Consider the following 113,647-nt stretch of genomic DNA (forward strand, 5'->3'; position numbering starts at 1 on the left):
ATATCACTCCTGAATTAATTGCAGTCAATAGAGTATGGCACTGGCTACTTCAGGGAGGGGCGTCCATAACATCACTACAGTTGTTATAACTGCCACATTGCGCATATCCTAGTTTATATAAAAATTGCAGTTGAGTACCGGAAAGCGTGCAGTTCTCGACAGATCGGTAATCCCCCCGAAAAACCGGAGTACTCATGAGTAGAATTTTCTCGTAACATGAATCGAGGAGATTCGGATGAAAAAATCCCGTCTGATCTCAGCACAAATCTGGCTCAGAGATATTGATCGCGACTTCCATGGTAGAATCTGGCATGGGAAAATAGGTTGAAAAAAGTGCGGTGCCCCATTAATTTGTATTGGTACTGTTGCTCTTAGTGGTTGTAATTATCCCAAAAAGGCTTCAGCGAGCAATTTCAAAGCAGCTGCTCAACAATATCTGGATACTGTATATCCGTCATGTTATTTCAAGGCTAACTTTCCCTTAAAATCGGACGGGTATTCATTCAATAACTTGCCTGACATATTGCATGTTTTGGCAGGAAAGGGACTTCTTACAGAAAAAGAGCTTTCACGCAAGCACGTTGAAGCTTCATGCGGGAGTAAAGCACATGATGTGGTAGTTAACAGCCATGAACTGACTGATGAAGGTAAGAAATTCTACATGGTCGATGCATCGAAAAATATGCGCGGAGAAAACTTAGGGGGCTGCTTTGGTAAAGCTACCGTTTCGGCGGTCAGTAATTTCACGGAACCTTCAGATGCTATGGGTCAGAAAATTTCCAGAGTTTCTTTCTCCTACAAAGTAACTGATATACCTGACTGGGATAAGTCACCTGAAGTTGCCGAACTGAACAGACAGCTTAAAAAAGACGTTGATTCAGAACTGGAACCGCTTAAAGTAACAAATGTATTCCTGCTTACCAATAACGGTTGGCTCCATGAGAGGTTATTCGGGAAATAAATAAAATATCTCGCGCTGTTTTTTAATAAATCTGACAGCGTCAGATAAGCGCCGTGATAAAATTGTCATTGGTTTTGATGTTATATAAAGGAAAAGAAAATGCAAGAATGGTATCATGGCACGAATGTCTATTTTGATAACTGGGCTCTGGAAGAAACAACGTCAGTATTTAAGAGGGAACTTATTCCACACAGTTTTATTTCTTTCAGCGTTGACAATGAACTCCTTAAAGGTGCAGGGCACGGTCGCTGTAAAATTAAAATAAATGAGAGCGCCAGGATTGTAAATTTATTAGAAGACTCTATTTTTTCTGAAGAACTGTGGAGGAAAATAAGGGCTCACTCGTTTGGTGCCATGCATATTGCATCGGGCAGTCTCTCTGAATGGGAAAGATTTTGTTCCACAGGACAAATCTTGCGACCTTACATTACTATTAATGAGACGTATGCTAAGTGGGAAAAAAAGTTGAATGCTCTCCCGGATAACCCCCCCATAGACAGAATTTTTAAAAACATGGTGCAGCAAAATTTTGTTCGGCACTGGATAGAATTTTTCATGAGAACTGTTCATAGTATGAACGTCGATGGCGTTATCTGTAATGAACACACAAATTACAGTACCAATGGCCCACGCACCTCATTGAATTTATATGTTTTCGATGTGGCGAAGATTTCCCCGCCAATATGGGTGTGTATCCCTGATAACAGGAAGAGCATTGATGAAAGAAGTATTTATGAACGCGATGATGTAAAAAACATTATTAAAAAAGTGCATGAATACCCGTATCCTTTTGATTATTAGAAACAGCATGTAAATGCCTTTCATTTTTATATGGTTGTTGAAAGGCATATAGAAAAGGTATGGGGTGAATATCCCGATACCTCTTTACTGTAAAAAACGTTAACGCCGCAGGTGAGGATGATGCCTGTGAAGTTTTCCCATTAAAGAGGGACGTTGACGGAGGTATTGTGGTTCTTATCCCAGCGGTAGGAAGTTTATGCGTATGGTCTCCTGGGTTGGATCAGATTGGTAATAGTATGGCGTGGGTCGGGCAATTGAGCTCTTTATCCGCCACTCAGGGGTTTCAATGTTGGATATGGGGATAGGGTCTCATTGAGCGTCGTCGTTCTGATGTTACAGATAAACCAATCCATATATGAATCAGTGTACACGCGTTATTAAATATTACTGTGTTTCCGTATGTTCTTGTTTCATCAAGCTCAGGTATGGGTTGTTTGGCGTAGTAATATTTAATACTCCCCTGGGGTCTTCCAGCATATACCCATGCAGGCGACGGGTCTTGCGAGGGCCTGTCACCATACAGGTCCAGATGTTAAGTCCATCCTGTTGCTTACGGTGGAGCTTCAGCTTCTCGAAACGTCGCTGCATCCACAGCCAGTTCTGCATTTCTTCCCTTTTTGCCAAAGCGTCGATTTGCGGGTGTTCCTGTGCATAGCGCTGGAACAGCCCCGGGCTGACGAGATAGAGCGTATCGTTGACGGTATGCACCAGCGCTTTTGCGTCGTTGATGATGAGTTTGTGCGACAGGAGTCCCTGCTTCAGCCAGGTCATGAAGTGCTCGCCGGATCCGATGGCGGGTGTGTCGTTGCTCCCACCAACTACCGACGACGAGGACTCACTGGCGTTCTTTGACGATGCGGATTGTGTCGTAGTCTGTGACGGCGGTGGTACTTCATCGGGGGAGTCGAACAAATCGAGCAGATCCTCGACGGCATTCAATACCATGGGCTGTCGGTAGCCTTCTATGGGGGACATCCTATCAGAACCCGGGCCAGTGACCACAGTTGAGGTTTCGGGGGGAGTTGTGTTCGGTACCGTACTGTCCTGCGGCGGAACGGCGCTGTCAGCAGCATCCTGCACGAGTTCTACGTTGCCTGAGAACAGAGAGGGGCGCTTGTCGTGCTCCCAGATGAGGGCGGGGGAAAGGCGCAGCAGTGTGAAGCTGTGCGACCAGCCAGTCTCACTGGTGATTGTTGCTTTCCAGATAGCTCTGCCTTCCGGTGTGGGCAACAGGATGCCGTGCTCCTGCAGCACGTTGAATACGGCTGTGTTGCTTGACGGGATGCCTTCGATGCCCTGCGATAACAGGTAAGCACGTAGCTTGTCCGAAACGGTCTTGCTGACCAGCCAGAGTGCGTCCTGGTCCAGCCACCCGTCCGATGGGCCTGCCTGGTTGAGCTTGAGCTCATCGCGCAGCAGGTAACGCAGGCCGTCGACCAGCTTGCGTTGCAGTGAGTTTTTTGGGGCGGTCATGGCGCGGGCAGGATCACCGCCAAGTGACTGAGCAACCGATGCCTGATCAGCCTGAACGACCAGTTCGCCCAGCACGCCAGCATGCTCGTACTGGCCAGCCAGTACGTAAATCAATGAGGCCCACAGGGTGGGGTAGTCGCTCAGCCAGTCGAGTATGCTGCAATCGAGCACCTGGCCGTAGAGCAGTCCTGTGGCGGCGCCATGCAGACGATACTCCCGGTCTTTCTGGTAGCGGAACCGATAGGGCCGCGTCAGCGGCCCATGCCAGGGGTGCCAGACCTTGCCGTCTTCGTATTCAATGTGCAGATCGACGGCAATCTTGCCGATGTCATGGAGCAATGCTGCATACGCGACAGCTGCAGTCCAGGGCTCGGCCTGTGAAACCTGATCTTCTGGTGTCGCGCCCGCGGGCAGCAGATGGGCCTGCCGTAGTTTCAGTGCGAAGGCGACGATCTCCAGACCGTGATCAAGCAGGCCGCCGGGGTAAGCATGATGGTGGCTCTCCGAGGCGGGCAGGAGCTGTACCAGTGCGGCGTAGCGCTCCAGCGGTTTGCGGTAGAGAGTGGTGAACTGGTTGCGCGACAGGGAGGTGCGTTGCCAGATGTGTTCAAGCAGACGCTGTCGCCGTGGCGTAGCCAGCAGCGATGCAGCCGGTTCGGGTCGCAGCAGCCCTTTGGTTAGCTCTACGGTGGATGCTGGCTGTCGGATGATAATGGGCTGAGCCTTTTTGCGCTGGAAGAGTGACAGCATGTCGTGTCCCCGATGATGGACTGGCAGGTGACCTTTTCGCCTTTTCAGGTAGGGCCTTTCCCCTTGCTGCCCGTTCCCTTATCCGGCCCTTTGGCCTTTTAACCTTTTGGTATAAAGCAAACTGAAAGGTGACTCATCTACCAATGTGGAGGTAGCCTGAACGGATTGTTCAGGGCATCGGCGCGCTGGACTGAACTAGGCTATGCAACGAATAATAGTGTTTCTTGGGACGGTGCTCTTAGTAATGAGAGTATCTTGAGTTGTCAAAGTTGACATAGTAGACAACGGAGACTAAAGTTATCTCTATGTTCCAGCCTTGACTACGGGAGTTGACCATGCCCAAGACCCTTGAATTCATTGCCGACCATCTGCCACGTATCACCGAGGCGGATGTGCATCGCTTTTTCAAGACTGTTGAAATCCGGGATGCTCGCGCCTTTGCGGCAGAACTCCAGGTGTTCGTTCATAAAAGCGTCGAAGCGGTGGAGCTTCCTGCCACCCTGGAGGTCGACACGGTGGAGCAATCCCTGGCACGAAAGGCTGCGGCCCTGCGCGCCCACACGCGCTGGGAACCTGGCGAAACGGATATCCAGCGTGGCCGTATGCTCCAGCTGGAAGCCTTTAACCAGCCGCACAATCTGCCGCTACTTAAGTTCGCCAGTCTGGCAGACAAATCGCGTCAGCAAATTTACAAGGACATTGAGGCTCGCCGGCTACTGGCTTTAAATGTGGGGCCACGCGGTCAGAAACTACCCGACTGGCAGCTTGAACCGGTGAAGCAGCAGTTGACACAGGCCGTACTTCAGAAAGTCGATGGCGTTGACAACTGGACGATCTACCGTGCGCTGTCTGAGCCGCTCGAAGGCCTGGGTGAACGTTCGCCGGTAGAGGCGGTGACGGCTGATTCGCTCGATGATGTGGTCAGGGCAGTATGCAATGTGCTGGGTGTGCATTTGGGTTAATGAGAAGAGGTTGGAGTGAGTATTGAATTGCCAACGTTCCGGATAGACGCAGGTCAGTTGCTCCAGCACGTGAGTCGTATCACGTACCGGGGGAGCCCTCTGTATTATGGTCGCGATGGCACCAATCGCTACGACGATCCCGCAAAAACCTATGGCGTGCTCTACCTGGGGCGGGATCTTCCTACGGCCTTGATGGAGTCGATGTTTCACAAGCACCAGTGGCTCGCGGCTACCAAACGTTCAGTGGCATTGAAAGAAGTCCGGAGTCGTCTGGTGCGGGCTGTCGGTGTGGATGAAGAGCTACGTCTGGCCGATCTCACGGCACCGAATGTCATGGCGGGCTACTTTGGCCTGAATCTGGAGCAATTATCCAGTCGCAACTATACCCACACGCAGGGGGTATCTGCCCGGGTACATAAGCTGTCAGGAGGAGACGATGATGCGCCACTATTTGACGGTGTGCTCTATCCGTCGCGGAACAACTATCCTTCTGCGAGTATCGCCCTGTTTGACCGGGCAAGGGAAAAAATCCGGGTCAGTGCGGATATCGAGCTGGTCGATCATGTGGACTGGCCTGAATTCGTGGCTGACTATCAAATCGGTGTGGAACCTGATCCAGGTCCGTAGGGATTGATTGAGCAAAAGTCCCCACCTCAGCAGCGTAGTGCGCCCTGGCCACCAGGCTCAGACTTGTTATTCTTGATGTGTGATATACAATTTAAAATGTATATCAATGGAGGTGGTTCATGCAGGTTGCAAAATGGGGTAACAGTCTCGCGGTCAGACTGCCCGCCAGTCTGGTCGAGGCACTGGAACTCCGGGAGGGTGACGATATCGAGATTATCATAGACGATCCGCGCACGTTTGCTGTCCGCAGAAAACCGGGTACTGAAGAGCTGCTGGCGCGGTTGCGTAATTTCCGCGGTAAGCTCCCGGCCGATTTCAGGTTCAGCCGTGAAGAGGACTCTGAGCGTGGCTAAAACGGGTGCATTTCTGGACAGCAATGTTGTGCTTTACCTGTTATCTGAGGATCCGGTCAAGGCCGATAGCGCTGAAGCTCTGTTGAAGACGCGTCCTGTCATCAGCGTGCAGGTTCTCAATGAAGTGACCAGCGTATGCCGTCGTAAACTCGCGATGAGCTGGGAAGATATCGGAAGTTTTCTGGAACTGGTCCGGAGTTTCTGTGATGTGGTGCCGCTGACGGTGGAGGTTCATGACAGGGCTCGTCAGGTGGCACTGCGGCACCAGTTGTCTTTTTACGATGCCTGTATCGTCGCTGCCGCAACCACGGCTGAATGCCTGACCCTGTACAGTGAAGATATGAATCATGGACAGATTCTGGAAGACAGCCTCACCATCAGGAATCCGTTCGTTCGTAGTTGACCGGGATGTCTTTATAGCAGGAGACGACCATGAGAACCGGAGACAGTTATAGCCGTTACGCAGAACGTTGGGGCCACCGTTTCGGCCGCGGGTGGCGGGCTTATACCCAAGGCGAACGCAAGGCGATTACCTGGCTGGTTTCCCGGGGATTCTCATCGGTCACGGCCTCGGTTTTGCTATGGTCGGGCAAGTTGGTTGTCTGGGTATTACTGCTGTATATCTCTTTCTGGCTGGCACTCCTGTTGATATTTTTGATCTTGGCCGCCTGCGCCGCACGCAATTTGGACGAGAATGATGAAGAAGAGGAGCAACCGCAATGGCGCGTTGGTCCCGCAGGATATGGCTTGTATCGAGGCGATATACGGGTCGATAGTGGAGATCCCTATGATGATGACGAGTAATAGGCAGGGAAATTTACCTGAGTGACTTGGAAATGGTTCCTGGTCCTTTTGATCCCGCCGATTTTGCTCCATCGGTCGCCATCGTCATCATCTGAACAAAGTTGCCAGCCCGTACTCCGGCCCAAGCCAAGGCGGTCACCCAAAAACCCGGTAGCATAATAAACATCGTCGCCGTGACGAAGTTGAGCGTCATGTCTCCGAAGGCATTGTTCAGGCCCATCAGCGGTTCGAAGTTGGTATGCGGGCGATCTGCGCCCCAGCCCCAGCCATACAGTGCGTCAAGAATGGTTGAGTCGAGCCAGCGCGCCAGCTGGAACCAGAAGTCCACGAAAAACAGCGCAAACTCAATGCAGCTCACGGTCACCATCGCCTTCAGCTCGTACGTGCCGATCATCAACACCAGTGGGAGGCAGATGACCAACGCCATCTTCAGCAGCGACAGCACCATCGGCAGTGCCTGGCGCACCACATCCATCGCCGGGAAATAGGCCAGCGACCCTATTGTCACGCCCACATCACCCGCTGCGCGGGTGACGATGTTAGGCAGGGTCTTGTCGATCTGCCCGCCATAATCGGAATAGACGGCACCCTGGTTCATTTTCTGCTGTCGGGGAGATACCACCGCCCGGATGACTGAATCGTCAACCTCGGTCTGTGACAGAAAGCCGGCCCATTTGGCGATGCGGGTCAGCAGATCGGCATCAACCTGCGCCAGCAGACGAGCGCGCAGACCACTGTCGCCATCGGTCCACCACTGCTGGCAGGTCGGGTAGCCCCCGCCGCTGTCGACCTGGGCCAGCCCCGCGTCGCGGGTGGCATCAAAGGGCCAGGCCGTGCGCGGCGTGCTGGAGTGGTAGGTGTCGTAGAAACCGCTGGCGGTAAGGAAATAGTTCGAACCGATCCAGGTGACATCGTTCATCTGCACCTCGGAAAGCGTCGGACGGTTCATGAACAGCCTCGCACGTGAGGGACCATAGCAGTCGTGGGTGAAGTCGGCGATTTCCTGGGCCAGTACGGGGTCATTGATACGGGTGGCATCGACGTCCATGCGGAGCTGGCGCAGGTCGGTACCACAGGGGATGGCGGCTATGGCCGCGCTGGTGAGCGCTTTTGACAGGCTGTGCATGAAAAACCACCAGACTGGCACCAGCGCGCTCTGGTTATTGAGCGTGGTGTAGACACCAGCCCAGCCGGTGTCTGCGGGCTTCGGAACACTGACCTGGCATTGTGTAGAGCGGGTGGTATCAAATTTGATAGTGCTCAAATCCGCCGGGATGAAGGGAACACCGGCGAACAGGATCACCATTATCGCGACAAATACCCGGTTCTCGATACGCAGGGACGAGAGCACGCCCTTGTTGCCTTCATCGGCACCTTCGGTGCGCGCGCGTAGCCATTCCTGGACGATAATGGCGATGAAGGGCAGGGCAAATACACCACTGGCAACCAGCGTAGCCCAGATGCCATTGTTGACGATCCAGCCCACCAGTGTCAGGTAATACTCCAGATAGTCGGTCGTGTAGAGTGTCATGCCTGTGTCCTCACCTTAATCCGTATTGCCACCAGGTGCTGCCTTCCATCAGCACGATGGCGGCGACCGCGGCAATCTCAATGCGCAACAGACGCTGGCGGGTCAGGGGTAAGGGTTCACGCTGTAGCACACGCTGGCGCATCCAGTGCCATCCCCAGGCTGTTGCCCCGTACAGGATCATCCGCCAGGCCAGGAACAGGCCTGCATGCGAATGGAGCCAGCGTTGCCAGTGTTCAATACCGCCTATGAGACTGATACCCACCAGGTTGACCAGTACAGCGATACCGATAATCAGTGCACACCAGAGCAGCGACATTCCGATGCGGCGGTTGAACAGCCGGGTGAGTCCCCAGCGGATCATCGTCCTCATTGGGTATTGCTCCGCGGTTTCTGGATCTCGTCAAGCCGGTCACGCGTGGTGTCCCCTTCGAAAATGCCTCGTGAGCCCGCAGCCCGCACGGCCTGGCGCTGGATCAACGACATGGCCGAGTTTCCTGCCAGTTCGCGCCGCAGCTCCAGTTCGGTCCTGAGATTGCTGATCTCCTGTTCCAGGGCGGTGTTCTCGGTCCCGATGGCATTGACGGCCAGTTCGTTAGACGCCACGTTGGGTTCCTTTGCGCCACTCAGTAGGGTGCGCTGTAACAGCAGGGCTTTTTCGAGGACGCTGGAGAGGGCGACCTCTGAGGCAAGGCGCTTGCCAAGCACATCCTGATCAGGCTCGTCGCGCAGCGCTTCGATCACACCGCGGGTGATGGGCAGTGCGTTACTACCTGCCGCATCAAGGTTCGCAGTAGTGGTAGGTTTCACGCCCGTGACCAGGTCCTGCAGTGCCTGCAGTTTGGTTTCGTACTCTTCCTGAATCAGAGGTGTCAGGCCGACACCCGGCGTGGTCTGCGTCTTGGTGCAGTTCTCGCAAGTCTGCTGCTCACGTTCTCCGAGCACTCGCGTGGCCCAGTCGGCCGCAGCCTGAGGCGATGACCAGGTCTGACACGTGAGCCGGGTGCTGCAGCTCTCTGCGGAGATGGATGATGTGTCGGTGGCGCTGCGCCCGTTGAGCAGGTTGTAGCCGGCTTTGGTGACATCGCTGACAACCCTGATTGCGCTCTGCCCCGAGCCGCCAGCATTGTTGCCGCCGACCCAGGGAACGCCATTGTTGCCCCTGCTGTTTTCGGCTTGCTCGACGGCAGACACGGCATCTCCACTTGTGACTGATTGTTTAAGCGTCAGACCTTCTGCCAGTTGATCCCAGCTCGCCTGGCCGCCAGCCATGTCCGCGAGCCGGTTGGCTATCGCGCGGCAGGTGGTTTTGCTGCGGTCAAAATCAAGTCTCGCCTGCAGGATGCCATTGGTGAGCAGGTTGTAGAGTGCCGGGTCTGCGCGCTGGATGATCAATGCCGGTAGCGAGGCGACTGCGCCGGTGGCATTCTGGATCACATTGCTCATGATCGACTGAAAGCCGTTAGTGATGCCGTTCAGCTGATTCTGGATCGTTGTGCTGATATCCATGTTTCCGCAAATGAGATTGCTGTTCCAGCCGGCGCCCACGCCCAGGCTCTGCATGTTGCCGGCAGGACCCATCGAAACAGCGCGGCCGCCGCCGATGCTGTAGAGCACATCGTCACCGATGACGTGACCGCTGGAGCTCATGCCGTTTGAGTCAATGAGGGTCTGCGCGTGGGCAACTGTGGGCATGAGTAGTGTGGCAGTCAACAGCAGGCCCGCAAGGCGAGGTGAGTGAGTGGCGTGGTGAATGTTCATGGGCGCCTCACTGGAAATCGGTGCTGCCGAGGAAAATCTGTCCCCGGCGCTGGCAACAGGCGTAGGGACGCCACAGGGCCCATGCGTAGTCACCTTGCTGTGCCTGCACCTGAGCATTGTCATGCGGAAACACTGCGCAGCTGCTGGACAGCGTTGGCGTCAGCTCCTGCCACTTGCCGGTTTTTGGATCGCCTTCAACCAGTTCGCCAGCGGGCCAGTAGCCGTCACGTGCGTTGGCGAGCAGGGGCTGGTAGACATGGATCTGGCCGTGTCGGGTGACGATGTCGCCGGCCCGCTGGGCGACGACAGCGCCGGCCTTGTAGTCATCGCTCTGGTGCACAAAACCGCCGCGGGGGTAGACGTTGCCCCAGAGATTGGCGGTGCTGCGCGCGCCGACTTCGCGCATGCCTGGCGTCAACGCTTCGGGGTAGACCATTTCGGGCACGTTGTAGCGCCATGCGATCGTATCCAGCGTGCTCAACAAGTAGGGCATGAAGGCGGTACCGGCACCGGCGCAGGTGTAGCCCGAGGCGCTGGCGAACCGACTGAAAATTTCGCCGCCGGGATGGCCGATGACATCGGCGTTCCTGAATCGGGAGAGGTTGTTTTCGCCGTCATGATTGGTGGTGCCGTCACCACCGGCCTGTGCGGTGGTGTTGGGCAGGCTCAGGGTGCGAACCTCGGCCCAGGGGGTCTCACCGGTATTGGCGTAGCTGGAGACCACCGCATCGGGAATGTAGTGGCGGATCTTGACCGAGGTGCGCACGCTGCACCCAAACGGCGTGCAGTAGAGCCAGTAGCAGATGCCCGCAACGCGGTACTCCAGGCAGTCGGGCGAGAGGCTGGAAGCGATGATGCTGGCGGTGTTCACGGCAAAGACAGAGCCGGCGGTGCCGAGCATAAATGTGGCAAGGGCCAGCCGCATGCGGCGGGTGGTAGAGAGAGGGCGATTCATGGATATGCCCTCCGGTATGCCTCGATGCGCTGGACGGCACGGGCGACATCGGGTTCGCCGTAGACCACGTAGCGGCGATCGACGACGACGGCGGGGAGCTTGGTGATACCCAATCCCCATGCTTCAGTGATCCCCTGGTAGGCTGCGGCAAGCTTGAGCTGCAATACCTGTTCCCCGTCTTGCAGTCGTTGTCGTAGCAATGATTCGGCCTGTACCGGGTCTACAGGTAGACCCGCGGTTAGTCCCGCTTCAAGTTCTTGCGCTGCATCCATGTAAATGACCGCGGCAGCATCCTGGGAAGCAACCAACGGAAAGTTTTTGTCGGTATACACGCGCACATCTGTTGTCGCGTAGGCATTCATGGTGAGCATCGATAAGAGCAACGCGATGCCAGCCACTTTGGGGCTCGTGGGGGAATGGAGAACTGGCGGGCTTAACGGCTGCAGCATGGACGGTGCTCCGGACTGTTTGGGATAGTCTCAGAGTTCACCTCGCAGGGTTACTTTTCGCAGCAGGGAATAGGTACGCGGCTCAAACCGTATTTGAAGGGATGGCCCCGGTTTGCTGAAGGAAAACTGGGGAACGGCAATGGAGCGGTACGGTCGGGTAGTATGAAAAAGTAGGTCAGTTCTGTACGATTTTTCCTTTCGAGAGTACATCTCTTTAGCACCCTGGTTCACTCGATGACTTCTGCTGCTCTGACTGCCGAACAAGCACGACTGGTCGAGGAGCAACGCGCCCGAGTACCCGTCGCTATGGGGCAAGATGGAAGCTCAGAACCAGAAACTACAATGGGAGCCGGTACAGAAGTTGTTGGACCGCGCTGCCGGCCTACCCGAAAGAAGCATGCGTATCCCCATGTTGCTGCACGAAGCCGCATCCGAATGGGTAGATCAGCTTGCACCTTGCCGCTTGTCGCAAGGGTTGCAGCCATTGTTGCCATCTACCCGTGATGATTTCGGAGGGAGAGGCGGAAGTTCTGGCCGCTTGCTCTGACCGTTCAATGCGGAGGCCGGAGTCGCCCATACGTGTCATCGACATCGTGGCAATGGGTGAGCAGCAACGATATATAGTCCTTCGCAGCAGGCAGAGACCCTGTCCTTTTCTCGGTAATGAAGGAGAGTGCGTTGTTTACGAGCATCGCCCCGTCGCATGCCGGACCCATCTGAACCTCGATGATGACGACCTTCTTTGTCGGACAGTTCCCAGCTATCCGGCGAGCGTGCCCTATGCTGATGCAACGCATATCTACCGGTACTCACTACTGATACAGCGCAACGAAATCGTGGCTGACATTCGGGATTTTTTTGAAGCAGAACAGCCCACTCCCTGAAAAAGCGGGAGCCAGGGCTCCCGCAGGGATCAGCTTCGAGCGATTGAATGCACGACATGACATTGGTTCGGACTTCGAAGGGCTTACAACAAGCCTGCCTGAGCGAAGGAGAACGGTTCGCTTTTGCCGACGACAACATGATCCAGCACCCTGACGTCGAACATCTCCAGCGCAACTTTCAGCCGTTGGGTGATTAGTTTGTCGGCCAGGGAGGGCTCGGTATAGCCTGAAGGATGTTGGTGGGCCAGTATCACGGCGGCGGCGTTGTGGATCAGACACCTTTGTGCGATTACGCGTGGGTGGACAGTAACCGCATCGATCGTGCCGGTGAACACGGGTTCCCAGGCGATGACTTCGTGCTGGGAGTTGAGGAACAGGACGGCGAAGATTTCGCTCGGCTCGCCGGCCAGTTGCAGCCGCAGGTAGTCAAAGACAGCGCTGGGGTTTTGCATTGCAGGACCCCCTTTGAAGATACGGTGCACCAGCAGGTCAAGGGCCTGATGAATGAGATGATCCTCGTACTGGATTGCATGTTGCTCCAACGAGGGTGTGTTGGGGATAGCGGTTACAGCATGAAGAGAGGACATGGCACTGCTCCTATAGGCAAAATGGAGGGCGCATGCCCCGATGAGGGCGAACCCTCCAGGGGATGACAGGAAATCGACTGGAACGAAGGAGCATCCGCCACCGTTGAGGTTAAGCCGGTGGCCGCTCGCGTAGATGGATGCGAAGCGAGCTGGAGGATCAACGCGCACGAGGCGCGCCGTAGCCTTGAAGACCCTGGCTACCTGGGCATGTCGCCGACATCGTCGGCAGGCATGGGGATGTCCGTGGTTTCTGCCGCGGCGGTCTCGTTCGTGGACACCATGTCGAGTGCCGACAGCAGGGCGTCGCCTTCCACCGGTCCGTGCAACAGCAGCGTCTTGCCGGTCGTGTTGTCCTTCAACTGCAGGGTTGGCGTGGCGGTGATCCCGTCGCGTCCGGCTTGCTCGCTTTGTGCCCGGATCACCGTATCAGGGCGATCGCTATCCAGGCATCGTTGCATCGAGGCGGTGATGCCGGGGTACTGCGTGTTGTCCGGCAGTCCTTGACCCTCGCTGCGGGTGTGCGTGTAGATCCATTCGACGGCCTGCCAGAATGCGGCCTGTCCGCCCGCTTCGCCGGCACATTCGGCCAGGCGTGCCTCGCGGCTGGCCGCGGGTTCGTGCATCTGCAAGGGGAGATGGTGCCATTGCCAGTTCGCCTCGGGGTTGGCATCGATCCATTGTTTGAGCCCCGGGAAATAGGCCTGGCAAAACGGACATTCCAGGTCGGCATATTCCACCAGAGTGTAGCGTGCATCGGCCTTGCCGTAGCGCCAGGGGGGGCCGTTATGCGTCGATGGCGCTGTCGCATCTGTCGGCATGTCCGGCTCGGTCTGGGTCAGCGTCTGGAGTGCCCACATCGCCATGCCCGTGAACAGACAGGTTGCCAGGATGAGCACAAGACGCGTGGGCGATAAAGGGCGCTTGAGACGATTGATCAGGTTCATGGGCGCTCCTTCATTGCGTCAGGGCATCAAGCGGAAGGGATTCGATGCCGCGCGCCTGGTCGATCATTTCGGCGATCTTGAAGGCGGCATCCAGTTCGCTGATGCCGTACTTCTGCATCAGTGCAAAACGTTCGGCTTTTTCTTCGGGTTCGGTTTGGGCAAGTGCCAGATACAAGCTGGGTGGAACCGCGCGGAACAGGATTTCCATGGAGCGAGAGAGGATCACGCCTTCGGTGTACTTGCCCGATTCCTTGCGGGCAGAGAGCATCAGGGCCTTCTGCGCGGCCGTGAGTTCACGGAAGCGGGCGATCTTCTCCACTTCGTCCGGCGGCATGTTCAGGCAGATCCACCACTCGATCATATTCAACATCGGCTCTGCCTCCCTCGGCAGGTCGTCGATGTTCTGCGTTGCCAGCCAGTACCATGCCCCCAACTTTCGCCACATCTTGGTGATCTTCACCACATAGGGGGACAGCAGCGGATTCTTCGTAATGATGTGGCCTTCGTCGGTCACGTTAATAATTGGCCGGCCAAGGAACTGATCGCGCTCAGCGATGTTGTTGACCGTATTAATCAGGCTGATGTAGGCGATCGCGAGTTGCGCGCCGTAGCCTTCGCGCGCAAATGTGGCCAGGTCCACGATGGTGATATCGGCTTCGGGCCACGGAGTACCGGACCGGTCGAACATTTCGCCATCGGTTCCCTGGCAGAAAATGTCCATCGCGTCGGCCATCTCCAGCAGCCGGGCGCGGCGTATTTCCGGCAACGATGCATCGCCGCCGCGCGTGCGCAGGGCATCGCGTACGTCTCGGGTCAGTACCGTGCGTTGTTCGGCTACACAACGATTTGCTGCGTCGATGATGCATTGGCGGATCAGGCTGCGATCAGCGCGGGTCATGCGTGCTTCTTCCTTCTCCTCGCCGCCGGTGATCATCAGTCGTGCAGTGATCTCCAATTCGCCGAGCACATCGCGCTGCTCCTCGCCTTCAACCGCCGCAGCCGAAGGTTGCCGGTCTTCATCCAGCGCATCGGCGTCCAGGGTCTCTACCTGTTCGGGGGTATCCACCAGACGCCAGGCGTCGGCGAACGGCGCCAGGCTGACGCCTGAGCCCGGCGCAAGCTTGATCCGATGGACGCTGACACCCAGGCGTGCTGCGAAATCGCCGAGCAGGCCGAAACTGTTCCCGGCTTCAACGATGAACAGACGGGGACGGTAGACGGCCGTCATCTGGATAAGCAGGTTGTTGAGCGTGGCGCTTTTACCCGAGCCAGTGGGGCCGAACAGGAAAAGATGAGCATTCATCTGCCGGTCCAGCCGGTTCAGGGGATCGATCGTAATGGGCTCGCCACCGCGGTTGAACTGGGTGATGCCAGGGTGCCCGGTGCCGCGGCTGCGGCCCCACACGGCCGAGATATTGGCGGCGTGCTGGGCGAACATGAGCTGGGTGTGCCACTGCCGTTTGTCGGCGGCCGGGTCGAACACGCCTGGTAGCCAGCGCAGGTAGCTGTTGAGTGGGGCAACCTCATCCTCTTCCCGAACCGGTTGCAGGCCGGCGTTGAGCATCACGTTGACCAGTTGCAGGCCACGCGCATCGAGTTCGGCTTGATCGTGACCGCGCAGGTAGAACGCAAGCGCACCGCGATAGAGTTTGTGGGCGCTGCCGATCAGCCCGCGCGCCTGCTGCACATCCTGGCGGGTCTGTTCGGAGGCCAGTGTCTCGCCGACGGCTTTCTTCGACAGATGATTCAGATGCGCTTCGAGCACATCCTGCGGGGTGGCTACCAGGGTAAGGCACATCACCGTGTCTTCAGGCATCTGGTCGAACAGGGCGTTGCAGGCATCGCCGCCCTTGTGCGTTTCCCCGGTGATATGCCCGGTTTGTGGCGGTGTGCGCAGGCGGTCAAGCACGATGACGCGGTGCGGCATGCTGTCGAAGTACCAGGTGCCTTCCTCCACGTCAGAACGTGGCTGGCCGAAGAACAGGCGCTGGGCAAAATCGCCGCTGGTCAGTTCAAGCTCGCCGGGTTCGGTTTCGTCCGGGTAACGTGTCAGGGCGTAGAAGCGCTCACGGTCATCAGCAGAATCGCCAATGAGAGTGGGGCAGGGATTGAACCAGCGCAGCAGCCAGTCGTGGATATCTGCCGCATCCATGCGTCGTGCCCTGACGCCGGCATTCGCCAGGCCGCCGGTCAGCCGGTCGCAGATGGTGGTGAGCGCTTGTTCGGGCGACTGGCCGCGGCGCGAAGTCGCCGTGGGTACGCGCCGGTAGACCACCATGCGTACGCGCCGGTGCTGGCCGCGCCAGGGCAGGCGGCTGACGGTATTGTCCTCGAACAGTCCGCCAGGTTTTGCGATCGCCTGCAGGTGATGAGCAAAGAATTTCAGATAAAAATTGGTGAATTCACTGTTCTTCGCACGGGGCTGGATGTAGCTTTCCAGTGAGCGCAGATAACTTTCCCAGTTCGCTTCGTCCTGTGCATAGATCTGGACCACCCAGGGATGTTCGTCGTGTTCGTCGAACGAGTCCTGCAACGCGTTTTCCAGCGCATCACGCGCTTTCCACAACCATTCTGGATCTCGTCCCTCGGTGCCGACCGGCGTCAGTTCGAAGAATGCGGCGACTGACTGCCCGTCCTCTAACAGCATGCCCTGCGAGTCGGGAAGATATTCGACCCAGGGCAGCAGATCGGCAAATGATGGCGCGATGGCGTAGAGGCGCTGGGTATCCGCATCGGTGGCTGGGCGACCGTGCTTCAGTTGGCTGCCTGGCTCGGGGATGCCATGAGAAGCGAGTTCGGCGACATGCCGGTCCCATGCGTCCGCTGATCCGGGGGGCGACAGCGGAGTCTGCTGGTGCCGCTTTTTGAGCAGGACCATCAGTAGTCCTCCGTCCGTTCGCCGGGCATGGCGTACTGCACCCGCTGGTACAGCGGGAACACGGTGGTGTAGCCAGGAACGGGAACGGGGTCGGTGCCCGCAAGATGCGGGAATACGTACATCATCAGGTCGGGGTTTGGCAGCCGGTGGAACTGGCGGTAGATTTCGTTGGCGGCGGTACGGGTATATGCGGCACTGGCGCCCGGTGCCGCCTGCAGGTCGTCGGTGGTCAGCGGGCGGCGTAACACCTGACGCGCGTCGAGCAGTTGACGCGCGAGCTGACCTCCACCTGCGCTTCCGCCGGTTTGCTGGTTCCAGACATCAAGCATTGTGCTGTCGCCATGCGGAAGCAGCCTCTCCTTGCTGGTCGCACAGCCGCCCAGTGAGGAGAGGATTAACACGGTCATCAGGCCGATCGTGGTGTTAGTCCAGATCCGTAGCATGCAAGCCTCCGGTTTGATGGTTGACACGGCGTCCGCTGGCGTCGTAGTCGATTTTGAGTTGTTGTTCAAGATGGATGGCGACTTTTGCGCCTGGCGGTACGTACACGGCAGCAAAGGCCTGTCCATAAAGTTTGTTGACCCACTGAGACATCTCCTGCACCCCCCCGGCCAGGATCCGTCCCATTGCTTCGTTGCCGGTGATGCCCACGGTACCGAGCGTGCCGTTACTGTTGCTGATGTAGGAGGCACTGCCGCCGTCAGACTTAATCAGCGACGCTGTGCCTGCGCCGGCCGCAGTGATGAGTGCCTGGCTGCCGAGATACTGCTGGGCATTGCTGCGCCTTTCGCCTGACACGCAGGGGATGCCATAAGGGTCACTGATCCAACCCAGACCGCCCTGGGTTGCGGTGCCGGTGTTCTGAGTGTTGTTACTGTTGCTCGTGTTACCAGGAGCATCTTCCGGCAGGGTTCGGATCGTCCCGTCGTTGAAAACGAACGTCATTGAGCGGATCTGCCCGCGCACACAGGAGAGCGTCCAGTCGCCGGAGGCTGTGCCGCTGATCACTGCGCCAGTCACGTCCGGAATATCGATGCCGTTCGCGGTCAGGTTGTCCGCACCAACCAGCACCTTGAACGGATACGGGTCATTCACGGTCCCGTCGATCGGCACGCGGCCGATCAGTGCCGTCATCGCAACAGAGCCCATCAATGTCGAATTGGTGGGTACCGTGTAGACGGGCGTGGAAGATGTACCGAGTGCGCGACTGCCCGCATTGGCTACCGATTCCGCTGTGGCCTGGAGGGTCTTTTGTGCGGGGCCAAAGCTGGTTGGGAACGGCGGAGAGCCACCCGTCCCCGAATTTTTGTCACCGTGCCGTGTATCGGCCGGTTCTACCCAGTGCAGGTTGTTGCCGAACTGCTGACCGTCTCCCTCTTCCAGCCCCAGTCCCACCGGCAGGTCAGCGTTGCTGCCCTTGCCGGTAAGCCCGTCCAGACGCTGCTGCAGGCCCTGGAGCAGGCCCTGTGTCTGTTGGCGGTCGCTGGCGACCTGGTCACGTTCCTGCTGCAACCGGCTGCGTTCGCCGTCCAGGGTCGTCCGGATCCGCTGATCGATGGCGCTTTCGCGTGCCCGCAACCGTTCGTTTTCGACCTTCTGATTCTTGTTGTCATTCAGGGCCGTATGCAGTTCGTTGCGCAGTTGTTTGACCTGAGCCACGAGGGTGGCCACCGTATCACGCGGGGTGTCGCCCTCAATGCCCAGTGCCTTCATTTCGTCAGGGCTGAGCTGACTGTTGGTGCTCCAGGTATCCGATGCGCCGGTAGTCTTTGCTCCGGAGAACAGGCGAATACCGACGAATACGACAAGTAACACGACCGGGATCAGCAGCCACTTGAGCAGTGGATTACTTTGCATCGGATGCACCCCCTTTGGCCGGTTCGGCAGCGGTAGCCGGAAGGTTTACCGTGGCGTCGACGGTCGATAGTGTTGGCAGCAGCACGTCAGCCAGGCCGCGGGTGCGGGTGACGAGATAAAGCACGGTGGTGTCAGTCGGGGCTCCGACCGGACCAAGCTCCGGGTGCTGAAAGGTCGCAGCCACAAAATTGCCCTGTAATGCGCGTGGATCAAGTTCAATCCATCTCGCCGAGGTGTTGGTGAGTTGTATGGCCGCCACCTGGAAGTCTTCGAGCCGCCAGGCCGCCAGTGCGCGGGCGCGGACAGGGAGGGTGGACAGCAGTGTGTCCAGCGCGAGGCCGCGATGCAGGTTCACCCGGCCGATACCTGTTACCGGTTCGACGGTGCGTAGCGGGACATAGAGGTTCTGCGCTGCGTAGCGTGTCAATACGACAGGTACAGGAGTTTCGGGTTGTGTAGTTGTTTGTGCTGGTGAATTCTCCAGGAGACGAGGTGTCTGCGCTGTGCCGCCATAGCGGGTCTCTGGTCCTTCGCCATTGATGATACGCACGGGTTCCAGCGCGGCTTGACCTTCTTTAGCCGCTTCGGCCGCAATGTCGAGCAGGATGATTTCTCCTGACTCCACGTCCTGCAATTGCAGACGGGTAGGAGGGAGCGGCGTACTGGCACGCAGATAGACCGCGCCGCCGGCGCTTTGTACCCGAAGTTTCCCGGTGACCTCGGGCGGCACGCCAATACGAACATTGCGATCGATGAAGGCCACCCGTTCCTGATCGACATACAGGGGAATACCCAGTGGCATTCGGTCCCAGTGCAGGAGCTCGACGGCATGGGCAGTGGTTGCCAGACACAAGCCGGTCAGGAGAATCAGGACATATCGATTCATGGGGTATCTCCCTGCGGGGCCGCCAGCGCTTTATCAGCGGTGTCCGAGGCGCCCGGTTCGATGCGTTGTGGTGTGCTGGCGTAGCAATCCAGCGCAAGGCCGAATGGATTGCGCTCCGGATCGACATCCAGGCGGGTGACCTTCAGCGGGTAGCGCACCAGAGCACGCTTAACCTGCTCAGACCCGAAATATTCATCGGCGCTGACATCCAGCGTTACCAACCAGTCGCGGGGAGAGAGCACACGTACGCGTACGCCCGGATTGTCGCCATACCCGCGACCGGGGATCTCGTAAATGCCTCGTACACGCTGACGTAACTCGCCATTGTTGCGTCGGTATTCATAATCCTGTTGCAGGTATGCCTGGCAGCCCGGGGTCAGGTAGGCTGAGAGCGCATGCAGGTTGCGCGGATAGTCGTCTTCTCCGTTCGTGGGCCACCTGTTCAACTGTTGAAAGACATAGAAGGCAAAGGTGTAAACGCTTTCCGGCGGCACTTCCCACCATTTTCGGGTGCTGCCTGAACGCAGGTCCGGCGGGACATGGATGGTCAGGTCGCGTGGTGCACTCCACCACCCAAAGCCGAGCAGTACGGCGATGAGCAGAAATGCGCCACTGGCAAGTCGCAGTGTTCTGACGTGCGATTGCAGGTGGTGTACCTCATTGCGAAAACGGCTCATGAGGTTTTCCTCCCTAGCCTGGCCATACGTCGGGTCGACCAGCATCCGGAGCGGGTGATCAGCGCGGTGCCGCCGACGTAACGCGCCAGTGAGGGATGGCGCAGCGTAATACGCCATTGCAACTGGCGGTAGAGCCAGGTCTCAGGCCGTCCGCGTTTTTGTCGGCGCAGGAAGGCACCTCCGGCGAAGACGCCGAGTGCGACGCCGGCCACAATCAGAGTGGGTAGCATGGCGATGCTTGAGGTCAGCCATGCCATCAGCAAGCCGGGTACAAGTCCGACCGCTGCCGACAGGCCGCTACAGATCCACAATTCGTCTGTCGTCAGGCCACGCACGACGACCGGCTGGCGATTCAGCCGGTGCGGCAGGAAAGTGACGAGACCGTCGCCGGTGCGCATGGATTGCGGGGCTTGCATCATGATATCGCCTTACAGAACACCGGTGGCTTTGGTGAGCAGCCAGATACCGACGACCAGCAGCACGGCACCGACGGCCACGGTCAGACCGAACTGCCCCCAGGTTGCGCGCCCGGTATGGATTTCTGAATAACGGGTGTAGGCGTGATAACAGACGCCGATAAACATCGATGCCACCACCAGAAGGGCAACAAGCAGGACAATGTCGTAGCCGTAATTACGCAGCGTTTCCATAATGCCGCTGCCCGCCCCACGTGATGGGTCTTCCATCGTGGGCAGACCGGCTGCCATCGTAGTGACTGGCGCCACAGACAGTGCGACAAAACTGGATCGCGTAACCGCGTGCCGCATTTTCAGAATCAGAGTCATGTTCATAATCGTGCCTTTGTTCAGGACAAAAGGAAAAAACTCAGCACGAGGTACAGCGCGAGGATCCGCACCAGGACAGCCAGGAACTGTCGTTGCGTCAGGCGGTGCTCCGCCCAGCCGACCCAGGCGGTGCGCAGAGCCCAGACGGCCCAGAGCAACAGCACGGCGAACAGGGTACTGAGCACAACTGTTGACACATCAGCAGGACTAAAGCCCCCTGTGGCCCGGAATGCGGCGGCGGAAGAAGACGTCACGGTGGCGGCTCCTCGTCGCTGGCTCGGCCGCCGTCGTGCGAATAGCTGCCGATGAGTGGCACGGGATCGCGTGGTTGAGCACGCTGCGGAACGAGGTAATCCTGGACACCGGCGCGAACACGGTGGAGGTCCGCACGCAAGGCGCTGTAGTCCAGGTGGTAGCGGCGGCGCGTATCGGGAGAGAGCGTGGCCGCCTGGGATGCAAGGCGATCGGCCAGGTCGAGCTGGCGGGCGAGTGCAGCCAGTTGCTCCTGTTCACTGGCGCTGTCTGCGCTACGGGCAGCAGACAGACTGGAAAGCAAAATCAGTACGCCGACAATAATATTCCGCGTTGCGTCATGGAGACGGGTGGTGTGCATCGTGCTGACCTCGGATGATTTGAGAGCGAATGGCACGATGTTGAAGCGATGTAAGAATATTCTCCGCAAACAATCAGTAGCTCATTATCACCGTTTTTATTTTGCCAGGTTAAGAAGACATCCATCAGGACAGCGAGAAAAGGAAAATCTCATCAATCCTAGAGCCGGGCTCAGGCGTTCAAATGGAAAAGGATCATTTACCGTTGCTGGAAGACCAGAACCTGCTACCACGAGGAAAAAAACTTCCTGGCGGCAGAAGAACGAAATTCGCTCTTACTGAAGACATAAAAAGATTGTCTGATGTCTCAGGGGGTGAAGCGGACGTAAATACTGTTCCCTTACAGTTAGGACATGCTCCCGCCACACCAGCCGACTTTTAAAACTGGAACGTTTTTTTGGAATAACTGACATGTGCGGTAACATAACCGGACCGACGATTGCGGTCGGTGAGGATTCTGTGTCCCTACACCCTGACTCCAGTGAGGTAGCATGGCCAGTCCGCTTCCAATAACCACCAACGTTATCAGACAGCATACAGTTCCTTACTTTCTTCTGAAGCTGTTTACCGGCACCGGTAAGCGCAGACGATTCTGGGGGTTTGACAAGACGAGGGGCCGTGCATATCAGACTAACCCCAGAGACGCGACGGTTCGCAACACGTTTTATAACCTGGACGACCATCCCGAAAGGATGAGCCTGGAACCTCTCATGGCGATCTACGAAACTGACGCCGCCCCCGTTATTCACGATTTGCTGGCACACCGGGATATAAGGCGGCTGTCTGCAGACGATCGCTACAGGCTGGCCGTCTTCGTCGCCGTTCAGCGCGCCCGCACCTATGGTGAACAGCAGCGCATTCACGGTTTTGTTCAGACCCTAACCAATAAGATTGGAGCAATGGGCGCGTCGCCGGACCAGTCAGCGGAGATGCTGGACTTCTCACCACAAAGGGATGCTCGCAATCTTTTCCTCGGGCAACTTGTGCAACAGGACTCCCACATCGATCATATTCTGGCGAAGGACTGGTATCTCTGCGAAAGCACGCCCGATCACCCGTTCTACATTTCGGACAGTCCGGTAGTGCTGCATAACGATAAAACGTTTGGTCCGTACGGCAATCTGGGGCTTGCGCTGCCGGGTATCCAGATTTACCTGCCGCTGTCGTCCACGGTGACACTCGCCATGTTCTGTCCTTCAATCAGAGAAGAGAAGATGCGTGAGAAAAGGGAAATCCAGATTCGTATGGCATATGCGCCTCACACGATCCCACACGGGTACAATCCATTTTTGCGTATCGCTGCCGCCGACGTGTTTATCAATCATGAGCTGATAAAAGTTGAAGCCGATCAGGTCATGCGGTTCAACAGTCTTCAGGTCAGATTTTCCGAGCAGTATATTTTCTGTGAAAAGAACGATTTTTTACTCGTTGAAAGAATGATTGCGGACGATCCTGGATTTAAGTCTGGTATGAGAATAACGTTTGGATAAGGTTGGCCTTCCTTAATTATATACCGGAGCGCATTATGGAGAATAAGGGATTACTTCACACTGATGTTATCAGGCAGCATACCGTACCGAGATTTCTGCTTCAGAATTTCGCCATCAATACGGAGAAAAGAAAACGGGGCGGTCAGATATTCGCGATCAATAAACAAACCCGGCGGGTTATGAAAATGAGCGTGAATGATGCCACGGTCCATAACCGGTTTTACAATCTTCACGACCTGCCCACGACTGTCAGCCTGGAATCCCTGCTGTGTCTCTATGAAGGCCGAGGTGCGTCGGTGATCCAGAGGCTTATATCCACGAAGAACATACAGGGGCTCTCAGAGGAAGAAAAAATCAATCTGGCCCGGTTCGTTACCGTGCAATGTCTCCGTTCACGGGGTGAGTATGAGAACCAGAAGCACATAGCACAGGAGCTTTATAATTCGCTCAAGTCAAGAGGCATAACCAGTGACGAAGTCGAATGCTATTTCAGCGAAGAGCGCTTTGAACAAAATACCAAGGGCAACTTTCTGGATCAGATAACTAACTGCGATTTTGAGATGGCAGTGCTTATGGGCAAGGAATGGCTGCTGTTTGAAACAACGGCGGATAAACCCTTTTATATTTCGGATAACCCCGTCACCCTGTATAACGAAACTGAGTTCAGTGACAGGAGTAATACGGGAATAGCCCTGAAAGGCATCCAGATATATCTTCCCTTGTCCGCAACTCTGATGCTGGCCATGGTTTGCCCTTCGCTGAATGACGTCCTGAGAGAAGGGCGAGAATTAATCTATAAATTTATTTTGAATAACGTGAGCAGCAGAGGCTTAAATATTTTTGAAAGGCTCGACTTCCTAAAGTGTTTACTGGACAAACGGCTGGTTAATATTGAAGAATGGCGGCGGACCCACCTGAATAATTTACAGGTCTGGCGAGCAGAGCAGTTCATATTCAGCCAGAAGGATGATTTTGAGCGTATCGGAGCGCTGCTTGACGAATGTCCGGAGCTGACTTGTGGCCCACGGTCCACTGTTTCATAACTCTTACAGAAAAAAGGATACAGATTACAATAATTGAAGAGAATATTATGATAGAACTACTCGCCCTCATCTGGCCAGGTAACCACGGCATAGGGAAATTATGAGCAAAACGCGGAAGTTGGTGTTCACCGTTCATGGCTCCAGCAGCGGACTTAAAGATGACTACTGAAGCCGTGTCGATTCGCTCCCTTGAAAGGCCATGAGATAATCAGAAACTATAATTAAGGCTGACTGAATAATTCCGGGGTTCGTTGAATGCTACACCGCCCGAAGGATTAGTGTTGTACTCGCGATCAAACAGATTTTTGATGTTTCCCTGAACCGAGAGGTTTTTGTTAACCTGATAGCGGGCAAACAGATTGGCCAGCGGATAACTTCCCTGATAAATACGCTCAGTAGTGCCTGAAGGGTTAGTCGCTTCTTTATAGGTACGGTTCTGCCAGTTCATCCCGCCGCCTATTGTCAGTTCAGGCAAGATTGGCAGATTGTAGCTGGTAAACAGTTTCAGGCTGGTCTGTGGCATGTAAGGGTTGGTGCGTTCGCCAGCCGCATCCCGGGCAACATAGCGCGTAGCACCAAACGTCACCTTCAGGTTGTCCGTGACCGCACCATTGATTTCGAAGTCAACACCTTTGCTTACCACACCCTTAGCCGCTTTATAGGCATTTTCGCTGCTGTTATTAACGTACGTGTCGCTTTGGATCTGCCCCAGGTTTTCCTGTTCAATGCGGAAGACAGACAGGCTTGCCGTGATCCGGCTGTTTTCCCAGTCCCCTTTGATGCCCGCCTCATAGTCCTTTCCGGTCACTGGTTTCAGGTAATTACCCTGCTGGTCGCGGTAGGTTTGCGGCTGGAAAATCGAGGTGTAGCTGGCAAAGGCTGAATAATTTTCGTTGATGTCGTAAACCAGCCCACCATACGGCGTCAGGTTGTTTTTCTCCATATCCGCTGACGTGCCGTGTGCACTGTACTGGGTATAACGCGCGCCAATAATCAGTGAGAGTGGATCGGCAAGCGAGAAGCGCGCTGCTGCATAACTGGCTTTCTGACGAATGGTATCTTCAGATGAAAGCGCCCAGGCTGGCCAGTCAGGCTCCGCAACATCACCGTTCCAGCTGTTCCAGTCCCCAATGTCTGCAGGGGAGAGCATGGAGGAAGAGTAGATATAACGGTTGCGCTGACGGCTGTAGTCAACCCCAGCAACTAACTGATGCTGACGGCCAAAGAGTTCAAGCGGCCCGCTTGCATAAGCATCAACAGCAGTCTGGGTACGCAAACCTTTATACCAGCCCGCAAAGCCATATCCACTGCTGTTCATAATGCCGGTGGCCTGGTCAGGATACCCTGACACATACAGCAGCTTACTGTCGAAATCAGACCGCGTATGCGTGCCGTTCACGCGCACCTGCCAGCCATTATCAAAGTTAGTCGTCAGATTAGCGAATACCTTGCGCGACAAAATATTGTAATGCGTCCAGTCTGCTGAAGGGTTGTCACCGCGACCGTACTGAATACGGCTGCCATTGCTGTACCATGTCGGCAGACCGCCCCAGGTGGCACCGTCTGTATCTCGTGCCTGATAGTCGTAACCCAGGTCCAGCGTGGTGTTGTCAGTGATATCCGCTGCAACGGTGGCATACAGGAATTTCTTTCTTTTATGATAACGGTCTACATAACTGTCCTGATCCTGATAGCCCGTCACGACACGCCCACGCAGCGTACCTGATTCATTCAGAGGACCTGATAAATCGGCGACATAACGCTGATTGTTCCAGCTTCCATAGCTGGCAGAGAGATTGCCTGTAAAGGTTTTGCTGTCCGCTTTCTTGCGGATCATATTGATTGCGGCACCCGGGTTACCCGTACCGGTCATTAATCCGGTTGAGCCGCGTACCACATCAATACGTTCATAAATGGCCGAATCACCATCCGTTTCGCCAAAGTTCCAGGCGCCGGTCTGCGTGGATGGGATGTCATCGTAGGTATAATTGTTGATATAAAAACCGCGGGAATAAAAGTCAACACGCTCTGAGTCATTCTGCGAAGCAGAGATGCCAGTGACATTCGCAAGCGCATCGCCCACATCCTGCAAATCCTGGTCTTTAATTCTTTGCTGTGTCATTACACTAACAGATTGTGGAATATCACGTTGAGTCAGGTTCATTTTGGTTCCGGTTCGCGTCGCCGGCACGGTATAAGATCCGGCAGAATCCGCTGCAGTTCCTGCGCTGCCATCCGCTGTAACAACCAGTGACTCTTCAGTGTCGGTTTTACCTTCTATGCTGGTATTATCAGCCGCTCCAGCTATGTTAACAATAAGAGCATGGCTGATGCAAAGTGTTAATAACGAGTAAGAAAACGTGTTTTTAAACCCTGACGTGTCGGCGGCGATGCATCGTTTCTTGCAGCTTTTTTCTCTGAAAGACATTTTAATACCTCATCATTAATATTGTGTATGCGCATGCTTTCCTGTTTTTAATCGGCTTTCTCAGTGGGATGTGCGAAAGAACTTATGGTAATGAGGTTCAGCAGCACAATGAATAGTAAATGCAAATGAGAATGATTTCTATTATTGTGTTTGTATGGCGTGGTTTTTCATTGAATGGATAAATCCTGAGCAGCTTTCGTTTCAACATTCAGAGGTCACTCACTGTTTTGACTTCTTCCCCTTTATTGATAAATCGTGGTAGATGGCTCATTAATTTCGTTAAGATTGTCAGCGTTTACTGTCTGCTTGAACAGTATCTAGTTACGTGATAGTTTCAAAATATTGCTGTTTATTTTGGGATGAATCTTATGGCTAATGCTGTGGTTGCAGGTTGGCAGGGACATGATTATCAGGCTCGTTTATTCTGGTATTACGCTTCGTTTCTAAAAGATAGAAGCCGCTCTGATGTCATAGAAGTTTCGTATGAAGCCGATGCTCCTAAAGCATTTGATGACGTGGTAGCAAAATATCATCCCCCAAGACCAGGATATGGTTCTGAACGTATCGCTGCAGACTACTTCCAAATCAAATATCATGTTGTTTCAGGTGGCCGATTCGGGTTTAAAGATATGGTTGATCCTGAGTTCATCAACGCGAAATCCACATCTTTGCTTCAGCGACTCAGAGATGCCAAGCAGGTTGCTCTTCCAAATTCTGCTTTTATTCTTGTCACTACCGACACTATCAGGGATAGCGATGAGCTGGGGAAGATCCACCAAAATACTGATGGATCTTTAGATCTGAATAAACTGGCCGTTGGCAAAACTGATAGAAGCGAGATGGGTAAAGTTCGAAAGTTGTGGCGTGAACATCTTGAACTTAGTAACGATGAAGAACTTTATGAGATTCTCCGAGGGTTTCGAATTGAGTCACCTTCCTTATCACTCGAACGCCTGCGTTATAATGTCAACTTGCAATTCAAATTTGTCGGAATGATACCCTGTGAATCCAATTCCGATTTTCGCTATGACGGACTCATCAGAGCGCTAAAGGGGCAGGGGAAATATCAGTTTAACCGTACCCAGTTTGAAGAGATGTGTGCAGCAGAACAGCTTTTGCAGTCATCAACTCCAGAAGAGTTTCGCGCTGTCGCACTCCGCTCATATAGAGATGGCCCATTTGAAACGCTGGACGCTTCTCCTGAATATACCCTTTCACTACTGAAATATTTTGAGGGAAGGTTTCCTGCTCCAGGCGCGGAATGGGTGGGCTCAATACAGCCTGTCGTAACTGAGTTTCTTGTCAAAATCAGACAAGCTGAAAGGGGTAAACGGATCCGGATCTTTCTTGATGCGCATACGTCTATTGCCATGCTTGCCGGTAAATGCCTCGGTACTAAGTGTAATGTGGCTGTTGAATTAGTACAGAAAGGAAAGATTGAAACGTCTGTGTGGAACGCCAATGACGGTGGTGAAATCAGCTCCACAATTGTCAATGTAGAAACCCTCGGCAGCGGTCAGGACGTTGCGATCGTACTCAGTATCACGAGAAATGCACTCCTGGATGCACGGGAGTACATTGAGACTAACCTGCCTCAAGTCGGCCGTATTTTACATTTTACTCCGGAAGCTGGGTATGGTTTTCAGTCAATAAAGAGCGGCGCACATGCATCCGATCTTGCAGAAGTCGTTGCACGTGCATTCGGTGAAGCTCGCGTTAAATTTAAAGCAAATGTGCATATTTTTAGTGCGGCGCCCAATGCGGTTAATTTCTATGTGGGGCAGCAAACAGACTACATGGGATCCTGCGTATTTTACGAATTCGATTTTAATCGTCAGCGAAATGGTTCATATCTTCCTTCATTCAGGGTTTAATCACGATGGAACTTAATCCACAGTTTAATGAGTTTTTAGCAAATATCAGACCCACGGAGACGCAGAAAGAAGATTGGAAAGGTGGAGCTAAAACGCTACGTGAAAGGCTGAATAATTATGAGCCTTTAAAGGATATCGTTGTGTCTACTTTTCTGCAGGGTAGCATCCGTCGTTCAACGGCCATCCGACCATTAAACGGTAAGCGCCCGGATGTTGATATTGTGGTGGTGACCAATCTTGACCATAACCAGATTGCGCCCAGGGCGGCCATGGATCTATTCGTGCCATTTCTCGAAAAGTATTACCCGGGAAAATGGGAGCCACAGGGGCGGTCTTTCGGGATTACGCTCTCTTATGTTGAACTGGACCTGGTGATAACTGCAATTCCTGCCTCAGGGGAAGAAAAAAACCGCCTTGAACAACTCTACCGGTCAGAGTCGGTTATGACAGTAAACTCACTGGAAGAGCAAAAAGACTGGCGGCTTAACAAAAGCTGGATGCCGAGTGCGAGTGGCTTGTTTCAGTCAAACTCTGCAAACGTTCAGGATGCACCTGTATCTGAATGGAAGGCGCATCCCTTAGTGCTCCCCGACAGGGATAATAATGAGTGGGGCAGAACGCATCCGCTCGCCCAGATCAGGTGGACCGCAGAGAAAAACCGCGAATGCAACGGCCACTACATAAACCTCGTCAGGGCAGTGAAGTGGTGGAGACAACAAAACATTGACAACCTACCTAAATACCCCAAAGGGTATCCTCTGGAGCATTTGATTGGTAACGCGCTGGATAATGGTACACCTTCTATGGGCAAAGGTCTGGTTCAGCTCATCGATACCTTTTTGTCCCGCTGGGCTTATGATTACAACAAAAGAAGTAAACCATCGCTTTCCGACCATGGTGTTGAAGAGCATGACGTCCTGGCGCGGTTATCAGCTGAGGACTTCTGTTTATTTTATGAAGGATTAGCGGATGCAGCAGTCATTGCACGCAACGCGCTGGCATCTCAGGATCCAAAAGAAAGTGCTGAGCTCTGGCGTCAGCTGTTTGGCACCAAGTTTCCATTACCCGGTCCACAGGGCGGGGATCGTAGTGGTGGGTTTACTGCCCCGACACAGCCAGCAGAACCTCAGAAAACCGGGCGCTTCGCTTGAGTACAGTAATTCAACAGGTACCTGATGAACTACAAGCAGTCTTCGCACTGATCAATGCAGACCCCCGCATGAAAACGGACAATGTGTGGGGGCTTTCTGGAGACAAAAGATGGTCGCTTAAATTCACAGCGCAACTTTCCGTGCCGCCATCCTGTTTCATGCCCGACTTCAGCGTCTGGCATCTTGTGCTGTGGCAGGAAGGTGCTCACATCCGGATAGAAATGTATCCCGATAAAACAGAAGGCATATCGGCTACGTTTCAACATCAGAGCTACAATTCCGCGGGGGAGTCCCCACAGGCCTGGGCAACGGGCAATCCGTGCCTTGAAAATCCCCCCGCTGTGTTTGGCCGTCATCAATGGGGGAATGAGCCAGAGGAGTTTCTTGCCAGAGTCAGCTGGCGGCTCAGCAGGCTGTTGCTCTGGATCGATGCTGCCGCGCAGGGAAAACTGACGACCGTTGGTGACCCTATGGAATTGCCCGCCTTCCCCGGTCAGTCTCCGTTTTCAGCCATCGGTTTCAACGAGCAGCCTGATGAACTGCCGTACTGGGAATCCAGGACTGGTAAATGGGGCTATGTGAGTACTAGCCTGTTGCCAGGCGCGCGCGGAACCAGTTTTATACGTGAGTTTTTTGATAAAGATGAGCGGTTGCTTCGAACAACGAAATGGTCTCCGTTTATGCGCAAAAGGGCCAGAGTCACAAATACAGTCTGGTTTATGTTGCCCAAACTGCCAGTTATAGCGCCTTGGCAGGCACCGCGGACTTGGAAAGAGCTTAATCAGTGCTTCGAAAACTGCGGGTTATCACTCCCCGATCTCTTTGCTGATATTGGTCGGTCTGTCAGAGGCAGGCGTCACCGACGCATGCCCGGCTTACTTTTGCTGGGATGCCCTCTGGAGGAGCGCGCTGGGGAGGCACCAATGCGTATTCACTGGCTGGCGCTGCGCTTAACGGGTCTTAGTGACAGAATGACGACCCGTAATGGGTTCCGCCCCACAGAGCGCAACCGTAGAGCCTGGGATCGTGAACTGCCAATGTCGCAAGAAGCCATAAAATGGGTTCGGACGCAAAACTGGGCTTCCGATCAGCTAAGAAGTCGGGGCGAAGCAGGTAACTATATCAGAAGCAAAAAGGTGCTGATTATCGGTGCCGGTTCGCTTGGCAGCGCAATAGCTGAAAACCTTATGCGCATCGGTGTCGTATGGCTGGGTATCGTTGACGCGGATTTGATGCAGGCCGGAAACCTGAGCCGTCACGCCCTGAGCATGACAACCGTCGGCAATAATAAAGCTGCTGCGCTGGTTGAATATCTGAACCGCATTTTGCCTGACGCAAACGCGCGTTCATTTGACTTGGATTTTCCGCCGGAAAATGAGGTTGTAAAATGCTCTCTACGTAAATATGACGTCATCATTGATTGTACGGGGGAAGACGCCGTACTCAGGGCGATGGCGGCATTTGACTGGCAAAGTGAAAAAGTATTCATCAGTTTAGCCATGACATGGCGAGCGGAAGGTCTCTTCGCTTATGCTGCCAGTGAAACAATGTTTCCGGTCCTTGATGCTACCAGCCGTTTCAGAAATTCTGCTTCGCCTGAAATCGACCTGGGTGATGCCAGAATTGAAGGTATAGGTTGCTGGCATCCAGTTTTTCCGGCCCGAGCAGATGATGTTCAGCTATGGGCGGCAGTCAGTACAAAATTCATCTGCAGGGTGATAAGCGCACCAGGGAGAGTCTATGAATATTTTAAGCAAATGCCTGATGGCACTGTCGAGCGGCAGTCCCATGAAAATTAAAGATGTGACGTTTTCCCGCACGGGGGCGGATTATAGGGCCACACTCTGTTCATCATCACTACAGCAGATGATTGATGAATGCATCAGAGCAGGTGCGAATGAAACGGGGGGTATTTTAATAGGCTCATACAGTGAAGACGGCTCTACCGCCATAATTGTGGAAGCCACAGCCAGCCCTGCTGATTCGCTTGCCGGAAGATCGACATTCCAACGCGGCGTTAAAGGACTAAAGCATTTACTCGATGCCCGTTGGAAAACAGGGCTGTATTACGTTGGTGAGTGGCATTTCCACCCTGGCGGGTCTCCAGAGCCCAGTGGTGACGATCTAGTGTCCATGAGAAACATAGCCGCAAACCCAAACTACCAATGCCTGGAGCCTGTGATGATCATTCTGGGGGGGAATCCAACTGGATCATACAGCCTGAGTGCCAGTGTGTTTCCTCGGGGAAAAGCGCCTATAAGATTCCATGAAGAATTGGCCTGATTTAGGGAAATATTATATCCTCGCCTTCTCCCATTCGGTCAACTTCCTCAAATATTCTTAATGCCCGCTCACAGCACTTAGCAGACTTTCACTTCTGATTAGGCTCAGAATCGCAAGGGGGGCAGATCAAGTATGAATCAAAACAACTAAAGGTAATGAAATGAGCACCTCACCCCGATGCTGTTTCGAGGATCGCAAACATCCCCTGCAGGGATGATCGAACCTGAAGGTGGTTACTTTCCAGAGGAGCTTCAGACAAAGCCATTACCAGCAATACCTGTCCTCTTAGGCTACTGTTGGTCGCATAACAGGTCACCTCCATTCTGACAGCGAATGTTTGACAATAACTGGCAAAGTTTTTAGTTTATCCAATATCAAATAACGCATTGTTTTAATATAAAATAAACACTCACATCGAACTCATATATACTTCTTAAAGCTGCCCACGGCGATATCCGTCGCAAGTCCCAACAGCACGGCCGCAGGCAACAACACCAGCAGGGGATGTACGCTGAACGGGACCGCCAGATAGACCACCCAGGGCAATACGGCCAGAGGTAACAACGACGCTTTAGCACGGTGATAGACGAAGCCTGATTCCCTGCCAGCCCCAAAACGCCGGATATCCCGGCGGACCAGTCCGTCAACCACACCCACTATGGCCGCCAATAGAAATAGCGGCAAGCTCAGCACCAGTACCAGCAGACGCACCAGAAACACCAATACAACGTAGGCGCTGGCGATCAGGTAATCCTCCAGATAGACATAGGTATGACTCAGGTAGTAGCTGAAATCCTGGGCTGTGCTAAAACCCTTAGCCCGGGACCGGATTGATGCATCGCGCATCCATTCGAGCAGTCCGCTCTTTACGAATAGCCAGGTATAGGCTGTATCTACCAACTGACGTACGGTGTGCCCGGGTTCCTGCACCACCACACTCTGGATGAAATGACCTGAGAACTGGTCCAGCTCGAAGTTCAGCATTCCTTGTGCATGTCGCCAGCCCTGTTCCGGCCAGAAAAAATGCATTCCCACACACTCGATCACGACGCACAGAAACAGCGATCCCAGCAGAACGCTGACGAAACGAAACGGCAGCGTCACCATGCTGGCAATCAGTCCTTGCTGGCGTACCTGTTGCTGTTGTGCGGCGACGGCAGGATCTTTCACTGGCTTGTGTCCTCCTCTGCAATATGCGGGAAGTCTTCAAGCAGTTCCGCTGGAAGATCAGCTTCTTGAAGCTCTGGGTCACCACTGTCATTCCACCAATCACCTGCTTCTGTATAGCGCTGGCGCATGTAGCCTGCCAGTTCCTGTAAGTCTTGCGGCATCATCTCATCCGGATCGGTCGCTGGAAGCGGCATACGTACCTTCCAGAGATTGCCTCCTTCGAGCAGGGCGAAGCACTGGCCTTTAGGTAAGCTGACGATATGCGCGGGCTCAATGAGTGGAACACTGGTGGTGCTTATCCGGTCCTGGGTGTTGGAGGTGAAATCAGTATTGCCGTGAGGATCGGAGCTATCCGTCGCGCCGCTCATGAGGGACGTCGCGTAGACCTCGACCTTGGGAAGCTGTTTCGTAAGCAGTTCGGCTGTTGCAGTTTCGCGAACACGCAGCATGAACAGATTGTTGAAGTTCCCCACCACCTGACCGGCTTTGGCACGATTACCGATACGTGCTTCGATGTCGCTCAGTGTCTGTGTGTAGGCGGTGATTTGCAGTCCGGCCCCCCCGCCTTTATTAATCATCGGAATGAATTCATCCCCCATAAGTTCGTTGAATTCGTCCGCATGGACGTTGATAGCCACCTTCATATCATTGGACGATCCCGGGAGGCCGTCATCGATGCCGAATTTGTAGATGTGGCCGGCGACCGACACCAGATCGCTGAACATTGAGTTGCCGACTGCAGCAGCAACCTCGGCATCGGATAATGCGTCAAGGCCCACATAGACGACGGCGCGTTTTCGGATGATCTGCATCCAGTCGAAGATCGGCCGTGGGTCGTCCAGGTCAGCGTAGTTCGGCGCCAGCAATTGAGCGGTCTTGCCTGTAGTGAGTTTTTCCAACAACGGCAGCAGCGAAGCGACAATCTTGTCGAAATAGGTGCGGTCGTAGCGCACGGCACTTCTCAGCCCGTCGAGTACCGGGTCATACAAACGCGCCTGTGATAAATACTGCTCAATTGCTACCACGCGCTTCTCGCGACCAATCATGTGACGGGGGATGTTCTTGTCGTTCAAACGCCCTTCGAGCTGGACGATGACTTCCCAGGCTTTGGCTTCATGGGTAGCAAAGTAGTGCTGTGCGTACTCGATGAACAGTGCATCAATGTTGACCACGTGCCGTTGGATCAACAGGTAGTCGGGACGTTGTCCCAGCTCGACCAGGGCGCGGGCTATGATGTTGACGAAGCGCCAGGCAAACTCGCGGAACGCGGCGCTGTTACCTTCACCGGAAAGCTGGCCGGCGATGCGCGTGGCCACCTCGGAGATGCGTCCGAAACGGCCAACGGCATTGTAGCGGGCAGAGATATCTGGCCACCCCAGGTGAAAAACGTAGAACTCGCTTTCACGTCCGGCGCGTTTAGCCTCGACGTACACGCGTTTGAGCAGGTCGGCATCGCCCTTCGGGTCGAAGATGATGACCACCTCATGCTCGCCAGCGGCATTTATGCGGCGGATATCCTGGGTGATGAACAGTTCCGCAAGACGCGTCTTGCCTACGCGGGTCGTGCCCAGAACCAGGCTGTGGCCCACACGCTCATCCAATGGCAGAGTGACATCATCTTCGTCGGGTTCAATACCGTGAAGGCGGGGCATCCCCCCGACCGGCGGCAGGGGGCGCACAGGGTTGAGCGGGCTATCCCAGGTTGTAAGTCGCGCAAGCCCGGCAAGCGGGAAAGACGCGAATTCCAGTTGCTCTTCCAGACGCCGGGCACGTCGATAGGCCCGGGTCGGTTCGACATAGCGACGAAATTCCGGCCGGTATGTCTGCATCAGGCGATGGGTATGGCGTTGATCCCACTTGAACCCGCGGCCGATGAACAGCCGCTTCTGGCTCACCGGAATTTCGCCACTGGTCATCACATAGCGGGGCAGGCGACGAATGTTGCGTTGATAGCGAAGGATCGTCATCGCGTCGCGCAAACGGATCGCACCAAGGGCGAGGAATCCCAGTGCCGATCCGGCTCCAAGCAACGGGCTTAGCGCGAGCGACCACGGTGCCACCACGCACAGCGTCGCGGCTGCGGCACAGACCGCAACTGTATATAACTCCACCGCTGGACGCAGGAGGACTTCAACTGCATGCGACAAGGCCATGGCGAGCGCTTCACGTCAGGGTTCGATGCCGGCTGCGGTGATGAGCACCGGGTAATGATGTAGCCTCAGCCGCTGCGCCAGATCGTCTGCCGTGGACGGGGAAAGAGTGAGTCCGGAGGCGATGCGACGCAACGCCGCCAGTTCATCTGCATTGGTAACGTTGACGACCAGGCCAACGGCGTTCAGTTCTCTCAACCTGTTCCGGTTCTGTGCTAACCAACTACGCGAACGTGTGTCTTCACCGATAAGAAAAAGCGGGAGCATGCCAGGTGCATGGATAATTTGGCTGGGCTCATCACCGGGGGTCAGTAATGTTGAGCGTACTGGTAGCATGGCCGCTTCAGCTTCACTGTGCGTAATCATATGAGTAGGCGAAGTTATGGGTGATGCCCCGTCATGCTTTTGCGGGGTGAGTGCCTGATACCAGTGGAGTGCTGAAACGCCACCAAGGTCCTCCACAATGATCAGGGATGAAGACGCGGACTGTGCGATGGCAGTCGCAGACGAGAGTGACCAGAAAATGATGAATAGTAAATTCTTCATGGAGCGGAACTCCTGTTTGAGGACAGCGACAGGTCGGGGTCGAAAAGCCGCACCAGATGCTGGCTGACACTATGGCGATAACGCGCTGCTGGCGCGCCACCTGCAGGACGGTGGTAGCGGCCGATTGTCAGGAGCCAGTCCTGGCCTGCCCGGTGTTGTTCGTGAAGGATCTGCCCGGCGATCGCCAGATTCCGGTAAGGATCCAGTACTTCACAGTGGGCCTTGTAGCGGTGTGCGTGATAACCCAGATTGATCTGGGCGAGTCCGACATCAATGCGAGTGACTTTGACGCGGGACAGGGCACGCCGGATACCGGCACAAGCCTCCTGCCGTGTGGCGTAACGTTCGGCACGTCCGGCGACGTTAAGCGTCCATGGCCAGGGCACGATCCGGCCATTCAATTGTGTGCCGCTTTCCTGCAGAGCAACGGCGTACAGGACTGGAGACGGTACCCCGGCTTGTTGTGCCGCTAGCTGGTATGCAGGCGGCGGTATTTCGCTGGCCTGAGGCGAGTGTGAAGCAAGCGAAATTACTAGCATCATTCCTGACGTCAGTTTACGGAGCCATCCCCTTTCACGGGCTGCTACTGACGCTGCCATTGCCCATTTTCCTCACGAACCACCGCCGGGAGTTCACCCGCCAGGCCAAGCGATAGCCAGCGACCGCTGTCGTGGTTGAGCGTGATCGTGCGCAAACGGACCATCGCTGGATCAATGCCTGCCTGCGTTGCCCACTGACGGATGCGGGCATCATCCTGACGGCTGCCAACCATGTAGAGGTCGAAGGGTATTCCGGACGCCTGCAGATGCTGTACGCGCTGCACGCAGGCGATGCAGTCCGACTTAACGAAAATGGCCAGTCGCCCTGATCCTGTGTTGCTGGCAACAGGCGTCAGGGCTCCGGGCAACAATACTCGCTGAACACCAGGATCCAGCCGCTGCCAGGCCTCGTCATAGGCGCGCTGATACGCGAGGGTTTTCTCGACACGGTGGGCTTCAGCCTGGACCTGCAATTCCGCGAAGTGGCGGCGCTCATCATCCGAACGCGCTTCGATGCCCAGGGCCGTCAGTGGATCGAGGTTGGGCGAGTAGATGCCAAGAGGGCCTTGCATCAGTTCCCGATATCGGCCCCATTCTTCGGCTTTCAGTCCCCAGTTCCGCGCCAGTTCTTCATCGGTGGTTGCAATCTCAACACTGTCGCGTTGCTGACTGGCAGCCGTGCGGGATGATGCCGACGGCAGGAGTGGTGCGGCGACGGCGGTGTCGAACAACATCATGACTGCAAGTAATGTGGCAAGGCTTTGGTGATGTTTTGCCATATTTTACTCCCGCGGCAGCTGCACCCGCTGCGTTTGCCCATTGACACGGAACACGGCGGTATCGGCATCGAGGGATTCTAACCGCCAGCGCCCGACGGTTTCGCCAGGCCGAAGCAGGCGAAGGTCGTCAGAATCTGCTCCAGCCCGGGGAAAGAGCGAAAGGAAGCGTTCACCGCCGCGCAGTTCTACGCCAAGGATGCGGAATGAGCGCATTGGTACGCGACGGTTGGGAGAGGAACTTGTGCGGGTGACGGGGGAGACGGGGACGGGTTTCGCCAGTGCATTGATACGCTCCTGAACCTGTTCGAAGCGATTGTTCATTGCTTCGAGTTCATCTGCCTTCACGGTGTCGGCAAGTGTTTGCTCAATACCCGTGATTTTCTTCTGGAGAGACTGGCGTACTGCAATGAATTCCGACTGGGGGGCGGGGGTCGGCCGTGCTTCGAACAGCCTGAAATGATTCTCCACTTCCTCAACTCGTTCGGCCAGCGCCTGCAGGCGGGCATCCAGGGCGGCGTTCTGGCGCAGGGAGTCCAGACGCGAAAGACCAACAGTGTTAATGACTGCCAGAATGCTGACGGCAAGCAGCCAGATCGCTGCGGCAATTTTGAGCAAGTTGGCATGGCGGGCATATCCGGCCTCAGTCGAAATATTCATTGATGCGACTCCTTGTGCACAGACCGTACTGCCGATTCGGTGGTAGTGGCTGGTTTGGGGGGGAAGGGATGAGCAGTTGTTGACGTGTCGAGGCGGAGAAGGGGAGGTTGGTCGTGCCGGTTAAAGCACACGCGCCGGTTCACATCGTCAACAGACAGCTCCCAGGCAGGTCCTGCTAGAGTCAGCAGCGCATCGCGCAGTACCAACGGACCCAGGTGCTGGTGTGCTGCAGGCAGAGGCAACGCAAAAAGGGAGGCGGTACCCGGAGCCTGACAAAGTCGGTAACCGGTATGCATCAGAAGATGCTGCAAAGCACTTCCCACAGTTGCATTGGGCCGTGGAGGGATGGTCACTTCGACGACCTGGGCCAGTAGGTCGCGCTGAGCGGCGAGGGGCACCAGTTCCACCAGGGTGTAGCGCCCGTAGCGCACTACCGGGATCAGCTTTGGTTCCGTCGATTCAGTGGTGTGCGGAATCGACGCTGCGGCAGACGGAGTAACCGGCGCTGGAATTGTTGAGCAACCGGTTAGAGCGGCGATTACGGCAGGCAGAATGTAACCGACAGAGCGCTGTAGCGAAAATATGGCTGACATGGTTCAGCTTCCTGATGCAGATGCAATAAGCTGATACCTTCGCAGTTGCCAGGGGCTCGTTCAGCAAAGAATGTGTAGCACATGCAGGCCGTATTGTTGTGACTTGCAAGAAGCTGTGCTGGAATCTTGTTACATTGTAATTGGTTCCGGAAATGACATGAAAACAGAGGACAGGAAGACAGACGGACTGGTTCAACTTATCCCCGAGGGCGATCTGAGGCAACAAGTTGGCGAGGTATTGAAGTGGATCCATGACCGGGCATGGCCGCTGACCGGATGCTTACTTTTCGTGGCGGTAATGTATCTTTTCAGCTTTATCCGCGAGGAAAATATCCCAGTCAGTATCACGTCGCCGGCACTGGTTGCCTCTGTACCCTGGCTTATGGGGTTTGTGATCCTGTTCATCGCCTTGATTGCCGGATTGCTACTGGTTCCAACGATGACACTCTTCGTTCCAGCAAAACGGGGGGAGGCATCGCGGATGATTGATGTCTGGATGCAGGAACATAGTGAAAATGCTAACGGACCACTTCGCGTAAGATGGCGCATGTTCCGGGCATGGATGCTGATGCTGTCTTGGTTCGCGTTTATCTTCATTATAATGGCATGTATCGTGCCATCTGACTGGTTTGATGTTCATCCTTTCTGGATGCTGGTATTCGCCTTACTTGGCGTTGGCGTTTCGGTCGCCATCTTGCGAATTCTGACGCTTCCAGGTTCGGATGAAGGCATGACAGAACGGCTTGCTGCAGGGATCTGGCGGGAAGTCCCCCCCGAATTCTGGGTGGTCGCTGTCATTGGCGGCTTCGCACAATTTGTTGCTATGGGATCCCTCTCCAGTTCGCTATCAAAATGGATGGAAATAACCCAAGATGAGCCGGTCAAATTCACATTTTTGATGCTTGGGATAGCTGTCATGCTTGGGCTGATTCAAATTGCTGGAGCGAGAATTGTCTTATCATTGAGTGGCCCAAAAGTATCGTTAAAACAAGCGCTGATGAGTATTGGTATTCTTATCGCACTCCTGGGGCTATATTCGCCCACAGGATCAGCCTTAACGGGCATGGTTTTTGAAACGAGCGCATCAGGAGGCCGGCGGTGCGCTGTCCTGACCTGGACAGACGAAGTGCCAGCCGGACTTGGTGATCTTGTAAGTACGGTTCAGGGGCGATTGAGCCAACCGGTACGGCTGTTTATTGAACTGGACGGGTATTATCGTGTTCGTTTGCAGGGGCAGGCAAATAAGCGGGTATATTTAGTTCCCGTTGCTAAGATCGCTGCTATCGATGAATGCGAGGCGAACAGAGTTCAGGCAAAGTCAAAAAAATTATAATGGTTTCTATCACCGCCCCGACACAAGGATTTCTTGAATCATTTTAAGATTCGTTGCTGAAACTAACCTATCCACAGAAGGCTCAAGAGCTGCTATGAGCGAGGCGCGGAAGTGAAAGCGGTTACCGGCAAAATATTGACAAAGTAGCCGAAAGACAGTTTTAGCCTTACTTGTTCTGATAAAGATCCCAGCGGTTGCCATAAAGGTCCTCAAATACGACAACTGTACCGTATACCTCATCACGAGGTTCCTCAGAAAACTCTACGTCCTTTGATTTCATGGCGTTGTAGTCGCGCCAGAAATCATCTGTCTGGAGAAAAAGAAATACCCTACCGCCGCATTGGTTGCCGATGAAACCTTCCTGCCTCTCATTTGAAGCTCGTGCCAGAAGAAGATTGCAATCGCTTTCTGGGTTCGGGGAAACGACTACCCAGCGTTTTCCTAGCTGTGGAATATCCTCAACAAGGGTAAAACCCAGCTTTTCCGTGTAATACTCAATTGCTCGGTCATAGTCATCAACCACTATGGCTACATATCCCATACATCGTTTCTGCGTTCGCATTTCTGCTCCTATTAAAGCTTCAGGCATAACTGGCCAGAAACTTCTTTTTAACACAAGCAGTCCTGATTTGTCGTCTGGATTTTCCCCCAGGCACAGACGTCCGCTTTGGCACAGAGCTACCTGCCAGATTCGCTATATGCGAAGAAACTGCTGCTAAGATGTTGTATCGGTCATGGTCGAATCCTTTGGGCGTTCAAGGGGGGTGTACCAGCCCGTGAGGCGGGTACACCCCCTGGGGGGAGGAATGCTCCGTCAGGAGCGATGTGTGAAAACTGCGTGCATTACCCGAAACGGGCGCAGTCCGCGTAGATCAGCTTTTGAGTTGTCGCAGGCCTTCGGCCAGCAGCCAGAGCGCGCGATTGAGGCGGACGTTCTGATCTATGCCTTGCACAGGGCGCGTGCGTTGATGGCGGCCATTGGCAGTCCGCCCGGACAGACCTCCTTTGACGAGGTTTTCCTGAATCCGGTTGAACACCGACCACAAATCCGGCCGATTGTCATCGAATCGGCGTGTCGCCAGAACCTGGCTTTCAGTTATCGGCAGCACCTTGCTTGCGCAGTCATATTTGAGCGTCAGAGCCGACCTTGCGAAGACTTCCGCCTCGCCATCATCGAGCGTGATCGCTCGCATGGCTTCGCGGGAGTCCTGCACCTGGTCGAAGCCACTCAGTACCTTGTAGGCGCCTTCGATTACATGGTCTGTGACATTGCCCTTGTGAGGCACACGAACGTCACCGACGATATCGCCGCACACCAGACCGTTCTGGCACACGAAACGGAACTATGTCCTGTTCCAAACTATGTACACTGCAAGCTTCACAATCTTGCGGCACAGGTAAAAAATATGATCCACCGGACATAGTAAATTTATCTTCTCGGGTATCCCGCCCAGAGGAGAAGATTATGGAACCATCTATCAAAGGTGCTATGGCACTTGTGAAACAAGCATCCGGGCCACTATCGCCGCATCTTGAAACTTACATATCTTCATTGGTTGAGGAACAATATTCCGTCATAAGTGTTAGAACAAAGGCATGGCATACCGTTGCGTTCGATGCCTGGCTTTCAGTTCGAAGTATCCATCTCAAAGAACTGTCGGATACGCATATCGACCAGTTTCATCAGCGTTGTTATCAACCTCGTAGTGATTGCTTCAATGAGCCAAGGTGCCACGAAGTTGCTGAAATACGCCAACTACTACGCTATCTGCGCGAACACAAATTGTGTGAGCCAGCTAAGAGTGCACGACCCCCCACCAACGATATAGTGAATGATTTCAATCAGTTTTTGTTAAATGACAGAGGACTGGCTGTCAATACAGTTCGCAGCTATTGCTCAAATGCAAAAGATTTCCTCATCTACCATTTCGGTACTGATTTGGTTGAGCTCAGTATTTTAAGTGCCAAAGATATAATCAGCTTTGTTCGCGCAAAGGCTCCTCACATACGCCCGCGAACATTGAAACAAGTCATTTCGGGTCTGCGGGCGTTTCTTCGTTATGCTGCATATCGAGGAGAAATAAGCTCTTCATTAGTTAGCGCAGTACCCGCTGTAGCATCATGGAGCACCAAACCATCATTACCCAGAGCAATTGACCCCAGCCACGCAAGTGCGCTCATTAACAGCTGTAATCTCAACACTCCGGTAGGCCTTCGGGATCGGGCTATTCTGCTGTTGCTTGCCCGGCTTGGTTTACGCGGTGGGGAAGTTATCACTTTGGTATTGGAAGATATTGATTGGGGCGCTGGAAATCTGAAAATACACGGCAAAAATGGCTGTGAATGTTTGATGCCAATGCCTGCTGATGTAGGCGAAGCTATTGCAGCTTATTTACAACATGGTCGACAACATAGTCCTGACCGACATGTATTTCTACGCATGCGAGCCCCCATCCGTGGAATGATACATGGTTCTGATGCCGTGGGTGCTATCGTAAGCAATGCGCTGATCCGCGCTGGCATCAATACACCACACAAAGGCTCGCATCAATTTCGCCATGCACTGGCCGTCAATATGTTACAGAAAGGAGCCTCTATTCCAGAGATAGGGGATATGCTGCGTCACCGTAGCGCTACCTCCACTTCAATCTATGCCCGAATTGATATTTCTGCTTTGCGTGGTCTGGCGATACCTTGGCCCGGGAGGAAATCATGAACACGCTGCGAGAAGCATTAGACGAATATCTTCAACTGCGGCGTAGTCTGGGTTTCAAACTACATGATGAGGGTTTGCAACTTCCGCGTTTTATTACTTTTTTAGAAGAACGCGATACTCCGCACATCACTGTTGTATTAGCGATCGAATGGGCGCAATACGCTACATCAGGACAACTAGCTGAATGGGCACGCCGCCTCGGATATATCCGTGGTTTCGCCCGTTATCTTCATGCTGATGATATTCGAACAGAAATTCCACCTCCGGGGATACTTCCGTATAAATCCAAGCGTGCACAACCTTATCTATACTCGGACGATGAAATCGCTCGGTTGCTGGATGCAGCCCTGAAGTTACCCACGAATCGTCACTCGACCCCGTTGCGACCTTGGGTGTTTTACTGCTTGTTTGGACTACTGAGTACGACTGGCATGCGTTATTCAGAGGCTTTAAATTTATTGGTTACCGATGTTGACCTTGAGCAGTCGGTGTTGACTATAAGGGGCGCAAAAAAGGGGCAGGACCGTATTGTTCCACTGCATCAGTCAACTACTGACGTTTTGGGAGAATATCTGCGAAAACGAGAAGCATTTTTTGGCCCAATAGTATCCGCCCACGTTTTCGTTTCAGGTTTAGGCAATCGACTTGATCAAGGGAATGTGCACCGGACATTTTACAAATTGTCTCGGCAGATTGGTTTGCGTGGGGAACATTCCAGTCATGGGCCGCGCATACATGATTTACGGCACCGTTTTGCGGTTCGTATTCTCACAAAGTGGTACCAAAATGGGGAGGATGCAACACGACTCTTGCCCGTGTTATCTACCTATCTTGGCCATGTTCGTGTCCAGGATACATATTGGTACCTGAGTCAATGGCCAGAACTAATGAGTCAGGCTATGACGAGGTTAGAAGACCGCTGGGGAGATAGGGTATGAAAAACTCATTACACCTTGCAGTTCTTATCGAACGATTTTTCACACAACGGCTGATACAGCAGCGCCAAGTCAGCATGCACACGATCGCTTCATATCGCGATACTTTTAAAATGCTACTTCAGTTCGCAAATAAACGTCTGCACAAGCCACCATCGTCGTTAACATTGCCGGAAATTAACGCATCACTCATCACCGACTTTTTGAGCGATCTAGAGGAGACTCGTGGTGTATCTGCCCGTACGCGCAATCTCCGGCTAACTGCGATACATTCGTTTTTTCGCTTCATCGCTTACGAAGCCCCGGATTATTCGGCTCAGATCGAACGTGTATTGGCTATTCCTAATAAGAAATTTGCTCGTGCCCTCGTTCCGTTTCTAAGCCGGGCCGAGGTTGATGCGATCTTGGCCGCGCCCGATTTAGACACATGGTCTGGCCGCCGCGATCATGCGTTGATTCTGCTGGCTGTACAAACCGGACTCCGCCTTTCGGAACTAAATAGTTTGTGTTGTGAAGACGTGAAGTTAGGTACTGCTTCTCATGTGCGGGTTATTGGGAAAGGCCGTAAAGAGCGCTGTACCCCTCTCAGTAAAGCGACGCGCGTAGTGATCGCTGCTTGGTTACATGAACCTGGACATTCAAACGATCAGGCTTTATTCCCGAATGCGCGAGGACAACCTTTGAGTGCACACGGGGTACATTATATCTTGGCCAAACATGTAGCCGCGGCAAGCCTCAACTGTCCGTCTCTTAAACATAAGCGGGTTTCACCACATGTTTTGCGCCACACGACGGCAATGGATCTTCTACAAGCTGGCGTAGACCGATCCGTTATAGCACTGTGGTTAGGACATGAGTCCATTGATACAACTCAAATTTATCTCGATGCAGACCTGGAAATGAAAGAGAGGATGCTCTCTATTACCACGCCACCAGATGGTAAATGTGGGCTGTATCGGCCTGAAGACTCGCTTTTGAAATTCTTAAAGGAATTATGATTTATTCTTTATTAAAGCGAACCTTTGAATGACATAAGGTGAAGGTTTATTTACATCGAGGTGTTACAAAGGTTCAGCTTTAAATAAAATTATATAATGAAGAGTTTATTTTATACCATTATCATATTTAGGAAATTAACTTTTTAGTTAAACTATTTATTATGAAGAGCAAGGTAAGACAATTTTAACATATTCAACCTTTTTATTAGAGCTTCAGCCTTACCAGGATGAAAACGTTTCATGTGTTGAACTTGCCCCATAACTTCAACATAGTCCCCACTTTCGAAAGAGATTTCTTGCCCTTCAGAAATGAGAGTTTCTAACCGATGTACAGCGGCTCGAATCATGCTTTTCTTGGTTTTTTTCAGGCCTGGCTTGATGTTAACGGCCAATTTTGTCACTTCCATACGACTGGCTGAGGTAGAAATTTCGTGTTTAGCCCGTTTTGGATGGTATCCATTAGTTAACAACATGCTATATATTTGGCGTATCACTTCTGTTTTTTCTACATTATCAAGAAATGATTTTGACGATACTACAATATCATCTACATAGCGTGAGTACTTAAGATGACGCATGGATAATTGGTTGTAGAGAAAAGGCTCAGACTGCCAGAAAACAAGATTCGCAAGAAATGAACTGGTTATTGCACCCTGAGGGAGTTCACTTTTTCGGGTTGTTAGTAGGGTCAGGCATCGCGCGACATCACTACTAAAACCGAAAAAACCACGCCAGATTTTAAAAACTTTTTTATAGGTAGTTGATGGGAAAAATGCAGTAATATCTTCGCTAATAACTATTTTAGCTTGGGTATGAATCTCAGCATTCACCTTATAATCACAACCTTTTATGCTTCCCGTAAGATAGGAAGGATAAGCTACATGATCTAGAATATGGGTTTTTATTTTTCGATGAATATCTTTTAAGGGCTTAAAGGCGTCATATGTATGGCGTGTGCTGCCATCAGGCTTGATAACTGACTTTGCCACCCTATACAAGTTATCTGCACGCTCAGCAAGCGCTTGAAGTTGTTCAACAGAAACACCTAAAGCGGCTTGAAGCGCTTCTAACGAACCTATTCGTTGGCGTTTATAATGCGGCAGGATCGTCGATTGATTCATTTAGTAACCCCAGCGCAGTGCGTGCCAGCTCTCCTTGAAGGGATTTATCGATACCCTCAAGATCACCGCGTTCGGCCCCTAAAAAGAAAATTATGCTAACTGGGACATGGAGAGCATGAGCAATTTTAGTCATGGTAGAAAGTGTTGGATCGCGCTTGTTGTTTTCCAACATAGACAGATATGAGACAGAACAGTCAGCATACTGTGCAAGTTCTGTTTGAGAGAACCCTCTACGGGTGCGACAAAGTTTGATCGCTTGTCCAACATTCATACGTAATACTCCAGTAACAAAATATTGGGCTTGCTGTGTCTTGGCTCATAATCACTATTTCATCCAGTCACTAATGTTACTAACTAAACGTAAAATGATATCTATGATGCGAAAAACCCTAAACACGAGTTCACCGTGCGAGCTTTTTTGCACCTCTGGATCTTTAGGAAGTTTGCGTAATTGAAGCAATACTTCATCCAGTTCTGCCAGAGCACTAGCATCGAGTTGGCTGTAATGTGCATCGCGTAATGATTGAAGCGTAGCGATGCTGTTCTTTAAAGTTTGGTTATTCATATAGCTCTCCTTTACCGGCACAACGCCGAAGCCCCGTAACAAGGCGATTAGCCGAAAGGAGCCAACTCGATGCACAAGCCCAACACCAGTTTTCGCGACTTAGAAGCCCCGTTAAATAGTCTATCCATCGCAGCTAATTGCCCGCCAACTATGTGGCAGCCGATTAGATACATATGACCGAATAACGAATCCTCGCGACAGATTGTTACTACCACCTGCCTTGTCTCAAAATCCCCAACTCTGGATGAAGGAGTGACCTGATTACGCAGGCAATTTGCACCGACCTTTCGCTTTTACGGGAAGAGCAACCCTTTAAAGACCAAACCTAGGCGATACGCCTAGCCAAATTCATTACACCACATAAGCATTGAAATAACAAATTATTTCACTCACGGTGAATTTTTCGCGTTTTCACCTCAATTAACTATCTTTTAGTCGTCCACAAGTATTGTGCTCAAGGTGATACATATGCTTCGAAAAAACTGAAACATGATGGCATTATCGTTACTGTAATGGTCAGAAACACAAAACAAGTAGATTTTTCTTATTTTAAACAGATGCCCACTTGAAAATTCTATACCCATCCCCCAGATAAATATTTAACTACTACAGCCGGGAGTTAACATGTCAGAGCAGGTGGAAAGCGACAAGATTAAAATCCTCAGTCTCAATGGTGGCGGAGCAAGAGGACTTTTCACCATCAATGTTCTTGCTGAAATCGAGCGGATAATTGAACAGACGACGGGCAGTACCAATGTAAATGCTGGCGATTACTTTGACCTGATAACAGGCACCTCTATTGGTGGTATTCTGGCCCTAGGTCTAGCATCAGGAAAAACGGCACGTCAGCTGGAGGGAGTATTCCGAAAGCAGGCTCCAATTATTTTCCCAGCGCAAAAGTCTCCGTGGTTATTCCCGAAATCACGCAGAACCCTTCGCCTACTTAGGCAACCTCTCTATGACTCAAATCCACTCGCAGAGACGGTCGAAAGTATGGTTGGTAAAACCACTACTTTTAATGACCTGCAACGCCGAGTAATGATACCGGCCGTTAATCTTTCTACAGGCAAGCCGCAGTTTTTCAAGACGCCCCATAATCCGGAATTTAACCGTGATGGACGCCTCACATTGCTGGATGCTGCTATGGCTACCTCCGCTGCTCCCTCATACTTTGCTCCCCATTATTGTGATGAACTGGATGCATATTTTGCCGATGGCGGCCTGATCGCCAACAATCCTAGCTTAATAGGCATGTACGAAGTCATCAATGATATGCAGTCGGATTTTCCGGGAGCTGACATCAGCAATATCAGCATACTGAACATTGGTACGCTCGGTGAAGAATATACTGTCAGCCCCGCTGTACTGGCGTCCAAAAAAAATAACGGCTATGCCGGTTTATGGGGCGCAGGCGAACGACTTGTACTGACAACAATGACGGCAAATCAGCTTCTGCACAGAGCGATACTTCAGCGAGAACTCCGGCGTAAAGGCGCAATGGATAACTACGTTTATCTGGATGATAAAATTCCCAATGAGGCAGCTTCAGACATTACCCTAGATAACGCCAGCGAGAGCAGCCTGCGTAATCTCGCTAGCCGAGGTAAACAACTTGCCACAGATGAATTTACCAAAAATACCCAGCTCAGGGCTTTTTTCATGACGCCCGCAGCCCCGTTCATTCGTAAGGTTATGGCTACCAAGGAGTAAAACATCATGAGTTGGAATTTTCACCGTTATTATACCAACAGAACTGACGGTTTGATCAGCAAGCTGAAGCTGAGTGATAAAGAATTCGATGCTCTCAAGGCACTTCGTAAACTGATCAGATCACGAACAAGAGACGTTTTTGAGGAGGCCAAAAAACTGGCAGATGAAGGAAATACTTCTGAATGGAGCATTAGGCAAAAAGTTGTAGGTACCCATTTCAGGCACCTTTCACCAGAGGCGCAGGACGAGTTGGCACAACTCATTCAAGGGCTCAGCGAACAAGCCCGCGAGGCTTTTTTACGGCTGACACCACGGTTTTGGACTCAGGGAAGTTTTCAGTATGACACCCTCAACAGTCCTTACAGTACACCGCCTCAGGAAATGGACATTGATGACGGGACTTATCTGCCCATGGCCCTCTTTGATGAAAAACCGGTGATTGGTCACCGCCTTCTACTTCTGCTTGTTGACACGTCACTTAAATCTCTTGTCGCTGAAAATCCCGGCTGGTCTTTTGAGGCAAAGCGGACCTGTGCCCGGATCCGTATCCCTGGAAAAAACACTCACATTGATGTTCCAATGTACGCTATCCCTGAAGAGCAATTCCTGCAAAAAGAAGTAGCGCTGGAATCATTCAGGCAGATGACCTTTGATTCAAATGATGCCCGAGCTGATGCATGGATGCAGAACAGGGATAAATATGAACTGGACTCCACCTCCGTGAACCTCGCATTAAGAGAAGGTGAACAAAAATGGGCCAAAAGCGATCCCAAAATCGTTGAAGACTGGTTTCTTGACAGTTGCCGCCTTAACGGCTGGCACCTAAAGAAAGTCTGCCGTTATATGAAAGCTTGGCGTGATGCTCAGTGGAAAATTAAGGGGCCGTCGTCCATATCTCTCATGGCCGCCACGTTGAACATCCTAAATAAGCATCCTCATGACAGCAGTGATCTCGGGGAAACCATTAAACTGATTGCCAAACATCTGCCCTCAGAATTCAGCGACGGCGTTGATAGCCCGGACCATACAGATCTGAAACCGCTTTTTCCGCCAGCAAATGAACATGGCGAATGGGAACGAGAGGTAGTGAGCAAGCTCAAAGAGTTAAATGAGATTCTAGCTGAAGCAGATGCTGCCGCGACAAAGGAAAATGCTTTGGAAGCTCTTAATAAAGCCTTCGGCAAACGCGTGACAGACTGCAATCTCATTGACATGAAGAGAACGGGCCCAGCCTACAAAGAAGAACCCACTCAAGCTCTGAAACCCGTAGCTATTAGCCAGACAATGATCAGTGGTTAACAGCATGGATTTGATTCGCCAAAGGCATCAGATTTTACTGGGCTGCGGTTATGTTTATACCAACGCCCGATATATTCCCCAGGACTCTCCGCTGGTTCTTCTGAACAATGACGCGGGATTCTATGTCAAAGAGTACCCCACGGTTGCGGGTGCTTTCAGGGTTGCCCTTGCACTTACAGATGATCCTTATACAAGGCTCCCTGCTGCTTTTATTTTGCAGGCACCTGAGCAATTCAACGGACGGTTATTACCTCATGTCAATATGGGCTGGCACCTCTGCTATGTAGAAGAGATGGAGGCTAACTGGGATGCAAATGACCTACTGGGGATTTTCAGAAGTGTTGACCACCAGATAGGTTTAACCCTTAAAAATTCAGTTAGTGCTGTCGGAGCAAACACGGCTGTTAATGCTGAGATGGAGGGGGAGTTTTCTTCCTATTGGTTACCCAAGTACACTGCTTATCTGCTGTCAGATACCATGCGACTGAAAGAACTAAATTGCTTCACTTGCACCACGAAAAGTGTGCATGCAGATGAGAATGATGAGTTAGTTGTCTGTGATGATGAAAATCTTCCCGAACGCGATGCTTGGCTGACCCAGAGAAATTTAGTTCTTCAAGATGCGCGAGGGACACTCTCTCGCAAAATAGAAATCAGACCTACACGGCTGGCTGGTGTAACTTGGCCCCCCGAAAATTTCAGGGCTGTTCTAAGCTGGCTTGCCGAAGTTGATAACGTAGCTTGGTTACATCTTATTGAGCACTTTATTAAGCACCCAGTAAAACGACATCTGATACTGCTGGATGTTATTAATCAGGATATGGTCGGATTTTGGGTTGAACTTGATCTGGCTGCCCTAGCTCTGAACTCATATCAGTCGCCCAAAAGCCGTAGGAAAGGCAAAGCAAGCCGCGTTAATTTCAGCCACCTTGCCAACACATTATCTTCAAAACATGCGGTTCGAAAATTCTATCGCGTGGGGGTAGTGAAGGCCGATAGACAGTCGATTCTCAGTCGAAATCGTCGGGGAACAGAGCCAGGTGACCTGAGCACCAAGAATATTGCGCTTATTGGCTGCGGGACGATCGGCGGCTACCTTGCTGGTCTGTTACTGCGTTCCGGTGCTGGTTGCGGAGAGAAGAAATTTCACCTCTTTGACAGCGACCAATTTAAGCCCGCGAACTTTGGCCGACATGCACTCACAACGTCCGACGTGGGCAGGAACAAAGCTGAAGCGCTCGTCCTGACGCTGACATCGTCCTCACACCTTGCTCAGAATATTGAAGCATTTCCTATACGTTTTCCCATCAATGAGAGCCAGCTTAAGCTCTACGATATCGTGATTGACGCCACAGGGAGACCGCCTGTCTCTGGACGTCTTGCCTGGGTGGCGAGGACGCTGAAACCAGCTGATCGCCCCATTCTGGTCCATGGCTTTAATGATGGTAATGGGCGAGCATCAAAGGTCATTGTTGATGACGGTAGCTGTTGCTATGGATGCCTTTTCGCAGACGAGGCTTTCTATAAAAACGGCATTGACCTGAGATTTAAGGACTTAGACATGAAAGGCGAACGGCACATAAGCTGCGGTAGTACTTACACCCCCTATGACGCCGCTGTTAGCATCATGACAGCGGGAATGATGCAGGAAGCTGTTCTGACCACTCTTGAACCTGCGAGGCGCTGGACATACAGCGAACATATGCTTGAATGTGGGCGGACTAGAAAACAACAACTTTTACCGGCTCATCCTCGGTGTGGAATATGCCATGGCCATTAACGAACTTACTTTTGAGGACGCCAGTGGCCACCTTGTGGTTATCACTTCCAATGTGCTGAGCCGGCTGCTTTCTTTTCGCCAGTTGACTCCAGACAGTCATGAGGCGGCGGGAGTTCTAATCGGCGAACGTCGTGGTGCTCATCTGGTAATCCATACCATTTCTGAGCCAGGAGAGGGGGACCTGCAAAGCCGCTCGTCTGTGGATCGTTGCGGAACGCACCATCAGGCAGTAGTGAATGATGCTTTTCGTAACTCTTCAGGCACACTGCAATATCTTGGAGAGTGGCATACACACCCAGAAGATTACCCGCAGCCATCATCGCGTGACAGACAAAGCTGGCGAATGTATTTGACTGCTTCCGTCCCCATGGTTCTCATCATTGTGGGAAGAAAACACCTGTGGGCTGCAAAGAAAACGGAAGACGTTATAATGACTCTCACAAAGACATAACCACGAGGATAAGCCGTCTCCTACTGAAGTGTCTTGATGCTTTCCAGAACTGCATACCATAATCTTCGAATCTTCATTACAGATTTAGATACCTCTCGATCCCTTGTTGCCCTAGAGCTCTTAAAGTATAACGCCGGCTCCTCACTTTATAAAAATGAGCACGAACTTGATGACTCTTTTCACCCCTCAGACCTTACTGAAAGCGATCTAGTAATTTGCAAACTGTTGATTAAGCAAATTGCGTATGAGCGGTCAGTTGCATGCAAATATCTAGCTAGTGCGTCAGTAAAGCCTTTTCTATACATACAAAAATAAGTTTTAAATTAAACAAAATCAGAAGATTGAAAAATATCAGGACATAGTTCTTTACTGCACATAGTTCCGTTTATGTCCTGCGGGACATAAACGGAACATGCCAGCCAGCATTTGATAGCTGCTGGTGCCATCATGCGAATTGAGCAAGATGATTTCATTCGCCTCTTTGCTGTTGATCTGGCTTGCATGGCGAAGGCGGAGCATGTGTTTCGTGAAGTCGCGACGATCTTCATGACGCACACGGGTCTGGCACACCATGAAGGGCTCGAACCCTTCATTGCGTAGTTTAGCCAGCACGGCGGAGGTTGGTATATAGCTGTACCGTTCGGAGCGGCTTTCATGCGGTGTATCCGCGAAAATGGAGGGAGCGACTGCGATAATCTGGTCATCCGACAGCGGATGATCTGTACGCAGTACCGGGGTACGTGATGCGAAACGAGATGCGAGTTGCATGTCTATCTCCTTGAGGATTGGGCAAGCGACATCGACGGCTGGCACAACGTCAGACGCGCACGCATGCGTTGAAAATCTGCAATGCAGGGACAGTCAGAAGACTGGTGGACAGGAATTTCAGGGGGCTGGAATGGCAGATGCCGAACGCGCTATGTGCCTGTGATCGTAGTACTACCGTACACCCGCTCGCCATTTCGGCGATTAAGTGGATGCACGTTCCAGATAGCTGAGAGGGCAGCTGGAGTAAAAGGGATGAACAGATTCAACCATCGACTTGTCGCCCCACTCGTTGAGATAGCTCTGCAGCAAGGTACAGCCGCTGTTGGTGCGGTTAGGTTTCGTCCTTGTTCAGTCGTTCGATGTTCGAGAGGGTCATCCCGACCAGGTGGGCGCGGATTTCGATGACCATCCATCCACTGGTTTTGTAGATTGAGGGACGAATTTCGGTGATAACGCAATCACCGTCATATTTGCCTTCGTCATACTGGCTCAGTTCGACATTCTTGATGACGAACTCGCTAATGCTGGTTGTCAGGCGGTCGACATTGAAGTCGCCGTTCCTGCCGCGGATGGTCTTGATGGCCAACCGGGCCTTTCGGACAACACCGTGTCAGCGATGCTCGGTTGATGAAAAGAACAAGCCCCCGGTGAGGGGGCCTTGCGGATCAGAACGACTCGGACAGTGCTGGTGCTTGTGCATCAGCGGCTTCGTCTGCAGGTTCGGCAACCGACTCTGATAGTTCCGGAGCCGGCTCTTCCTGAGGAACAGGAGCCGGTGCAGCGGATTGCTCCGCAACATCCTGTTCGGACTTGACCGGCTTGGTTTCGGCCTTGTACTTCAGGACGCCATCGACCTTTATCCAACTGATAAACAGCAGGCGGGCCTTCAGGCTGACGCCCTGTTCACCGGTACGCTTCCCCTTTGAATAGGTGAAAGTGTCGGCCCACAGGTCGCCCATACGGAACCCGATCATCACTTTCTTTTCCGCCTCGACGGCATCGATGCAGCGACGCACCAGGTGCTGGGCATCTGTGCCTGAAACGCGCGTATCGAAGCGCACATACGAGACATCGTCGCTCGGACCATTGAGCGCAGCGATATCGCAGGCCAGGAAGGGATCACCTTTCTTCGGCTTTACTTCGCGGATGCGATTGAGATAGCCGAGGCCGGTGATGTGCAGGTCGAAAAAGGACTTTTCGGTGGAAGTGGTCATGGTGAATCTCCAGACTTGAGGACAAGAATGCGGAGACACACCGACCCCGTTCGGGAAGTGTGTAACCCCCGCGCGGGTTGATAGATCGTGAGATCCGGCAACAACTAGGGTGGCATCACCGCTGATTGCTCGACGGTCGTTCGCGCTTGGATGCCGAGTGCGAACTGGTGCGATCACGCGGACGGAACCGCGACGTAGCCTTGAAGATCGTGGCTACCTGGGCATGTTGCTGACCGAGGTCAGCGCAGCATGGCGGTAGAGTGGCATCCGCTGCGCCGGCCAGCTATTCGGAATCGGTACTGGTTCGTAGCCCTATTGTTCGGTCAGCGCACTTGAGTGGGGGCTTGCGTGCGGACATCTTCGTGGGACACATCTCGCATGCTGCCGGCATCCAGGCCTTTCGATCGGGAAGGTGCGCCAGACAGGCCGTGCGGAACTCCACACGAAAAATAGCCCCCATCAAGGGGGCTTGGTTGGAGCAGTGTGTTGTTATGAACCGCAACCGGCAGGGCAACAACCCAGCTCGATTCCGTGCGTGCAGTAGCCGTGCTCGGCATTCCAGTCGTGGGTTTCCTGCCTCTCGGCAGATGTTGTGTAATCCCAGTCCTGCGCGATCTGCAGAGCTTGTGCCCGTTGGTTTTCGGGCAGTCGATCGATGTGTCGTTCAATCTCCGAACTGAAGCGTTCGACGTAAAAGTCGTGAGACAGTCCGCAGCCGTTGCTGGCTTGTACGGCGATCTTTTCGCAGACGGCCCGCCACGCGGTTTCATCAAACGCGAGACCGTTATCGCCGATAGGTTGTGAGGATGTGCTGCAGGTAATTGCTGGCATGATGGATATCTCCAGTAAGAAACCGGAGTCCTCCCTCGCTGGGACAGGACTCCGGCGGGTGAATGAAACGTCGCGACTGTGAGCAGCGCGATCGGTTCGTCGTTCAGTCGTCGCTCTGAGTGGGTGAAACGGCTTGCAGGAACAGTTGTGTCGGCGTGGCGGATAGTTTGAGATCGTCCTCGCTGCTCAGGATGCGTGCGAACACGCTGTCCTGCAGTTCGAAACGTTCTGCGAAATCGTCCCCTCCCAACTCGGCTTGGGCGAGTTCCCACCAGTCATCGAACGGGTCGATGTCAGGGTTGCAGCCGATGGCATAGGCCAGCAGCTTCTGACGCCCCTCTGGCGTTCGCTCACCACGCTCGGCAAGGAAGTAGACGCCGTGGTCCTTTACCAGGACGACGCGGCATTTGTTCGCCTTGGCTTCGGTGAGCACAGGGCGTAAGTCGGCACCTTTGAAACGTAGTGACATGGACGGAATCTCCTGTGTGGAATAGTGAAAGCTCCCCAACCCTCTGGATGGAGAGCCGCTGCGGTACATGACCGGTTGATGGAAAGCCGGGGCTGGAAGTCTTGAGGTCAGCTGTAGAACTGTTGGGCCTCACGCCGGGGAACGAGCCGCGCGTCGTGGCCGACCGATATCGGCAGCACTGCGTCACGGGCCTTATCGGCTGTGAAACATGTCGCCTGATCGAGCGGGACCCAACCGAACTTGTTGGACCAGAAGCCCGTGCTGCCACTGATGGCCGACTCGTTGGGCGAATACACTACCCAGGAGTCGCTTGCCATGAACGTCACTCCAGCAACGCCTGGCGTCTGCGGGCGGGTCTGGCGTCGATCACGTTCACGTCGATCAGGCGCCAGCGCCCGTCGTCGATGAGGCGTTCGAGCACTTCGCCGAGGCTGTCGAAATACACCTCGTCGATGCGCTCGACCAGCTCGTCGCCCTGGCGTAGCTCGATCACGTATACGTCGCCAGCTCGGTCATAGAGCACGGTGACCCGGCCCACGAACTTTGCTGTTGAGACGGAGAAGCTGATCGCAGGCGGCGTTTCGATGATTTTGTCCGGCGTCGGATCGACCCAGGTGAAGTCCTTCGCTCCGGCATCGACCAGCAGATGCGTTATCTTGCGGAAGCGATCAGGCGCCGGCAGTTCTTCCAGTTGCCGGATGAGGTCGTGCAGTTCCGGGCATTTCGGCTCGGGGATGGGCAGTTTGGCCGGTGCTGAACCGAGGATGTGCGTCTTGATGGTGTAGGGCTTGCCATCCGACGAATACTCAGTTCGCTCCTCCGGCGTGTCCGCGCGTAATCCGTCGAAACGGCGCCGTGCATAGGGGCTGACATGCACGTGAGCGCCCTCGTCGGGCGTGGCGGTGACCAGTTGCTGATCGAGCACAGCGAATTCGGCACGGCCGGTCTTGAGGATGATCGCATCGTCGGTCCTGGCGATGACTTTGCCATCGAAGGGGGTGGGGTCCATACAGAAACCGAGCATGTTCGGCTGCGGCAGACCGTCGAAGATGCGGTACTTGAACGAACGGACGTTGCGTGGAACGTAGGCCGAAACGAGCGAGGATATTTGGCTCTCGATGATGGAACGGTTCATGGAAGTTCTCCTGGAAATAAAACAAGGGACTTCCAGCCCGTAAGGGATGGGTCCCTTGCGGTGAGGTGAATGGACGCGGGATGCGTCCGGCGATGAGGATGACCAGTGCCGAAACACCGCAGTCTCGAAGGTCTGGACTGCCTGGGATGCTGCTGGTTACACCAGCTGACATGGGGCCAGCATGGCCGGGGCAACACGACGGCGCGCGGAACAAATCATATCCCGGCGTTCCCGCATTGATTCAGCGCGGACAGGAAAAGGCCCCCGGGTGTCCGGGGGCTGCGGGTTGATCAGAGGTTTTCGTACACGAAGCAATGCGCCCGCTGCGCGGGGAAGAACACATGCTTCCAGCGGTCGCCGTGGCTGTTGCCGCCATCGAACAAAATCATCTCGTAGCGGTCGATGTCGGTATCAAGCAGGCTGAGGGGGGCGATCTCGTGCATGCGCAGTTCGGCGTCGTGGCGCTGGAGTACCAGTGTGTGTCCCACGGCATCATCCTGGCTCATGGCGTTGATGCAGGCCCCAAACTGCTGGTCGAAGTCCGGCTCAAGGCCGTGCTCGCCCATCAGACCATTGACGATGGCATCGAGGTTGAGGTTGTCGGGCAGTCTGCTCCTGTCGATTTGGTGCTGGCACAGGTCACGGACGATGTTTGTGAGTTGCAGCAGCAAGGTGTGCAAGTTCACGTTCTTATGAAGCATGATGAGTCTCCTGTAACAGGAGCGGGCTACTCACCTTTGCGGGTGTGGCAGCCCGCAACGTTGACAATGAAGTGAATCGGGCCGTCAGGCCCAGTCGTCGTAAAGCGGCAGGCCGTCGAGCACGGCAGCATCGGCATCGAAGATCAGCAACCGCACGTCCGCCCGGCCGGCCAGAGACAAGGCATTAACCAGGCATTCAGGCATGCCCTTGTCGTGGAACGTTTGTCGCAGTTCCTCGGCGGTGATGCCTTCCACATCCTGCAGATGGGTATCCGTCCAGGGAGTGGAGAGCAGCTTGACGCCGATTGCCGGGCTGTACGGCATATGAAACGCGATGAACAGTAAGTCGGTCGGCATGTTGATGTCCGCCCATTCCATCAGGCAGTTGCTGCCCTTTTGAGTGAGGTGAGCGCTGCTGATCTCCCAGGCGCGACTGTAAAAGCCCGTCTCGAATTGCAGATTGCGCACTATCGCCTGCGCGGTCTCCAGCGAGTAGCTGTCGCCAATGTGGATGAGGCCGTCTTCGGGGACCCTGCCGTAGATGCTGTGGACCACCGCCTGTATGGAGCCACTGCCGAAGCAGAGCGCATCGAGTTCGGCTGGCACGATTTGGTCTTCCGTGATCAGCGCGAACTCCTCGTTGAAGATGCATGCACGGTGGGCCACCTGTTCATTGGCCAGGTGTGCCTGCGATGGGTGTAGCGGCAGGAAAGTCTGGGGATGGCGATCGTCGTAGCTGATAACGACGGTGCGCCAGATCTCGAAACCGTAATACCCGCGTGCGAAAGGATTGGATGGACTATCTATGATGGGATTCTCAGATGAGGGGGAAAGGGCCATGGGAGATCTCCTTTGCAGATAAAAGGAAGGCAGCGCGAGATGTGCTGCGTCGTCGTTTCTGTTGGGGAAAAAGGCATCGACACCTGGGCTGGTGCGCGTCCGCGGACTCGATGCGTTGCGGACTGGAGGGTCGCGCGGTAAAACTGCGGCAGCCTCAGGACCCCGGCTGCAGGCATGGCGCTGACAATGTCAGCAACACATGCAGTCAGCTTCTTGCGCTGCTGTGGCAGAGTCAGCAAAAAATGGTAATCCTGCGCTGCCCGATTGATGCTGCGCGCATGAAAAAGCCCCGCAAATGCGGGGCTGCTGGTGTGCCTGGAAAAACGGAGATCAGGCGAACTGCAGGCGTGTGATCGGCGGGTGTTCTCTGTGCTCGGCCTGCCACAGGTCATAAGCCGCCTGCTCGGCGAGATATTGCCGCGCGCTGCCCAGTCCGGCCAACTCAAGCCGGTGGGCAAGATCTGCGCTGATCGCTGCGTGCCCGTTCAGCACGGTAGAGAGCTGCCCTCGCGAGTAACCGATGTGCCGGGCCAGGCCCGCCACCGTCATGTTGATCGCGGGCAGCACGTCCTCGCGCAACGCTTCACCCGGATGGGGAGGATTGTGCATAGCCATATCGACCTCCTGCTCAGTGATAGTCCAGGTAATCGATCAGCTCCACGTCGGAGCCGTCGAACCGGAAGATGACGCGCCAGTTGCCTGACACACTAACCGACCAGAAACCGGCGAGCTTCCCCTTGAGGGGATGCAGCCGGTTGCCGGGCCGGTCCAGGTCGCTTGGGATCTGCGCCACGTCCAGGGATGCCAGCAGACGCCGCAGGCGGGGAACATGACCGGCGTGAACGCCAGATGTGTCCCCACGCTGGTGCAGCGCCCGAAGCCCCTTGTGGCGGAAAGATCGGATCACGATAGCCAGAGTGTAAGGCCTGACCTTACACTTTTCAAGTGCAACGGTTGGGAGTCCATGCAGTTTGCTCCTTCTGGATCAGGACCGCACAAGGCGGCAGGGTGGTCAGGGATTATTTGCTGCCCAGGACGTGCTGCTTCCACAAGGCGAAAGCCTCATCCGGCGGTAGCTCGGCCAGGATGACGATGGGTTGCTTCTGCTGCTCGCGTAGCTTCGCGAAGTAGGTGGTGCGGTCGGCGATGGTCTTGAGCTTGACGCGTTTAAGGAACAGCAGCTTGCCGTCCTTGATGAACAGCACCTTGTTGTTGATGTCACGGGAATACGCGGTACGCAGCTTGCGATCGGCATGCTGTGCGGTGGCCAGGAGGTCGACCAGATAGTCGAGAGTGACGTCGATGATGAATGGTGCATCGGCATCGCCGGAGGCACTGCTTTCCAGTCTGTCGGGGGGCAGGCTCCTGGCAAACGCTTCAGCTTCGGCCAGCAGTGCGGCCTTGCCCTGGAGTGGGCTGACGTCGGTGGGGCCGCCGTAGCCGCCATTACTGGCTTCTGCAATGGCTGAGCCGTCGAACAGCACGGTGGCAGTGAAGCACAGCGTTTCTTCGCTGGCGAACTCGGCGACCTTGAGGTTCTTGAGGGCGATGCGGTCTTGCTTGATGGTGGTTTTCATAAGCATTCCTTGTGAGCTACAGGGAAAGGTAACGCGGCGGCCCTGCGGGGCGGGGCGTTCCTTCCGTGATTGGAGAAAGAGACATCGGTGCCTGTGAAGGCAGTGTCCGCCTGGGCGATGCGATGCGGACTGGTGGGAGCGTGGGTGGATACCCACGGCAGCCTGGAACCCTGGCTGCTGGCTGGGGCTGACGAATCAGCGAAACCGGGGCAAGAATGACGCCGGACGAGCTATCCGTCGCCCAACAAAGCGCTATGGTTTTCTTCCACTAAGAGAGGTGTTGCTGCAGGCGGCTTCAATACCCCCTACAGACGCTACCGTACTGCAGTGGCACCTTCGAAGAGGGATTAGGTGGCAAAGACATAGTTTCGATCTCCTGTTAACTGCCCGGAATTCTCGACATGTAGAAGAAGTAGCCGAAGGCCTGCAGGCCTTCGGCTCGGGAGGAGGAAACCACCCGTGGGCTGTTTCAGGATGCGGTCGTCGTCAAAACCGTTCGCTGTCCCAGCAATCGCACCCGGCCGTTTTCGTGGCTGTGGCCGATAACCTCTGGCGTGCATCCACACACAAAGGGAGCCCGGTTTTTCGCCGTCGGGCACGGCAATGAATACCGTCGTCCCCGAAAGGTCTCCTGATGGCTTGCTCTGGCTGGCCAGACAGCAGGGGACCCTTCGCAAAAGACGGAAGCATCAGAACGTCAGGGGAATCGACGGCGCGACTCAGGGATAAATATCCTTCTCGCCTGGTTGCCAGAACTGGCATGGTGTGGCGCGCGCGCATTTGCAGAAGGGTTAGCACGCTGGGTCCACGCATGACTGCGGGAGGAAAACCAGGCCGCCTCTGGGAGGCCGATATGGCAACGGAGAACGGGCATATCAGGATGCCTTTGTATGGACGCGACGCTTACGCGACGTACTGAGTCAGGTCGGGCCGGACTTGACCGACAGCGTGCCCCGGCATTCCGGGTAACGGGTACAGGACCAGAATGGTCCGTTCTTACCCGGGCGCTGGCGCATCGGTGATCCGCATTCGGGGCATGATGGCCCCTGGGGGAGCCGAATGGATAAGGATACGCTGCGGTATTGTTGTACAAGTTGCGCGATCCAGGCGGACTGTTTCTCGATGAACGTGTCGAGTGTGAGTTGGCCTGCTTCAATCATGTCCAGCGCCTGTTCCCAGACTGCCGTAGTGCCAGGGTTTGCAATCGCCTCAGGCACGGTGTCGAACACCGTGAAAGCGGTGTCCGATGCGCGGATTGCCCGGCCTTTCCTGAGCAGGTAGCCGCGTGCAAGCAGGCCGCTGATAATGCTGGCGCGCGTCGCTTCGGTGCCGATGCCGGTTGTCTCCCTGAGCTTCTGTTTCAGTCGTGGCTCCGAGACCAGTCTGGCGACGCTCTTCATTGCCTTGACGAGTTCGCCCTGCGTATAGGGCCGGGGTGGCAGCGTTTTGAGTGTCTTCAAATCTACACTAGCCACCTGGCATACCAGGTCGTCGTATAATGCGGGCAGTACCTGGCTGCGCGGTGAGGCGTCGTTTTCTTCCTCGCTCTGTGGCTCGGCCAAGATCGTGCGCCAGCCGGAGACGACGATCTGTTTTCCCCTGGCAGACAGTGCGTGCTGGCCGCAGGAAAGGTTCGCCACGGTGCGGTCAAACTCGTGGTTCGGCAGAAACTGCGCAAGATAGTGAGCCCGGATGAGTTTGTACACTGCCAGTTCCTTCTCGCTCATGGCTGAGAGGCTTGTCGGTTCAAGTGTTGGGATGATGCCGTGGTGCGCCGTGACCTTGCCGTCATTCCAGACCCGCGAGCGCTGGCTGTGGTCGAACTGGCCCATCATTGGACGCAGCATGGGATCGGTCTTGAGCAGGCTGTCGAGTACCGTGGGGACTTCGGCAAACATGTTCTCCGGCAAGTAGCCGGAATCCGAACGCGGGTACGTCGTGGCTTTGTGCGTCTCGTACAGGGCCTGGGCAATCTCCAGGGTTTCCTGCACGTCCAGCCCAAACTGCCTGGAGCACACTTCCTGCAAGGTGCCCAGGTCGAACAGCAGCGGCGGGCCTTCCCGTACACGCTCTGTCTCGACTGAGACAACCTGGACGATCCCGTTGATACGTATCTGCTGTACCACCTGCTGTGCCACCGGCTTCTGCAGGCACCGGCCCGCATCGTCGGTGCAGGATGCGGGCGGCACCCACTGCGCAGTGAAAGCCTGGTCGCCAGCGGACAGGGACACCTCGACAGCCCAGTACGGTACGGACACGAAGGCGGCGATTCCGCGGTCACGGTCTACGACCAGTTTGAGTGTCGGGGTCTGGACGCGTCCGACGGACAGTACTCCGTCGTAGCCAGCCTGCCGCCCCAGCACCGTGAACAACCGGCTGAGATTCATGCCCACAAGCCAGTCGGCCCGCGAACGCGCAAGCGCCGAGTGGTACATCGGCAGGGTCTCGGCCGAGGATCGCAGTTCGCCCAGCGCTTTCCGGATAGAGGCGTCGTTGAGCGCCGACAGCCAGAGGCGTTGGATCGGGCCGCGGTAGCCGCACAGTTCGATAATTTCCCGGGCGATCATTTCGCCTTCGCGGTCGGCATCTGTCGCAATGATCAGCTCGGATGCCTCACCAAGAAGCTGTTTAACCGATTTGAACTGACTGGCAGTTTTGGATTTGACCTCGACACGCCATTGCTGGGGAATAATCGGAAGCTGCTCAATATTCCAGCGCTTGAACTGGTCGCCATAGGCCTCTGGAGGTGCGGCTTCGACCAGATGTCCGATGCACCACGTGACCGCAATTCCAGCCCCCCTGTAGCAACCATTCCCGCGTTGCTTTGCACCCAGCACCCGGGCAATATCCTTACCCTGTGATGGTTTTTCGCACAGAAAAATGCGCATACGGACACCTTGCAGTCTGATAATGTGATGCGTACCAGTCTGCCGATGCTATGCTTATGTGACAGCAGAAAACCGGAGGCTGCTGGCCACCGTATTTTCGGTATATGCGTCAGGGAGTGTGTGGCTACGCTGAGCACGCGGAGGAAAAATTACCTCGTGATCGACAATATTGGCGGCACATGTCGGTCTTCGTCCGAACCAGCCAGCATGCGGCGAATGATCTGTACTACGCCAATTAGGCGTCGACGAAGCTGGTGATCTGATCCCCGCGACATCAACAGGATTACGGGAGATACGCTCGAGAGAATTAGGCTTGGGGGGCTGGACTGAATCACAAAAATCATTAAACGAGAGTGGTCATGTTTCAGAACAACCACTCCCTGCGTCCGATTATGATGCGTCCGATGGAGGATCCTCAACCGTTTTAGGGCTTACCGTCACTGCCTCAATTCGATAGGGAAGAATGCTGACGCTGCGGGCATTGATGCGGTAAGTGGTGCGAGGCTGACCGCTGTCATCTGTCCAGTCGTCCCGTTCCTCCCGTCCAACCACAACCACGCGCATACCCTTTTGAAACAACTGCGACCAATCTTCGGCATCCTTGTGCCACCAGTCGACGGGGCGCCAGAATCCGCCCCGGTCCGCGTAGCCATCCTTGACCGGTACCGGGTTGTCGAAATAGACATTCAGGCGTAAGACCCTGCGCGGTTCCTCGTTACCGTTGGGATATTCGCTAAATTCTGGCGCAGAGCCAATGTTACCCTCACCGCGAAAAAACGTACTCATGTGTGTGTCTCCTTCGGGTTGATGGTGCAGATACATCGTTGATAGACCTTGTCGGCATGGGCCAGTTTGTTGGCGCATTCCTCTGCCTGACGAGCAAGGGTATGGGTCAGGCTGACTTGCATATTCACCACGATGCGCTGCTGTTCGAAGGCATACAGCTCATTCAGTAGCGATCGCTGGGTGCTCGGTGAGGTGTTCTGTAACAGCTCTTCCCAGATAGCGACCCCCATACGAGACCTGTCCAGATTGCGCCAGCGCAGAAAGGTCGTGCCTGCGCCAGTCCTTTGCTGGGCAAGTTGAAGGGATAGCAGGTTGAAGGGAATCCGGTCCCACTGCTCCAATACCCGACGTTCTGCCAAACGGATCAAATCGTCGCGCAAGTGAAAGCACTTGCTGGCCCAGACTACCATCTCCCCTTTACCCTTAAAGGGTTTTAAAAGGCCTTTTAGATAGGCAGCATGTTCCAGACGTTGGAAGTCAGCCTGTTCCAGAGGTGAAAATTTCGAGTTCATATTGGCGCATTCTCCCCTGATAATTCGCTGGCACCCTCAACGTCAGTAACAGGGTCTTCTTCGTTGACCCTGGCATCGGCTTGGGCGCGCAACTGATCGAGGCGGGGAATAGGCGGCGCAAAACGAGACCGGCGAGTGCCATCCAGAACGTCCTGAGGAAGCGGTCCGAATTTCTCTGTGGCTGCTCGCGCTGCGGCATTATTAGCAGCAAAATCATCACGCGTTGCGCCGGAGTAACGGTATTGCTGCGCCAGCGCAAACAGGCTGCGAAGAGCATGTGCGCCATCATTGAGCCAACGCTCAAGGGTGCTGCGGTCAATCAGCGCGGCGTGATGCGCCAGCAGCAGACGCCTGGCAAGATCATCAAATTCGGCAAGCAGGTAAACGGCTGAAAAGCCGAGCTGGGAAGAGACGAACAGCGGCAGTTTCACCGGTTGTACGTTAAGATTTTCGCCGAGACTCAGGGCTGAGGGGACTCCGGCAAGGACCTGCTCGATCTGTTCGCTCAGGGCTTTGAGAATGGCGCGCGTTTGTTCCAGCTTTTCTTCAATCCTCAACATCCACCAGTCACTGTAGGGGTCGTCCTGTTCGGCGCCGCGCTTCATCTTGTTCATGACAGAAACGTACCCAGACAGTCCGACAATGCCTGGTCGGTCATCGCTGGGTGCCCGACCACGCCAGATGCGCGATGCATGATGGGTATGCAGGGTCAGCGACATGGTGCTGCGCAGTGACCCGAGGTTCAACTGTAAAGATTCTTCGCTAGCCATAGTCACGACTCCTGGTTTCATGGAAACAGAGTCGTCAGGATTACGACTTGGTGGAAGGCCGTCAGTTATCAAACCGTTACGGGAGTGCGCCTGATAGTTTCTGACGTTGCTACAAAAATTATACCAGTGGTATAGCCCTCTATAGCTGCTTGTGGACATATACATTAATGGTTGATGCCGACGAGTTACAGCATCGCGCAAAAACCTTGCGTTGAGCTATACCAGTGGTATAGGCGTCGGGGGAACACGGTGGAATATAAGGTCACGACGAGTTCAGCAGTTCGCGCAGCCTGGCAATATGTTGTCGGGCGATTTCGGGATCTGCCGTTGCCGGGGAATGTGGCACCGAAGGCCTGGTGTCTGGTTGTATCTGCTGCCCGGCCCAGATGTGAAACTCACCGCGCATGGCTTTCTGGATGATACCGAACAGGTAACCGGCAGGGTTTCGCACGATGGTTGAGCCGCAGCGGGCGTCCCATTCGTCAAGTACAGCCTGTTGAAGTGTGTTTTCCACGGCCTGTAATGCCGTCAGGGCTCCATTTTGTTGTTCAGCACTGAGGGACTCGAATCTCACCGGGATAGTCAGTTGCTCGTGCGTGCGCGGTACTGTACGTATTTCTTTTATTTTTTTTTCTTTACTTACTGTACTATCGGTCTTCGGATCCCGAAGAGTGCTGGTTTTACTGCTTTTGTTACCCACTTCGGAATCCGAACTGGGGGTATCACGATTCCGAAGAAAGGTGGGATCCCCGTCTTCGGAATCGTGATTATCCACAGGTTGTGGATAAGTAGCCCGGTCGTCCCACCCCCGATCTTGCATGCGCTGTATCATCAGGTGCAGCCGGCCTGGCAGCATGTTGTTGCATAGTAGGGGATCTTCGGAAAGCTCTTTCAGCGTGAAGGCCGCAACCCGTTGGATGGACTTACTCGTATGGATAAGAGACTGACTGATCAGCTCAAGGTAGTCAGCATCGAGCCGGATTGCTTCATACGGAGAAAGAGGCTCATCGTGCAGGACATACAGGTTGCCCTGTATACGACCCGTACGCTGTTCACGACGCCGTCGGACAAGGCTCAACCAGCGAGTCAGCCGTAAGACAACGAGAGCTCGCGCCACAGTTTCGTGGGAAGCTCGTTGGGTACAGGGCATTGAGGCAAGCCAGGGAGCGAGCTGATCGTAGGTCGGCAGGGCGGTGATGCCATCTTCATTGAGCTTAAGGCGAAATACCTGCCAGGCGTTGCGTTCGAGGGGAGTCAGTCTCTTATCAAGCAATAATGCGCGTGGCACGCTGTCGTGGGCATTGCCGCTGAAGATAATACCGTCTTCCATGAAGCCATTTCTTCGATTTGGCTCAGTCATTTCGCCCGGCGGTATCGGGATATGTGAGGAATCGAGCCTGCCCATCTCAGACAAGACCCTGGTCGATCCAACCTTGAATGGCATTCCAGATGACCGACAGGGGGAGTCCGGTGCCTTCGGCCAGTACGGCGGCGATATCAAGCATACCCATATCATCGGTCAGTGCAATGCCGCTCTTTTTCACACTAGCTGACCAACGATTCCAGAGATCTGCGTCCTGCGCCTCGCTCAATACCGGATGGCGACCTTTACGTTTTGGCAGACCAATCACATTGCGACGCAACGCAATTTCCTGATGGCTGAGGCCGAAGAACCTGCTGATCAACTCAGTGCTGGCTCCAAGGCACAGCAGCCGGTCAATTCGACTGACTTCTTCGGTGATGTCGTTAGCCTGATTCAGCAGTCGCTGGAGTACATTACGGTTGATGCAGACCGAACACCAGGAGACGGTGGCATTGGCAAGGATGCTGGCCATTTGCGGGTGCTTGAGCGCATCCAGGTCGGTGTCGTCGAAGCCCATCGATTTTGCCCGACGCAGTTGGCCGTTGCGCAGATCATGAAGCGCCTGCGCAATAACGGCTTGGTTGAGCGGATGCGGACCCGACATAGCGCAGCTCTCCTCATGTCCCTGGTTGGGCATCCACATGCCCGGCAATGGCGCTTTCAATATCCATCAAGCGCCGGCCAAGCCGGAGTAGGCGAAACAGTTTTACCAGACTGTTGTCGCTCAACCGTTCGGATTGTGTCTGCGATGTGCCTGCATGTGATGGGAAGCCCAGTAAAAGGAGGCCCAAATGTTCGGCGAGAAGCGATGTACTGATATGGGCTTCTGCAGGACTTTCTGATGCATAAGACGTGCTCAGTGAATGCAGTAACGCCAGCAGCGCGCTGGCAAGGGAAGGCAGTTCACGGTGCGGCAGCAGGCATCGGAAACCCAAACCTGCCTCGTACGTTTCGATGGCATCGCTCAGGTCTAACTCGCAGGCGATCTCCAGGGCGAACTGCGAGATGTGGGTGCGCAGTCGCACAGGCTCGTCGAGAGCAGGGTCGATGAACCAGACATCGGTGATGGGATAAAGGCCACCGGCCTGGACGGGGATTGCCTGCAGCACATTATTTTCGAAATCAGGAAGCTGCTCACCGGTGTGCCCGGCGATGAGACGCTGAATTGATTCCAGGCGTTCGGTCGTCCCTGCGGGGGACACGATATGCTCACTGATACGCGAGGTGTGCTGGGCGTCATTCTCATTATTTAAAGTCACGGACGAGGGTACTGATGATGGCGGTATGACTTCTGGTGATGTTCTTCCCGGTGCCGTGACAGGTTTTGCCGGGTGTAAGGCGGTTGTCGGCTGAGGAGGCGGCATCTCTGTCGTTTGCTGCGGCGATAATGCAGACATCATGGGTATGGAAGGTTCACTGCTCAGCACCTGCCAGCGTTTTTCCGTGTTGAGGATATCGATGGTCAGGGTGTCGTAATCGACGGAGAGCAGGTCAGACATTTGGCCTATCAGTTCATCCTTCACGCGCTGGATATTGAAATTCCCGGCGGTACCATCGAACCCGGTCAGAACATCCTGAAACAGAGAAGGGAAAGCGATATGTGCATGTTGTGATGCCGGGTGTGCCTCCCATATCCTTGCCGCCGAACGTCGCAGGCTGGTGAGTTGTTCGACCTGGGGACGCCCCATGCCAGCGTATAGTACAGTTGGGATGGCGGGCAGCAGGTACTGGATGGCTTCCTGCATCCGACTAATGCGTGGCTGAGACACCGGATAGCCGTCAGCTCGCAGGAGACGTGAGAGTTCCGACTGAGAAACCGTTTTGCCCGTTTCCTGTTCATAGAGTTCGCGTGCTCGTTCGACGCCAAGCGCCCGTTCGATGAAGGTGTGTTTGCCGTGTAGCTCGCCCTCTGCAAGATGACCGGTCAGCGCGATGATTTCGCCGCGTTCTGTCCAGGGCCGATACAAACATGAGATGCGAAAGAAGTGTTCGTCCTTCGTCTCTGACCAGAGTTCACGCAGGATGGCCAGCCGCGTGTTACCGCCGTTACGGATAATGTAATGGTGGGCGCCAGGGCGCCGTGTAATAGCAGGGGGGGCATCAAGTCCGCGTTCGCGAATCGAGTCTTTGATTTCATCATATAAGGGATTGCGGGTCAGCCGTGGATTGAGTTCGTAGGCTTGCAACTCATCCAGCGTCACCACCATCGGAGTGTCCTCAAGCGGGTCATTCAAGATATCAACGGCTGGACCATTTCGAATGAAGCCTTCGCTCACCAGCTCGTTGGCCTTCTCCTGTGGAGTGGCATCAGACATGGTCATCCCCTTCTTGCTCAGGCGCATCGAAACGGGCATGCTCGCGCTTTGTTCGCTGTAACATGGCTCGGGCATTGCGTCCGGCGCGGTGATCACTGGCTGTTGAACTGGTAAAGATTGGCGGAAGCCCTGCCTTGACGAACTTGAGGTGTCCGCCGGCTGTGCGGGAGATGAGCCAGCCTTCGCTCAACGCGTATTCGATCAGCGGCAGCAACACTTTGTGACCTCGGGCGAGTTTCCGGGCGTCAGACATGAGCGGCTCCTCTCACGGTTTTGCCGGTTACCATTACGAACTGTTCATGCCATTGTGGATAGAACTTCTGAGACAGGCTGCGTATCACCTCCAGGGTAGAAGCGGACAGCTGTTCGTAAACCCCGCATGGTACGTAAAAGCTCAATAGCGTGTGCTGCATGCCCATATCGAGTAGCGATATGCTCAGAACTGCATCCGCGATATATGTGCCAAGATTAGCCTCAGTCTCAACCGTCGTCTTCCCCACGTTGCCTTTAGTTGAAATTACAGAGATAACTTCCATATGAAATACTCCTGTCAGGTACGTTTTTCACCACGCTCGACGATCCATTGAGCAATTTCATCGGAATACCATCCGACAGCGCGCAACCCGATAGGAACGGCCTGAGGGAATTTTTTCTCCCTCATGAGCTTATAAATATAAGCCCGTTTCAGGCCGGTTCTTCTTTGGACTTCCGGGCGTCGAAGGATTATGCGCTCGTCTGTGGGCACATGGGTTTCATCTAACATACTGGTTACTCCTTAGCAGCCGGTGGCATTCCTGAGATTGACCCATTTAAAGTTCGCCAGCCCGGAAACTCAGCAAAGAATACGCAGTGCGCTTGCCCTTATTGTTACGTTCAGTTTGGTCGAATGAACCGCTCTGAAAGGTTGCTGCGACAGAGAAGCAACACCAACTAGACTCGAAATAGTTAGGGAAATGATTGAGTAACAAAAAATTAAAATCTAGTCCGCAGAAGAGAGTAGGTAGGACAGCCGTAGGAGCATGAAAAAAACAGAGGAGTGAGGAAAAAACTTCTGCTCATATTGTCTCTAAAAACTATAATATTTACGGTGGGTTGAGTAAAAAATGATATGCGCGTCTAGTTTTTTTAAGCATCAAAGGATATTTTATTGTTGTTTTTTTGCTCAGTTGGTGAAGAAAAAAAAGCATGGTCAGCGCCCTTGAACATGCGAAAAAATGGGTGTCCAAGGGTCTAACTCAAGAGAGGGTTATCGATTGTTCCGGCTCTTTGTATGAACCGGGCCACTGTAGGATCGAGCTCCCTGGCCTGTGTGATGAAATAGGTCGTAGTATCAGGGATTTCTTCGTGCAATGGCCTTACGATGACGTTGGGGTATGCGAAGATCCCCAACTGAGATGTTAATCCTATTCCGATACCGTAGCCTGCAGCTACCAGCATAAGCATTTGCTCATGTCCTGATGCGTACTCGGTGATGGTTGGAAGTGAAAGGTTCTCGCCGCAGAACCACCGGGAAACCACTTGGAATCCGCCTGCGCATTTCACCGGATGGAAAAGGATCAGTGGAAACTGCTTAACCTCCCGCAGTGTCACCTTGCTGGAAGCAAGCAGTGGATGATGAGTCGGTATAGCAACGGCGGGTCGTTCACCCCAGACCTTGTGTTTGATATAGCCACTTAAGGGGTCAGAATTGACTGTAATGCCAATATCAATTTGATCATGATGGAGAGCGCGCAGCATTTCGTCGGCTGTCATTTCAGTGATTCGAACTTGTGTGCTTGGTTCTTCTTCACGTGTTTTCGCCAGCAGGCTCGTTAATCTGGGCTGAGCAAGACTATCCGAGAGTCCGATACGAATTCTTCCCAGAGAGCCGTTGGAAGCGGCTTGAACCCTAGACTGTACATATTCGAAGAATGTCAGCATTTGGCGTACATCGTCAAGCAGTACTTCGCCAGACCATGTAAGCCGAATACCACCTTTGCTTCTATTAAAAAGGCGAACACCCAGTAGGCCCTCAAGGTCGTGTATAGCATGGGCCAGGGAAGACCGTTCTATATGTACACGCTCAGATGCGCGTACGAAACTCAGCTCCTCTGCAACGACCAGAAAATATCTAAGGTGGCGAATCCTCATGATAAATCTCCATATGTGAAGATGGAATCCAGTGGTCGTTGGAAGAGCCATCTCTGATTGTTGGTATATACGTTCTAATGGCTCACATCAGTACTTCAAGGCCCAAGGCTGAAATATTACCTTGACTGTCTGGATGCTGATTTTAGTCACTGTTTTCTGTAATTCTTATTTCTTTTCTGTATGGCATGCGTAACAAGGAAACTCGCGAAGTGCTTTTTCTTAATTCACAGAACTGGGGCTTAATACCCAATAGGTTGCATTGAGTTTAGCCTCTCCGCCAAATGTCAGCGTAGCCGGATTGTTGGGGAAGTAACGGTTGCTCATCACGCCTTCGCCGTCATTGATGAAAATTTCGATGCTGGAACGATCACAGAGAATATGCAGGTTGCGCACTTGCCCCGGCCAGTAACGATATTGCCATTCATCATTTTCAAGGCTGCAACGCGCTAATCTTAATCCATAGTCGTCCCAGCGTAATATTAACGTGCTGGCGAAATCGAGTGTCAGGGATTCAGGACTCTGTTTCTCAATGACCAGTTCCAATGATTGCGCGTTCAGTGTAGGGGCACTATCTGCGCCGCCACTCCACGATTGCCTGACGCCGCGAAGTTGCTGCAATTCCTGTACGGGTTGTTGATATAGTTTACCATTCCTGAAGGTCAGTTCTCGCATGCAGGTCATTTGGTGGATCCAACCGCAAGCAAGGGTCGGTTGTCGCATTTCTTCCCCATCCGGTACGCCCATCCAGCCCACCAGCAGGCGGCGACCGTCCGCAGTTAGCGTGGTTTGTGGCGCATAGAACTCGAATCCTGCATCCACTTCATTGACAGGCCCATGGCGGAAAGTGAAGGTTCCCATGTCGAAATCGCCGCACAGATAGGCGGCTGGATGAGTATTGAGGAATCGGCTGGCTTCGCGCGCGATCCCCTGAGGACAAAAGAGTAAGATGGTTTTGCCATCAAGCATAAAAAAATCCGGGCATTCCCACATATATCCCGTCTCTGCTAAACCGCCAAGCGTGCTACCCGCAATTTCACCGATGCGGGTCCAATCATGCAGATTGTCGGAACGTAGCAGAAGCACCTTGCCCCTGAGATTTTTATCCTGAGCACCTAATACCATGTACCAGCAGTTGGCATCACACCAGATTTTGGGATCCCGAACGTGCCCGGTATAACCCTCGGGGAGGGGGACCACTGGACCTAATTTATCGAAACCGCCGTCCGCATTTTGTATAGCCAGGCACTGCCAGGCGGTGCGGTTACCATCGTCGAATTCTACATTTCCTGTATAACACAGCGTAAGTTTGCCTTGATATTCCACAGCGCTGCCTGAATAACAACCGTTGCAATCGTATGTCTGGTCTGGCAACAGGGCTATGGGTTCATGTTGCCAGTGCAGTAAATCGTCAGAACTCCAGTGTCCCCAGTATTTATTCTGATGACTGCAAGACAACGGGTTCCACTGGTAAAACAGGTGGTATCTTCCCTGAAAGTGAATGAAACCATTTGGGTCGTTCATCAGACCAGTAACCGGAGCGAGATGCCAGCGCGGGTAGTGGTTATCGGCCAGCGTCCTGGGCTGACCTTTCATTACTGCCTGTAAGACAGAGGACAGCAGCGTTTGTGTGGTCATAATTGTATATCCAGGTTGTTTTTAAAAAGTAAAGAAATCATAGAAGTGAAGCGATGTATGCATTTTAAATAACTTCATAATTATCCCGTCACTCTATGTCGTTGAAGAGCTATGAAATCCGGCAGCGCCGTCATCGCGCCCAGGGCAGTTGTTGCCAGCGCGCCGCAGATTTGCGCTTCGGCGAGGCATTGCGCCAACTGCGGCTCGTTAAGTGGCAGACCACGCTCAGCCATTCCCCACAGTAATCCGGCCACGAAAGCGTCGCCTGCACCGGTGGTATCCACGCTTTTCATAATCTGGCTGGGGTAGTGCTGCACCTGACCCTGGTAGCAGACCAGCACACCGGCTTTGCCCAGGGTCACTATCAATAACTTGAGTTGATAGTCACGGCTCAGACGCTGGAGATTCTGTTGAGTCAATCCTGACTCACCACTGAAAAACAGCATCTCCTCTTCAGAGAATTTCACCACATCGGCGAATTGCAAAGCGCGTTCAACACAACAATGTAGCTCCGCCGGGTCCGGCCAAAAATCCATCCGGATGTTAGGATCGAAGCTTACCCAACCGCCGACCTGTTTCACCTCTGTCATGGCAGAGTATGCGGCGCTGCGGCAGGGTTCAGCAGAGAGTGCTATTGAGCAAACATGCAACCAATCGCCTGGTTGAAAAGTCGGCAGATCGGACGGTTCGAGAAACAAATCCGCGCTGGGGCGCACCATAAACGTAAAGTTGCGCTCCCCCTGGCTATCTAATGCCACTATTACGGTCGAGGTCCGTTGGGTCGGATCCAGCACCATAAACTCCGTATCCACTTTTTCTTGTTGCAGGGTTACCCGCATCAGTTGACCAAATGGATCATCGCCGACCCGGCCGATAAACGCACTGTTGCCTCCCAGTCGAGCGATACCGACCGCGACATTCGCTGGCGCGCCGCCCGGACATTGGCGCAATTTCCCCGGTTCATCGGAGATCAAATCAACTACAGCATCACCCAGCACCCATACTTTCGCTGACATACGGCCCTCCTGTTCGTCGTTGATATTGTAAAATTCAGTTGAAACTGTTTTACGTCGCCTGAATGGCCGTAACGCGATGTTGGGATAACGGCATATTTCCGGGACCTAATCGACGGGGCAGATAAAAAAGAGTGAACTGTTTTTTATCTGCCCATTTCCTTTATATATCTGAACATCAGAACTGATAGATAAGATCTAAGGCAATGGCATTGTCAGTGTTGATGCCTGTAGCCTTAGTGAATTCATTATCCTTAAGTAAATTAATTCTGTAATCCACCCAGGTCAGGATATTTTTATTGAAATAGTAGTAGGTACCAATTTGAATATACTTCTGAATAGTCTGATCCCCACCACGGAAGTTGCCGTAACCCTGAAGATTATCACCGCGCTGTGTCACAAATCCTATAGACGGACGCAGGCCATTCAGGAACAGATATTGCGCAATGACTTCAAAATTTCGGGTTTTATCCGCTATCTGGCTTTGTCCATAAGGCGTCATATCTTTGGTCTGGCCGTAAATGGCACCAAAGTAAACTTGATTAGCGTCGTATTTTACGCCTGTTACCCAGGCCGACGCATCATCGCCCTGACCATCAGCCTGCTGAGTCAGTGTGCGGTTGGCTTTCATGCCGGCAGCAGAGAGGGTGATCCCGTCGGTAATGGCATATGTCAGACCGGCACCGTATCCATCACCGTTTGAGAGTTTTGCCGAGCTGCGGTCATTTTTACCCTGATATTGTAGGGTATATTTCAGCCCATCCCAAGTTGGCGAGCGATAGGTCAGCAGGCCGCCAGAGCGTTTGGACATGAAGTTGTCTGTGAAGGTCATGGAGCTGGCACCAAAACCCGGCGCCATGTCTGTGAATGACGCGGTATCAAACAGTACACCTAGATTACGACCATAATCGATCGAACCGAAGTCAGCATATTTAAGTCCAGCAAAGCCCAAACGTGTGGCGTTACTACTCTGCGCGTCGGCACCTCCTTCAGTGTGGTTTGCCATGAAATTATATTCCCACTGACCATAGCCCGTGAGTTTGTCGTTGATCTTCGTCAGCCCCCTGAACCCTAGTCGTGCCAGCGTGCCATCACCATCTTCAGATTTGTTATCAGAAATAACGTGTTTAGCTTCAACCTTTCCGTACAATTCAACTTTATTACCGTCTTTATTATAAACTTCAGCAGCCAGCGCCGGTGCTGAAATCAGAGTACTTAATAAACCATAAACCCCCAGCCTTGAATTAAAATTACGCATCATATTTACCCGTATATTAATAGTGATCACAGAGTTAAAATGAGGGCATCTTGGCCAAAATCGATAGGGCAAATTATAAAAAACTATTTCCCCACACGAATCCTCTGGCGTGTATTAGCCCGTAATTTAGACGGTGGAACGTATTTTTCCTGAATGAATAATCAGGATTGCAGAGTGATTTTTTTATCAGTGAAATTTAACCTCCAAAATTCAAAATTCAAAATTCAAAATTCAAAATTCAAAATTCAAAATTTAAATGAATTTAATTTTTATCCCGATATTCACGAAGATATGTTGGGCCTATTTTTATTTCGTGAACTTTCATAAAGGACCAGTCAGTAATATTCAGCAGTAACCTACTTTCACCTCCGGAGAAAACGGTATAAACGGGAGCGCAAATCCGTGGGCAGGAATATGCCTGAGGCCATGCTCCCTGGTTTTCAATGACTGACAGAACTGCCATGCCAGTCGTTGCAGCAGATGGTCATGACCCATTACAGCCATTTCGGGTTCTGCTGCTATAAAAATGCCATCAATACCGGTCAGCCCATCATGCTGAGGTAGGCACTCCACTCCCTTTTGCGTCTCTGTTCTGCAAGCCGGAAGACGCCCGTCTGAATATGTTTGCTGCCACAGCCCGGACAAAACGCACAGATCCAGAACTTCGGTTGCTATTAAGCGTCACTGTTGACCGGACCCAGTGCTATCACGATGTTGTATTTCACTACATCCCCGGCTTGCAGAGTGACTGAACCGTTCGCATGCGCCCCCTGCGGATCAAAGCGGCGTGCCGGTTCGATGCTCAGGGCATAGACGCCAGACTGAAAAGCCCGCCAGATGCCAAACGCAGGCAATTCTTCACGGGGATAACAGAGACGCACGCGTAATTCTCCGGCTGGCGTCTCACTGGTAAGAGTGACGGTGGCGGTCTTACCGCTCGCCGTAATGGGAATATCCTCGTAGTAATCCCTATAATCATTATCCGGGCGCTTTTCTTCGGTATTAAATGCCATTGCCTTATCCAGACAAACGTCACCCGATATCTGGGTACTTTCATTCAAAAAAGGATGCCCGAAATTAATGTGGTACAGGATGGCGTGCGGTGTTGGCCGGTATCCCTGATTTTCTACCCTGTCGCTGATGTGTATCGTTTTGCCGTAGACATCGAGCGTGATGCGGCGCGTTAGAACGAGGTTTTCACCGAATACCGCGCTCTGCCTGATAACGCCTTCAGCCCAGATGACAGGACCGTCTGCGCTCCAATCAATTCCATAGCCCGAAAGTACGGCTCGTTGACTGGAAATCCTCCCATGCAGGGGGTAGAAAACCTGCCGGCGATGTTTATGGATATAGTGGGCACCATCGTCCCGCCGGGCACCACCGATGTGGTCCAGGCCACATGTGGCAATGAAGCCATCAAAGTTTCGGTAAAAGCCTACGCCATCTTCCGCATCGACCGGATGCGGGGGCCATGGCATGCCGTTTGCGCTATTCCATCCGATGTTAATACCGCGCCAGGTGGCACCGGAAATATCGAAACCGCGGTCAACGGCAATTTCAAGTCCGATCCCCCTCGCGTTCCGGACCACGAGCAGCCGCTGTCCCCGTCCAGGCCCGTCTTCCACCTGCAACAGACGGATATCTGCAACACCCCGACCATCCACGGTACGTCGCCGCAGTTCAGAGGGCGACATTTCATCAACAGCGCGAAACGCAGCCTTTGCCGGATCAGTCATGGGTGGCTCCGGTGGACGAGGAATTGCCACCAACCCTCTCCAGCAGTGGACGGACCTTTACCAGGAATGCTTCGCTTCCGCACGCAAACCGCAGCTTTGCATCCAGCCCGATGTTGTGCCAGTCAATGGTATGTGATGCACCAAGATTGGCGAGAATAGGCAGCGCCGCCATGACATCCCAGGTTGAGTCACCCAGCGAAATATATCCGTCGGTTTCTCCCATTGCGACTTCAATAAGGGAAAGTGTTGCTGAGCCGCCGAAGCGAAAGCTGAAATTCAATTCGTCGAAGATATAGCGCATGACTTCAAGCCGGTCATCGGTCGCAACGGAGGGATGCCAGCTCAGGCCCGTTGATGCCTGCGAATCATCAAGAGACGGCAGTGACATCATCGGGTTTCCGTTGAGTTTTGTTCGTAACCCATCGCCTCCGCTCAGCATGAGGTTGCGGACCGGCGCGTAAATGACGCCAAACACCGGACGATGATTTTCATACAGTCCGATGGATACGGCCCAGTTCTGACCGCCGCGTACGAAATTAAACGTGCCGTCGATGGGATCGATAACCCAGACTCGACCTGAACTTCCGGTAATATCGCATCCTTCTTCACCGAAAACGCCATCACGGGGGAATGCGTTGATCAGGCTGGTCATCAGAAACTGTTCAACCTGTCTGTCGGCTTGTGTTACCAGGTCGAGATGGCCTTTCTTTTCGACCTGCAGGGTTGCCAGAGAATGAAAATGAGCGAGAGCCATTTCACCCGCTTTTCGCGCGATGTCTTCAATTTCTGACACCATCGCCTGGACCGGCGCCAACGCAGTAGTTCTATTATCGGCCATAAATTTCATCCCTGATCCCTGCGACCAAAGCAACGTCGTTGCTCAAAATCTGATCCATCCAGCCACCGCGTATCCACTCAATAACCTGGGCACGGATATCAACACCGTAGGTAAGAAGCGAGTCAAGATTATCCACGGGAATATATAAGTGGGCCGCAATGCCTGCTTTCCTTAACTGGAGCGCTTCACCGCGGGGGAAATGTTGGATTTCCAGATTAATGGCGTCGACATTTGCTTCACGAGCAATCGCCACCGGGTCAATGAGTCGTGAATGCGTGTGACCCACAGTCGGCACCTCCGGGATAGTCTTTTTGATATCCCGCAACTGAACAAAATCGAAAGAAGAGAACTGAAGCAGATCGGCGCAGTCCAGCTCATCAATCAGTGCCCGGAGTTTCGGGAAAAGTTCATCGTTCCGATGGTGGATTTTCAGCTCAACCTGATAAACGATGTCCTGTTCACGAGCCAGCATAAGTGCATCTTTCAACTGCGGGATTTTCTCACCGGCAAATTCTGCACTGAACCAGCTACCGGCATCAAGACGGGACAGCTCGGCATACGTCATGTCACACACAAGGCCATGGCCATCAGTGGTGCGATCAACCATGTCATCGTGAATGAGAACCAGCTCACCGTCGCGGGTCAATAGCAGGTCGGTTTCGCAGGTCACGCCTGCGCCACCCAGCTCGCGGGCTTTGCGAAAAGCGGCGAGAGTATTCTCTGGAGCACCGGCACTGTGGCCCCGGTGTCCTGCAACCCGGACCTGTCCGGGCTTCATCAACAATGGATTCATTCTATTTTCCTGTTTAACTGCGCAGATGCGCCTTTTAACCGTCGCACACACTGGCTTAAGGTTTTGTGGCGACTGACATATTGTGTTCCACAGGAAGGGTGGGCATATCCGGTCAACTGCGAGCCGGACTGGCTATCACGAACTTTCTGCGCAACTTATCAGGTACGTTATCAAGGAAGCTCTGGGCGCCCTTGTCAGTGACGATGACATCCACATCCTCAATTCGGGTGGTGACCGAAAGGCTCGATTTCGTGAACTTTGAGTAATCAGCCACCACAATCACGCGGCTTGACACCTCCATCATTGCTTTCTCAACGCTGGCATTAACGGGGGTTGACGTACAAATCAGCCCACGCTCCAGATCCACAGAAGCGGCATTCAGAAAAAGCTTGTCCACGTTGAACTGGCGTATAAAGCTTTCTGCCAATGGTCCCCGGAATGACCTGTTCGCGTCGGTGTATTCGCCTCCGACGCTATAAAAATTATGCCGCTCCCCCCGGGTCAGCTCATTAATGATGTCCAGACCATTAGAGATGACCGTCAGGCTATTCCGACCTGACAGCAGTTTGGCAATTTCGAGCGTTGTCGTCCCCGCATCCAGGAGCACGGCATCACCGTCAACTATCATCCCGGCAGCCACTGATGCAATCGCTGCTTTCTGTGGCAGCCTGGACACCGCGCGAGTCGCATGCGTCAAATCCTGTGCAACCTGATTGATGCTCACTGCACCACCATGTGTCCTGCGTAGCAGGCCAGCCTGTTCCAGCTCATCCAGATCCCGCCTGATGGTCGCAACAGAAACTTTCAAGCGACGGGTCAGTGTGGTGATATTCAGAAACAGTTCTTCCTGAAGTAACTCAACAATCTTCATCTGACGGTCTTTTGCAGTGTTTATCACAGTGTGTTCTCGCAATTAATATGATTTATTACGATCATACGAGCGAAATGCACACCCCGTCAATCGAAGCCAGCACGATACGCTTGATATGGCTAAACAGTAAGCGATTAATGGTGTGTCACGAGCATATGATCGAAATGCGTCATTGGCAATACATGCAAGCGTGAAAAAATTGTGATGCATTGCACAGTTATGTAAGGATTTTTTATGAGGAGGTTTAATTTCGTACTCACAATATTTTTTACTATGAAATTTATGATGAACGATATCGATCATGTGAGCGTTGTCACTGAACCGTCATAAGTTTGTTGTGTACTGTCTCATAAAGTGATGCCATGTTACTTCGTGAACAAGATGTGCGTCATTTCGCTCGTGACTCTCATAACTCTTTACACAGGAAAACTCTATGTCCATGTTTACTTTTCGTTGTGGCTTGGTGAGTGCGATTGTGGGACTGGCGCTCAGCGGCAATGCATTGGCTGTGACAGAAATTACTTTTTGGCACTCAATGGAAAGCCAGGTAGGTCAGGAAACTAACGCTCTGGTCACCCGCTTTAACCAGACTCATCCCGATTACAAAGTTGTTGCATCTTATAAAGGAGGATATGAGCAGAGTCTGGCCAATGGCATCGCGGCAATTCGTAACGGCAAGTCGCCTGACATTCTGCAGGTATATGAAATCGGAACGACCACCATGATGGCGTCACGTGCCATCGTCCCGGTCCATCAGATATTTAAGGACGCAGGCATTCCGCTGGATGAAAAAGAGTTCGTGGCACCGGTAGCTGGCTACTACAGCGACTCAAAAGGCCAGCTGATTTCGATGCCCTTCAATAGCTCGACGCATGTCATCTTCTATAACAAAGATGCCTTCCGTAAAGCTGGACTCAATCCGGACCAGCCGCCTAAAACCTGGCAGGAGCTGGAAAAGGATGCCGAAGCGCTACGCAAATCGGGCATGAGCTGCGGTTACGGCACCAGTCGCCTGGGTATTCACCAAATTGTCAACTTCAGCGCCTGGCATGCGCTGCCGATCGCCACCAAAAATAACGGCTTAGATGGCTTCGATGCTGAGCTGAATTTCAACAATCCGACAGTCATCAGCCATATTCAGATGCTGGAAGACATGTATAAGAAAGGTGACCTGACGTATCTGGGGCGCCAGGACGAGGCGGCTACTAAGTTCTATAGCGGCGAATGCGGGATCGCTACCGGTTCATCAGGTGCGCAATCAGCAATCCAACGCTATGCCAAGTTCGACTGGGGTGTGGGCATGATGCCATACGACGAAACCGTACCGAATGCACCACAGAACGCCATGATTGGCGGCGCGAGCCTGTGGGTCATTAAAGGTAAAGATGCCGATACCTACAAGGGCGTGGCGGAATTCATGCAGTTCCTAGACCAGCCAGAAAATCAGGCGGAGTGGCATCAAAAATCGGGTTATCTGCCGGTAACGTTAGCGGCCTATGAACTGACTAAAAAAGAAGGTTTTTATAACACCCATCCCGGCATGGAAATTGCCATGCGCCAACTGATGAACAAACCCCCACTGCCTTACACCCGGGGTTATCGTCTGGGCAACATGACGCAGATCCTTACTGTGATTGATGAAGAGCTTGAAGACGTCTTTGCAGGTAACCAGACGCCGAAGGCTGCACTGGATAATTCTGTAAAACGCGGTAACGAATTGCTGCGCCGCTTCGAGCAGCAAGTGAAGTAATCGTTCTTTGTACAGGACCAGATACGTTCTGGTCCTTATTCATTTTTAAACGGAGTTAGCTATGTCTTCATCTCGACCGGTATTTCGCACCAGCCTGCTACCGTATCTGCTGGTGCTGCCGCAACTGCTTATCACCGCCATATTCTTTCTCTGGCCTGCCGGAGAGGCGCTGTTGTATTCACTGCAACGTGTTGACCCTTTTGGCATTTCCAGCACTTTCGTCGGGCTGGATAATTTCATCCGCCTTTTCGGGGATGCGCACTATCTCGAATCGTTCTGGATCACGATCAAATTCAGCGGACTGGTTACGGTCTTTGGTATGGTGTTGGCACTGCTGCTGGCGGCGTTGGTCGATTACGTGGTGCGCCTGCGCAAGCTGTATCAGACCCTGTTTATCTTGCCTTACGCGGTGGCACCCGCTGTTGCCGCTGTGCTCTGGATGTTCCTGTTCAGTCCCGGCCTTGGCCTGTTTAGCTACCTACTCAACAACATGGGGTATAGCTGGAACTACGCGCAAAACAGCGGACAGGCGATGTTCCTGATTGTGCTGGCGTCAGTCTGGCAGCAACTCAGCTACAACTTTCTGTTTTTCTTCGCCGCGCTGCAATCCATTCCACAATCACTAGTGGAAGCCGCCGCAATTGATGGTGCCGGGCCGGTGCGCCGTTTTTTCAATCTGTCGCTGCCGCTGATCACGCCGGTGAGTTTCTTCCTGTTGGTGGGCAACCTGATTTATTCCTTTTTCGGCACGTTTGCGGTTATTGACGCGGCGACCGCCGGCGGCCCGGTGCGGGCGACTTCCACTCTGATTTACAAAATCTACCAGGAAGGATTCGCCGGGCTCGATATTTCCTCGTCAGCGGCGCAATCGGTGGTGCTGATGCTGTTGGTTATCGGGCTCACGGTGATCCAATTCCGCTTTGTTGAACGTAAGGTGCAATACCAATGATTGAAAATCGACGTGGGCTGGATATCTTCAGCCATACCTTACTGGTGCTCGGTGCGCTGACTATCCTGTTCCCGTTGTATGTGGCTTTCGTCGCAGCCACGCTGGATAACGAGGCCGTCTATCAGGCACCGATGACGCTCGTCCCTGGCACGCATTTGTGGGAAAACATCAGCCGCATCTGGACACACGGCGTAAACGGCAGCGGTCCGGCATTCGGCATGATGATGCTCAATAGCCTGTTAATGGCACTCGGCATCACCGTTGGCAAAATCACGGTGTCGATTCTTTCAGCGTTCGCGCTGGTGTGGTTTCGTTTTCCACTGCGCTCACTGTTCTTCTGGCTGATTTTCGTCACCCTGATGCTGCCAGTTGAAGTGCGTATCTTCCCGACGGTGCAGGTGATTGCTGACTTGCATATGCTCGATAGCTACAGTGGCCTGACGCTGCCGCTGATGGCTGCCGCCACCGCCACTTTTCTGTTCCGTCAGTTCTTTATGTCGCTGCCTGATGAGCTGGTGGAAGCCGCTCGCATTGATGGCGCGGGTCCGATGCGTTTTTTCTGGGACATTGTGTTGCCGCTGTCTAAAACCAATCTGGCAGCACTGTTCGTCATCACTTTTATCTACGGCTGGAATCAGTATCTCTGGCCTCTGCTCATCATTAATGACGCCAGCCTGGGCACGGCGGTGGCGGGGATCAAAAGTATGATCTCTAACACCGGTGCGCCGACGCAGTGGAATGAAGTGATGGCGGCAATGTTATTAACCCTGATCCCACCGGTAGTGGTGGTGCTGGCCATGCAGCGTGTATTCGTGCGCGGCCTAGTTGAGAGCGAGAAATAAGAAATGGCAGGCGTAAAACTTCAGGCAGTTACCAAGTCGTACGATGGGAAAAATCAGATCATTCATCCGCTGGATGTGACGGTGAATGAAGGCGAATTTATGGTGATAGTTGGCCCTTCCGGCTGCGGTAAATCGACGCTGCTGCGTATGGTCGCCGGACTGGAGCGCGTGAGCGCTGGTGATATCTATATTGATGGCAAACGGGTTACCGATGAGGAACCGAAGGATCGCGGGATTGCGATGGTATTCCAGAACTATGCGCTCTATCCGCACATGTCGGTGGAAGAGAACATGGCATATGGCCTGAAAATTCGTGGTATGGCTAAAGAGCAGATCCGCCAGCGCGTGCTGGAAGCGGCCCGCAGCCTTGAACTGGATCACCTTCTCAGCCGCCGCCCGCGTGAATTATCGGGTGGTCAGCGCCAGCGCGTCGCGATGGGCCGCGCGATCGTACGCGAACCGGCAGTGTTTTTGTTCGATGAACCGCTCTCTAACCTGGATGCGCGTCTGCGCGTGCAGATGCGCCTTGAATTGCAACAACTGCATCGTCGTCTGAAAACCACCAGTTTGTACGTCACACATGACCAGGTCGAAGCGATGACGCTGGCGCAGCGGGTGATGGTAATGAATAAAGGTATCGTCGAGCAAATTGGCACACCGGTCGAAATATATGAACGACCCACCAGCCAGTTTGTCGCGTCGTTTATCGGCGCGCCGGCGATGAATCTGTTAGCCGGCCAGATCGACAGTGATGGCACGCATTTTAACCTCAATGCGTCGCACGCGCTGGCGCTCGGTGTGAGTAAAACCAAGTTAGCGAATCGTCAGGTGGTGCTCGGCATTCGCCCTGAGCACATTAAGATCTGCAGCCATGAGCAGGGCGGCAGCATTCCGCTGCTTGTGGAGACACTGGAGATGTTGGGGGCGGATAACCTCGTACACGGCCGCATTGGTGAAGCACGTTTAGTGGTACGTTTGCCATATAGTGAACGTCCGCAAACGGGCAGCACGCTGTGGCTGCATCTGCCGTCAGATGCATTACATTTTTTCGATGCCACGCATGGGAAACGTCTGGATTGAGTCTGCAAAATTTCTGGGTTCTCTCATCAATACCCTCTGGAGAATGTTTTACGTTCTGATGGCTCACGATGTGCCCGTTTAATGGTGGGTGACCATAGATTTTTATAGGGGACATTTATAGGCAGGCAGGGAAGATCGACATTCTAATAACATGACGTTCTCTGCCTCCAGCTTTTGAGCGGCCAGACAGAATTTCAGAAATATTTGACGGGTAAATAATATTGAACCGCCCCCGGGGATCCTGCAGGGAGTCAATAATTTATAAGGAGAAAGAGTGCTTACTCTATTGCATCTGCTTTCGGCGGTGGCGCTATTGGTCTGGGGCACGCATATTGTCCGTACCGGCATTATGCGTGTTTATGGCGCCAAGCTCCGGAGTGTGCTAAGCCGCAGTGTTGAGAAAAAACCGCTCGCATTTTGTGCGGGCATTGGTGTGACCGCGCTGGTACAAAGCAGCAACGCGACCACCCTGTTGGTGACGTCGTTTGTGGCCCAGGACCTGGTCGCCCTCACGCCTGCGCTGGTGATTGTGCTCGGGGCTGATGTGGGGACCGCGCTCATGGCGCGTATTCTGACGTTCGACCTCTCATGGTTGTCGCCGTTACTCATTTTCATCGGCGTCATCTTCTTCCTTAGCCGTAAACAGACGCGTGCCGGGCAACTGGGCCGCGTAGGCATTGGGCTCGGTCTGATCCTGCTCGCGCTGGAATTGATTGTGCAGTCCGTCACCCCGATAACTCAGGCCTCTGGTGTGCAGGTCATTTTCGCTTCGCTTACCGGCGACATCATACTGGATGCGCTGATTGGCGCGATGTTCGCCATTATCAGTTACTCAAGTCTGGCGGCGGTGCTGCTGACGGCGACCTTAACCTCGACAGGGGTTATCTCTTTCGACGTAGCGCTTTGTCTGGTGATCGGCGCTAACCTGGGCTCTGGTTTGCTGGCGATGCTAAACAACAGTACCGCCAATGCGGCGGCCCGTCGTGTGGCGCTCGGCAGCCTGCTATTTAAGCTGGTGGGCAGTTTGCTGGTTCTGCCATTCATCCATGTTCTGGCGAAGACGATGGAGAATCTTCCTCTGCCGGAGTCGGAACTGGTTATCTACTTCCATGTTTTCTACAACCTGATCCGTTGTCTGGTTATGGTTCCTTTTGCCGAAACAATGGCACGCTTTTGCCGCCGGATGATAAGTGAAATCCCGGAAGTGGATGCCCGGATGAAGCCGAAGCATCTCGACACCACCGCGCTGTATACGCCCGCGCTGGGGCTGGCGAATGCTGCGCGTGAGGCGCTGCGCTTGGGTGAGGTTATTGAGCAGATGCTGGAAACCTGGCAGAAGGTCATGAACGGCGAGCCCCGGCAGGAAAAAGAGCTGCGTAAACTTGCCGATGATGTGGACATACTTTACACCGCAATTAAGTTGTACATGGCGCAAATGCCGAAAGAAGACCTGGCGGAGGAAGAGTCGCGTCGATGGGCGGAAATCATCGAAATGTCGCTTAACCTTGAACAAGCGGCAGACATTATCGAGCGAATGGGCAGTGAAGTGGCCGATAAATCTCTGTCTGCTCGCCGGGCGTTTTCCCAGGATGGTTTAGCCGAGTTGGATAATCTACTACAACAGTTAAACAGCAATTTGAAGCTTAGCCTGTCGGTGTTTTTCTCGAGAGATGTCAGCAGCGCCCGGCGCCTGCGCCGTAACAAACATCGTTTTCGTATTATGAACCGCCGCTATGCCCATGCCCACGTGGACAGGCTGCACCAGCAGAATGTGCAAAGTATCGAAACTAGCTCTCTTCACCTGAGTTTATTAGGGGATATGAAACGGCTGAACTCATTGTTTTGTGCGGTGGCGTATGGTGTTCTGGAACAACCGGAAGAAGACGATACGAGGGATGAGTATTAAAATTTGAAATGAATCGCCACGGGCAGTCTAGATATTTTCAAACATTACTGGACTGATCCCACCCCGGTAGACGATCCTGCCCTATAGTTGGACTAGCGTTTTCTGGGAAATTGTCTGCTAGTAGCCTGTCAGGTCTAATCTTGCTCTACTGTTGGAGCATTTCGGGTTGAGTGGTGAATAATCCAGTTAAATTCCCTGTTAGCACTATTTGTCCGAGAAGATTCGCGAGTTATGTCCAGACTCATGCTGGTCATCGTAGAGAGCCCCGCAATTTGTATGACCAGCTGACTATTTGCTGCTTCAACATGTCCTTTTTCTAACAAATCGAGACGGTCTGCCCAGTCCTGCATCATGACTCGCCGCTGTTCAACATAGGCTGCATGATTGTAGGCGGCACTGACTTTATTCGGTTCCGAATGAGAAAGTTGAGCCTCTATCCAGATTTTTGGATAGCCTATTTCATGCAGTGCGGTTGAAATGGTACCGCGGATACCGTGCCCGGTAAGGCGGTCTTTGTAACCCATTCGTTTGAGGGCCGCGTTAAGTGTATTTTCACTGATGCGTTTATTTAGGTCAGAGTTGCCCGGTAACAAAAATCGTTGCTTGGGCCTGACTTCATGCAAAAGGTGACGGATGATCTCAATCGCCTGAACAGATAGAGGGACGGTGTAAGGCGGGATGGTCTGTGGGCGCATGCTGTTTTTGTGCAAATGCCGTTTTAACTGCTTTACATTGTCTGGTGGAATTAGCCATAAGCCTCGCTCCAGATCAAACTGCTCTGGTGTCGCCAGACGTAATTCGCCAGTTCGCACACCAGTAAGAAGCAACAGGCGAATCCCCAACTGGGTATTCAGTTGTCCTTGGTAATGACGTAGCTTTTTTAAAAGAGTTGGGATCTCATGCATCCACAGAAAAGGATTATGGATTTCGGGTGGTTTGGGTAGGGCAACTACCTTCAGGTCGGTAGCTGGATTGTTTTCCAGCCCTTCAACTTTGACCAACGCAAAACGAAAAACTTGATTCAGCCAGCCTCTGACTTTTTGGGCAACGGTGAATGCTCCCCGCTGTTCGATTCTACTCAGTATTTGCAAGAGATCAGCGCGACGTACATCGTAAATAGATGTTTTGCCAATTCTCGGCAAGACGTCGTTTTTGAAAACACGCTTGCATTGAGAAAGGGAAGATTTTCTGCCTTCCTTCAAAGTCAGCGCCCGGTATTCAGTCCATTCCTTGAATACAGAGTGAAAGCTATTCCCAGAAGCAAGATGGATGGCATGACGTTGCTGCTCTCGGGCAACTCGTGGATTAATATCTTGTGCCAACAAAGCTGAAGCCTGATCTCTTGCCTGTCTGGCTTCACGCAGTGTCATCTCAGGGTATTGGCCCAGGGACATTCGCTTTTGTTTTCCGCACCAGTAATAGCGGAAGTGCCAGGATTTTCCACCTTTGGGTGCGACGGCAAGTGAAAGGCCGGAAACATCAGGGAGGGTGTAGGCTTTACCGGTTGCTTTGGCCCGACGGACTGTCGTATCGGAAAGTGCCATGATCGTCGCTCCTGATTACAGGTCAGAGCTTGATTCTGGTTTCCGGTCGCAAAGACTTATAGCAAGAATGCGAACACAGTCCACCCGCTTTTCCGAAGGACTTAAAAATGGACTTAAAAGCATCGGATTCAGGTGGATTTCAGCGGACGTCAGTGGAACGTAGAAGAAGGAGTTTCACCCTTCTTTCAATGACCTGTGGACATCAGTAGACATCCAAAGAACAAGAAATGGCTCCTCTGACTGGACTCGAACCAGTGACATACGGATTAACAGTCCGCCGTTCTACCGACTGAACTACAGAGGAATCGTTGGAACGGGGCGAATAATAGCGACTGCCTGTGGGCATGTCAAAGGGTTAACGAAAAAAGTTGTCTGACTGCTTTCTTAATATTCAACTTGTTGACTATTAAGGCAAAGTGATTAAAACCTCTGCCATTTTTCTGTACGTCACGCCTTTTCACGTCTGTATTGCACTAAAAGTATTCACAAGTTGCCTGATTGTTGTGCAGGGGTTATCGGTAAGTTTTATTCTGGCCGTTATTCTGCAAGTTTTTTGCCAGCCACCGGCCATAAAATCGTCATAAATTCAGATCTGCTGCACAAATTTCACTCATATTTCGAAACTGGCACACCCCGTGCATTGTTATTTTACTAACAACGGCTAGCTTTTTGACAATGAAGCAACAGGGGATTAACTGATGCAGCCAGCGCAGGATGTGATTGAACAAATCGAAGCCTCGTTTGCCGGGCAGACACCCACGGGCAAACGCATTGCCAGCTATCTGCTGGCAAATCTTGCACAGATCCCGTTTGAAACGGCGGACAGCATTGCGCGCAGCGCGGCGACCAGTGGCATTTCTGTCGGGCGATATCTGCGCAGTCTCGGCTATCGCAATCTCGATCACTTCAAGCAAACGCTGCGCCTGCAAAGCGGCACATCATATCAGCCGTGGGTGGTTACCGACCGTCTGGGCGCTTATCGCGAACGCAGCAAACAGCCGCAGCAGGAAAAGTTGCAACAGTCGCTGACGCTCGAACTCGAAGCCATTAATCACGTGTATCAGCTGGCGCAAACTGACAGTTTTGCACAGGTCAGCCGCCGTCTGGCCGATGCGGAGGCGGTGTTTATTCTCGGTATCCAGTCGGTACGCGGCATTGCCAACAACTTCTCCAGTTATCTCGAGTACTTACGGCCAAAAGTCTATTTCGCCGACGGGCTTTCCGGCACCTATGTCGAATCCCTGAATTCGGAATTCGCGCAGCCTTATCTGGTAGTGACCGACACCCGTGCCTATTCGAAGATGGCGCAAACTTATTGCGAAGCTGCCTGTGAACGCGGCCTGAACGTGGCACTGATCACCGACATTTACTGTCCGTGGGCGCGCGATTATCCGGTGGATTTATTGCAGGTGAAAACCGACACCGGCCAGTTCTGGGACTCGATGGCGCCGCTAAGCTGCCTGTTCAATCTGTTGTGCTCGGCGGTGCTCGAACTGCGCGGTCACGATGTAGAACAGCGCCTGGCGAATAACCGCATCCTGCAAAAACAGCTCGGACAATTTGAATCCTGAATTTCTAAACCAGCGGACAGATTTATTGATGAATACGAAAACACCTGATGTTGCCCTGATCGATCTGGCTGAAATTCTGCCCGATGCGGTGATCGACCTGAAATATGCCACCGCCGATAACCTGACCGGTCAGCCGATTTATCGCGAATCCCTCTGCCTGCTGCATCCCGATGCCGCGTCGGCGTTGGTTCGTTGTAACGAAGTCGCGAAACTGGCCGGATTCACGTTGAAAATCTATGACGCTTACCGGCCGCAGGCGGCGCAGGCCTGTTTGTGGGCGGCGTTTCCGAATCCGGATTATGTGGTGGATATCAGACTCGGTTCGCACCATAGCCGCGGTGTGGCGGTGGATCTGACCTTGCTGGATGAGCAGGGTGAGGCGGTGGATATGGGCGCGGGCTTCGATGAAATGACCGAAGTATCGCATCCGTTTTACCCCGATTTACCGCCACATATTCAGCGTAACCGCTTACTGCTTAACGCCGTGATGGCGGCGGGGGGCTTTAAGGGTATCACCAGCGAGTGGTGGCACTTTGAATTACCGGATGCCAAAACGTATCCGTTGTTGGAAGAGCGGTTCGGCTGCTATCCGCCGGTTAATGCCGCGTAATTATTGCACGTCTCTTATCACTTTTTGACAGAGCCAGGAGTTCTCAGATGAGCAACACAGCAATCAACACGTTCCGCAAAAATACGAAAACACAGGTCGCCGGTGCCATTTTTCTCGCCTTGTCAGGCTTAAGTTTTGCCACGCAGGCCGCCGTGCCGAAAGACATGCTGGTGATTGGTAAAGCAGCCGATCCGCAAACGTTGGATCCTGCGGTGACTATCGACAACAACGACTGGACGGTCACGTATCCGGCGTATCAGCGTCTGGTGCAGTATAAAACCGAAGACGGCAAAGGCTCGACGCAGGTTGAAGGGGATCTGGCGGCAAGCTGGACGGCATCACCGGATCAACTGATCTGGACCTTCAAACTCAAGCCGGGCGCTAAATTTGATGACGGTTCCGACGTCAATGCCGATGCGGTGAAATGGTCGTTCGAACGACTGATGAAAATCGGTCAGGGGCCGTCGGAAGCCTTCCCGAAAGACATGACGGTGACCGTTGTCGATCCGATGACGGTGACCTTTACGCTCAAAACGCCGTTCGCGCCATTCCTCTATACACTGGCGAATGACGGCGCGGGTATCGTCAATCCGGCGATTGCCAAAGCCAATCCGGCCGATGAAGGTAAGGCGTGGCTGGCGGGACATACTGCCGGTTCCGGCCCGTATAAACTCGATCGCTGGCAAAAAGGTCAGCAACTGGTGCTGGTGCCCAATCCGCATTACAGCGGCGCAAAACCAGCCTTTAAACGTGTTACCGTGAAAATTATCGGTGAAAGCGCCACCCGCCGCCTGCAACTGTCGCGCGGGGATCTGGACATTGCCGATTCCCTGCCGATGGACCAGCTGGCTGCCCTGAAAAAAGAAAATAAAGTCGCCGTGGAAGAATTCCCGTCGTTGCGCGTGACCTATCTGTATCTCAATAACGGCAAAACGCCGCTGAATCAGGTGGATTTACGCCGCGCAATTTCTTCTGCCGTGGATTATCAGGGCATGGTGAAAGGCATTCTCGGCGGTAACGCCAAACAAATGCGCGGGCCAATTCCTGATGGCATGTGGGGTTTCGACCCGACGGCGAAGCAATACACCTTAGATCTGACGCAGGCCAAAGCTGACCTGGAGAAAGTCAAAGACAAGCCGCAGACGCTGGACTTCCTGTATTCCGATAACGATCCGAACTGGGAATCCATCGCGCTTTCCGTGCAGGCCAGCCTCGGCCAGGCCGGGATTAACGTGAAGCTGGAAAAACTGGCTAACGCCACCATGCGTGACCGCATCGGGCAGGGTGATTACGACATCTCAATTGGTAACTGGAGCCCGGACTTCGCCGACCCGTACATGTTTATGAACTACTGGTTTGAGTCCGACAAAAAAGGCCTGCCCGGTAACCGTTCCTTCTACTCAAATCCTGACGTTGATGCGTTGCTGAAAAAAGCCGTGTCAGTGACCGATCAGAAACAGCGCACCGACTATTACCAGCAGGCGCAGAAAATCGTTATCGACGAAGCGGCATACGTGTATTTGTTCCAGAAAAACTATCAGGTGGCGATGAACAAAGACGTCAAAGGCTTTGTTTTCAACCCGATGCTGGAGCAAGTCTTCAATGTTGGTCAGATGCATAAGCAATAACCGCAATATCATTCACGAAAACCCCTTTCACGACCTGAAAGGGGTTTTACGGGGAAAAACTATGACTTTTTGGACTCTGATTCGCCAGCGCTGCTGGGGTCTGATACTGGTGATGGCGGGCGTGTGCGTCATTACTTTTATCATCTCGCATATGATCCCGGGTGATCCGGCGCGGCTGCTGGCGGGCGATCGTGCAAGCAATGAAATGGTCGAACATATCCGTGAGCAACTGGGGCTGAATCAGCCGCTTTACGTGCAGTTTTTCCGTTACGTCAGCGATTTGTTGCACGGCGATTTGGGCACGTCGATCCGTACCGGTCGTCCGGTACTCGAAGACCTGAAAGCGTTCTTCCCGGCGACCCTGGAACTGGCGGTCAGCGCACTGTTTCTGGCGATTGTGCTCGGCATTCCGCTGGGCGTGTTGTCGGCGGTGTACCGCAATAAATTTCCGGATCATCTGGTGCGTCTGCTTTCCGTGCTCGGCATTTCCACGCCTGCGTTCTGGCTGGGACTGGGCGTCATCATCCTGTTCTACGGGCATCTGAACCTGCTGCCGGGCGGCGGAAGGCTGGATGACTGGATGGATCCGCCCGCCAATATCACCGGCTTTTATGTGCTCGATTCCCTGCTGACCGGTAACCGGGACGCCTTCTGGAACAGCCTGCAACATCTGGCGATGCCTGCGCTGACGCTGGCGTTTGTACACATGGGGATCGTGGCGCGGCAAATTCGCTCGGCGATGCTTGAGCAACTGAGTGAAGACTACATTCGGACGGCGCGGGCTAACGGGTTGTCACGCTGGCGGGTGATCCTGAGCCACGCCTTGCCGAACGCGCTGATCCCGTCGGTCACCGTGCTTGGGCTGGCGATGGGCGATTTGTTGTATGGCGCGGTGCTGACCGAAACGGTGTTTGCCTGGCCGGGTATGGGCGCGTACGTGGTGAATTCGATTCAGGCGCTGGATTTCCCGGCGGTGATGGGTTTTGCGGTGGTGGTGTCGTTTGCCTACGTCATCGTCAATTTATGCGTCGATTTACTGTATGTGTGGATCGATCCGCGCATCGGCCGTGAGGGGTGAGCCAATGTCTGTGATTGAACCGGGCGTCAATAATCCTCGGGCCGACATCGTGGCGCCAGATGTCAAACCGCGCTTTGCCAACTGGCGGCGCACATTCTATCTGCTGAGCCGCAGTCCGCTGACGATGTTAGGGCTGGCGATCATGCTGATTGTGCTTTTCATCATGATCTTTTCGCCGTGGCTGGTGCCGCACGATCCTAACGCCATCAGCCTGACTGACCGCTTGCAGGCACCTTCCGCGCTGCACTGGTTTGGGACTGATGAAGTCGGGCGGGATCTGTTCAGTCGTGTGCTGATAGGTAGCCAGCAATCCGTAGCCGCCGGGCTGGCGGTGGTGATCATCGCGGGCACGACAGGCTCGTTGCTTGGCTGTTTTTCCGGCGTGGTCGGCGGTGTGGTGGATGCGCTGATTATGCGCTGTATGGACATCATGCTGTCGGTGCCGTCGCTGGTATTAACCATGGCGCTGGCCGCCGCGCTCGGGCCGAGTTTGTTTAACGCCATGCTGGCGATTGCGGTGGTGCGCATTCCGTTTTATGTGCGGCTGGCGCGCGGTCAGACGCTGATGCTGCGTCATCAGGCTTATATGCAGGCTACGCGGACGTTCGGCGCGTCACGCTGGCATCTCATTACCTGGCACGTGCTGCGCAATGTGATGCCGCCGCTGGTGGTGCAGGCTTCTCTGGATATCGGTACCTCGATTCTGATGGCGGCAACGTTAGGGTTCATCGGCCTGGGCGCTCAACAACCGACCGCAGAGTGGGGCGCGATGGTCTCCAACGGCCGCAATTATATTCTCGATCAATGGTGGTATTCAGCCTTTCCAGGTGTGGCAATTCTGATTACCGCCACCGGTTTTAACCTGTTCGGCGACGGTCTGCGCGACCTGCTGGATCCGAAAAGCAGAGGGCGCTGAGATGACTGAACAATCCCAGGCGCCGGTACTGGAAATCGACAATCTGCAACTGGTCTTTCCGGTTTACGGCGGAGAAGTGAAAGCGCTGAATCAGGTGTCGCTTTCAGTGAACGCTGGCGAAATCGTCGGCGTGGTCGGTGAATCCGGCTCAGGCAAATCGGTCACGGCGATGATGGCGATGCGCCTGCTGCCACCTGACGGTTTTACCGTGACCGGCGGTGCGTTACGCATGCTCGGCACCGACGTGATTCACGCCAGTGAGGAGCAGATGCGCACATTGCGCGGCGCGCGCGTGGCGATGATTTTCCAGGAGCCGATGAACGCCCTGAATCCGACGCGTAAAATTGGCCGTCAGATGTGCGAAGTCATTTGTCTGCACCAAAAACTCAGCAAGGCACAGGCGTGGCAAAAAGCCATCGGCCTGCTGCAGGACATGCAGATTGCCGATGCGGAGCAGGTGATGTCACGTTATCCGTTCGAACTCTCCGGTGGTATGCGTCAGCGTGTGCTGATCGCCATGGCATTTTCCTGCGAGCCGGAGCTGATTATCGCCGATGAACCGACCACGGCGCTGGATGTTACGGTGCAGCGTCAGGTTTTGCGTTTGCTCCAGCGCAAAGCCCGTGCCAGCGGAACCGCCGTGTTATTTATCACCCACGATATGGCGGTGGTGTCCCAGTTGTGCGACCGGGTGTACGTGATGTACGCCGGACATGTGATTGAAAGCGGCAACACGGCGGATGTAATTGAAACGCCATCGCATCCCTATTCCATCGGATTATTACAGGCGGCACCGGAAAACGGCGAGCCGCGCAGTCTGCTGAAAGCCATACCCGGCACGGTACCGAATCTGGCAAAACTGCCGCAGGGCTGTGCGTTTCGTGGCCGCTGCAATCATGCCGATGACCGCTGCATCGCGACACCGGCGCTGGCCTCGTTGCCGTATTTTCCGCAGCAATCTGTTGCCTGCTGGCATCCGCAGCGTTATGCCGGCGAAATCCACATTCAACGCATTGAGGAGCATTCCTGATGATGGCTGAGGCACTGGTAGAGTTGCAGGATGTGCGCGTGCGGTTCCCCGCCAGTTATAACTGGCGCGGCAAACCCACCAGTTATGTGCACGCGCTGAACGGGCTGGATCTGAATATTATTCGCGGCGAAACGTTAGGCATTGTCGGGGAATCCGGCTGCGGGAAAAGTACGCTGGCGCAGTTGCTGATGGGCTTACAGAAGCCGAGCAGCGGAGAAGTGCACCGCGCACGCCATGACAATTCCTGGTTCGGCTCCGGTATGCAAATGGTGTTTCAGGACCCGCAATCGTCGCTGGATCCGCGTCTGCCGGTCTGGCGGATCATCACCGAACCGGTGTTCGTGCAAAAACACAACAGCAGCCGCGAGCGTCGTGAACTGGCTGCGACGCTGGCAGAGCAGGTGGGGATCCGCAGGGAATACCTCGACCGTCTGCCGCATGAGTTTTCCGGCGGTCAGCGTCAGCGTATTTCTATCGCCCGTGCGCTGTCTTCAGAGCCAGACATCATCGTGCTGGATGAGCCGACCTCGGCGCTGGATATTTCAGTGCAGGCGCAAATCCTCAATTTGCTGGTGGAACTGCAACGCCAGCGCAACCTGACTTATGTGCTGATTTCTCACAATGTGTCGGTTGTTCGCCACATGAGTGACCGCGTGGCGGTGATGTATCTCGGGCAAATTGTGGAACTGGGCACTGCGGAAAACGTATTGTCCGAACCGCAACATCCTTACACCCGTCTGCTGCTGGATTCGGTTCCCCGCGCCGGTCGTCAGCTTGATGAAGGGATAGTCGATAAGAAAGGTGAATTACCCAGCAACCGTAACCTGCCGATGGGATGTTACTTCCGCGAACGTTGTCCGCTGGCCGGGGATGGTTGTCAGATGCCGCAGGATCTTGTGCATGGGGTGGGCGGCGTGGTGGCGAGGTGTCATCGGGTTATGCCGGAGCGGGTGTAGTTTTTAGCTCCTCCCCTGCGAAGGGAAGGAAGCACGCCAGTTAAATCTGACCAGAGTTTGGTTTTAGCTCCTCCCCCTGCGAAGGGGGAGGCGGGGAGGGGGTATTAATGGCGAAACGATTGTTGAAGTATCCGCCGGGTAAAAACGTGCCAAAGCAAACTTCAACGCTATGATTTCTCTGTAATACCCCACCCCAACCCTCCCCTTCGCAGGGGAGGGAGTTGACCGGTTTTCTCCTCCGGTCAGGTGAGAAAGGGACAACTTATTTTCGTAAAAGATCTACTGTCCTCCCCCAGTCAAACGGCTCCAGATCCGTATATCTGACCCCCTTCGCGGCCAGCGCATCCACCAGCCCCTGCTGGGCAAGTACGGTTCCCCGGCTCAGGTTGGGCGCGACGCCGACGTCTTCCAGTGTTTTCACCACTTCACGCATTTCCTCGGCGCGGCGCTTGCCGTGTTCAGCGATGCGGCTGATAAGATAATGCGGAAACGGTCCGTCCCAGCCCAGTGACGGAAAGCTGGCGTGCAACGAGGCGAGCACTTCTTTCTCGACGCCGTACTGACGTGCGGCACTCAGACATTCGGCGGTCAGCGCTTCCAGGCCTTTTATCATCACACTGCGGCACATTTTTATCGCCGAGGCTTCTCCGACGGTGTTGCTGTGAACTTTGCTGTTAAATCCGGTTTCATTCAGCCATTCATTGATCGCGTAAACATGTGTGCCGCCCAGCAGTAACGGGGTTTTCAGCCTTGCAGGCGGATAGGGGGCCATGACGGCGACATCAATGTAATTGCCACACGCCTGCTCAATCAGCGCCATCGCTTCGCGTTTGGTGTGCGGCGAAACTGAATTCAGATCGAGAAAGAACTGACCGGGTGCGAGATGCCGGGCGACGGCACCGGCTACATTCAACGCTTCGGCGGCGGTCACAGCGGAGAAAATGATCTGACTGCCTTTCACGGCGTCTTCCAGTGACGGCGCAAAATGCACTCCGGCGTCACGGGCGCGCTGCCGGATAACCGCTGAATCTGTCAGCTTATCAAACGCCACGATATCCGGTGCCGGATTTTGCTTTTTCAGATCCGTTGCCAGAATGGTGCCCACTTCGCCGAGGCCGATGAGGGTAATGCGGGTCACGTTATTCATGATGAGATCCCTGTTGATCGTCCTGATGACCGTCCCAGACGCTGGCGGGGATGGCGACACGGCCTTCAAAAATCAGCCTTGCGGTACGTAACAGGGCACAGCCAGCCAGCCGTTCTGCCCCTGTTTTTGTCGGATCGAGTTGTAATTCCACGCTGAATTCCCCGGCCGGATGTTCCACGCTGATTAAAGGCGTGTTGCCGGACGGCGTATGTGCCAGCCCTTCGGTGATGCTGCCGGGGATCAGGCAGGCGCTGGCGACGCTGACCGCGCCGAGTACGCCAATCGAGGCGTGGCAGCGATGCGGAATAAACGTCCGGCTGGAGATGGCACCGCCATTTCGCGGTTCGGCAATTAATGTCATTTTTGGCACGGTGCGCTGCGTGACATCGCCGAGTTTCATTTTCGGGCCCGCCTGTAAGCGGATGGATTCGAGGCCTTTTTTCAGCTCCGTGTCTGCATCCAGCTGTTCACGGCTTTCATAACCACTGCGCCCGAAATCGGCGGCGCGCAGCAGAATAACCGGCATGCCGTTGTCGATGCAGGTGACGTCGATACCGTCGAACGTGTCGCGGGCGTTACCGGTTGGCAGCAACGCGCCGCAACTGGAACCGGCGATATTGGCAAATTCCACGCTGATTTTGGCCGCGGTGCCCGGTACGCCGTCGATGCGCAACTCACCCTGATAGCACACCTGACCCTCTTTTACCGGCACATGCGCGGTCGCAATCTGGCCGGTGTTTTCCATGAAGATCCGCACCGGGGTAATCCCTTCAACCGCGCTCAGCAGTTGCCTTTCAATGGCGAACGGGCCGACGGCAGCCAGGATATTGCCGCAGTTTTGTCCGTAATCCACCACGGCTTTATCGACATTAACCTGCGCAAAAAGATAATCGACGTCGGCGTCAGGGCGTGCCGAAGGGCGGATAATCGCCACTTTGCTGGTCAGCGGATCGGCGCCGCCAAGGCCATCAATCTGGCGCGGATCGGGGGAACCCATCGCCGCCAGCAGCACATTGTCGCGTAAGGCCTGCTCGTGCGGTAAATCGTCCGCCAGAAAAAATGCGCCTTTTGACGTCCCGCCGCGCATCAGCAGGCAGGGGATTCGGGTCTGCGGCATATCGGCTCCTCAGCGCCTTGCGGCATTTTCCAGTTCTTCCAGCGAATCGAAATACTTCAGGCCTTTTTCTGCCAGACGCGGGCGCATATTGTAGATATCCAATCCGAGTTCACCGTCAGCCATCCTGGCACGTTTACTTTCTTCCAGCGCTTCACGCTCACGGCTGGCCTGTGCCACTTGCGCGACCTCTTCGCGGGGGATGACCACAACGCCGTCATCATCGGCCACAATGGCATCGCCCGGATTCACTAACTGTCCGGCGCAAACCACCGGCACGTTCACGGAGCCGAGCGTTTCTTTGATCGTACCCTGCGCGTGAACGGCCCGTGACCAGACGCGGAAACCCATATCTCGCAGCGTTTTGGTATCACGCACGCCGAGATCGGCAATCAGCCCGACCACGCCGCGCGCTTTCAGTGACGTTGCCAGCAAATCGCCGAAGAAGCCGTCGGAACAGGGCGAGGTTGGCGCAACCACCAGAATATCGCCCGGCTGACATTGTTCGACGGCGACGTGGAACATCCAGTTATCGCCCGGTGCGGTGAGCACGGTGACGGCGCTGCCGGAAATCGCACAATCCTGCTGTATCGGACGGATGCCCGCATCCAGCAAGCCTTTGCGACCCTGCGCTTCATGTACCGTCGCCACGCCAAAAGCCGCCAGTGCCGATACATCTGCTTTATTTGCCCGTGGAATATGGCGAACCACGACGCCTTTTTTGCCGACCAGACTCATGCTAAATCCTCCGTCACTCGCGGGAAGAGGCTCTGATAGCCTTCGCCGTAAACGATGTTTTTGGTGCTGGTGATCCCGACGTTACGTTTGGCCTGCACGCCGCGCTGTTGGGCGACGCGGGTATAGTATTCCCACAGATGCTCCTGACCGGCCATGCATTGAATGGCCTGATATTTCTTGTCCCAGACATCAGTGATATCGAGCAGAACATCGGGTTTCCAGTCGCACTGTTCCGGCTGATGTGGTTCAAAACAGTAAACCGGTGGCGCGCCGACGATGGTTTCGCCCGGCTTATAGCCTTCTGCCTGCGCGATAATCCGCGCTTCCTGCGCCAGATGCGTCGCCATCGGGTGATCGTAGTTGTACGGGTCTTTCAGCGAATGGGTCAGCACAAAATGCGGCTGTACGCGGCGGTAAACATCGGCCAGACGGAACAACGATTCCTTGTCGGCGCGCAGCGGATAATCGCCCATATCGAAAAACTCGACACTGGCCCCGAGGATTTCGGCGGCGGCCATGGCTTCTTCGCGGCGTGATGCTTTCACGACTTCTTCGGTCATATTGCCTTTGCGCCACAGTTTGGCAGACTCACCGCGTTCACCAAACGACAGGCAAACGATGTGCACGGCGTAACCGGCCTGAGTATGTCTGGCGATGGCGCCACCCGCACGCCAGACGAAATCGGCAGAGTGGGCACTGACGACTAATGCACTTTTAGTGTTCTCTTTTTTTGGCTGAGTCATGGAGATGTCCTTGGTTTTTTGTTCTCAAAAAGTCTGAGTTCCATGCTGTCAGTCTGAGTCTGCGACGGGTAATTCATTTGATTGCAGGGGGTATGCGTTTTATTTATATTGCAGGGAAAGGTCACGCAAAAAAAGCTGAAGGGAGAAGGGGATGGCACAGTCGCAGATGTTGAGTAACCTGATGCAAATCAGAGCATTTTGTCAGGTGGTCGACCAGGGAAGTGTATCCCGCGCGGCTGATGAACTGTACCGCACACAATCTGCGGTAACACGGGCGATACGGGATCTGGAACAGTCCCTCGACGTTCCGTTGTTTGAACGTCACGCCAACGGCATGCTACTGACGGATTTCGGTAAATGCGTGCTGCCGCGTGCGCGACGGGCGATTGCCGAATTGCGGCAGATCCCCTCACAGCTGGCGAAATTACAGGGCAAAAGCGGGCAAAGGCGCGGTGATACCGAACCGCTGTATCTGTTTAACGTCCGGCGTCTGCAAATTTTTATCTCTCTGTGTAAAACCCGGCATATGCAGACGGTCGCCACGCTGCTCGGCCTCAGCCAGCCCGCGGTCAGTGCTGCGCTGAAAGTACTGGAAAACGGTGCCGGTGTTGCGCTGCTGGAACGCACACCGCATGGCATGATGCCTTCACTTGCGGGGCAGGATATCGTGCCGAACCTGCGTCGTGCGCTTAATGAATTGCGTCATATTCCCGCCGACATTGCCGCCCGTCGCGGTGTGCTGGAAGGCACTGTGCAGGTTGGCGCTTTGCCACTCGGGCGCACGCGCTTACTGCCGCAGGCGATTATCGGCCTGACGCAGCGCTACAGCGGCGTGAAAGTGGTGACCAACGAAAGTGCCTTCAGCGCACTGGCGTCCGAGCTGCGGTCCGGCGAAGTGGACTTTATTTTTGGCGCGCTGAGATCCCGTGATTATGCGGCTGATATGGCAACAGAAACATTGTTTACCGAAAGCATGGTGATTCTGGCGAGAAAAGGACATCCGTTGCTGGCAGAAAATGTCACGCAGGAAACTCTGCGCGAGGCGCGCTGGGTGTTGCCGCGTGCTGAAACCCCGGCAAGACACCTGCTGGATAACAGTTTTGCCGCCATGGGGATACCGCCGCCGGACCCGGTGGTGGAAAGCGGTGATCTGGGGATTGTGCGTGGGCTGCTGCTCGGTTCGGACATGCTGGCAGCAGTATCAGCCCGCCAGCTTGAGCATGAGCTTGAATCCGGCGAACTGGTTAAACTGCCGCTGGATCTGGCCGATACGCACCGCGCCATTGGCCTGACCTTCCGCGCCGGAAGTCTGCTTTCACCTGCCGCAGAGGCGCTGGTGATGGAGATCAGAAAAGTGTGTGGCAACCCCATTTTCATATGAAAATTTTGATTACGGGTAATTATCGTGTGTGAAATATGAACGATGTTGTTATGTGCTTTGGGTTTTGGGTCATTATTATCCTTAATACAAACAGGATGAATTCCGGTTCGTTGTATAAACAAAATACCTGTATCAGATCGCCCTCGTTTTACAGGCTCTGTCAGTATTGGGAATTCTCTAATTTTTAAGACAAGGTTACGTTTGTGTCTGTTTTGTACATGAATGGCCTGTCATTTTAAGGTAAGATGTCCGCCCTTGTGAAGGGAATGCCTGTTTTTTGATAAACCTTGTATAAATATGTGTTGAGAAATAAAGGTTGAATATTGCTCTCGCGGTTTGAGGGCTGTGAAGAGACTGGACTATGATAACTAAAGAAAAAGAAGTTATTAATAAAAAGAAAATAGTGCTTGTGACAGATTTACTTATCGGGCGTGGCGGCATGGAAAACGTGACCAGCCAGGTAATATCAGCACTCAAAAAGAGTGAAGAGTTTGAGGCGGGTTTTTTCGTCATCAATAGTGGTGAAAAGACGTACTCAAAATCCTGGCTCGATAATGCCGTGCTATTTGAAAGTGTCTGCACACTACGAAATAAAAAAGTAAAAAACTTCATACATACTCTGCGGCTTCTCTTTTTTATCAGAAAATATAAACCAGAACATGTCATTACACTTAATACAATACCCAGCTTAATGGCACGTCGTGCAATTACCTTTTCTGCGCATAAGACTGTTTTATCGACATGGATGCATCTTCCACCCCGGGAGCGGTATCGCCCGCATTATCTGTTATCAGCAGAACATCATTTTGCGATCAGCGATGAAATAAAAAATCAACTGACAGAGTTGGGTGTCGAAAAAAATAACGTCGATGTGGTTTTTAACCCCGTGAAAAAAACGGATACGGTTATTTTAAGACCTGAGTCGCTCAGAATCCTCTACATCGGCAGAATACATTTTGAAAGACAAAAGCAGTTAAAAGATCTCTTTGATTCGCTTGCCCGGGTCAATGTCCGCTGGTCATTAGATATCGTGGGAGATGGTGAAGATTTGGCCATATGTCAATCTTATACGCAACAGTCGGGGATTTCTGATCAGATTACCTGGCATGGATGGCAAAGTGACCCCTGGGAATATGTCGAAAATAATATCAAAGAAGTCACTTGCCTGGTCATGACGTCTAATTTCGAAGGCTTCCCGCTTGTGCTGCTGGAAGCGATATCCCGGGGAATATATTGCGTCTCCTCTGATTGTATCAGCGGTCCGTCAGAAATAATTGAAAACAATATTAATGGGCAACTTTATCCGCAAAATGACATTATTACGCTTTCTCAAATCATTAATAAAATAGGCAGTGATCGGGTATTGCCAGAGCAGGCCGTGATAAAGGAAAGTATCGGGAAGTTTTACGAAGATGCGTATATGAATAATTTTAAGAATATTCTTAATAAGATTGCTGAGGGAAAAGATGAATAGCAAATCTGCTACAGCTCCTTTGAAAATAATTGTTAATGCATCAGTTATTGCTCTTTGCATTTCACTTTCATTGAGCATGTTTATTACCGGATGGCCACAAAAAATATTCTATGTTGTTTCTTACGTCAGTTTTTTTACCACTTTATATGCTATTTACAAAAAGGATATCTCATTTAAGAATGAACATTTTTATCTGGTGATGTTCTTTTCATTGTTTTTTTTAGCCGCAGTCCGTTTTGTCTGGGCAATGATGCTAAAGCATAATGGCATAGATCCCTCGCCGACGAGCGCAGGCATCATTAACAATTATTTAGTAGGGAGCAAAAGGATCCTGCTGGGTGCTTTTGTCATCTTATGTCTTTCTGTGTATGGTTCGCTGACAACTCAAAAAACTATATTCTTAAGTAAAGTAATAATCGTGGTGGGGTTGATTGTTACGCTGGGCTTCGGGTTACATGAACATTTTTATACCGTGAATGACCGGATAAAACTGACGACTGATGCATCGTCAATGTCCTCTTATATGATTATTTTCATATACGCGGCTTATCTGGGGTTAAGCCGGTTAGAAAATCATCGTTATTCAAAATGTGTGGATCTAGGGGCTTTTATACTGACCTTTATCCTCCTGTATTTATGTGGGACAAGAATTACCATTCTCGCTCTCATATTCCTTAAGCTTACCTTTATATTTTTAGAGTATAAAATAGACTTAAGAAAAAATTGGCAGATGGCGGGGTTGGTCGTGCTCGCTATTGTGACGATTTTAGGCATCACCGGGCATCGCTGGGCCCAGGGTATTAATGATATCCAGAAATATGATGTACAAAGTTCAACATCACTGGGGGCCAGGGTGGCGATCTGGCAAAGTGGTATATACCTGTTACATCACCATATTGGTTTTACTACGCCTGATGAGAGAACCACGTTGGCCAGAGCGTTTATCAAAACGCATCATCCGGAAAACACGGAAGGCTATACCAATGTTCAATATAATATGCACAACGAATTTCTTGAGGTCACTACACTTCAGGGATTATTAGGAACGTTTTCCTTATTGCTGCCTTATCTGGTTTTAATCTATGGGTGGGTGAGGAAAGTTAATATTAAAGGCATGGTGCTACCATTTATTGCTTTATTCGTTACCGGACTGACGGATTCAGTGATTCTTTATGATCAGACAGCAACATTGTTTGTCATGTCGCTGGCAGTCTGCTGTATTGGTATTCGAAAATCTGCTGAATAACATGCCTGAAATATAAGGATTCACACTCTGAATCCTTATGTTATTTAAGTTTTTTTCCAAAAATCTGCTTTATTTATTCAGATTCACCACAGCCTGTCTGATCGCATATTCATAGCCCTGAATGCCAAAACCGCAGATTACGCCGACGGCAACGTCGGAAAGGAATGAATGGTGGCGGAAGGCGTCGCGTTTATGCACGTTGGTGATATGCACTTCGTACAGCGGCAGGCTGACGGCGGTCACGGCGTCACGAATAGCTACTGAAGTGTGCGTCCAGGCAGCGGCGTTGAGCACAATCGCGTCCACTTTGCCACGGCATGCCTGAATGCGGTCAATCAGATCTCCTTCGTGATTGGTCTGGAAGAATTCGATTTTTGCGCCGCAGTTTTCGCCAGTCTGATGACAAAGCTTTTCGATGGTCGCCAGCGTGTCGTGACCGTAGGTTTCCGGTTCACGGGTGCCCAGTAAATTGAGATTCGGGCCGTTGAATACGGCAATGTTGTAGTTCATCAGTGTCTGCCTTTTTTCAGTAATCCGTAAATCCAAACAAATCTTTCGGGGTCTGCCACAAAATCTGCTGGCGGATCTTTTCATCAGGAAATAATTGTCCGACCAGCATCAGTAACGTACCGAGATCCATCCGGTGCTCCGCCCGCAGGAACGGCCAGTCGGAACCCCACATGCAATGCTCCGCGCCGAAGGCATCCAGCAGGGCGTGCTGGTAGGCGTGCCCGTCCTGATACGGGAAAGGCTGACGGCTGAATTTCGCTAAGCCTGAGAGTTTTACCCAGGCTCTTTGCTGGTCAGCGAGGCTGAGCAGTGCCTGAAAAGCCGGTTGTTGCAGCCCCTGCGTGACGTCAGGTCGCCCGGAGTGATCAATCAGCAGCCGTGCGCGGGTACGGTTAATCAGCGGCAACAATGCCAGAAGCTGATCGTTTTGCACCTGAATGGCGGCGAACATATCCAGTTCGGCAAGACGCCCCATCAGGCCGTCGAGATGCAAAAACGGCTCCGTGCCGAGCATCGCGACGTTCATGGCAATTCCGACCACACCGGCATTTTTCAGGTTTACAAGCCGCTCAATGCCGATGTCAAACGGCACCACGGCAATGCCTTTGAAGCGCCCGTTGCCTTTTTGCAGCGCATCCAGCAGACACGCACTGTCGGTGTTATATCCCGAGGTCGGGCCGACAATCAGCGAGTGGCGGATGTTGTACGCCTGCATCACGGCACGGTAATACTCGGTGGTGCCAATCTCGTGACCTTCCGGACGATACGGCGTGTCCGGCAGGTACGGAAAGCGCGCCGGATCAAACACGTGGTGATGGGTGTCGATCTTGGGTTGATCAAAAATTGTCATGCTTTCGCTTTACCTGCTACTGAATAGAGAACTTGCTGATTGCGGGTTTTCTGGAATTCTTCCAGCGATTCGCCCCGCATCGCGGAATAAATATGTAAGTTGGACACACCGACTACCGCGCCGAGTTTTTCCAGCAGAAAGAAACTGACGCCGTAATGGATCATGCCGCGCCAGTCGAGTTCGCGCAGCAGTTGCTGTTCCTCGTCCGTCAGCTTGTTTTCGGCAAACAGCGCATGTTGATCGGTAAGAAAACGTTCACGCCATGCAGGCTGGATCAGACGGTGCAGGAAACGGTTGATGCGCAACGCTTTCAGACTGCGTGCCTGGGTGAACGGATAGGTGCCCGGCAGCTTTTCAACGCCCGCCATTTGTTGCGCGATTTTGTCACGCTGGCGCTGTTGCACATCATACGGCGCTTCACGCGACTGATTTTCGAGGATCAGCGTGGCGATACCGGTCATCGACGGCAGGTAATAAGCCTGATGCAGTTTCTTCACATTGGCTGACAGCGCACCACGCATCACCAGCCACATGATCACTTCCGCGCCTTCCATGCCGCCCAGCGTGGCGAATTCAGCCAGCGTTATTTCGGTCAGACGTTCCGGGTCGTTGACGATCATATCGACAAACTGCTCATCCCAGTCCGGGTTGTTAAACCCGCAGCGTTCGCCGTGAACCTGATGCGACACGCCGCCGGTGGCGACAATCGCCACGTTTAAATCTTCCGGGAAACTTTCAATCGCACGGCGCAGCGCCTGACCGAGTTTGTAGCAGCGGCGGGCGGTGGGAATAGGGAACTGTAATACGCCGATTTGCAGCGGAACGATTTGTGTCGGCCAGCCGCCTTCATGCGGGAGAAGGGCGGAAAGCGGCGAGAACAAACCGTGATCCAACGGCTTATCCTGGAAGAACGACATATCGAATTCATCCGCCATCAGGCTGGCACCGATATGCTGAGACAGCGCCGCATGGCCTTTGACCGCAGGCAGGTCACGCGGGCCGCCGCCTTCATCGGCCACTTCATACTGCTCGTCGATACCTAACGTAAAGGCGGAATAGTGATCGAAGAAGAACGAGGTCACGTGGTCGTTGAAAATGTAGACCAGCACGTCCGGTTTTTTCTCATCCAGCCATTTTTGCATCGGCGCAAAGCTCTCGAAAATCGGCACCCAGGCGCTTTCTTCCTGCTTGTTATGGTCAACCGCAAAACCGATGGTCGGGGTATGTGAAACTGCTAAACCGCCTATGATTTTCGCCATCTTAAATCCTCAATACTTTTTGTAGGGTAACTGCGACACGCACGTCGCGCCGCATTATTTATGGTGATGAATATGTTTCTAATTATCAGGTGGCTAATCCGGAGACTAGCGGATATTCATGGTGCGCGACAACTCCGGGATGTCAGTAATATCAACGCCTTTGATCATCTCGGCCGGGTGCGCCGCGCGGTGTAAAAGAATGCTCAGCCCCGCCAGCAACGCAGGCAGCGCCAGAATAATAAAGATCATGTTTTGGCCGGAGAAAACGCCCAGCAGAACGCCGCCCATCGATGAACTGATAATCGCGCCGCTGCGGCCGATACCGTGCATCCAGCAGACGCCGGTGGCACGCATTTCGGTCGGATAGAAGGCCGGAGAAAACGCCTGCAAACCGGTCTGTGCGCCGTTAATACACACACCGCTGATGAACACCAGCAGGGCGAGAATATCCGGGCCAAAGTTGCCAATACCTTGCGACAGCAGGCTGACCACGCCCATCATGTAGAAACCCGCAATGACACGTTTGGCGGTGAATCTGTCCATCAGCCCGCCGACCATCAGGCCGCCGAAAGTGCCGCCCAACTGGAACAAACCGGCGACGATAGCCGCGCGTTCCAGCGAGAAACCGCCGTTACGCATAATGGTTGGCAACCAGCCGTTGAGCAGATAAATCACGAACAGGCCCATGAAGTAAGTGACCCACAACACCATCGTGCCTTTGGCGTAGCCATTGGTGAAAAGCTGGAATACTTTGGCTTTTTTCTGAATAACCGGCGCCTTGAGCACAAATTTGGTTCCTTCGCTGAAAACACCCCCGGCGCGGGTCAGCACTTTGGCAATTTTTTCTTTCGCGACGTTACGCACCACCATGTACATGGCGGATTCCGGCAGGATCCACAGCAGTAACGGCAGCATCAGCAGCGGCAAAATCCCACCGGCAAAAATCACCGCTTTCCAGCCAAAGTGCGGCAACAGACCGGCCGCGACAAATCCCCCCGCGCCGGAACCGACGTTAAAGCCGCTGTACATCACAGTGATCATCAGGCTGCGGCGGCGTTCGGGCATGTATTCCGACACCAGCGTCACGGTATTAGGCATGACCGCGCCTAAGCCGAGACCGGTGAGAAAACGCAGGATTGCCATTTCCATCGGCGTGCGGGCAAAGGTGCTCAGCAGACTGAACAGGGCGAAACACAGAATCGACCACATCAGCACCCGCTTGCGGCCGAAGCGATCCGCGTTCGGTCCGGCAATCAGCGCGCCGATCGCCACGCCAAACATGGCGGCACCCAGGATCGGCCCCATTTCCGCGCGGCTGATGCCCCAGTCTTCGATCAGCGCCGGGGCGATAAAGCCCATCACCGCGGCGTCATAACCGTCGAACATGATGATGATGAAACACAGCGATAAAACCACCCATTGATATTTCGATATCGGGCGTTCATCTATCCACGTTTTCACATCCACGATGGTGTTGTTGCTCATAGGGTACGCTCTCTGTTTTTTTTATTAATATGTGATCGGATTAAAACTTTGAACAAAATTTCACTGACCGGTTAAGCACGGAGAACGGCCGTGAGAGGTTTTTATAAGTATTATTTTATTTATTAAACAGTAAGTTGGTTATTCATTCTTGTGTTTCCTGATAACCAACTTAGGGGCTGCAAAGCATGCTGTCTGCCATAAAATCATTATGCAGGTATGAGTTTTGTTTATAGGGGGCGTGCAGAAAGAGCGGCAGACAGGCTGCCGTCAGGAGAGTTTCATACAAGGGAGGTGAGTCGGGAACGTCCAGCAGGCCAGAATGCTATGCCGGCATATCCCGGAAGCAGTCGTTATCAAGGGTAATTATGGCGATTTTCTGCACCGGGCCACGCATGTTGACCTGAAAGTCGCCGCTGAAACTGATGGCGAGTTTTCCGCCCGGCATATGTACCGTGACATGGTCATCCACCAGCCCGAGTTTGCGCATCGCGCTGGCTGCCGCGCAACTGCTGCTGCCGGAAGCCAGCGTATAACCCGCGCCGCGCTCCCAGATACCGATGCTGATATTATTGCGATCAAGGACCTGCGCGAACTGCACGTTGGTACGTTTCGGGAAAATCGCCAGCGTTTCAATCTCTGAGCCGAGTTGCTTTACTAAATCCAGATCCAGTTTGTCCACCCGGATCACGCAGTGCGGATTGCCCATGGATACCAGCGTCGCACTGAGATTATGCCCGCCCGCGACGATGGGTAGCGCGAGAGCTTCATCGCCTTCTACACTGGCGGGTAAAGCGGCTGGCGAGAATTTTGCCTGCCCCATATCCACGATCACCTGATGGGCGCAGTCGGTGACTTCACAACACACTTGCCCGCCCGGTGTATTCACCAGAAACGGCTCATGCGCGACGCGGCCAATATCAAACAGATAACGGGCGTAAATACGCAGACCGTTGCCGCTTTTCTCAGCTTCTGAACCGTCAGGATTGATAATACGCAGGGAGGGGATATCTGCATCGTCATTGTCGATCAGCAAACCGTCGGAACCGATGCCGTAATGACGATCGCAGATGCGCCGGATTTGCTGGTTACTGAGCAGGGCGGCGACGCGGTGATGGCAGACCAGATAATCGTTACCCAGTCCGTGATAGCGGTGAAAAATCATAATGGCAGCTCCGGAATTATTTATTATTGTTATAAATATCATTAACAGGAAATACCAGAATTTACTTTTAACCCATGTCTGCCATAAAAAAGGAGTTGTTTATGCAGTCTTTTACCGTCCCCGTTGCATCGCCGCCGCTGGCTATCACCACATCGCGACTGATTTTGCGCCAGTGGCAGGATAAAGATTTTGAACCTTTTGCCGCCATGAACGCTGATCCGCAGGTGATGGAATTTTTCCCGTCAGTGCTGGCCCGTGAAAAAAGTGATGAAATGGCGATCCGCTGTCGGGATTTGATCACTGAACGTGGGTGGGGGATCTGGGTGGTTGAGTTACGTGAAACCGGCGAGTTTATGGGCTTCGTCGGGTTGCATACACCGGGATATAACCTGCCGTTCAACCCGTGCGTTGAAGTCGGCTGGCGTTTACGGGCGGATGCGTGGGGACAGGGTTTTTGCACCGAAGCTTCCCGCGCTGCGCTGGATGCCGGGTTTATTCAGCTAGGGCTCAACGAAATTGTGGCATTTACAGCGCTGCCGAATGTCCGCTCACAGGCAGTGATGAAAAAGCTGGGAATGGTGTGCGATCCCGAAGAGAACTTCATGCATCCGGTGATTGAGGAAGGGCACTGGTTGCGGGAACATTGTTTGTATCGGCTAAAACGGGTCTGACTCCCTCCCCTGCGAAGGGGAGGGTTGGGGTGGGGTATTAAAGATAAATCAGTGGGATACGTGACCACGCAGGCCTTTGTTTCAATACTTAAAACCCCCTCCCTGCCTCCCCCTTCGCAGGGGGAGGAGTTGAAACCAAAACTGTACGGCCATTGCAGGGAAAGGATCAAACAACTAACTCTGCATCCTCCCCAGTACCGATGCCCCCACTAATCCGCCGTCGGTCAAAAATTTCCCCGGTATCAGCAACGGTTCTGCATAAGTGTGCAGCACACCGCCGCGTACTTTCACATCCAGCGCCGCGATAAGTTCTTTTGCCGAGGCCAGCCCGCCGCCCGCGACAATACGGGAAGGGCCGAGGATGTTGACCAGCAGCGCCAGCGGTTCAGCGACCAGCCCCAGCCAGGCATTCACGGTCAGCGAACAGTCGGGATGCCCGTTCAGCCAGCCGGTGACAATCTCCAGACTGGTATTTTGCTGGCTGTGAAAATGCTGATGCAAACGTTCCATGCCACGCGCACCGCCGAGCATATCGAGGCAGCCAGTCTGGCCGCAGCCACATTTCAGGCGCGGAACGGCGTATTTTTTGTTGTCAATCGTCAGTTCCGTGCGGGTAATCGCCCCGTGTCCCCATTCGCCGGTGACGCCGCCGTGACCGCGAACGAGCTGACCGTTGATCACCAGTCCTCCGCCGACGCCGGTACCTAAAATAATCGCCGCCACGACGGACTGATGTTGCGCATTACCGGCATGGGCTTCAGCGAGGGCAAAACAATCTGCATCGTTGGCGGCGGTGACCGGGCGGTCCAGCGCAGCACTGAGATCTTGCGCCAGAGAATGTCCGGTGAACGCGGGAATGTTGGTGGCCAGCATTTCGCCGGTTTGGGGGGAGACCAGCCCGGCGGTGGAAATCGCCAGTGGTGTGCCAGCCGGTAAATCAGCGCCATACGTGTTGATCAGATTTTGCATGGCGTTAACGAAATCATTCCATGAGGCAACGGGTGTCGGCACTTTGCCGCATTCTTCCACTTCGCCGGAATAACGTGAAACACCAAATTTAATAAATGAACCGCCGATATCGGCGCAAAAAACTGCAGAACTCATGAGCGTGTGTCCAGTAAATCTCGCAGTCCGTCGCCCAGTACGTTAAAACCAAGCACGGTCAGCATAATGGCCAGACCGGGGAACAGCGAAAGGTAAATATTAATGCCGAGGAAGTTCCGGCCATCGCTCATCATGGTACCCCATTCCGGCATCGGCGGCTGCACGCCAAGCCCCAGAAATGACAGGCTGGCAGCGGCGAGAATCACCGTGCCGGCAGTCAGCGTCGATTGCACGATAATCGGCCCGATGGCATTGCGCAAAATGTAATGCACGATAATACGGTAATTTGATAAACCCAGCGCCTGCGCGGCTTCCACGTATTCCATCTGCTTTAAACCGAGCGTCAGGTTACGGCTGAGGCGTGCATATACCGGAATGGCAAACAATGAAATCGCGATCAGCAAGTTCACCAGCCCGCCGCCGAGAATACTGACCACCAGAATGGCCAGCACGATGCCCGGAAAAGCAAACAGCATGTCCATAAACCACATGATGATCATGTCGGTATAACGGCCCGCCATGCCGGCGATAATTCCCAGCGGAATGCCGATAATCATTGCCAGCCCGACGCTCAGTACCACTTCGATAATCGAAATCCGCGCACCATAAATCACTCTGGCGAAGATATCGCGGCCATAATCATCCGTACCGAACCAGTGACTTGCATTCGGAGAAAGCAGGGTATCAATCAGGTCTTGTGCGTAAGGATCGTGACGGGTGATCAATGGCGCAAACAAGCCCATCAGCACGATCAGGCTGACAATAAATCCCCCGAGAGCCACGGCCGGATGACGCCATAACCAGCGGAACAACCGCAACGTGCGCGGTTTGCGACGGGGTAATTGCGTGATAATGGCAGACATTAATCGAACCTTATTTTTGGATTCAGGAAAGCAATCAGTAATTCACCGAGCAGGTTCATTACCACCACGCCGCAGACGGCGACCAGCGCCACGCCCTGAATGACCGGATAATCGCGATAACGCACGGAATCCACCAGCAGGCGACCAATGCCCGGCCAGTTAAAGACGGATTCGGTGACGACTGCGCCGCCAATCAGGCTGCCGAAATTGAGCGCCACAATAGTGACAATCGGGATCAGCGCATTGCGAAACGCATGGCTGCAATACACGGTAGTGGCGGACAAACCTTTGGCGCGCGCGGTGCGGATATAATCTTCCGACAAGACATCCAGCATGCTGGAACGCGTCATGCGCGCCATCACCGCCATGGGTAAAACCGCCAGCGTCACGGAAGGCAGAATGTAGCTTTTCCATGATGTCGCGCCGAGCAGCGGCAGCCAGCCGAGATTGACCGAAAAGGTGTTCATTGCCATCAGCCCCAGCCAGAAGTTGGCGATGGACGCGCCGGCAATCGCCAGCAACATCACGCCAAAATCCGGCCAGCGGTTGCGGTAAACCGCGCCTATCATGCCCGCCGGAACGCCAACCGCTACAGCCAGAAAGTACGCCAGCACCGCCAGCATCAGGGTATACGGCATTCGTTCCCCGATTTCCTGCGTGACCGGCTGCTGCGACTGTAGCGAGATGCCGAGATTGCCATGCAACACATCACCGGCAAAATGCAGATATTGCGTCACCAGCGGCTGATCCAGCCCGAGACGAACGCGCATGGCATCGACCGCTTCCTGCGTCGCTTCAGGCCCGGCCATCAGACGCGCCGGATCGCCCGGCAGCGCGCGGATGGACACAAAAATCAGCATCGACACCCCGATCAGGATGACCGGGAAGGCGATGAGCTTTTTGGCAAGATAGGCTTTCATGGCTATTTTCCACTGTAGATACTGCGGTTATTTTTTCTGTGCATCTTTCACCACAATTTGTCCACCCGGGATCATCGTGACACCTGAAATATTCGTGCCGGTGGCGTACAAATCATTCTGGTAATACAACAGCACCTGCGGTGCCTGTTGGTTAATTTCTTTCTGGGCGTCAACGTAAATCGCGTTGCGGGTGTTTTCATCCAGCGTTGAGGCGGCTTTGTCTAACATGTCGTCCAGTTTCGGGTCACTGAAGAAGCCCAGATTTGCGCCGCCGGGTGCGAAGCTTTTGCTGTAATACAGCGGACGGAGTTGCAGATCTGCGCCGTTGGCGCCGGAAGACCAGGAAGCCAGCACCGCACCGGTGTTATCGGCTTTTTTACCGGCCTGATCGGCAAACGCGGCTTTAGTCCACACGCCGCTTTCCATGATCCGCACGTCAAGTTTCACGCCGATTTTCGCCCACATGCTTTGCAGCACCTGACCGATACGGGCATCCTGGCCCTGTACGGCAATCGACATCGTGAAACCGTCAGCCACACCGGCTTCTTTGAGCAGGGCTTTGGCTTTTGCCAGATCCAGCGGATACGGGTTCAGTGTTTTGTCATAACCGGCGGTCACCGGTGCCAGCGGGGAATTCGCCGGTTGTGCGAAACCGGACATGATGGCGCGCACCAGTCCGTCGCGGTCGGTGGCATAGTTCAGTGCCTGACGGACGCGGACGTCACTCAGCGGTTTAAGGTCGGTATTCAGCGCAACCCAGAACACGGCGGCACCCGGGCTTTCATGCAAACTGAATTTAGGATTATTTTTCAGTACGCGGGCAAATTGTGGCGGCACAGGGTTGATGACGTCGGTTTCACCCGCCTGCAACGCCATGTTCATGACCGAAGGCTCAGCGCTCCAGGTCCATTTAATGTCGTCCGGTCCGGCGGCTTTATCACCCCAGTAACCCGGATATTTTTCTTCCAGCACGAATTCGCCGGTTTTGTACTGCACCATTTTGTACGGGCCGGTGCCGACCGCTTTGCTGTCCAGCGTACCGGTTTTATCCGCTGCAGGGCTGACCATCAGACAGGCGCCGGTAGTCAGTAAATTCAGGAAGGCCGGATACGGTTTTTTCAGTTTGAACACGACGGTGGAATCGTCGGTTTTGGTGACGCTGTCAAGGAAGGTGCGCAGACGTCCGCTGGCGGCCAGCCCGCGTTTGGTATCGAGATGGCGGGCAAAGTTGGCGACAACAGCGTCAGCGTTAAACGGTGTACCGTCGTGGAAAGTGACGCCACTGCGCAGTTTGAAGGTCCACACCAGCCCGCTTTCATCGCTGCTCCACGAGGTCGCCAGCGCCGCTTCCGGTTTGAGTTGCGGCGACATGCGCAGCAGACCTTCATACATTGGATCCAGTACCGTGCCGGTAAAGGTCGCGGTCTGGTTGCCCGGATCCATACTGCGCGGCGCTTCGTTTTGCATCACGTTCAGCGTGGCGGCAAACACCGGCAGCGAAAACGCGGCGAGAAGGGCGCTGCTCAGCAGCGTTAACGGTAAGGGACGCCGGATATAACGGGTAATCTTCATGTTCTGCCCTCTGCGTGAAAAATCGGATTAAGTGGCTCTGGCTCAGTCTGCCGGTTGAGTAAAACGCCGGTTTTAATGACAGTTTGTTTTAACAAAGAGATTTAACAAATAGTTCATATGAAATACTTATATCGGAACATTTAGTTTAATTTGTGAACTAATTGGCATTGATATATCCATTTCTACCGTTTAATGTCAATGCAGATGAGCGAAAACTGAGAGCGCCAAAACGAATATGCTAACAACTTTGCAACGTCAGATTTTGGGCGCAGTGAATGCCGCAGGCGGTTTAAGCCGTACCGAACTGGCGCAGTCCTCAGGAATGAGTAAAGCGGCTATCGGCGGCGTGGTACGCGAGATGATCGAGGCCGGTTTTCTGCATGAGGCAGAAACGGTGCCGGGCAGCGGACAGGGGAGACCGTCGGTACGTCTGGTCGTGCATCCTGACGGCGCGTGGTTTGCCGGTGTTTCTTTGCTGCAAAATCCGGCGCAAATGGCCCTGATCAATCTGCATGGCGAAATACTTTCGCGGGTGTCTTTTGCTGCTGATGCGGATCCGCAACAACTGGCAGCCAATATCGCCAGCGCCTTACCGGCGTTGCTCGAGCCTCATCCCGAGGCGGCAAAAAAGCTGGTCGGGCTGGGCGTGACGCTATCGGGTCTTATCGATGAACATCAGTCGACCTGCGTGCAGTCGGCGTTGCTGGGCTGGCGGGATGTGCCGCTGGCCAGGCTGATTTCGCAGGCGACAGGCATGGACGTGGCTATTGAAAATGACGCCAAAGCGCTGGCGGTAAGCGAGAAAAGTTTTGGTCAGGCGCGGGATCTGAGCAGCTTTACGCTGGTCAGCCACGGGGCGGGGATTGGCAGCGCGCATTTCATCGCCGGGCAATTGCATCGTGGTTTACACGGCGGTGCAGGGGAGATCGCGCACTGCACGCTGGAGCTGAACGGTTCTCCATGCCGCTGCGGCAAGCGCGGTTGTCTCGACACGCTGGCCTCCCTCAATGCTATTGCGGAAATGGCCAAAGCTGAAGGGCTGGATGCTTCCACGATCGGCGGGCTGGAACAACTGGCGATGCAGGGCCAGACGGCGGCAATCCGTATTTTGCACCGTGCCGGTTCTGCGCTGGGCCTGGCGATATCGCATCTGATTCAAATCAATGACCCGGACCTGATCCTGATTGCCCATCAGGATGCCGATTTTTCCGGGCTGTTCGGCACGGTTGTACATCAGTCTGTTGAAGCCAATGTGTTGCCGGGCAACGCCGGTAAAACACCGGTTCGTACTTTTACCCTAAACGACGACACCTGGGCGCGCGCGGCGGCGAGTATAGCCGCACATCGCTTTCTGGTTGGTCTGAAGCCTGTCTGAGGAATGAGCAACATGCGTATAGCGGTCAGCGGTATCCATATTGAATGCAGCACTTACAATCCGGTGCTTAACGAGGAAAAGGATTTCACCGTCGTGCGTGATGCGCAGTTACTGGCATCACCGCGCTTTCGTTTTTTGCAGGACTATCCTGCGACGTTTTTACCGACAATTCACGCCCGTGCTATTGCCGGTGGTCCGGTAGCGCGTGCGACGTACGATAAATTCAAAGCGGAAATGCTGGCGGGTCTGGAGGCGCGAAAACCGTTCGACGGTTTGTATCTGGCGATGCACGGCGCGATGTATGTTGAAGGGCTGGAGGATGCCGAAGGTGACTGGATTGCCGCGGCGCGTAAAGCCGTCGGGCCGGATTGCCCGATCAGCGTCAGTTATGATCTGCACGGCAACGTGTCACAACGCATTATTGACGCCATTGATATGTTTTCGACCTACCGCACTGCGCCGCATATTGATGTGGAAGAAACCATGCGCCGTTCTGTCGCCATGCTGGTAAAGCATCTGCAAACCGGCGTAAAACCGACGCTGCTGTGGGTGCCGGTACCGGTGGTGTTACCCGGTGAGCGCACCA

The 113,647-nt window shown here is 53.6% G+C and carries 115 protein-coding genes, 1 tRNA gene and 2 pseudogenes (1 of these 118 cut by a window edge); 44 read left to right on the forward strand and 74 right to left on the reverse strand.

Going from position 1 to position 113,647, the window contains the following annotated elements; all coding sequences use genetic code 11:
• The first annotated feature begins 355 nt into the window (after positions 1-355).
• The 3 genes from HGO41_RS13585 to HGO41_RS25840 all read left to right on the forward strand — a co-directional run bounded on the left by HGO41_RS13585 (position 356) and on the right by HGO41_RS25840 (position 2,067).
• Entirely contained in the window at positions 356-961 is a 606-nt protein-coding gene (locus HGO41_RS13585) for an SEN1982 family lipoprotein (RefSeq protein WP_502947384.1), read from the forward strand.
• Positions 962-1,060: 99 nt separating this feature from the next.
• Positions 1,061-1,762, forward strand: coding sequence for a hypothetical protein (locus HGO41_RS13590; protein WP_250981110.1), 702 nt, complete (start codon positions 1,061-1,063; stop codon positions 1,760-1,762).
• 68 nt (positions 1,763-1,830) lie between these two features.
• Positions 1,831-2,067, forward strand: a complete 237-nt coding sequence (locus tag HGO41_RS25840; protein ID WP_129544821.1) for a glutaminase — start codon at positions 1,831-1,833, stop codon at positions 2,065-2,067.
• A 79-nt stretch (positions 2,068-2,146) separates the two neighbouring features.
• Here HGO41_RS25840 and mobH read toward each other — a convergent pair whose 3' ends face one another.
• Positions 2,147-3,985 (reverse strand): MobH family relaxase, encoded by a 1,839-nt coding sequence (gene mobH, locus HGO41_RS13595; protein ID WP_250981111.1) that lies wholly within the window; start codon positions 3,983-3,985, stop codon positions 2,147-2,149.
• Between the two features lie 335 nt (positions 3,986-4,320).
• Here mobH and HGO41_RS13600 point away from each other — a divergent pair, with 335 nt between their 5' ends.
• The 5 genes from HGO41_RS13600 (at position 4,321) to HGO41_RS13620 (ending at position 6,731) form a co-directional block, all read left to right on the forward strand.
• Positions 4,321-4,947 (forward strand): integrase, encoded by a 627-nt coding sequence (locus HGO41_RS13600; protein ID WP_129544582.1) that lies wholly within the window; start codon positions 4,321-4,323, stop codon positions 4,945-4,947.
• 69 nt (positions 4,948-5,016) lie between these two features.
• The gene (locus tag HGO41_RS13605) at positions 5,017-5,574 is read left to right on the forward strand and encodes an RES family NAD+ phosphorylase (protein ID WP_502947385.1); all 558 of its coding nucleotides are present in this window, start codon (positions 5,017-5,019) and stop codon (positions 5,572-5,574) included.
• 119 nt (positions 5,575-5,693) lie between these two features.
• On the forward strand, positions 5,694-5,927 hold the full coding sequence (locus HGO41_RS13610) for an AbrB/MazE/SpoVT family DNA-binding domain-containing protein (RefSeq protein ID WP_129544581.1): 234 nt from the start codon (positions 5,694-5,696) through the stop codon (positions 5,925-5,927).
• A complete protein-coding gene (locus HGO41_RS13615; RefSeq protein WP_242502742.1) occupies positions 5,920-6,330 on the forward strand; it encodes a PIN domain-containing protein in 411 nt (136 codons plus the stop codon). Before HGO41_RS13610 ends, HGO41_RS13615 begins: the two co-directional genes overlap by 8 nt.
• A gap of 29 nt (positions 6,331-6,359) precedes the next feature.
• On the forward strand, positions 6,360-6,731 hold the full coding sequence (locus HGO41_RS13620; protein ID WP_129544580.1) for a DUF3742 family protein: 372 nt from the start codon (positions 6,360-6,362) through the stop codon (positions 6,729-6,731).
• A 13-nt stretch (positions 6,732-6,744) separates the two neighbouring features.
• Here the strand turns inward: HGO41_RS13620 and HGO41_RS13625 are convergent, their stop codons facing one another.
• Genes HGO41_RS13625 through HGO41_RS13645 form a run of 5 tightly spaced genes read right to left on the reverse strand, consistent with a single transcriptional unit; the run spans position 6,745 to position 11,424 of the window.
• The gene (locus HGO41_RS13625) at positions 6,745-8,262 is read right to left on the reverse strand and encodes a conjugal transfer protein TraG N-terminal domain-containing protein (protein WP_129544579.1); all 1,518 of its coding nucleotides are present in this window, start codon (positions 8,260-8,262) and stop codon (positions 6,745-6,747) included.
• 10 nt (positions 8,263-8,272) lie between these two features.
• Positions 8,273-8,632: a hypothetical protein gene (locus HGO41_RS13630; protein ID WP_129544578.1), complete on the reverse strand. Its 360-nt coding sequence runs from the start codon at positions 8,630-8,632 to the stop codon at positions 8,273-8,275.
• Positions 8,629-10,020 carry an integrating conjugative element protein gene (locus tag HGO41_RS13635; RefSeq protein WP_129544577.1) on the reverse strand — a complete coding sequence of 464 codons (1,392 nt, stop codon included), beginning with the start codon at positions 10,018-10,020 and terminating at the stop codon, positions 8,629-8,631. Before HGO41_RS13635 ends, HGO41_RS13630 begins: the two co-directional genes overlap by 4 nt.
• A 7-nt stretch (positions 10,021-10,027) precedes the next feature.
• A complete protein-coding gene (locus tag HGO41_RS13640) occupies positions 10,028-10,975 on the reverse strand; it encodes a TIGR03756 family integrating conjugative element protein (RefSeq protein ID WP_129544576.1) in 948 nt (315 codons plus the stop codon).
• On the reverse strand, positions 10,972-11,424 hold the full coding sequence (locus HGO41_RS13645) for a TIGR03757 family integrating conjugative element protein (RefSeq protein WP_250981113.1): 453 nt from the start codon (positions 11,422-11,424) through the stop codon (positions 10,972-10,974). The genes HGO41_RS13640 and HGO41_RS13645 overlap by 4 nt, the downstream gene beginning before the upstream one ends.
• A gap of 397 nt (positions 11,425-11,821) precedes the next feature.
• Here HGO41_RS13645 and HGO41_RS13650 point away from each other — a divergent pair, with 397 nt between their 5' ends.
• Together HGO41_RS13650 and HGO41_RS25845 are read left to right on the forward strand one after the other, a co-directional pair.
• The gene (locus tag HGO41_RS13650) at positions 11,822-11,971 is read left to right on the forward strand and encodes a hypothetical protein (RefSeq protein WP_250981114.1); all 150 of its coding nucleotides are present in this window, start codon (positions 11,822-11,824) and stop codon (positions 11,969-11,971) included.
• The gene (locus tag HGO41_RS25845) at positions 11,928-12,308 is read left to right on the forward strand and encodes a YkgJ family cysteine cluster protein (RefSeq protein WP_353050898.1); all 381 of its coding nucleotides are present in this window, start codon (positions 11,928-11,930) and stop codon (positions 12,306-12,308) included. The genes HGO41_RS13650 and HGO41_RS25845 overlap by 44 nt, the downstream gene beginning before the upstream one ends.
• A gap of 83 nt (positions 12,309-12,391) precedes the next feature.
• On the opposite strand, the gene radC is transcribed toward HGO41_RS25845, so the two are convergent.
• The 11 genes from radC to HGO41_RS13705 all read right to left on the reverse strand — a co-directional run bounded on the left by radC (position 12,392) and on the right by HGO41_RS13705 (position 21,535).
• Positions 12,392-12,895 (reverse strand): RadC family protein, encoded by a 504-nt coding sequence (gene radC / locus HGO41_RS13655; RefSeq protein WP_250981115.1) that lies wholly within the window; start codon positions 12,893-12,895, stop codon positions 12,392-12,394.
• Positions 12,896-13,092: 197 nt separating this feature from the next.
• Positions 13,093-13,839 carry a DsbA family protein gene (locus HGO41_RS13660; RefSeq protein WP_165283123.1) on the reverse strand — a complete coding sequence of 249 codons (747 nt, stop codon included), beginning with the start codon at positions 13,837-13,839 and terminating at the stop codon, positions 13,093-13,095.
• A gap of 10 nt (positions 13,840-13,849) precedes the next feature.
• On the reverse strand, positions 13,850-16,717 hold the full coding sequence (locus HGO41_RS13665; RefSeq protein WP_129544573.1) for a conjugative transfer ATPase: 2,868 nt from the start codon (positions 16,715-16,717) through the stop codon (positions 13,850-13,852).
• The gene (locus HGO41_RS13670; RefSeq protein WP_129544572.1) at positions 16,717-17,160 is read right to left on the reverse strand and encodes a TIGR03751 family conjugal transfer lipoprotein; all 444 of its coding nucleotides are present in this window, start codon (positions 17,158-17,160) and stop codon (positions 16,717-16,719) included. The genes HGO41_RS13665 and HGO41_RS13670 overlap by 1 nt, the downstream gene beginning before the upstream one ends.
• The gene (locus HGO41_RS13675; RefSeq protein WP_250981116.1) at positions 17,141-18,574 is read right to left on the reverse strand and encodes a TIGR03752 family integrating conjugative element protein; all 1,434 of its coding nucleotides are present in this window, start codon (positions 18,572-18,574) and stop codon (positions 17,141-17,143) included. The genes HGO41_RS13670 and HGO41_RS13675 overlap by 20 nt, the downstream gene beginning before the upstream one ends.
• Positions 18,564-19,460, reverse strand: a complete 897-nt coding sequence (locus tag HGO41_RS13680) for a TIGR03749 family integrating conjugative element protein (RefSeq protein ID WP_250981117.1) — start codon at positions 19,458-19,460, stop codon at positions 18,564-18,566. The genes HGO41_RS13675 and HGO41_RS13680 overlap by 11 nt, the downstream gene beginning before the upstream one ends.
• Positions 19,457-20,137, reverse strand: a complete 681-nt coding sequence (locus tag HGO41_RS13685) for a PFL_4703 family integrating conjugative element protein (protein WP_250981118.1) — start codon at positions 20,135-20,137, stop codon at positions 19,457-19,459. The genes HGO41_RS13680 and HGO41_RS13685 overlap by 4 nt, the downstream gene beginning before the upstream one ends.
• Positions 20,134-20,556: a TIGR03750 family conjugal transfer protein gene (locus HGO41_RS13690; RefSeq protein WP_129544569.1), complete on the reverse strand. Its 423-nt coding sequence runs from the start codon at positions 20,554-20,556 to the stop codon at positions 20,134-20,136. The genes HGO41_RS13685 and HGO41_RS13690 overlap by 4 nt, the downstream gene beginning before the upstream one ends.
• A 9-nt stretch (positions 20,557-20,565) precedes the next feature.
• Complete coding sequence (locus HGO41_RS13695) at positions 20,566-20,904, reverse strand: TIGR03745 family integrating conjugative element membrane protein (RefSeq protein ID WP_371415267.1); 339 nt, start codon at positions 20,902-20,904, stop codon at positions 20,566-20,568.
• A gap of 38 nt (positions 20,905-20,942) precedes the next feature.
• Entirely contained in the window at positions 20,943-21,176 is a 234-nt protein-coding gene (locus tag HGO41_RS13700) for a TIGR03758 family integrating conjugative element protein (protein ID WP_129544567.1), read from the reverse strand.
• Positions 21,173-21,535 carry an integrative conjugative element protein, RAQPRD family gene (locus HGO41_RS13705; protein WP_129544566.1) on the reverse strand — a complete coding sequence of 121 codons (363 nt, stop codon included), beginning with the start codon at positions 21,533-21,535 and terminating at the stop codon, positions 21,173-21,175. Before HGO41_RS13705 ends, HGO41_RS13700 begins: the two co-directional genes overlap by 4 nt.
• 135 nt (positions 21,536-21,670) lie before the next feature.
• Between HGO41_RS13705 and HGO41_RS25915 the strand changes: the two are divergent.
• From HGO41_RS25915 to HGO41_RS13720, 3 genes and pseudogenes are all read left to right on the forward strand, one after another.
• Positions 21,671-21,823, forward strand: a pseudogene (locus tag HGO41_RS25915) (IS110 family transposase); the annotation flags it as partial.
• 201 nt (positions 21,824-22,024) lie between these two features.
• A complete protein-coding gene (locus HGO41_RS13715; RefSeq protein WP_250981119.1) occupies positions 22,025-23,023 on the forward strand; it encodes a DUF4238 domain-containing protein in 999 nt (332 codons plus the stop codon).
• A 35-nt stretch (positions 23,024-23,058) separates the two neighbouring features.
• On the forward strand, positions 23,059-24,066 hold the full coding sequence (locus HGO41_RS13720) for a DUF4238 domain-containing protein (protein ID WP_129544564.1): 1,008 nt from the start codon (positions 23,059-23,061) through the stop codon (positions 24,064-24,066).
• A 208-nt stretch (positions 24,067-24,274) separates the two neighbouring features.
• On the opposite strand, the gene fhuE is transcribed toward HGO41_RS13720, so the two are convergent.
• A complete protein-coding gene (fhuE, locus tag HGO41_RS13725) occupies positions 24,275-26,494 on the reverse strand; it encodes a ferric-rhodotorulic acid/ferric-coprogen receptor FhuE (RefSeq protein ID WP_250981120.1) in 2,220 nt (739 codons plus the stop codon).
• A gap of 368 nt (positions 26,495-26,862) precedes the next feature.
• Here fhuE and HGO41_RS13730 point away from each other — a divergent pair, with 368 nt between their 5' ends.
• From HGO41_RS13730 to HGO41_RS13745, 4 genes are read left to right on the forward strand one after another with little or no spacing between them, the layout of a single operon-like run.
• Entirely contained in the window at positions 26,863-28,368 is a 1,506-nt protein-coding gene (locus tag HGO41_RS13730; protein ID WP_129544562.1) for an SAVED domain-containing protein, read from the forward strand.
• Positions 28,369-28,373: 5 nt separating this feature from the next.
• On the forward strand, positions 28,374-29,519 hold the full coding sequence (locus HGO41_RS13735) for an SMODS domain-containing nucleotidyltransferase (protein ID WP_129544561.1): 1,146 nt from the start codon (positions 28,374-28,376) through the stop codon (positions 29,517-29,519).
• Positions 29,516-31,318 (forward strand): ThiF family adenylyltransferase, encoded by a 1,803-nt coding sequence (locus HGO41_RS13740; protein ID WP_250981121.1) that lies wholly within the window; start codon positions 29,516-29,518, stop codon positions 31,316-31,318. Before HGO41_RS13735 ends, HGO41_RS13740 begins: the two co-directional genes overlap by 4 nt.
• Positions 31,260-31,802, forward strand: coding sequence for a Mov34/MPN/PAD-1 family protein (locus tag HGO41_RS13745; protein ID WP_250981122.1), 543 nt, complete (start codon positions 31,260-31,262; stop codon positions 31,800-31,802). The genes HGO41_RS13740 and HGO41_RS13745 overlap by 59 nt, the downstream gene beginning before the upstream one ends.
• A gap of 420 nt (positions 31,803-32,222) precedes the next feature.
• Here the strand turns inward: HGO41_RS13745 and HGO41_RS13750 are convergent, their stop codons facing one another.
• Genes HGO41_RS13750 through pilL2 form a run of 7 tightly spaced genes read right to left on the reverse strand, consistent with a single transcriptional unit; the run spans position 32,223 to position 38,236 of the window.
• Positions 32,223-32,972, reverse strand: a complete 750-nt coding sequence (locus HGO41_RS13750; protein ID WP_129544557.1) for a TIGR03747 family integrating conjugative element membrane protein — start codon at positions 32,970-32,972, stop codon at positions 32,223-32,225.
• Complete coding sequence (traD, locus tag HGO41_RS13755; protein WP_250981123.1) at positions 32,969-35,125, reverse strand: type IV conjugative transfer system coupling protein TraD; 2,157 nt, start codon at positions 35,123-35,125, stop codon at positions 32,969-32,971. The genes HGO41_RS13750 and traD overlap by 4 nt, the downstream gene beginning before the upstream one ends.
• Before the next feature lie 15 nt (positions 35,126-35,140).
• Positions 35,141-35,668 (reverse strand): integrating conjugative element protein, encoded by a 528-nt coding sequence (locus HGO41_RS13760; protein ID WP_129544556.1) that lies wholly within the window; start codon positions 35,666-35,668, stop codon positions 35,141-35,143.
• Positions 35,665-36,207: a lysozyme family protein gene (locus HGO41_RS13765; RefSeq protein WP_502947380.1), complete on the reverse strand. Its 543-nt coding sequence runs from the start codon at positions 36,205-36,207 to the stop codon at positions 35,665-35,667. Before HGO41_RS13765 ends, HGO41_RS13760 begins: the two co-directional genes overlap by 4 nt.
• Before the next feature lie 44 nt (positions 36,208-36,251).
• Positions 36,252-36,986 (reverse strand): TIGR03759 family integrating conjugative element protein, encoded by a 735-nt coding sequence (locus tag HGO41_RS13770; RefSeq protein WP_371415240.1) that lies wholly within the window; start codon positions 36,984-36,986, stop codon positions 36,252-36,254.
• Positions 36,987-36,989: 3 nt separating this feature from the next.
• Positions 36,990-37,643, reverse strand: coding sequence for a hypothetical protein (locus HGO41_RS13775; RefSeq protein WP_250981124.1), 654 nt, complete (start codon positions 37,641-37,643; stop codon positions 36,990-36,992).
• Positions 37,640-38,236, reverse strand: coding sequence for a PFGI-1 class ICE element type IV pilus protein PilL2 (gene pilL2 / locus HGO41_RS13780; RefSeq protein WP_250981125.1), 597 nt, complete (start codon positions 38,234-38,236; stop codon positions 37,640-37,642). The genes HGO41_RS13775 and pilL2 overlap by 4 nt, the downstream gene beginning before the upstream one ends.
• A 157-nt stretch (positions 38,237-38,393) precedes the next feature.
• Here pilL2 and HGO41_RS13785 point away from each other — a divergent pair, with 157 nt between their 5' ends.
• On the forward strand, positions 38,394-39,569 hold the full coding sequence (locus tag HGO41_RS13785) for a hypothetical protein (protein ID WP_250981126.1): 1,176 nt from the start codon (positions 38,394-38,396) through the stop codon (positions 39,567-39,569).
• A gap of 166 nt (positions 39,570-39,735) precedes the next feature.
• Here the strand turns inward: HGO41_RS13785 and HGO41_RS13790 are convergent, their stop codons facing one another.
• Together HGO41_RS13790 and HGO41_RS13795 are read right to left on the reverse strand one after the other, a co-directional pair.
• Positions 39,736-40,131 carry a VOC family protein gene (locus HGO41_RS13790; protein ID WP_250981156.1) on the reverse strand — a complete coding sequence of 132 codons (396 nt, stop codon included), beginning with the start codon at positions 40,129-40,131 and terminating at the stop codon, positions 39,736-39,738.
• 310 nt (positions 40,132-40,441) lie between these two features.
• Positions 40,442-40,903: a DUF932 domain-containing protein gene (locus tag HGO41_RS13795; protein ID WP_502947381.1), complete on the reverse strand. Its 462-nt coding sequence runs from the start codon at positions 40,901-40,903 to the stop codon at positions 40,442-40,444.
• Positions 40,904-41,034: 131 nt separating this feature from the next.
• Between HGO41_RS13795 and HGO41_RS13800 the strand changes: the two genes are divergently transcribed.
• Genes HGO41_RS13800 through HGO41_RS13810 form a run of 3 tightly spaced genes read left to right on the forward strand, consistent with a single transcriptional unit; the run spans position 41,035 to position 44,218 of the window.
• Positions 41,035-42,285 (forward strand): tyrosine-type recombinase/integrase, encoded by a 1,251-nt coding sequence (locus HGO41_RS13800; protein ID WP_250981127.1) that lies wholly within the window; start codon positions 41,035-41,037, stop codon positions 42,283-42,285.
• The gene (locus tag HGO41_RS13805; RefSeq protein WP_250981128.1) at positions 42,282-43,223 is read left to right on the forward strand and encodes a tyrosine-type recombinase/integrase; all 942 of its coding nucleotides are present in this window, start codon (positions 42,282-42,284) and stop codon (positions 43,221-43,223) included. The genes HGO41_RS13800 and HGO41_RS13805 overlap by 4 nt, the downstream gene beginning before the upstream one ends.
• A complete protein-coding gene (locus tag HGO41_RS13810; RefSeq protein ID WP_250981129.1) occupies positions 43,220-44,218 on the forward strand; it encodes a site-specific integrase in 999 nt (332 codons plus the stop codon). The genes HGO41_RS13805 and HGO41_RS13810 overlap by 4 nt, the downstream gene beginning before the upstream one ends.
• Before the next feature lie 152 nt (positions 44,219-44,370).
• Here HGO41_RS13810 and HGO41_RS13815 read toward each other — a convergent pair whose 3' ends face one another.
• The 3 genes from HGO41_RS13815 to HGO41_RS13825 are packed head-to-tail and all read right to left on the reverse strand — an operon-like array spanning position 44,371 to position 45,904.
• Positions 44,371-45,339, reverse strand: a complete 969-nt coding sequence (locus tag HGO41_RS13815; protein ID WP_250981130.1) for a reverse transcriptase family protein — start codon at positions 45,337-45,339, stop codon at positions 44,371-44,373.
• A complete protein-coding gene (locus HGO41_RS13820; protein WP_250981131.1) occupies positions 45,308-45,610 on the reverse strand; it encodes a helix-turn-helix domain-containing protein in 303 nt (100 codons plus the stop codon). Before HGO41_RS13820 ends, HGO41_RS13815 begins: the two co-directional genes overlap by 32 nt.
• A 54-nt stretch (positions 45,611-45,664) precedes the next feature.
• Positions 45,665-45,904 carry a hypothetical protein gene (locus tag HGO41_RS13825; protein ID WP_250981132.1) on the reverse strand — a complete coding sequence of 80 codons (240 nt, stop codon included), beginning with the start codon at positions 45,902-45,904 and terminating at the stop codon, positions 45,665-45,667.
• A 624-nt stretch (positions 45,905-46,528) separates the two neighbouring features.
• Here HGO41_RS13825 and HGO41_RS13830 point away from each other — a divergent pair.
• The 4 genes from HGO41_RS13830 to cap3 are packed head-to-tail and all read left to right on the forward strand — an operon-like array spanning position 46,529 to position 51,144.
• On the forward strand, positions 46,529-47,614 hold the full coding sequence (locus tag HGO41_RS13830) for a CBASS cGAMP-activated phospholipase (RefSeq protein WP_250981133.1): 1,086 nt from the start codon (positions 46,529-46,531) through the stop codon (positions 47,612-47,614).
• Between the two features lie 6 nt (positions 47,615-47,620).
• Entirely contained in the window at positions 47,621-48,913 is a 1,293-nt protein-coding gene (locus HGO41_RS13835; protein WP_250981134.1) for a CBASS cGAMP synthase, read from the forward strand.
• Positions 48,914-48,917: 4 nt separating this feature from the next.
• A complete protein-coding gene (locus HGO41_RS13840) occupies positions 48,918-50,693 on the forward strand; it encodes an E2/UBC family protein (protein WP_250981135.1) in 1,776 nt (591 codons plus the stop codon).
• Positions 50,683-51,144, forward strand: coding sequence for a CBASS system CD-NTase/cGAS isopeptidase Cap3 (cap3, locus tag HGO41_RS13845; RefSeq protein ID WP_250981136.1), 462 nt, complete (start codon positions 50,683-50,685; stop codon positions 51,142-51,144). Before HGO41_RS13840 ends, cap3 begins: the two co-directional genes overlap by 11 nt.
• Before the next feature lie 390 nt (positions 51,145-51,534).
• On the opposite strand, the pseudogene HGO41_RS13850 reads toward cap3, so the two are convergent.
• The 11 genes and pseudogenes from HGO41_RS13850 to HGO41_RS13900 all read right to left on the reverse strand — a co-directional run.
• A pseudogene (locus tag HGO41_RS13850) lies at positions 51,535-51,912 on the reverse strand (DUF932 domain-containing protein); the annotation flags it as partial.
• Between the two features lie 331 nt (positions 51,913-52,243).
• Positions 52,244-52,498, reverse strand: coding sequence for a DUF3275 family protein (locus HGO41_RS13855; RefSeq protein ID WP_502947382.1), 255 nt, complete (start codon positions 52,496-52,498; stop codon positions 52,244-52,246).
• Positions 52,499-52,577: 79 nt separating this feature from the next.
• Entirely contained in the window at positions 52,578-53,126 is a 549-nt protein-coding gene (locus HGO41_RS13860) for an STY4534 family ICE replication protein (protein ID WP_129544547.1), read from the reverse strand.
• Between the two features lie 489 nt (positions 53,127-53,615).
• Positions 53,616-53,957, reverse strand: a complete 342-nt coding sequence (locus tag HGO41_RS13865; RefSeq protein ID WP_250981137.1) for a hypothetical protein — start codon at positions 53,955-53,957, stop codon at positions 53,616-53,618.
• Between the two features lie 103 nt (positions 53,958-54,060).
• The gene (locus HGO41_RS13870; RefSeq protein ID WP_129544545.1) at positions 54,061-54,426 is read right to left on the reverse strand and encodes a DUF3085 domain-containing protein; all 366 of its coding nucleotides are present in this window, start codon (positions 54,424-54,426) and stop codon (positions 54,061-54,063) included.
• 322 nt (positions 54,427-54,748) lie between these two features.
• Positions 54,749-55,561, reverse strand: coding sequence for a GTPase (locus HGO41_RS13875; RefSeq protein ID WP_129544543.1), 813 nt, complete (start codon positions 55,559-55,561; stop codon positions 54,749-54,751).
• A gap of 290 nt (positions 55,562-55,851) precedes the next feature.
• Complete coding sequence (locus HGO41_RS13880; RefSeq protein WP_250981138.1) at positions 55,852-56,262, reverse strand: hypothetical protein; 411 nt, start codon at positions 56,260-56,262, stop codon at positions 55,852-55,854.
• Between the two features lie 84 nt (positions 56,263-56,346).
• Positions 56,347-57,102: a DUF5983 family protein gene (locus HGO41_RS13885; protein ID WP_165283122.1), complete on the reverse strand. Its 756-nt coding sequence runs from the start codon at positions 57,100-57,102 to the stop codon at positions 56,347-56,349.
• A gap of 330 nt (positions 57,103-57,432) precedes the next feature.
• Positions 57,433-57,717, reverse strand: coding sequence for a HigA family addiction module antitoxin (locus HGO41_RS13890; protein ID WP_129544542.1), 285 nt, complete (start codon positions 57,715-57,717; stop codon positions 57,433-57,435).
• A gap of 13 nt (positions 57,718-57,730) precedes the next feature.
• Entirely contained in the window at positions 57,731-58,009 is a 279-nt protein-coding gene (locus HGO41_RS13895; RefSeq protein WP_129544541.1) for a type II toxin-antitoxin system RelE/ParE family toxin, read from the reverse strand.
• Between the two features lie 112 nt (positions 58,010-58,121).
• On the reverse strand, positions 58,122-58,679 hold the full coding sequence (locus HGO41_RS13900; RefSeq protein ID WP_129544540.1) for a hypothetical protein: 558 nt from the start codon (positions 58,677-58,679) through the stop codon (positions 58,122-58,124).
• 87 nt (positions 58,680-58,766) lie between these two features.
• Between HGO41_RS13900 and HGO41_RS25755 the strand changes: the two genes are divergently transcribed.
• Positions 58,767-58,898, forward strand: coding sequence for a hypothetical protein (locus tag HGO41_RS25755; protein WP_285427205.1), 132 nt, complete (start codon positions 58,767-58,769; stop codon positions 58,896-58,898).
• 701 nt (positions 58,899-59,599) lie between these two features.
• Here HGO41_RS25755 and HGO41_RS13905 read toward each other — a convergent pair.
• The 18 genes from HGO41_RS13905 to HGO41_RS13990 form a co-directional block, all read right to left on the reverse strand.
• Positions 59,600-61,567 (reverse strand): DNA topoisomerase III, encoded by a 1,968-nt coding sequence (locus HGO41_RS13905; protein ID WP_250981139.1) that lies wholly within the window; start codon positions 61,565-61,567, stop codon positions 59,600-59,602.
• A gap of 390 nt (positions 61,568-61,957) precedes the next feature.
• A complete protein-coding gene (locus HGO41_RS13910; protein ID WP_129544538.1) occupies positions 61,958-62,353 on the reverse strand; it encodes a single-stranded DNA-binding protein in 396 nt (131 codons plus the stop codon).
• On the reverse strand, positions 62,350-62,865 hold the full coding sequence (locus HGO41_RS13915; RefSeq protein ID WP_129544537.1) for a DUF3158 family protein: 516 nt from the start codon (positions 62,863-62,865) through the stop codon (positions 62,350-62,352). The genes HGO41_RS13910 and HGO41_RS13915 overlap by 4 nt, the downstream gene beginning before the upstream one ends.
• Positions 62,862-63,635, reverse strand: coding sequence for a PFL_4669 family integrating conjugative element protein (locus HGO41_RS13920; RefSeq protein ID WP_250981140.1), 774 nt, complete (start codon positions 63,633-63,635; stop codon positions 62,862-62,864). The genes HGO41_RS13915 and HGO41_RS13920 overlap by 4 nt, the downstream gene beginning before the upstream one ends.
• 262 nt (positions 63,636-63,897) lie before the next feature.
• Positions 63,898-64,965 carry an STY4528 family pathogenicity island replication protein gene (locus tag HGO41_RS13925; protein WP_502947383.1) on the reverse strand — a complete coding sequence of 356 codons (1,068 nt, stop codon included), beginning with the start codon at positions 64,963-64,965 and terminating at the stop codon, positions 63,898-63,900.
• A gap of 76 nt (positions 64,966-65,041) precedes the next feature.
• Complete coding sequence (locus tag HGO41_RS13930; protein ID WP_250981141.1) at positions 65,042-65,602, reverse strand: DUF2857 domain-containing protein; 561 nt, start codon at positions 65,600-65,602, stop codon at positions 65,042-65,044.
• 13 nt (positions 65,603-65,615) lie between these two features.
• On the reverse strand, positions 65,616-67,313 hold the full coding sequence (locus tag HGO41_RS13935) for a ParB family protein (RefSeq protein WP_129544533.1): 1,698 nt from the start codon (positions 67,311-67,313) through the stop codon (positions 65,616-65,618).
• Complete coding sequence (locus HGO41_RS13940) at positions 67,306-67,566, reverse strand: type II toxin-antitoxin system HicA family toxin (RefSeq protein WP_129544532.1); 261 nt, start codon at positions 67,564-67,566, stop codon at positions 67,306-67,308. Before HGO41_RS13940 ends, HGO41_RS13935 begins: the two co-directional genes overlap by 8 nt.
• A complete protein-coding gene (locus HGO41_RS13945) occupies positions 67,559-67,849 on the reverse strand; it encodes a ParA family protein (RefSeq protein ID WP_129544531.1) in 291 nt (96 codons plus the stop codon). The genes HGO41_RS13940 and HGO41_RS13945 overlap by 8 nt, the downstream gene beginning before the upstream one ends.
• Positions 67,850-67,863: 14 nt before the next feature.
• Positions 67,864-68,076, reverse strand: a complete 213-nt coding sequence (locus tag HGO41_RS13950; protein ID WP_129544530.1) for an AlpA family phage regulatory protein — start codon at positions 68,074-68,076, stop codon at positions 67,864-67,866.
• A gap of 467 nt (positions 68,077-68,543) precedes the next feature.
• Positions 68,544-69,443, reverse strand: coding sequence for a LysR family transcriptional regulator (locus HGO41_RS13955; protein WP_129544529.1), 900 nt, complete (start codon positions 69,441-69,443; stop codon positions 68,544-68,546).
• A gap of 219 nt (positions 69,444-69,662) precedes the next feature.
• A complete protein-coding gene (locus HGO41_RS13960) occupies positions 69,663-71,078 on the reverse strand; it encodes a sucrose-6-phosphate hydrolase (protein ID WP_129544528.1) in 1,416 nt (471 codons plus the stop codon).
• An 80-nt stretch (positions 71,079-71,158) separates the two neighbouring features.
• Positions 71,159-72,094: a fructokinase gene (cscK, locus tag HGO41_RS13965; RefSeq protein WP_250981142.1), complete on the reverse strand. Its 936-nt coding sequence runs from the start codon at positions 72,092-72,094 to the stop codon at positions 71,159-71,161.
• A gap of 175 nt (positions 72,095-72,269) precedes the next feature.
• The gene (locus tag HGO41_RS13970) at positions 72,270-73,349 is read right to left on the reverse strand and encodes a porin (RefSeq protein WP_250981157.1); all 1,080 of its coding nucleotides are present in this window, start codon (positions 73,347-73,349) and stop codon (positions 72,270-72,272) included.
• A 674-nt stretch (positions 73,350-74,023) separates the two neighbouring features.
• Positions 74,024-75,085 (reverse strand): aldose 1-epimerase family protein, encoded by a 1,062-nt coding sequence (locus HGO41_RS13975; RefSeq protein WP_250981143.1) that lies wholly within the window; start codon positions 75,083-75,085, stop codon positions 74,024-74,026.
• Positions 75,078-75,932, reverse strand: a complete 855-nt coding sequence (locus tag HGO41_RS13980; protein WP_242502739.1) for an inositol monophosphatase family protein — start codon at positions 75,930-75,932, stop codon at positions 75,078-75,080. The genes HGO41_RS13975 and HGO41_RS13980 overlap by 8 nt, the downstream gene beginning before the upstream one ends.
• A complete protein-coding gene (locus tag HGO41_RS13985) occupies positions 75,913-76,716 on the reverse strand; it encodes a glycerophosphodiester phosphodiesterase (protein ID WP_250981144.1) in 804 nt (267 codons plus the stop codon). Before HGO41_RS13985 ends, HGO41_RS13980 begins: the two co-directional genes overlap by 20 nt.
• Before the next feature lie 112 nt (positions 76,717-76,828).
• Positions 76,829-77,587 carry a DeoR/GlpR family DNA-binding transcription regulator gene (locus HGO41_RS13990; RefSeq protein ID WP_250981145.1) on the reverse strand — a complete coding sequence of 253 codons (759 nt, stop codon included), beginning with the start codon at positions 77,585-77,587 and terminating at the stop codon, positions 76,829-76,831.
• A gap of 433 nt (positions 77,588-78,020) precedes the next feature.
• Here HGO41_RS13990 and ugpB point away from each other — a divergent pair, with 433 nt between their 5' ends.
• From ugpB to HGO41_RS14015, 5 genes are all read left to right on the forward strand, one after another.
• Entirely contained in the window at positions 78,021-79,337 is a 1,317-nt protein-coding gene (gene ugpB / locus HGO41_RS13995; protein ID WP_129544523.1) for a sn-glycerol-3-phosphate ABC transporter substrate-binding protein UgpB, read from the forward strand.
• 61 nt (positions 79,338-79,398) lie between these two features.
• A complete protein-coding gene (gene ugpA, locus HGO41_RS14000; RefSeq protein ID WP_250981146.1) occupies positions 79,399-80,286 on the forward strand; it encodes a sn-glycerol-3-phosphate ABC transporter permease UgpA in 888 nt (295 codons plus the stop codon).
• On the forward strand, positions 80,283-81,128 hold the full coding sequence (gene ugpE, locus HGO41_RS14005) for a sn-glycerol-3-phosphate ABC transporter permease UgpE (RefSeq protein WP_129544521.1): 846 nt from the start codon (positions 80,283-80,285) through the stop codon (positions 81,126-81,128). The genes ugpA and ugpE overlap by 4 nt, the downstream gene beginning before the upstream one ends.
• A gap of 3 nt (positions 81,129-81,131) precedes the next feature.
• On the forward strand, positions 81,132-82,208 hold the full coding sequence (locus HGO41_RS14010; protein WP_250981147.1) for a sn-glycerol-3-phosphate import ATP-binding protein UgpC: 1,077 nt from the start codon (positions 81,132-81,134) through the stop codon (positions 82,206-82,208).
• A 274-nt stretch (positions 82,209-82,482) separates the two neighbouring features.
• On the forward strand, positions 82,483-84,114 hold the full coding sequence (locus HGO41_RS14015) for a Na/Pi cotransporter family protein (protein ID WP_250981148.1): 1,632 nt from the start codon (positions 82,483-82,485) through the stop codon (positions 84,112-84,114).
• A 134-nt stretch (positions 84,115-84,248) separates the two neighbouring features.
• On the opposite strand, the gene HGO41_RS14020 is transcribed toward HGO41_RS14015, so the two are convergent.
• Entirely contained in the window at positions 84,249-85,658 is a 1,410-nt protein-coding gene (locus tag HGO41_RS14020; protein WP_129544518.1) for an integrase arm-type DNA-binding domain-containing protein, read from the reverse strand.
• Positions 85,659-85,886: 228 nt separating this feature from the next.
• Positions 85,887-85,962, reverse strand: a tRNA-Asn gene (locus tag HGO41_RS14025).
• Between the two features lie 394 nt (positions 85,963-86,356).
• Between HGO41_RS14025 and HGO41_RS14030 the strand changes: the two genes are divergently transcribed.
• The 7 genes from HGO41_RS14030 (at position 86,357) to HGO41_RS14060 (ending at position 93,447) form a co-directional block, all read left to right on the forward strand.
• Positions 86,357-87,229, forward strand: coding sequence for a MurR/RpiR family transcriptional regulator (locus HGO41_RS14030; RefSeq protein WP_013575983.1), 873 nt, complete (start codon positions 86,357-86,359; stop codon positions 87,227-87,229).
• A gap of 28 nt (positions 87,230-87,257) precedes the next feature.
• The gene (gene ddpX / locus HGO41_RS14035; RefSeq protein ID WP_013575982.1) at positions 87,258-87,839 is read left to right on the forward strand and encodes a D-alanyl-D-alanine dipeptidase; all 582 of its coding nucleotides are present in this window, start codon (positions 87,258-87,260) and stop codon (positions 87,837-87,839) included.
• A gap of 47 nt (positions 87,840-87,886) precedes the next feature.
• Positions 87,887-89,467 (forward strand): ABC transporter substrate-binding protein, encoded by a 1,581-nt coding sequence (locus HGO41_RS14040; RefSeq protein ID WP_013575981.1) that lies wholly within the window; start codon positions 87,887-87,889, stop codon positions 89,465-89,467.
• Positions 89,468-89,528: 61 nt separating this feature from the next.
• Positions 89,529-90,545: an ABC transporter permease gene (locus tag HGO41_RS14045; RefSeq protein WP_015690085.1), complete on the forward strand. Its 1,017-nt coding sequence runs from the start codon at positions 89,529-89,531 to the stop codon at positions 90,543-90,545.
• A 4-nt stretch (positions 90,546-90,549) separates the two neighbouring features.
• The gene (gene ddpC, locus HGO41_RS14050) at positions 90,550-91,461 is read left to right on the forward strand and encodes a D,D-dipeptide ABC transporter permease (protein ID WP_112152523.1); all 912 of its coding nucleotides are present in this window, start codon (positions 90,550-90,552) and stop codon (positions 91,459-91,461) included.
• Between the two features lies 1 nt (position 91,462).
• Positions 91,463-92,491, forward strand: a complete 1,029-nt coding sequence (locus tag HGO41_RS14055) for an ABC transporter ATP-binding protein (RefSeq protein ID WP_112152524.1) — start codon at positions 91,463-91,465, stop codon at positions 92,489-92,491.
• Positions 92,491-93,447, forward strand: a complete 957-nt coding sequence (locus HGO41_RS14060) for an oligopeptide/dipeptide ABC transporter ATP-binding protein (RefSeq protein ID WP_223510184.1) — start codon at positions 92,491-92,493, stop codon at positions 93,445-93,447. Before HGO41_RS14055 ends, HGO41_RS14060 begins: the two co-directional genes overlap by 1 nt.
• 262 nt (positions 93,448-93,709) lie before the next feature.
• Here HGO41_RS14060 and HGO41_RS14065 read toward each other — a convergent pair whose 3' ends face one another.
• Genes HGO41_RS14065 through galB form a run of 4 tightly spaced genes read right to left on the reverse strand, consistent with a single transcriptional unit; the run spans position 93,710 to position 97,189 of the window.
• Positions 93,710-94,594 carry an NAD(P)-dependent oxidoreductase gene (locus HGO41_RS14065; protein WP_223510185.1) on the reverse strand — a complete coding sequence of 295 codons (885 nt, stop codon included), beginning with the start codon at positions 94,592-94,594 and terminating at the stop codon, positions 93,710-93,712.
• Positions 94,587-95,711: a 4-oxalomesaconate tautomerase gene (locus tag HGO41_RS14070; protein ID WP_223510186.1), complete on the reverse strand. Its 1,125-nt coding sequence runs from the start codon at positions 95,709-95,711 to the stop codon at positions 94,587-94,589. The genes HGO41_RS14065 and HGO41_RS14070 overlap by 8 nt, the downstream gene beginning before the upstream one ends.
• A 9-nt stretch (positions 95,712-95,720) precedes the next feature.
• Positions 95,721-96,446: a 4-carboxy-4-hydroxy-2-oxoadipate aldolase/oxaloacetate decarboxylase gene (locus HGO41_RS14075; protein WP_217216684.1), complete on the reverse strand. Its 726-nt coding sequence runs from the start codon at positions 96,444-96,446 to the stop codon at positions 95,721-95,723.
• Positions 96,443-97,189, reverse strand: a complete 747-nt coding sequence (gene galB, locus HGO41_RS14080) for a 4-oxalmesaconate hydratase (protein WP_013575973.1) — start codon at positions 97,187-97,189, stop codon at positions 96,443-96,445. The genes HGO41_RS14075 and galB overlap by 4 nt, the downstream gene beginning before the upstream one ends.
• 151 nt (positions 97,190-97,340) lie before the next feature.
• Between galB and HGO41_RS14085 the strand changes: the two genes are divergently transcribed.
• The 3 genes from HGO41_RS14085 (at position 97,341) to HGO41_RS14095 (ending at position 101,290) form a co-directional block, all read left to right on the forward strand.
• The gene (locus HGO41_RS14085; RefSeq protein ID WP_131637878.1) at positions 97,341-98,570 is read left to right on the forward strand and encodes a LysR family transcriptional regulator; all 1,230 of its coding nucleotides are present in this window, start codon (positions 97,341-97,343) and stop codon (positions 98,568-98,570) included.
• Between the two features lie 361 nt (positions 98,571-98,931).
• Entirely contained in the window at positions 98,932-100,044 is a 1,113-nt protein-coding gene (locus tag HGO41_RS14090) for a glycosyltransferase (protein ID WP_250981149.1), read from the forward strand.
• Positions 100,037-101,290: an O-antigen ligase family protein gene (locus tag HGO41_RS14095; RefSeq protein ID WP_153376534.1), complete on the forward strand. Its 1,254-nt coding sequence runs from the start codon at positions 100,037-100,039 to the stop codon at positions 101,288-101,290. The genes HGO41_RS14090 and HGO41_RS14095 overlap by 8 nt, the downstream gene beginning before the upstream one ends.
• Positions 101,291-101,359: 69 nt before the next feature.
• Here the strand turns inward: HGO41_RS14095 and aroQ are convergent, their stop codons facing one another.
• From aroQ to dapF, 5 genes are all read right to left on the reverse strand, one after another.
• Positions 101,360-101,800: a type II 3-dehydroquinate dehydratase gene (gene aroQ, locus HGO41_RS14100; RefSeq protein WP_015690079.1), complete on the reverse strand. Its 441-nt coding sequence runs from the start codon at positions 101,798-101,800 to the stop codon at positions 101,360-101,362.
• A 16-nt stretch (positions 101,801-101,816) separates the two neighbouring features.
• Positions 101,817-102,650, reverse strand: coding sequence for an amidohydrolase family protein (locus tag HGO41_RS14105; protein WP_250981150.1), 834 nt, complete (start codon positions 102,648-102,650; stop codon positions 101,817-101,819).
• The gene (locus HGO41_RS14110) at positions 102,647-103,909 is read right to left on the reverse strand and encodes a gallate dioxygenase (RefSeq protein WP_250981151.1); all 1,263 of its coding nucleotides are present in this window, start codon (positions 103,907-103,909) and stop codon (positions 102,647-102,649) included. The genes HGO41_RS14105 and HGO41_RS14110 overlap by 4 nt, the downstream gene beginning before the upstream one ends.
• Before the next feature lie 105 nt (positions 103,910-104,014).
• On the reverse strand, positions 104,015-105,394 hold the full coding sequence (locus HGO41_RS14115; protein ID WP_013575966.1) for an MFS transporter: 1,380 nt from the start codon (positions 105,392-105,394) through the stop codon (positions 104,015-104,017).
• Between the two features lie 322 nt (positions 105,395-105,716).
• Entirely contained in the window at positions 105,717-106,556 is an 840-nt protein-coding gene (gene dapF, locus HGO41_RS14120) for a diaminopimelate epimerase (RefSeq protein WP_250981152.1), read from the reverse strand.
• Positions 106,557-106,657: 101 nt separating this feature from the next.
• Between dapF and HGO41_RS14125 the strand changes: the two genes are divergently transcribed.
• Positions 106,658-107,227: a GNAT family N-acetyltransferase gene (locus HGO41_RS14125; protein WP_112152533.1), complete on the forward strand. Its 570-nt coding sequence runs from the start codon at positions 106,658-106,660 to the stop codon at positions 107,225-107,227.
• Positions 107,228-107,401: 174 nt separating this feature from the next.
• On the opposite strand, the gene HGO41_RS14130 is transcribed toward HGO41_RS14125, so the two are convergent.
• From HGO41_RS14130 to HGO41_RS14145, 4 genes are read right to left on the reverse strand one after another with little or no spacing between them, the layout of a single operon-like run.
• Complete coding sequence (locus tag HGO41_RS14130; RefSeq protein WP_223510191.1) at positions 107,402-108,331, reverse strand: ROK family protein; 930 nt, start codon at positions 108,329-108,331, stop codon at positions 107,402-107,404.
• Positions 108,328-109,194, reverse strand: coding sequence for an ABC transporter permease (locus HGO41_RS14135; protein WP_121019210.1), 867 nt, complete (start codon positions 109,192-109,194; stop codon positions 108,328-108,330). The genes HGO41_RS14130 and HGO41_RS14135 overlap by 4 nt, the downstream gene beginning before the upstream one ends.
• Positions 109,194-110,114 (reverse strand): ABC transporter permease, encoded by a 921-nt coding sequence (locus HGO41_RS14140; protein WP_013575961.1) that lies wholly within the window; start codon positions 110,112-110,114, stop codon positions 109,194-109,196. Before HGO41_RS14140 ends, HGO41_RS14135 begins: the two co-directional genes overlap by 1 nt.
• 27 nt (positions 110,115-110,141) lie before the next feature.
• The gene (locus HGO41_RS14145; protein WP_013575960.1) at positions 110,142-111,686 is read right to left on the reverse strand and encodes an ABC transporter substrate-binding protein; all 1,545 of its coding nucleotides are present in this window, start codon (positions 111,684-111,686) and stop codon (positions 110,142-110,144) included.
• Between the two features lie 235 nt (positions 111,687-111,921).
• On the opposite strand from HGO41_RS14145, the gene HGO41_RS14150 reads away from it, so the two are divergent.
• Together HGO41_RS14150 and HGO41_RS14155 are read left to right on the forward strand one after the other, a co-directional pair.
• Positions 111,922-113,061: an ROK family transcriptional regulator gene (locus HGO41_RS14150; protein WP_013575959.1), complete on the forward strand. Its 1,140-nt coding sequence runs from the start codon at positions 111,922-111,924 to the stop codon at positions 113,059-113,061.
• A 12-nt stretch (positions 113,062-113,073) separates the two neighbouring features.
• On the forward strand, positions 113,074-113,647 hold the start of the coding sequence (locus tag HGO41_RS14155) for a M81 family metallopeptidase (protein WP_015690073.1). Its footprint extends 860 nt past the window's final position; the window shows 574 of its 1,434 coding nt (coding positions 1-574); its start codon is at positions 113,074-113,076; its stop codon lies beyond the right edge, outside the window.

It is taken from the genome of Rahnella sp. CG8 (assembly GCF_023701875.1).
Taxonomy (GTDB): Bacteria; Pseudomonadota; Gammaproteobacteria; order Enterobacterales; family Enterobacteriaceae; genus Rahnella; species Rahnella aceris.

Coding starts and splice junctions, on each gene's coding strand:
- HGO41_RS13975 (WP_250981143.1), bottom strand. CDS start 75,085: ATGACTGATCCGGCAAAGGCTGCGTTTCGCGCTGTTGATGAAATGTCG.
- HGO41_RS13815 (WP_250981130.1), bottom strand. CDS start 45,339: ATGAATCAATCGACGATCCTGCCGCATTATAAACGCCAACGAATAGGT.
- ddpX (WP_013575982.1), top strand. CDS start 87,258: ATGAATACGAAAACACCTGATGTTGCCCTGATCGATCTGGCTGAAATT.
- HGO41_RS13915 (WP_129544537.1), bottom strand. CDS start 62,865: ATGAACTCGAAATTTTCACCTCTGGAACAGGCTGACTTCCAACGTCTG.
- HGO41_RS13935 (WP_129544533.1), bottom strand. CDS start 67,313: ATGTCTGATGCCACTCCACAGGAGAAGGCCAACGAGCTGGTGAGCGAA.
- HGO41_RS13945 (WP_129544531.1), bottom strand. CDS start 67,849: ATGGAAGTTATCTCTGTAATTTCAACTAAAGGCAACGTGGGGAAGACG.
- pilL2 (WP_250981125.1), bottom strand. CDS start 38,236: ATGTCAGCCATATTTTCGCTACAGCGCTCTGTCGGTTACATTCTGCCT.
- HGO41_RS13720 (WP_129544564.1), top strand. CDS start 23,059: ATGGAGAATAAGGGATTACTTCACACTGATGTTATCAGGCAGCATACC.
- HGO41_RS13960 (WP_129544528.1), bottom strand. CDS start 71,078: ATGACCACACAAACGCTGCTGTCCTCTGTCTTACAGGCAGTAATGAAA.
- HGO41_RS13825 (WP_250981132.1), bottom strand. CDS start 45,904: ATGAATAACCAAACTTTAAAGAACAGCATCGCTACGCTTCAATCATTA.
- cap3 (WP_250981136.1), top strand. CDS start 50,683: ATGGCCATTAACGAACTTACTTTTGAGGACGCCAGTGGCCACCTTGTG.
- aroQ (WP_015690079.1), bottom strand. CDS start 101,800: ATGAACTACAACATTGCCGTATTCAACGGCCCGAATCTCAATTTACTG.
- ddpC (WP_112152523.1), top strand. CDS start 90,550: ATGTCTGTGATTGAACCGGGCGTCAATAATCCTCGGGCCGACATCGTG.
- HGO41_RS13890 (WP_129544542.1), bottom strand. CDS start 57,717: ATGGCTATGCACAATCCTCCCCATCCGGGTGAAGCGTTGCGCGAGGAC.
- HGO41_RS14085 (WP_131637878.1), top strand. CDS start 97,341: ATGGCACAGTCGCAGATGTTGAGTAACCTGATGCAAATCAGAGCATTT.
- HGO41_RS13760 (WP_129544556.1), bottom strand. CDS start 35,668: ATGAAGAATTTACTATTCATCATTTTCTGGTCACTCTCGTCTGCGACT.
- HGO41_RS13650 (WP_250981114.1), top strand. CDS start 11,822: ATGCGTATCCCCATGTTGCTGCACGAAGCCGCATCCGAATGGGTAGAT.
- HGO41_RS25845 (WP_353050898.1), top strand. CDS start 11,928: ATGATTTCGGAGGGAGAGGCGGAAGTTCTGGCCGCTTGCTCTGACCGT.
- HGO41_RS13695 (WP_371415267.1), bottom strand. CDS start 20,904: ATGCGGCACGCGGTTACGCGATCCAGTTTTGTCGCACTGTCTGTGGCG.
- fhuE (WP_250981120.1), bottom strand. CDS start 26,494: ATGTCTTTCAGAGAAAAAAGCTGCAAGAAACGATGCATCGCCGCCGAC.
- HGO41_RS14150 (WP_013575959.1), top strand. CDS start 111,922: ATGCTAACAACTTTGCAACGTCAGATTTTGGGCGCAGTGAATGCCGCA.
- HGO41_RS13910 (WP_129544538.1), bottom strand. CDS start 62,353: ATGAGTACGTTTTTTCGCGGTGAGGGTAACATTGGCTCTGCGCCAGAA.
- HGO41_RS13980 (WP_242502739.1), bottom strand. CDS start 75,932: ATGAAATTTATGGCCGATAATAGAACTACTGCGTTGGCGCCGGTCCAG.
- HGO41_RS13635 (WP_129544577.1), bottom strand. CDS start 10,020: ATGAACATTCACCACGCCACTCACTCACCTCGCCTTGCGGGCCTGCTG.
- traD (WP_250981123.1), bottom strand. CDS start 35,125: ATGGCCTTGTCGCATGCAGTTGAAGTCCTCCTGCGTCCAGCGGTGGAG.
- ugpB (WP_129544523.1), top strand. CDS start 78,021: ATGTCCATGTTTACTTTTCGTTGTGGCTTGGTGAGTGCGATTGTGGGA.
- HGO41_RS13985 (WP_250981144.1), bottom strand. CDS start 76,716: ATGAATCCATTGTTGATGAAGCCCGGACAGGTCCGGGTTGCAGGACAC.
- HGO41_RS13670 (WP_129544572.1), bottom strand. CDS start 17,160: ATGCTACGGATCTGGACTAACACCACGATCGGCCTGATGACCGTGTTA.
- HGO41_RS14055 (WP_112152524.1), top strand. CDS start 91,463: ATGACTGAACAATCCCAGGCGCCGGTACTGGAAATCGACAATCTGCAA.
- HGO41_RS14145 (WP_013575960.1), bottom strand. CDS start 111,686: ATGAAGATTACCCGTTATATCCGGCGTCCCTTACCGTTAACGCTGCTG.
- HGO41_RS13875 (WP_129544543.1), bottom strand. CDS start 55,561: ATGAACCGTTCCATCATCGAGAGCCAAATATCCTCGCTCGTTTCGGCC.
- HGO41_RS13870 (WP_129544545.1), bottom strand. CDS start 54,426: ATGTCACTACGTTTCAAAGGTGCCGACTTACGCCCTGTGCTCACCGAA.
- HGO41_RS13930 (WP_250981141.1), bottom strand. CDS start 65,602: ATGTCGGGTCCGCATCCGCTCAACCAAGCCGTTATTGCGCAGGCGCTT.
- dapF (WP_250981152.1), bottom strand. CDS start 106,556: ATGATTTTTCACCGCTATCACGGACTGGGTAACGATTATCTGGTCTGC.
- mobH (WP_250981111.1), bottom strand. CDS start 3,985: ATGCTGTCACTCTTCCAGCGCAAAAAGGCTCAGCCCATTATCATCCGA.
- HGO41_RS14020 (WP_129544518.1), bottom strand. CDS start 85,658: ATGGCACTTTCCGATACGACAGTCCGTCGGGCCAAAGCAACCGGTAAA.
- HGO41_RS14125 (WP_112152533.1), top strand. CDS start 106,658: ATGCAGTCTTTTACCGTCCCCGTTGCATCGCCGCCGCTGGCTATCACC.
- HGO41_RS13745 (WP_250981122.1), top strand. CDS start 31,260: ATGAATATTTTAAGCAAATGCCTGATGGCACTGTCGAGCGGCAGTCCC.
- HGO41_RS13620 (WP_129544580.1), top strand. CDS start 6,360: ATGAGAACCGGAGACAGTTATAGCCGTTACGCAGAACGTTGGGGCCAC.
- HGO41_RS13680 (WP_250981117.1), bottom strand. CDS start 19,460: ATGAATCGATATGTCCTGATTCTCCTGACCGGCTTGTGTCTGGCAACC.
- HGO41_RS13950 (WP_129544530.1), bottom strand. CDS start 68,076: ATGTTAGATGAAACCCATGTGCCCACAGACGAGCGCATAATCCTTCGA.
- HGO41_RS13705 (WP_129544566.1), bottom strand. CDS start 21,535: ATGCACACCACCCGTCTCCATGACGCAACGCGGAATATTATTGTCGGC.
- HGO41_RS14070 (WP_223510186.1), bottom strand. CDS start 95,711: ATGCCGCAGACCCGAATCCCCTGCCTGCTGATGCGCGGCGGGACGTCA.
- HGO41_RS13840 (WP_250981135.1), top strand. CDS start 48,918: ATGGATTTGATTCGCCAAAGGCATCAGATTTTACTGGGCTGCGGTTAT.
- HGO41_RS13835 (WP_250981134.1), top strand. CDS start 47,621: ATGAGTTGGAATTTTCACCGTTATTATACCAACAGAACTGACGGTTTG.
- HGO41_RS13775 (WP_250981124.1), bottom strand. CDS start 37,643: ATGAATATTTCGACTGAGGCCGGATATGCCCGCCATGCCAACTTGCTC.
- HGO41_RS14090 (WP_250981149.1), top strand. CDS start 98,932: ATGATAACTAAAGAAAAAGAAGTTATTAATAAAAAGAAAATAGTGCTT.
- HGO41_RS13735 (WP_129544561.1), top strand. CDS start 28,374: ATGGAACTTAATCCACAGTTTAATGAGTTTTTAGCAAATATCAGACCC.
- HGO41_RS13685 (WP_250981118.1), bottom strand. CDS start 20,137: ATGAGCCGTTTTCGCAATGAGGTACACCACCTGCAATCGCACGTCAGA.
- HGO41_RS13820 (WP_250981131.1), bottom strand. CDS start 45,610: ATGAATGTTGGACAAGCGATCAAACTTTGTCGCACCCGTAGAGGGTTC.
- HGO41_RS13955 (WP_129544529.1), bottom strand. CDS start 69,443: ATGAGGATTCGCCACCTTAGATATTTTCTGGTCGTTGCAGAGGAGCTG.
- HGO41_RS14105 (WP_250981150.1), bottom strand. CDS start 102,650: ATGACAATTTTTGATCAACCCAAGATCGACACCCATCACCACGTGTTT.
- HGO41_RS14115 (WP_013575966.1), bottom strand. CDS start 105,394: ATGAGCAACAACACCATCGTGGATGTGAAAACGTGGATAGATGAACGC.
- HGO41_RS13645 (WP_250981113.1), bottom strand. CDS start 11,424: ATGCTGCAGCCGTTAAGCCCGCCAGTTCTCCATTCCCCCACGAGCCCC.
- HGO41_RS13770 (WP_371415240.1), bottom strand. CDS start 36,986: ATGGCAAAACATCACCAAAGCCTTGCCACATTACTTGCAGTCATGATG.
- HGO41_RS13805 (WP_250981128.1), top strand. CDS start 42,282: ATGAACACGCTGCGAGAAGCATTAGACGAATATCTTCAACTGCGGCGT.
- HGO41_RS14060 (WP_223510184.1), top strand. CDS start 92,491: ATGATGGCTGAGGCACTGGTAGAGTTGCAGGATGTGCGCGTGCGGTTC.
- HGO41_RS13730 (WP_129544562.1), top strand. CDS start 26,863: ATGGCTAATGCTGTGGTTGCAGGTTGGCAGGGACATGATTATCAGGCT.
- HGO41_RS13600 (WP_129544582.1), top strand. CDS start 4,321: ATGCCCAAGACCCTTGAATTCATTGCCGACCATCTGCCACGTATCACC.
- HGO41_RS13625 (WP_129544579.1), bottom strand. CDS start 8,262: ATGACACTCTACACGACCGACTATCTGGAGTATTACCTGACACTGGTG.
- HGO41_RS13900 (WP_129544540.1), bottom strand. CDS start 58,679: ATGAAAACCACCATCAAGCAAGACCGCATCGCCCTCAAGAACCTCAAG.
- HGO41_RS13590 (WP_250981110.1), top strand. CDS start 1,061: ATGCAAGAATGGTATCATGGCACGAATGTCTATTTTGATAACTGGGCT.
- ugpA (WP_250981146.1), top strand. CDS start 79,399: ATGTCTTCATCTCGACCGGTATTTCGCACCAGCCTGCTACCGTATCTG.
- HGO41_RS13660 (WP_165283123.1), bottom strand. CDS start 13,839: ATGAACCTGATCAATCGTCTCAAGCGCCCTTTATCGCCCACGCGTCTT.
- HGO41_RS13690 (WP_129544569.1), bottom strand. CDS start 20,556: ATGATGCAAGCCCCGCAATCCATGCGCACCGGCGACGGTCTCGTCACT.
- radC (WP_250981115.1), bottom strand. CDS start 12,895: ATGTCCTCTCTTCATGCTGTAACCGCTATCCCCAACACACCCTCGTTG.
- HGO41_RS13810 (WP_250981129.1), top strand. CDS start 43,220: ATGAAAAACTCATTACACCTTGCAGTTCTTATCGAACGATTTTTCACA.
- HGO41_RS13630 (WP_129544578.1), bottom strand. CDS start 8,632: ATGAGGACGATGATCCGCTGGGGACTCACCCGGCTGTTCAACCGCCGC.
- HGO41_RS14045 (WP_015690085.1), top strand. CDS start 89,529: ATGACTTTTTGGACTCTGATTCGCCAGCGCTGCTGGGGTCTGATACTG.
- HGO41_RS13860 (WP_129544547.1), bottom strand. CDS start 53,126: ATGACCACTTCCACCGAAAAGTCCTTTTTCGACCTGCACATCACCGGC.
- HGO41_RS13885 (WP_165283122.1), bottom strand. CDS start 57,102: ATGGCCCTTTCCCCCTCATCTGAGAATCCCATCATAGATAGTCCATCC.
- HGO41_RS14130 (WP_223510191.1), bottom strand. CDS start 108,331: ATGAGTTCTGCAGTTTTTTGCGCCGATATCGGCGGTTCATTTATTAAA.
- HGO41_RS13940 (WP_129544532.1), bottom strand. CDS start 67,566: ATGTCTGACGCCCGGAAACTCGCCCGAGGTCACAAAGTGTTGCTGCCG.
- HGO41_RS13990 (WP_250981145.1), bottom strand. CDS start 77,587: ATGAAGATTGTTGAGTTACTTCAGGAAGAACTGTTTCTGAATATCACC.
- HGO41_RS13925 (WP_502947383.1), bottom strand. CDS start 64,965: ATGGAAGACGGTATTATCTTCAGCGGCAATGCCCACGACAGCGTGCCA.
- HGO41_RS13640 (WP_129544576.1), bottom strand. CDS start 10,975: ATGAATCGCCCTCTCTCTACCACCCGCCGCATGCGGCTGGCCCTTGCC.
- HGO41_RS13800 (WP_250981127.1), top strand. CDS start 41,035: ATGGAACCATCTATCAAAGGTGCTATGGCACTTGTGAAACAAGCATCC.
- HGO41_RS14065 (WP_223510185.1), bottom strand. CDS start 94,594: ATGAATAACGTGACCCGCATTACCCTCATCGGCCTCGGCGAAGTGGGC.
- HGO41_RS13765 (WP_502947380.1), bottom strand. CDS start 36,207: ATGCTAGTAATTTCGCTTGCTTCACACTCGCCTCAGGCCAGCGAAATA.
- HGO41_RS14135 (WP_121019210.1), bottom strand. CDS start 109,194: ATGTCTGCCATTATCACGCAATTACCCCGTCGCAAACCGCGCACGTTG.
- HGO41_RS13920 (WP_250981140.1), bottom strand. CDS start 63,635: ATGGCTAGCGAAGAATCTTTACAGTTGAACCTCGGGTCACTGCGCAGC.
- cscK (WP_250981142.1), bottom strand. CDS start 72,094: ATGTCAGCGAAAGTATGGGTGCTGGGTGATGCTGTAGTTGATTTGATC.
- HGO41_RS13790 (WP_250981156.1), bottom strand. CDS start 40,131: ATGCGAACGCAGAAACGATGTATGGGATATGTAGCCATAGTGGTTGAT.
- HGO41_RS14140 (WP_013575961.1), bottom strand. CDS start 110,114: ATGAAAGCCTATCTTGCCAAAAAGCTCATCGCCTTCCCGGTCATCCTG.
- HGO41_RS13880 (WP_250981138.1), bottom strand. CDS start 56,262: ATGCTTCATAAGAACGTGAACTTGCACACCTTGCTGCTGCAACTCACA.
- HGO41_RS13610 (WP_129544581.1), top strand. CDS start 5,694: ATGCAGGTTGCAAAATGGGGTAACAGTCTCGCGGTCAGACTGCCCGCC.
- HGO41_RS14040 (WP_013575981.1), top strand. CDS start 87,887: ATGAGCAACACAGCAATCAACACGTTCCGCAAAAATACGAAAACACAG.
- ugpE (WP_129544521.1), top strand. CDS start 80,283: ATGATTGAAAATCGACGTGGGCTGGATATCTTCAGCCATACCTTACTG.
- HGO41_RS14110 (WP_250981151.1), bottom strand. CDS start 103,909: ATGGCGAAAATCATAGGCGGTTTAGCAGTTTCACATACCCCGACCATC.
- HGO41_RS13970 (WP_250981157.1), bottom strand. CDS start 73,349: ATGCGTAATTTTAATTCAAGGCTGGGGGTTTATGGTTTATTAAGTACT.
- HGO41_RS13665 (WP_129544573.1), bottom strand. CDS start 16,717: ATGGTCCTGCTCAAAAAGCGGCACCAGCAGACTCCGCTGTCGCCCCCC.
- HGO41_RS14075 (WP_217216684.1), bottom strand. CDS start 96,446: ATGAGTCTGGTCGGCAAAAAAGGCGTCGTGGTTCGCCATATTCCACGG.
- HGO41_RS13865 (WP_250981137.1), bottom strand. CDS start 53,957: ATGCCAGCAATTACCTGCAGCACATCCTCACAACCTATCGGCGATAAC.
- HGO41_RS13675 (WP_250981116.1), bottom strand. CDS start 18,574: ATGCAAAGTAATCCACTGCTCAAGTGGCTGCTGATCCCGGTCGTGTTA.
- HGO41_RS13830 (WP_250981133.1), top strand. CDS start 46,529: ATGTCAGAGCAGGTGGAAAGCGACAAGATTAAAATCCTCAGTCTCAAT.
- HGO41_RS14010 (WP_250981147.1), top strand. CDS start 81,132: ATGGCAGGCGTAAAACTTCAGGCAGTTACCAAGTCGTACGATGGGAAA.
- HGO41_RS14095 (WP_153376534.1), top strand. CDS start 100,037: ATGAATAGCAAATCTGCTACAGCTCCTTTGAAAATAATTGTTAATGCA.
- galB (WP_013575973.1), bottom strand. CDS start 97,189: ATGACTCAGCCAAAAAAAGAGAACACTAAAAGTGCATTAGTCGTCAGT.
- HGO41_RS13905 (WP_250981139.1), bottom strand. CDS start 61,567: ATGCGCATTTTTCTGTGCGAAAAACCATCACAGGGTAAGGATATTGCC.
- HGO41_RS13785 (WP_250981126.1), top strand. CDS start 38,394: ATGAAAACAGAGGACAGGAAGACAGACGGACTGGTTCAACTTATCCCC.
- HGO41_RS14030 (WP_013575983.1), top strand. CDS start 86,357: ATGCAGCCAGCGCAGGATGTGATTGAACAAATCGAAGCCTCGTTTGCC.
- HGO41_RS13715 (WP_250981119.1), top strand. CDS start 22,025: ATGGCCAGTCCGCTTCCAATAACCACCAACGTTATCAGACAGCATACA.